We start from the raw sequence: 115,343 nt of genomic DNA, 5'->3' as shown, positions 1-115,343 counted from the left end.
GGAGCCGGTCCCGGTCTCGCCCTGCGCCGTCTCGACCGCCAGGTGCGGGGCGCCGTCGGGGAAGCGCAGGACGCGGTACGTCACGCTCCCCGCGCGGCGGCCCGGGCGCGCGGGCGCACACCACGACAGGTGGACGGAGCGGTCGGCGGTCAGGGCCGTCACCCGCGCGTCCGCCGGGGTGGCGGGGTCGTCGGCGAGGAGCGCGGCCGCCCGTAGCAGGCCCGTCTGGGCGTGTGCGTCGTCCCTGGCCAGGCGCAGGGCGCCGAGCCAGGCGTCGGCGGCGGTGCGCGCCGCGCCCGCGGTCTCCGCCGCGGCGGCCTCGTCCGACAGGCGCGTGACCTTAGCGGACCGCGCGCGGATCGCGTCGACGAGCGCGGCCAAGTGGTGGTCGGCCGGCCCGTCGGGGTAGTCGGAGGCGCGCGGGAGGCGCGCCACGACCCGCTCCGCCTCACGCAACCGCACTCCGGGCCACACGTCGTTGAGGGTCTCGGCGGCGTGCCGTGCCGGGCCCGTCGCGGGGAACCCCGCCGCGACCGCGGAAGCGAGGAGACCCGCCTCGCCGCGGTGCACCCCGAGGGCGGCGGCCTCCGCCTCGCCCGGCGCCGGGCCACCGTCCCTGAGGAGGCAGCACACCTCCCACAGGACGAGCTGCCGCAGCCCCATGACGTCGTCGCGCACCAGGGTCTCCAGGGTGTCCACCAAGGCCGCCGCCGTGTCGGCGCGGGGGTCGGACGAGGACAGCCACTGGCCGCGCGCCCGCTGTACGAACGCCAGGTCGACGCGCTGCCAGATGCCGCCGCGTCCCGGAAACCAGAGTCCGTCCAGAACGCGGAAGCCGTCGTCCGTGACGGCCCTCGGGAGGGTGCCGAAGACGGAGTCGGGGGCGGCGGGGGCCGGGGCGCGCAGTACGTCCGCCGCGTGCCGGAACCTCAGCTGCCGGACGGCTTCGTGGAGAGGGGTGTAGCCGCGCAGGCCGGGGCAGCGCGGCAGAACGGGCAGCGGCGGCCGGCCGCCGCTCGCCTTCGGGTGCTCGCCCGGACGCAGGACCGCCACGGCTCAGTCGCCCGGCGTCGTGTAGAAGTACACGCGGACCACGGCGGTCTCCTCGGGCTCGCCCAGGTTCAGGTAGTCGTCCGTCGCCGTCTTCTTGGTGAACATCTCCGGACGGGCCTTGCCGAGCAGGCTGTTGACGCGGTGGGCGTAGACCGTGCCGTTCGACCGGCCGCCGAAGGTCAGCACGAGCGCGGCCTCGCGGCCCCGCCACTTGCGGGTGTCCCTCGCGATCTCCTTGACGAGGTCGCCCTTGTCCGTGCCCGCCACGTCGAACTCCTGAGGATTGCGGTCGACGGCGCGGGGTCCGGTCGGGGTCGGCCTGGGGGTGGGCGAACTCGACTTCGACGGACCTGGTTTCGGACCGTCGTTGGCCTTGGGGTCCGGGCGGTCGGCCATCGACACCAGCGCCAGCACGAGCAGCAGGTCGGCGAAGAGCCAGCCCGCGAGCGCGACGACGCCGAGCCGGCCGCCGCGCCGCCGCGGGGAACGGACTCGGCTCACGCGCCGCCTCCGTCGCGCGGGGCGGGCGGCGGCAGCCGCGTCGTCGGCGCATCGAGCGGTACGTCCAGGGGCGGATCGACGGGACGGCTCGGTCCGGGCAGCGAACTCTCCTCGGTCGAGGGGTTGTTGGCGGCGTCGGCGTCGGGCGGGGCGCCGCCGGGTGCCGGGCCGCCGTGCGTCGGGCCACCGTTGGTGGACCCGCCGTTGGCCCCGTACCCGTACGTCCCGCCGGTGCCGTACGCCCCACTGGTGCCGTACGCGCCGCCGGAGGACCCGGTGTGGGATCCGCCGGGCGCTGCGTACGCACCGGCGCCCGCTCCGTGCGCCGTGCCGCTCACCCCGTGGCCCGTGCCGCCCGCCGCGTACCCTCCGCCGTACGCGCTCGTGCCGTACGCGCTCGTGCCGTACGCGCCCGTGCCCGCGCCGCCGCTCGGGTCGGGGGCCGCGGAGAACGTGCCGCTCACCGGCGCCGGCGCGGGCAGCGCGCCCGCCAGTGTGTCCATGCGGGCGTCCAGGCGGGCCGCCGCGTCCTGCCAGTGCGCCGCCGCCGCGTCCCAGCGCTCCGTTGCCTCCCGCATGCCGTCCACCGCCTCGCCCGTGCGGCTGGTGCTCGACACCAGAGCCTGCGACGCCTGTTCGGTCGCCTTCGCCACGGATTCGGACTTCGTGACGAGCGACTGCTGGGCCGCGACCAGGGCCTTGAGGGAGGCCTCGACCGTGTCGCCCGCCGTCTTGACGTGGTCGGCGATGCCGCGGGCCGCGAGCGCGTTGGCCCGGCCCGCCTTGGCGGTCTCCTCCGTGCCGTTGCGCAGGGTGGTGTCGATCCGGTTCGCGGCGTCGCCGAGCCTCGGCACTTCCTTCGTGAGGGACTGCGCGGCCTGCTTGAGCCCGTCGATGGCCTGGCTCACCGAGGCCGTGGCGCCGCTCAGCGCCTTGTGGCTCTGTTCCGCCTTGTGCGTCACGAGCTGCATCTTCTGGGCGGCCTTCGTGAGCTCGGCGGTGAACTGCTGCGGCGACGCGCTGCGGTGCGAGGCGAGCAGCATCTGGGTGCGCGTGAGCACCGACGCCAGCTCCGCGAGGACCCGGTCCTGGCTCGCCTCCTGCGCCTCCTCGTGGCGCTCGGTGCGCACCCGCACGCGCGCGTGCCAGACGGAGAGCCCCACCAGCAGGGCGATCAGGAGGACCGCCATCAGGGCCACGTTCTCGAACCGTCCGGGCGAGGAGAGGTGGCCGCCGAAGCCGGACTGCCAGAGCTGGAGGAAGGGGCGCGTGGCCTGGTCGGGATCCTCCTCGGCGAGCTCCCCGTACGCGCGCACGGCCTCCCGCAGGCCGTACCAGGTGATCAGCAGCGGTACGAAGACGAGTACGCCGAGTGCCGCCTCGAGGAGCCGGTCGTGCCGGCCCGACGTCCGTCCCGAGGGCGGCGCGGCCCGGATGCTCTCGGGGCGGACGTAGACCTGGACGAGGTCGAGCTCCGCCCACCGGTCGAGCTGGTTGTCGGCGCTCAAGTCCTGGTGCAGCACGGTGAGTTCGGCGGCGCGCGGGGCGAGTGCGGGCAGGACCACCAGCCGCCGCAACTCCTTGACGATCAAGGCTTTGTCGAGCAGTTGTGTGGGCGTCAAGCGGGTCCCTCCCTGGCTTGCGGGGCGCGTGCGGGGTGCTTCACGGGGGCGGATCGAGAGGCCTCTGTCCGAGGACGTCCCCCCTGCCGCGCCGGTTCCTGCCGTCGCGGTTGAGTCGCCGCGACAGCGCCCCCGCGTCGGCGTGCTCAGGATCCCACGTCAGGCACTTCCCCAGGGCCTCTATCGCCTCATCCCGCTCTCCTCGCCGGTCCAGCTCCACGGCGTGCCGGTAGGTGCGCTCGGCGAGGAGACCGCGTACCCGAACGTTTGTCGGATCGTGGTTGTACGCGCAGTTGAGCCACTGCTCCGCGTCGGCGAAGTGCTCGGGCGACATGTCGGCCATCGCGGCCGCGCAGTGCACGTCGATCATCGCGTCCAGCATGTCGGCGCCGGTCGGTCTGGTCGCCGCGTCCTGCCAGGCGATGTGCGCGGCCTGGATGGCGTGGTCGTACCGGCCGAGCGACAAAAGGGCCTGGGCTCGGGCCAGTTGACGGCGGGACGCGTAGTCGAGGACCGGAGGCGTCGTGGCCCCGGCCGGCTCGGGCGGGGCACTCGCCGTGACGGCCGGTGAGGTGTCGGCGGGCGGCGGTCCCGCGGGCGGGGGAGCGGCACGGTTCAGGCCGTCCAGCAGCTCCTGCGCGTCGGCGATGATCTCGCGCAGCAGCGCGACGGCCTCCGGCTCCCGCCCCTGCCGCACGAGCAGCCGCGCCCGCTCCACGTCGCGCGGCCCGCGCGCGTCCCCCACGGGATCCGCGTCGCGTACGCCCGGCGTCCCGCGGGCGACGCGCGGATCGCGCGCCGTACTTGCGCCATGTACGTCATCGTCGCCGCGTACGTCACCCGTTTCGGGTAAGCCACTCGCGCCCCGCGCGTGCACATCGCCCGGGGTGCCCGCCCCGGAGGCCCCCGCGCCCCGTACGGCACGATCCCGCTCCCGCTCCTCCGCCTCCACCACCAGGGTCGCCGTGAGCGGAGGCGCGTCGGAGAGGGTGTCCTGGGGCGTGCCCGACGGCTCCAGCGGGCCTTCCTCCAGGGCAGCGGGACCTGAGGACGCCGCGCCGCCCGCGAGCCGCACCGCGTGCTTCAGGGCGCCCAGCGCCAGGAGCTCGGGCGAGGCCTGCACGCTCTGTCTGCCGAGCACCGCGACCCGCGAACGCACCTGCTCCATCCGGGTGTTGCCGCCCACGAGCAGCAGCGTGTCGACGTCCGTCGGCGTCATCCCCGACTGGTCGAGCAGCGCCCTGGCCCGGTCGAGGGTGCGCCCCACGTGCCGCTCCAGGTACGCGTCGAGGTCGGGCCGCGCGAACCGCACCCACAGCGCGGGCCCGGCGCCGAGCTCCAGGTCGAGCACCGCCGCCCCCGGCCCGTCCGGCGCGCCGAGCGCCTCCCGTGCCTCCTGCCCCCGCGCCCGCAGGTCCTGCCACACGGCCGCGTCCACCCCGGTGACCGACCCCGCGCCCCGGTGCCTGCGCAGCAGCCTGACCGCCGACGACAGCGTCTCCGCGTCGAACGCCCGGCCGCCGGAGGTCGCCCCGCCCTCGTAGCCGAGCGAGCGGAAGTGGCCGCGCACGCTGCGGATCAGACCGATCTCGAACCCCTCGTACCCCATCCCGTAGACCAGGCACGTACCGCTGTCCCGCTCGGTCATGTGGCCGATCACCGCGGCCATGGAGTCGCTGACGAGCCGCGTGTGCTCCAGGCCCGCCTCGCGCGCCGCGTCCCGCAGCGCCGCCCGCTGCGCGGAGCCGAAGCGCGCGGGCACACTGATCACGGTCTGGGCCACCCGGCCCGGCGCCGCCGCCTCCACGCGCTCGCGGACCGACCGCAGCAGCCGCACCACGATCCGGTCGGCGTCGAACGGCTTGCCGACGACGTGCACCGGACGCCCGCTGCCAAGGCGGCTCTTGAGGCTCGGGAAGGTCACCGGCAGCTCGCCCACGTCGGCCGGCTCGCACAGCAGCCACGGACCGTCGCCCCACTCCGCGTCCAGGCGCCGCCTCGGCCGGTCCGGCAGGGCGTAGAGCGCGCGGATGCCCGTGGCGCCGAAGTCGATGCCGAGGCTGACGGGGGCCGCCTCCTGCTCCTGTGCGGGCCGGGCCGCCGGCCGCTCCGGTGTCATCCGCCTGCCGTCTCTTCGGCGAACCGCAGGATGCCTTCGTAGTCCGGCTTGTCGGGCAGCTGCGGCACGGCCCGTTCGGACTGGGCGACCGCCACCAGGTTCACGAGGTTGCGGGCCTGCTGGGCGGTCTGCACGCGGTTGCCCTGCCGGTGGGCCTGCTTGACGTGCTCCACCGCCTCGTTGATCTGGCGGACCGTGTCCTGCGGCGCGCCCTCCGAGGCGAGCTCGGCCTGCCGGAACTGGCTCGCCAGCCCGCACTGGCGGTACATGTCGTCGAGCAGCAGTTCGGTGAGCCGTTTGTACTCACCGCTGTCGCCCATCGCGACCGCCCGCTGCGCCTGCTCGATGTCGCGGCGCACCTTCATCGCCTGCACCGGCTCGATGTAGGGCCCGTACCGCTTCAGGAAGTGGTCGGCCTCCCGCTCGGCGTAGCCCAGCTGCTCGCGCAGCACCGCGCTGTCCAGCTCCTCCACGGGCTCGGGCGGCGGGGTGCGCGGCTTCTCCCGGTTGGGAGTGGCCTCCAGGGTCATGTCCGTGCCGCGCACGGAGATCTTCACCGTGATGATGCGGTCCGCCGAGTAGTTGAAGGAGACGTCCACCTGGCGGTTGATCTCGATCTCCTGCGGCAGCTCGAACTCGACCACGCCCTGCTCGTGGTTCTCGCTCGCCACCCTGCTGTCGCCCTCGTAGACCGGCACCCGGATGCGCCGGCTGTCCGTCGCGTGGAACGTGCGCTGGCGCGGCTCGGACAGCGGGTAGGGCGAGCCCGCCTCGATGATCTCGACGAACACGTCGCGCTGGCTGCCCTTGATCGCGGCGATGCCCATCGCCATCGGCGTCGACTCGTACAGGCCCGTGTCGCCCTTGGAGCGCCCGTCGGCCAGGCTGCGGCCGCACGCCGTGCAGGCCTCCGCGCCGTACTCGTTGACCTTGGCGCACTCCGGGTCCGAACACTCGACGCCGCGCAGCGTCTCGGCGAGCACGCCCGCGCCGAAGGCGACGCACTCCATGGGGTTGATGTTCCTGCGGACCTTGTCCGCCCCGAAGAACGCCTCGACCGCCTCGTACACGGGACGGGTCAGCGTGCCGCCGCCCACCAGCAGGACGTCGGAGATGTCCTCGGTGGAGAGTTCGTAGCGGCCCAGGGACTCCTGGACCAGGCTCATCGTCCGGGCCACCAGTGGCGCGATCATCGCCTGGAACTCGCCGCGCGTCAGCTTCATCTCGACGTCGAGGACGCCGTTCTCGCTGCGGTACGCGGCCGGGATCACGATGTACGTCTCGGGCAGGTCGTTCAGCTCCCGCTTGGCGCGCTCGGCGGCCTTCTTCGCCTGGAACAGGAACGCCTTGTCGCCGGCCGGGTCCACGTGGTGCTCCTCGCGCATCCACGTGATGATCCGCTCCACGATCGCCAGGTCGAAGTCGTCGCCGCCCAGCCAGATGTCACCGGCCGCCCGCAGGACCTGGAACTGGCTCCTGCCCTCCTGGTCCTTGACGGTGTTCAGGATCGAGATGTCGAAGGTGCCGCCGCCCAGGTCGTAGACGAGCACCCGGCTGCGCGCGCCACCCGGCTTGTGCAGGCCGAAGGCGACCGCGGCCGCCGTCGGCTCGTCGACGATCTTCTTCACCACCAGGCCCGCCTTCTCGGCGGCCTCGCGCGTGGCGGCGCGCTGCGCGTCACGGAAGTAGGCGGGCACGGTGATCACGGCGTGCGTCACGGGTTCGCCCAGGACCCGCGAGGCGTCCCGCACCAGCTTGTCCAGGATCACGCTGGAGATCTCCGCCGGAGTACGGGCGCGCCCGCCGAGCAGCACGTAAGCGCGCGGATCCTCGTCAGGGCCCTCGACGATGTCGTAGCTCATCCGGTCGCGCGCCTGGACCACCGACGCGTCGGCGAAATCCCGCCCCATCAGGCGCTTCACCGAGACGATGGTCTCCTTGGGCTGCCTGATCGCCCAGTTCAGCGCGTCCTCTCCGACCAGCGGCTGGTCCTTGCCGTCCCGGTGCACGACGCCCACGACGGACGGCGTCAGCCGCTCGCCCTTGCTGTTGGTCAGCACCGCGATGCCCGCGCGATGCGGATCGTGGGCGGCGACCGCGCTGTTGGTGGTGCCGAGGTCGATGCCGATGGCCTTCATTCCCGCTCCGTCCCTTGCTCCGCGCCGCCCTCGACGGCGACGACCACCCGGGCGGCGCGCAGCAGTTGCCCCCGGTATCGATACCCGCGCTGCAGGATCTCAAGGACCTCGTCGCCGTCCGTTCCCGGCGGCGCGGGGCGCACGTCGGCGATGAGGTGCGTGGCGGGTTCGGCCCGCTCACCCGTTCGGCCGACGCGTTCGAGTCCCTCTTCGGCGAGCTCCCTCTCCAGCTGTCCGGCGATCAGCGCCAGGCTCCTGCGGTACGTCTCCACATCGCTCGCCGCGCCGTCGGCGAGAAGCCGGTCGAAGGAGTCGAGGACGTCCGCGCAGCGCAGCAACAGCCGTTCGGTGAGCGCCCGGTGGGCGGCGTCACGGGCGGCGAGCTCGCGGGCGTGCTCGTAGGCGAGCCGGGCCGTCGGATCAGACATCAAACCGGATCAGGTCGTCCAGGAGGCGCACGGTGGCCTCCGGGAGCGGGCCCGGCGCAGGGTCCCGAGCTTCCTGCGGCTCGTGCGGGGCGGTGGTCTCGGCGGCGAGCTCGCGGTCGATGTCCTCGACGACCAGGGGGAGTTCGGCCGCCAGGTCCACGTCGTACAGGAGCAGATCGACGAGGAGCCTGCGGCGCACGCCCCGCAGCTCGTCCCACGCCTGCTGGGTGACCGGCGTCATCAGGTGCCGCGCCAGCAGCTCGAAGGAGACGTCCTGCATGTCCTTGTGGGACGTCCAGGGGGTCACGCCCGCCGGGGCGAGCACGTCGTAGGGGGAGGGTCCGTCCCCGTCCGCGGAAGGGTCGTCGATCACGCGAAGGTGCCTCCTTCATTCTTCTCCAGCGCCTTGGTCCCGGGGGTGAGTTCGGCGAGCCAGCGGTGCACCGCGCCGAGCAGGGCCTGTCTGATCCGGCTGTCGGTCGGCTCGGCGCGGGTGGCGCGGATCAGGTGGTGCAGCGCCCACAGGATGTCCCCGCCGCGCAGCGCCCGCTCCGCCCGGTCGGTCAACTCGGCCGCCCAGGTGGGCAGATCGTCGTCGTCGGGCGGGGTCTCCTGGCCGTCGCTGCGGATCAGATCGCCCATGCCCACCACGCCGAGCCTGCGGGTGAGCAGCTTCTCCATCTCGTCGAGGGCCTCGCCGAGCGTCTCGCGGTACCGGTGCGTCAGCGCCTGGCCCAGGCCCACGTCGAGGAGACCGAGGGCCTCGTGGAGCAGTTTCAGGCGCGCGGGCACCTCGGAGGTCCGCTCGTCCAGGGTGAAGACCAGGGCCCTTGCGAGGTTGTCGCGGGCGTGGCTCGACTCCGGGTTCAGGGCGAGGGCGCGGCGCAGATCGCCCTCCGCGCCGCTCATGTCCGAGCGCATGCCGTGCTTGGTGCGGGTGTAGCCGCGCCACACGCCCCGCATGGACAGCAACGCCGAGAGTTTGGCGTGGAGTTGACCGAGCAGCTCGCGGTCGAGCGGGTGCAGCACGGCGACGGCCGACTCGACGAGGGTGACGGCCTCGTCCAGGCAGTTGCCGAGCTGGACGCCGTCCTCGTCGGTGAGTGCCTCGACCCGGCCGAGCACGGTGCGGATCACCGCCTTCTTGGAGCGGGCCTGCATCCCGGCGTTGCGGGACACCTTGACCAGCTCGCCCCACTGCGTCAGGGCCTCGTCGAGACCGCCGTCGCCACGCGTCAGCGCCGTCCTGGCGAGCGCGAGCCGGACGTGCACCGCGAGTTCGACGCCGTCCTGGAGGAGCCGGGCGTGCCGGCGCGGCAGTCGTACGTAGGCCGGATTGCGCCGCAGGAAGTCCTGGCAGTGCGCGCACCCCTGAAGGTGACCCGACTCGGCCGCGGGCCCCGCGCAGTCGGCGGGCAGGGTGGTCAGGGTGCGGAAGGCGGGCAGCGAGCGCAGCGCGGTCTCGAACTTGCGCACCTCCGAGAGGGCGAAGCTCTGCGCCAGCTCCGAGAAGGCCCAGCGCAGCTCCCGCACCGCGTACTCGCCCGGATCCCTGCCCTGCTGGGCCGCCGCGTCGAGCTCGGCGACGAGCTCGGCGAGCGGCTCCTGGAGGCTCAGCAGCCGCAGATAGCGCGGACCGCAGGCCAGCGTGGCGCCCGCGCCCGGCACGGAGGGCAGCCCGCCCGCGTCCTTGAGGACCCGCGCGCCGCCCAGCTCCGACTCCAGGAGCGCGGCCAACGCCTGGTAGGCGGCGGCCTGTTCGGGCCGGTCCTGCTCGGTGTGCCGCTGCTCGTAGGCCGACAGCTGCCCGAAGAGGTGCTGACTGAGCTCCCAGCGCAGCGATGCCATGTCGTCGTGCGTCAGGTCGCGTTCGTAGGCGATGGCCCGCTCGGAACGCCAGCCGTCCCAGTACTCGTCGTCGCTGAGCAGCGTCGCCCAGTACGCGAGGGCCGACTCCCAGGCGTGCACGGCGTGCTCCCACGCCCCGCTCTGCTCCAGTTCCTGCGCCTGCCACAGCCGGGCCGCGGCGAGCCCGTGCACCACGGCCATGTCGCCGGGCGCGGCCGTCAGCCGCCGCTCCCACTCGGCGGCGGCCGCCTCGCGGTCCCGGGCGAGCAGGAGCAGCAGCGGGGCGTCCTGCGGAGAGCGCTCGCACAGGGCGTCCAGCAGGCCGGGCCCGTCGTCCGGCGACAGCCCGGCGAGGGCGTCGCGCAGGGCCGCGGGGGAGTGCCAGCGGTAGAGCAGCGCGTCGAGCTGCAGGCGCCGCCCCGGCAGCCGCAGCCGCTCCAGCGCGACGCGCTCGTGCCACGACATGCTGCCGCGTTCGAGGAGGGCGTACGAGGCGTTCTTGACCACGTCCATGGAGGCGCCGGGATCGACGCCCGCGTCCCGCAGCGCGAGATAGGGGAACGCCTGGTCCCGCACGGCGAAGGGGTCGGCGACCAGGGGAGCGCTGGTCAGGCCGTCGGCCCAGGGGAGCAGCCCGACGAGCCGCCGCAGCCTGCGGCACCGCACGTCGGCCCGGTCCAGGGCCCCGCCCGCCCGCTCGTACGCGGCGACGGCGGCGCTCCACCGCCCTGCCGCCTCCAGCAACCTGCCCTCCGCGTAGGCGAGATGGGCGTCGGCGTCCCGGTGCCCCGGGCACTGCCGGAACGCGTCGGCGGCACGCTGCCACTCCTGGTGCGCGTCGGCGAGGCGGCCGCGCGCGTAGGCGGCGACGGCGGGCGCGTCGCGCTCCGTCCCCAGGGCGTCGGCCTCGGCGGCCACGCCGGCCCAGTCCCCGTCGGCCTCGGCGGCCCGCACGCGCGCGTAACGTCCCCGCGCGGCGGCGTCCACGCCCTGCACCCCCTCCTCCTCGATCGCGGCGTACGCCTCGACGACGCCGCTCCACGCCTCGGCCCCGACGGCGGTCTCCTCGGCGACCCGCGCCCGCACGTAGCGCAGCCGCGCCCCGACGTCGGCCCAGGCCGCGTCCATCTCCAGGTAGACCGCGAGCGCCTGAGCCCACCGCTCCCCCTGCTCGTGACAGCGGGCGAGGGCGTAGTGGTAGAGGTGAACGGCCTCGTGGCCGGGGTGGGGAGTCGCCGTTCCTTCGGCGGGGGCCGGGGCGGAGGCCGGGCGAGGGGCCGGCGCGGCGGGGTCTGTGCCGTGCGGACTCCGGAAGGTGCCCGGGGCCGACTCCTCGGCGGGGGACACGACAGCGGGCGGGGCCGGCGCGCCGCCGGGAAACGCCCGGCCGTGGATCTCGCAGGCCGCCGCCCAGTCGCCGTCCTCCTCCGCCCTGCGGCCCGCGGCCTTGCGGCGCAGGGCGGCCACCGCGCCCTCGCGGGCCTCGTCCGGCACGCCGGTGAGCAGGCTGAGCACCGCCGCCCAGTCGCCGCGCAGATCCGCGGCCACGCGTGCGCGTGCGTACAGGCGGCGGACGCCCACCTCGCCGTCCGCGTAGGTGTCGGGCAGCCGGCCGAAGCCGTCGATGACGCCGTTCCACTCGCCGCGCGCGTCGGCGGCCCGCCCGCGCGAGTACAGCACCCGGTCGGGTACGTCGGACAGCTCGGAGGGCAGCCCGACGAACCAGGCGAGGGCGTCGTCCCACCGGCCCCGCGCCTGGCACACGCGTCCCCGGGAGTATCCGCAGAGGGCGTGCGCGTCGGCGGGGGCGTCCGGCGCGGCCCGGCGCGGGTCACCGGCCCCGCCCTCCGCGCCGCCCCCGGCGCCCGCACCCGCGTCCGCGTCCGCGCACGCCCCGAACGACGCCGCCGCCGCACCCCAGTCGCCCGCCGTCGCCGCCAACTGGCCCTCCGCGTAGTGCCGCAGGGCGGACGAGGAGCGGAAGTCGTCGGGAAGCGGCGCGAGATGGGTGAGCGCGGCGGGCCAGTCGCCGGACTCCGTGGCGGCCAGCGCGGCCTCGTACACGCGCCGGCGCAGGTCGCTCAGCAACGGTTCCGTGTCCCAGCCCCGCGAGGCCGCCGCCGCGAGGTCGCTCAGCGCGTCGGCGAGGCGTCCGGCGTCCGCCGCGCCCCGGCCCCGCGCGTACAAGAGGCGTACCGCACTGTCCAGGAAGCCGTCCGCCGCCGCGTAGCCCTGCGCCGCCGTGTCCCACGCGCCCGCCGCGTCGGCGGCCCGCCCCGCGCAGTACACGCCCCAGGCGCCGCGGTCGGGGCAGTCGGCCCCGCCCTGTTCGAAGGCGTCCCGCGCGACGGTCCACTCGCCGGACTCCGCCGCCGCCCGCCCCCGCGCGTACGCCGCCCGGCCCGCCGCGTCGTCGAGCCCCGCGCACGCGGCGTACGCGGCCTGAGCCGTCCGCCAGTCCTCGCCGGTCTCGGCGGCCCGCCCCGCCACGTAGGACGCCCACCCCGTGGCCGCCGGGTGGCCGGGGCGCAGCGCGAGGACGGCGGTGTACGCGTGGGCCGCGGCGGCCCAGTCGCCCGCCCGCCGCGCCCGCGCGGCCTCCTCGCAGGTCCGTGCCACGTGCAGTTCGTCCCGCGCCGCGGCCAGCCGTTCCGGCACGTCCCTCGGCCCGTCGGGCCGGGCGGCGAGCACCTGCTCGTAGCGGGCGATGGCCGTGGTCCAGTCCGCCTCGGCCTCCGCCTGCCGGGCCTCCTCGACGAGGGCGGCTAGCCGGCGCAGCCCGGCGACCTCCGCCTCGAGCGGAGCGGGCACGGGCCCCGGCAGCAGCTCCCGGACCACGTCGAGCTGCGCCTCGGCGCCCGCCGCGTCCCGCTCCCCGGCGAGCAGCAGGCACAGCTTCTCCAGCTCGGGCCAGGCCAGTTCGAAGGCGGCCTCGGCCCGCATGCGGCGCTGTTCGTCGGCGTAGATCTGGGTCGGCGTCCCCAGGATCCGCTGGACCTGCGACCAGTGCCCGAGGTCGCGCTGGAAGCGGGCCGCGCCGATCACGGCCGTCGAGCCGACGTGACCGACGGGGCTCTGGAAGGTCCGCAGCGCGTCCTCGCCCTCGCGCAGCGGATCGGCCACGGCGCCCGATTCGTCGTCCCGCACCTCACGCGCCTTGAACAGCCAGCCCTGCCGGCATCCCTCGTGCAGGAACAGCGCGGGTGTCGCCCACTCCACCGCCGTGTGTTCCGGCTGGTGGGAGATGCGCAGCCGCGCGGCGGCCATCGCCTCGTCGACGGTCTTGTTGGTGGCGATGCCCTTCAGCAGCTCGGGGCTGAACGCGCCCGCCGTCACATCGCTGACCTGCCCCCGCATCGCCACCACGGCGGGCACGCCCCCGCCGATCAGGGCCTGGGCGAGTCCGGAGAAGGGCTCGGGGCCCGAACTGTCCGCCCCCGAGCAGAGGTTGAGTGTCACGAGCCGGAGCCGCTGCGCCTTGAGCAGCATCGCGCCGAGCACGTCCGCGGGTACCCGGTCGACGCCGCCGCTCTCCGTCTCCAGGGCCACGACGCCCTTGCCGATGTCCTGGTCGTACGTCCCGTGCGCGATCAGCAGGACGGCCGTGGGCAGCTCCGAGTGCACGCCGAGCGCCGCCTCCAGGGCCGCACGCGTCGCCCGCTCCAACACCGTGGTCTGGACGGCCACTTCGGGCAGCTCGTTGCGCAGGGCCGCCACCTCCGCCGCGGTCTGCAGCGGTTCGAGCCCGCGGGGCGACGCGCAGGCCACCAGGAGCCGGATCAGGCTGGGTTCGTCCGAGGGTTCGGGCAGCCGCTGCCCCAGCGGGCCGCCCGCCAGTGAACGCACCAGGGAGTAGCCGTGGTTGAGGGCGAGGGACTGCTGAGGGCTGCCGGGCGGTGCGCACAGTGACTCCAGGGGGAGGTCGCGCAGCTCGGGCGGCAGGTCGAAGCGGAGCCGCAGGCCGCGTGCGGGACGCATCCCCTGGGCGCGGTCCAGCGCGGTGTCGACGCACACTCCCACCCGGTCGCCGACCGCGTCGCAGGCCTCCTCGGTGCCGTCCTCGTCGGCCGCGCCCGCGCCGCCGAACAGCAGCCGGAACACGCCCCGCCCGAGCGTGCGCAGCTGGGTGACGGTGTGCTGGTCGCCCATCGGCGCGAACCCGAGCTCCGCCGTGATCAGCCGGTCCCACTGCTCGCGGAACGCGGCCGCCTCCCCGCCGACCGCGATCACCTCGGTGGCGCTCGCGGGGCCGTTGGCGCTCACCAGATAGCGGGCCGCGCCGACGCGGCGGACCCGGATGCGGAGTTCCTCGTAGGCGAGCACGGGCGTCACTGCTCACTCTCGTCGGGCTGCCACATGACGTGGTTGAGGTCGGCCACGGCGGCTTCCCGCTGCTGCTCCAGGTCGGGGTCGTCGGGAAAGAGCGCGAGCGCCGCGGTGAGCTGGTCGATGGCCTCGTGCAGCATCGCCCGCGCGCCCGAGAGGCTGCCCGAGCTCCAGCGGGCCAGGGCGAGCCCGCGCAGCACGACGCCGAGGCTGACCTGTGCCCGCAGCAGATGCGGGTTGAAGGCGACGGAGCGGCGCAGATCCGCGGCCGGCTGGTCGAGCAGCGCCTCCTCGTCGTTGGCCACGGAGATCCCCCGGTCGGCGAGCACCCGCGCCAGCTGACCCTCCAGACGGGCCCGTCCATTGGCGCCGATCACCGAACGGGTCGCGTCGAGCGTGTCCACCGCCAGGCTCAGCCGGCCCTCGCGGTGCGCCGCGCGTGCCGCGCCGAGCGCCATGTCGACGATGGCGGTCTGCGTCTCGCGGTACCGGTCCAGCTGCCTGCTGTGCACCAGGGCGCGGCGCCAGTACGCGGCGGCGGCGTCGAAGTCGGGGCGTGCGACGGTCATTTCGGTGCGGCCCATGGTGAGCCGCGCCTCCAGGGCCAGGCCGCGTGCGTCCAGGGAGAGCCGGTGGTGCTTGTCGGGAAGTCCGGCGTAGCCGGGGTTCAGCTCGTCGAAGCGCGCGCACCCCGGCTCGCACACGGCCGCCGCCCCCGGCCCGCCCCGGGCCCGGCAGCCGGGGCAGCGCAGCTCGCTGAGGGCGGCGAGGGCGTCGACGGCCTTGTCCTGTCCCAACAGGAGCTGTGCGAAGCCGAGTTCGGAGAAGGCGTAGGTCAGGGAGGGGGAGGAGGCCGTCGCGTCCTGCGCGGCGGCGAAGGCGCCGAACTCCGCCGTCCTGCCGAGCTCGGCGATGCGCAGAGGGCCGCAGAACAGCGGCACTCCGCCGCCCCCGGCGGAGGGGAAGCCGCCGACGGCCGCGAGCAGTTTCGCGGCGTCGGCCTCGCGCTGGAGCAGCGGCCCGGGCGCGACGCGGGTGCCCGCTCCGTCGTCGGGCATCCGGCGTTCGAGTATCTCGCGCAGCCCGGCGCGCAACGCCGGGACGAGCTCGGGCCGCACCGGAGTGGCGTACCGCCGGGCGGCCGTGCTCAGGACGTGCTCCCAGAACCCGGCGTCGTGCAGCACGGCAGCCCAGGCGGCGACGCACCGCTCCCAGACAGAACCAGCCGTGTCCGAGGGCGAGTTGAGGAGGGCGAGAGCGAGGGTGTGGGTGACCCGGTGGTCGGCGGGGTCGTGCCGCACGGCGTCGCCGAGCAGCTCCACGGCCGCCTCGCGCCGCCCGCCGCGCACCAGCGCCACGGCGTGCAGCGGCGCGAAGGACCAGGCGCCCCCGTCGAGCCCTCGCGCGGCGTCGATCAGCGCCCCGGCCCGCTCCCGGCCCCGGTCCTCCGGCAGCGCGCTCCGCCGCCCGTCCCGCTGCCCGTGCCGTTCGCCGGGGCCCGCCAGCGCGGCGGCAGCCGCCCTGCGCAGCCGCAGCGCCACCTCGCGCGCGGAGCGGCCCGACAGGGCCGCCACGACCCAGCGGGCCTCGTCGTCCAGGGGCCCGGCCAGGGCCGCGGCGCGCAGATCCTCCAGCGCGGCCCGCGGGTCGCCCGCGCGGGCCCGGACGTACGCGCGCTGGACCAGGCTGCGGCCGTGCGGCACCGCGCAGGCGAGGGACGCGGTGAGGTGCCGCTCCGCCGCGCCGAGGTCCCCGCGGTGCGCGGCCGCGCAGCCCAGCCAGTGCAACGGCCCCGCGGCGGCGGGGCGCAGTCCGCGCGCCCGCTCGAACTCGGCTTCCGCCTCGTCGACCTCCCCGTGCGCGAGCCGCACCCGCCCCACGCCGGTCCAGGCCCGCGCGGCGAGCCGGGCGTCGCCCTCCGTGGCCGGTGTGCCGAGGCCGCCGGATCCCGGGGAGCCGGATCCCGGGGTGCCGGCGGTGTCGCTCTCGGCGCGGCCGTTCACGGTCACGTCGCCCTCGGAAGGGCCGGCCGGGGCATCGTCCTGGGCGCCGGCCGGGGCATCGTCCGGGACGCGGGCCGGGGGAGCCGCTCCCACCAGCTCCAGCGCCTTCCTGAAGTGGCTCTCCGCCGACCCCGTGTCGCCCCGCGAGAGAGCCGACTCGCCGTCGACGCACGCCTGTTCGGCGCCGGTCAGGTCGGTGTGCGTGGTCTGCGCAGTCACAGTCAGCCCCCGATCCGCGGCGGCGGGCCCGCCGCGTCCTCCGGCCGGCAGGTCAGCCGGCGGCCTCGTCAAGGACCGAACGCCAGCGACTCTGGGCGCGGTCGTAGTGCAGCGGACCCACCACGAACGTGGTCAGGTCCAGCGCGGTGAGCTGTTCGTACGCCCCGGCGGGCAGGTCGGGCTCCAGCACGATGTCGAGCCCGGTGGCCGCGTCCCGCAGCACGATGGGCCGCGCCTCGCGGGCCTCGCCCAGGGTGCCGGGCGCGGGCGCCGCGGGGCGCGCGGTCCGCCGTACGACCCCTTTGAACGTCTCGTACGCGTCCCTGACCGCCTCCGCCCCGAGGCCGCTGAGGAACGCCTGAAGAGGCAGTGAGGCCAGGACGATCCACGGGATGTCGGCCGCTCCGCGGCGGTGCACGGTGCGACGGACCCGGACCGGTGGGGCGCCGAGTCCCTCGAACGCGGCGACCAGCTCCTGCGCGAGGTCTTCGGGGACCTCTCGGTCCAGGAGCAGCTCCGCTCGCAGCGGCGCATCGGTCATGGAGGTGCTTCCTTCCGGGGGCGTGGACGGCAGCCTAGAGGCGTGAGCCGTGCGCACGCGGGGAAACCGGTGATTCAGTGCGGTCGATCCGGGGCGTGGCCCGGAGCGGCGTCCACGGGGGCCGACCTGGGCGGGCGGCCCTTCCCCCGGCGTGCCCCCGGCACTCTCCCGCACGCCCCGATTCACGCGATGGTGCGATCATCTGCCGCCGTACGGATGGCGGTCGAGGGACCCGGGTAGAGCCGGGGCCATGACGCAGCCGTTCGAACTGCCGCACTTCTACATGCCGTACCGCGCGCGACTCAACCCGCATCTGGAGGAGGCGCGGGCGCACTCCACCCGGTGGGCGCGCGACATGGGCATGCTGGAAGGTTCCGGCATCTGGGAGCAGAGCGACCTCGACGCGCACGACTACGGGCTGTTGTGCGCGTACACGCATCCTGACTGCGACGGCCCCGCGCTGTCGCTGATCACCGACTGGTACGTGTGGGTCTTCTTCTTCGACGACCACTTCCTGGACATGTACAAACGCACCCAGGACAGGGCGGCGGGCAAGGCCCACCTGGACCGCCTGCCTCTCTTCATGCCGATGGACCTCTTCACCCCCGTGCCCGAGCCGCAGAACCCCGTGGAGGCCGGTCTCGCCGATCTGTGGACCCGCACGGTGCCCGCGATGTCCGTGGACTGGCGCCGCCGCTTCGCGGAGTCGACGGAGCACCTTCTCAATGAATCCATGTGGGAGCTGTCCAACATCGACAAGGGGCGGGTCGCCAACCCCGTCGAGTACATCGAGATGCGCCGCAAGGTGGGCGGCGCCCCCTGGTCGGCGGGCCTCATCGAGTACGCGACCGCCGAAGTGCCCGCCTCCGTCGCGCGGTCCAGGCCGTTGCGCGTCCTCATGGAGACGTTCTCCGACGGCGTCCACCTGCGCAACGACCTCTTCTCCTACCAGCGCGAGGTCCAGGAGGAGGGGGAGCTCAGCAACGGAGTGCTCGTCCTGGAGACCTTCTTCGACTGTTCGACCCAGGAGGCCGCCGACACCGTCAACGACGTCCTCACCTCACGGCTGCACCAGTTCGAGCACACGGCGGCCACCGAAGTGCCCGCCCTCGCCCTGGCGGAGGGCCTCACCCCGCCCGAGCTCGCCGCCGTCGCCGCCTACACCCAGGGACTGCAGGACTGGCAGTCCGGCGGCCACGAGTGGCACCTGCGCTCCAGCCGGTACATGAACGAGGGCGCGCTCGACGCCTCGCCGCTCGCCGGACCCACCGGCATCGGGACCTCCGGCACCGACATGGGCGCGCTGCTCGCGGCCGCGGGGGCGGAGCGGCTGCGGTCCTTCACGCACGTGCCCTTCGAGAAGGTGGGACCCTCCCGGGTGCCCGACATGTATATGCCGTTCCCCCTGCGCCTCAACCCGGGCCTGGACACCGCGCGGCAGCGGCTCACGGCCTGGTCGCACGAGGTGGGGATCCTCGCGGAGGGCGTCTGGGACGAGGACAAACTCGACGCGAACGACCTGGCGCTGTGCTCGGCCGGCATCGACCCCGACGGCAGCCAGGAGGCCCTCGACCTCAGCGCGCAGTGGCTGGCCTGGGGCACCTACGGCGACGACTACTACCCCCTCGTCTTCGGCCACCGCCGTGACCTGGCCGCCGCGAAGCTCTGCACGGAGCGCCTCTCCGCGTGCATGCCGCTCACGGGCGAACGGGCCCCGACGCCGGTGAACGGGATGGAGCGCGGCCTCATCGACCTCTGGCAGCGCACGACCCGAGACATGGGCGACGACCAGCGCCGGACCGTGCGGAACACCGTGGACGTCATGACGGAGAGCTGGGTGTGGGAGATCCTCAACCAGGTGCACAACCGCATTCCCGACCCGGTCGACTACCTGGAGATGCGCCGCGCCACGTTCGGCTCGGACCTCACGATGAGCCTGTGCCGGATGGGCCACGGCCCCTCCGTGCCGCCAGAGATCTACCGCAGCGGTCCCGTCCGCTCCCTGGAGAACGCGGCGGCCGACTACGCCATGCTCCTGAACGACATCTTCTCGTACCAGAAGGAGATCGAGTACGAGGGTGAGATCCACAACGGCATCCTCGTCGTGCAGAACTTCTTCGGCTGCGACTACCCGACGGCGCTGCGCGTCATCCACGACCTGACGACCCAGCGCATGCAGCAGTTCGAACACGTGGCCGCACACGAATTCCCGCTCCTGTACGAGGACTTCGCCCTGTCGCGCGAGGCGCGGGCGGCCATGGACGGCTACGTGGAGGACCTGCGGAACTGGCTGGCGGGCATCCTGAACTGGCACCGGGACTGCCGGCGGTACGGGGCGCGGGACCTGGCAAGGCGCGCACACGGCTTCGTGCCCGACCGGGTGCCGAGGGTGCCGTCGATCGCGGGACCGCGCTGACGTACCTGGTGGAGGGGGCTTTCCGGGGGCACACCGGAGGGCCCCCTTCGGATGGTTTCTTCCGGAATGGAGGATTCGTGGAACTTCCCTGGAGCGCCAGGAGTCTTCTGGAGTGAAGGCGGCCGTCGAGCGGCGGCCGCGCCACGGGGGATGAACACGGGGGTGTTCGACCATGACCGACATCATTGAGCGCATCACGGAAACAGGGGTGGACGAAGCGGCGGAGAAGGCGCCCACCGACGGCGAACTGACGCCGTACGCGGCGCCGTTGACCGTCCCGCCCGTCCTGCGGCCCGACTCCGCGGACGTGCGTGAGGAGACGGAGATCGCGCTGCGCCCGACCTGGGTGCGCCTGCACCCACAGCTGCCGCCGACCCTGATGTGGGGGTACGAGGGCTCGGTGCCAGGACCCACCATCGAGGTGCGGCGCGGGCAGCGGATCCGGATCGCCTGGACCAACCGCATCCCCGACGGGGAGTATCCCGTCACCGCCGTCGAGGTCCCGCGCGGCGACCCGCGGACGGACCCGCCGCCCAGCACCGAGCCCGGGCGCGCGGGCGTCGAGCCGAACAAGGACGTGGCGGCGCTGCCCGCCTGGTCGGTGACGCACCTGCACGGCGCGCAGACCGGCGGCGGCAACGACGGCTGGGCGGACAACGCGGTGGGCCACGGCGACGCCCAGCTCTCCGAGTACCCGAACGACCACCAGGCGGTCCAGTGGTGGTACCACGACCACGCCATGAACATCACCCGGTGGAACGTGATGGCGGGGCTCTACGGCACCTACCTGGTCCGGGACGACGAGGAGGACGCCTTGCAACTCCCGTGCGGGGAGCGGGAGATCCCGCTGATCCTCGCCGACAGGAACCTCGACACGGACGAGGGCGACGACCGGCTGAACGGTCGCCTGCTGCACAAGACCACCATCGTCGACCCGAAGAACGCGGAGACGGGCAAGCCGGTCTCCCTGCCCTTCACGGGCCCGTACACCACGGTCAACGGCCGCATCTGGCCCTACGCCGACGTGGACGCGGCCTGGTACCGCTTCCGCCTGGTCAACGCGTCGAACGCGCGCGTCTACGACCTGGTTCTCGTCGACGAGGACAACCACCCCGTGCGGGGCGTCCTCCACCAGATCGGCAGCGACGGCGGGCTCCTGCCGCGCCCCGTGCCGGTCGACTTCGAGGGGGCACTGCAGACGCTCACCGTCGCCCCGGCCGAGCGCATGGACCTGCTCATCGACTTCAGGGAGCTCGCCGGGCAGCGGCTGCGCCTGGTCAACAAGGGCCGCGCCCAGGCGCCCGGCGTGCCCGACGTGACCAACGACGTGCGCTATCCGCAGGTCATGGAGTTCCGGGTGGCGGAGTGCGCGGATGCGGACACGTTCGAACTTCCGGAGGTCCTCTCGGGCTCGTTCCGTCCCCTCACGCACGACATCGAGCACGGCCACCGGCTGATCGTGCTGACCCCGCCCGCCACCAAGGGCGGCGGCGGGCACCCGGAGATCTGGGAGATGGCCGAGGTCGAGGAGCCGGGCGACATCCAGGTCCCGACCGAGGGGGTCATCCAGGTGCGCGGCGACGACGGCAAGGTCAAGACGTACCGCAGGATCGCCCGCACCTTCAACGACGGCCTCGGTATCACCGTCGCCGAGGGCACCCACGAGCAGTGGAGCTTCCTGAACCTCGCGGTGAACCCGCCGGTCCTCCACCCGATGCACATACACCTGGCGGACTTCCAGATCCTCGGCCGGGACACGTACGACGTCTCGGGCTTCGACACCACCATCGGCGGCACCCGCGCGCCGGTCGCGCCCGACCCGCTGCGCCCGGTCCCGACGGCTCCCAACGAGCGCGGCTGGAAGGACGTCTTCCGGGTCCCCGGCGGCCAGATGGTGCGCGTCATGGGCAAGTTCGACGGGGCGTACGGCCGCTTCATGTACCACTGCCACCTCTTGGAGCACGAGGACATGGGCATGATGCGGCCCTTCGTGGTCATGCCGAAGGAGGCCCTGAAGTTCGACCACGGCGCCGGGCACGGCGGTCACGGGGGCCACACCGCGGCCTAGGCGGCGACTCCCGCGTGCCGTACGGCGGCTCGCGCCAGTGCCGCACGACCGGGCGTGGCCGCGAGCCGTCGCCGGCAGGCTCGGGCTGGAAGAGGAGGGCCAGGAAGAAGGGGTGGCCGGGGAGTTCGGCGACCCGGACCCGGCCCCCTCGTCCTCGCCCGTGAAGCGCAGGCCGCGGGCCCGCGGTGTGTCGAGGTGGGCGCTCGGTCCGTACGAGCAGTAGCGCCTGATCGAGCTGGGGGCGCCGATCACCGACTCGGCGAGCGAGCCGGGGGTGGTCACCGCGCCTTCGTGGCCGACCAGCGTGCACCAACGTGTAGGCGAGCGGCGCGACGAGCAGGTCGTCGGCGTCGGGGTCGTTCTCGGCGTGGGCGACGCCGGTCAGGCCGCACACGGTGCGGGCGTACTCCAAGCGTGTGCTGGAAGCCGCCGCACGGGCCGAGGAAGGGCTGACGGCACCCCGCGTCGTCCACCGCACGGAGCTCTTGCACGCGGGCGTCCCGCGCGGGTCCGCGGCGGCGCTGACCGCACAGCTGGACGTCACCCGTTCGTGAGGCGTCGCCGCGGGCTCCGGCCGGGTAGAGCTGTGGCCGGAGGCGAGCCATGGACCAGACCACGTTGCGTCCCAAGCCGATGCCGGGCGGACACCCCGGCCGGACCCCGGGCCCGGCCCCCGGAAAACGCTTCGGGAGGCGTTTCGGGAGGCGTTTCGGGCGCCGCCAGGGGAGGCCGCCGGGCAAGACCCACCGCCCGCACGCCGCCAAGCGCCGCGGCCGGCGCCTGACGACGCTGCTGTGCGGGCTGCTGTTCGCGGCGGTCCTGGTGCTCTCGGGCATAGGCCTCGGCACCGTGAGCGCCACCGTCATCGGCATGAGCAAGCTCGCCGAGATGCAGAAGTCGGCGCCACGGAGCGGGCCGCCCGGGCCCGGTGCCGCCGCGCCCGGTGCCGGCACCGCGGCCCGGGGTCCGGCCGCCGCGCCGAAACAGTCCGCGCACCCGGCGCAGGGCCCGCGCCGGCAAGCCGCCCCGGCCCGCACCGCGACCCTCGGCGTCGAGGCCGTCGACGCGCCCCGGGGCGCGGGCGCGCTGCTGGTCGGCGTGCACATCCCCGGACCCGGGCACACCGCGGGCCTCGTCCGGGGCGACACCCTGCTCCTGTTCGGCAACAAGCGCATCGGCTCGGCGGCCGGCCTCGTCTCGGCGGTCGGCGCCGCGCGCCCCGGCGAGGAGGTCACCCTGACGGTGCGGCACGAGAGCGGCGGGCGCCAGGTCCTTTCGGTGCGGCCGGGAGTCGTGACGTGACGCAACGACGTGACATGACGTGACGACGTGAGGGCGCACGCCGGCGGGCGTCGGGGCGTGCCCCGGGTTCGCGGGAGCGCACCGCTGCGGGCAGGATGCTGGCGTAGCCAACAGGAGGTCCTCATGAGCAGCACGCCCGCGCCCTTCACCGCCGACGACTACAAGGCCCGCATGGAGCGTGCCGCCGCCACCGCCGCGGACGCGGGCCTTGCGGGCGTCCTGGTCGCCCCGGGCCCCGACCTCGTGTGGCTCACCGGCTACCGGCCGACGGCGGACACCGAGCGCCTGACCGTCCTCGTGCTGGCCGCCGGGCAGGACCCCGTCCTCGTCGTGCCCACCCTGGAGGCCCCGGACGCCGCGCGGGCCGTCGGCGCGCCCGCGCTCACCCTGCGGGACTGGACCGACGGCAAGGACCCCTACGCGGTCACCGCACCGCTCCTGGACGTGTCCGGCCGCTTCGGAGTGAGCGACAACGCCTGGGCGATGCACCTCCTCGGCTTCCAGAAGGCGCTGCCCGGCACCTCCTACGTCTCCCTCACCGAGGCCCTGCCGATGCTCCGCGCGGTCAAGGACGCCGCCGAGCTGGAGCGTCTCGCGGCGGCGGGCGCGGCGGCCGACGCGGCGTACGAGGAGATCCAGAAGGTGCCCTTCGCGGGCCGCAAGGAGACCGACGTCGCCGCCGACCTCGCGGACCTGCTGCGCCGGTTCGGGCACTCGCAGGTGGATTTCACCGTCGTCGGCTCGGGGCCCAACGGCGCCAATCCCCACCACGAGGCGGGTGACCGCGTGATCGAGCGGGGCGACATGGTCGTCCTCGACTTCGGCGGTCTGCTGCACGGCTACGGCTCGGACACCTCCCGCACGGTCCACGTCGGCGAGCCGACCGCCGAGGAGCGGCGCGTCCACGACGTGGTGCGCGAGGCACAGGCGGCGGGCTGCGCGGCGGTGCGGCCCGGAGCGGCCTGCCAGGACGTGGACCGGGCGGCCCGCGACGTGATCACCGAGTTCGGCTACGGCGAGTACTTCATCCACCGCACCGGCCACGGCATCGGCGTCACCACCCACGAACCGCCCTACATGATCGAGGGCGAGGAGCAGCCGCTGGTGCCGGGCATGTGCTTCTCCGTGGAGCCCGGCATCTATCTGCCGGGCCGTTTCGGCGTACGCATCGAGGACATCGTGACGGTCACCGACGAGGGCGGGCGCCGGCTCAACGCCACCGCCCGCGAGATGGCCATCGTCGACTGACCCTCTTTCCATGACGGCGTCCACCTTTCCAGGACGGCGTCCACGACCTGCCGCGTCTCCTCGGTCGCCGACCGAGGAAACCCTGTCCCCCTCTGTCCCCCTTGGACACCCTCGTGAAGGCCTAGGCGGTGGCCAGGATCACGCACGACTCGGCGGGCAGCCGCACCGTCCCGTCCTCGCCGGGCGCGGCCACCGGTCCCCACGCGGCGAGCACGCGCGCGTGGCGCCCGTCCAGGGGCACGGAGACGGCCTCCTTGCCGAAGTTCACGGCGATCCGCAGGTCCCCGCGCCGGAACGCGAACCAGCGCGCCCCCTCGTCGTGCGCGACCCGCACCGCCGCCAGGTCCGGGTCGGTCAGGTCGCCGCGGGCGCGCCGCAGGGCGATCAGCTCGCGGTGCCAGGCGAGCAGCCGCGCGTGGTGGCCCCGCGCGGGCTCGGACCAGTCGAGGCAGGACCGCTCGCGGGTCCCGTGGTCCTGCGGGTCGGGGATGTCCTCCTCGGCCCACCCGTGCGCGGCGAACTCCCGCCGCCTGCCCCGGCGTACGGCGTCCGCGAGTTCGGGGTCCTGGTGGTCGGTGAAGAACTGCCAGGGCGTCGTGGCCCCCCACTCCTCGCCCATGAACAGCATCGGTGTGAAGGGCCCGGTCAGGGTGAGCACGGCCGCGCAGGCGAGCAGGCCGGGGGAGAGGGATGCCGAGAGCCGGTCGCCCTGCGCGCGGTTGCCGACCTGGTCGTGGGTCTGCGCGTAGCCCAGGAAGCGGTACGCGGGTGTCCGCGCGCGGTCCACGGGGCGGCCGTGGGCCCGGCCGCGGAACGACGAATAGGTGCCGTCGTGGAAGAACCCCCGCGTCAGCGTCTTGCCCAGCGCGGCGAGCGGGGCGCGCGCGAAGTCCTCGTAGTAGCCCTGCGCCTCACCGGTGAGCGCGGTGTGCAGCGCATGGTGGAAGTCGTCGTTCCACTGCGCGTGCAGGCCGAGGCCGCCGTTCGCGCGCGGGGTGACGAGACGCGGGTCCCCGAGGTCCGACTCGGCGATGAGGGACAGCGGCCTGCCGAGCTCGGCGGCCAGGGAGTCGACGGCGGCGGAGAGTTCCTCCAGGAAGTGGCACGCGCGCGTGTCCCGCAGGGCGTGCACCGCGTCGAGCCGCAGACCGTCGAGACGGTAGTCGCGCAGCCAGGCCAGGGCGCTGCCGACGAGGTACGCGCGCACCTCGTCCGAGCCGGGCGCGTCCAGGTTGACCGCGGCGCCCCAGGGCGTCTGGTGGGTCTGCGTGAAGTAGGGGCCGAAGGCCGGCAGGTAGTTGCCGGACGGGCCCAGGTGGTTGTGGACGACGTCCAGGACGACGCCGAGACCGTGCGCGTGCGCCGCGTCGACAAATCGTTTCAGCGCCTCGGGCCCGCCGTACGGCTCGTGTACCGCCCACAGCGAGACACCCTCGTACCCCCAGCCGTGCCGCCCCGGGAAGGGGCACAGCGGCATCAACTCCACGTGCGTGACGCCCAGCTCCGCGAGGTGCCCGAGCCGCTCCGCCGCCGCGTCCAGGGTGCCCTCGCGGGTGTACGTGCCCACGTGCAGCTCGTACAGGACGGCGTCCCGCACCGCGCGCCCCGCCCAGGGAGCGCGCCACGCGTACCGCTCGTGGTCGACGACGGCGCTGACCCCGTCGGGGCCGTCCGGCTGGCGTCGCGAGCGCGGGTCGGGCAGGACGGGGCCGCCGTCCACCGAGAAGCCGTACCGCGTGCCGTCCTCGGCCGCCGCCTCGGCCGTCCACCACCCCGCGCGGTCCCCGTCGCGCTCCAACGCGCGCGTGGCGCCCGCGCACTCCAGCTCGACCCGCCCGGCCTCCGGCGCCCACACTTCGAACCTCACCGACGGTTCCCCTCGTCCGCTGTCCGTCACACCGTGCGTCCCATGGTGCGTCAGAAGCCGCTGCTCCGTGGGAGGAAGCGAACGATCGGCTGCCGAAGGCCCCGTTCTGGACACCCGGGGCGAAGGTGCCCGACAATCTCCTGGTGACATCCTCCTTCGAGTTCTCCACGTACCCCGCGCGGGTGACGGACGCCGAGCGCGACCGGGCGCTGGACGCACTCAAGGAGGGAGCGGCCCAGGGCCGGCTCTCGCACGACACGTTCGTGCGCCGCATGGAGCTCGTGCTCGCCGCGGGCAGGCCCGACGAACTGGCCGCCCTCACCGCGGATCTGCGGACCGAGAGCCGCTGGTCGCGCATGGTGCTCGACGGCGTCGGCGCGGTCTCCGGCTTCACGATGAAGCTGCGCAGGGCCTGGCAGGCCGAGCGGCTGCCGAAGCTGCTGCTGCCGTCGCCGGACAGTGTCTGCCCGCTCCGGATCGGCCGCGACCCCGCCAACGGCCTGCGGCTCAGCCACGACACGGTCTCCCGCGTCCACGCCGAGCTGCGGCGCCAGGGCGGCATGTGGGTGCTGCGCGACCTCGGTTCGACCAACGGCACCTCCGTGAACGGCCGCAGGGTCACCGGCGCCGCACTCGTCAAGGACGGCGACCTGGTCAGCTTCGGCCGGATGGCCTTCCGCCTCGCCATGAACTGAGCCCGCCCCGGGCCCCTCGCTCCGGCGGAACGCGGTCACCCGCGCGTGCGGTCGATCCCGCACTGCGCGCGCGCGTGCCGCGCGGCCGCGACCGTCGTGCGCGACTGGTGCTTCACCTGATGCTCCAACGGCACCCAACGGGCCTTGAACCGTTCGGCGAACGCCTCGCTCCACTGCGTCACCAGCCGGTCCAGGCGCGGCGCCGCCCGGTCGCCCGCCTCGTCGAGGACCCGCAGCAGCATCGCGGCGGCCCGCAGCGGCAGCCGCCTGCCGAAGGCGTCGACGCTGCCGATGTACGCCATGGAAGTGGCCGCGGGCGGCTGGCGCCGCCAGTCGTCGGCGAGGCCCGGCACCAGCGCCAGCGCCCAGCGCGCCGCCCGCAGCATCGGCCCCTCGGCGCCGGGCAGCCGGGGCAGCGCCTCGCAGAGGACCTCCTCGACGAGCCGCGCGTCGTGCCGCAGCCGCCGCGCCAGGGCCCGCATCGCCCGCACCGGCGCCGGATGCGTCGCGGGATCGTCGACCAGGTCGCTCGCCCACATCGGCACCTCGACGATCGCGGTCAGCCCGCCGTAGCGGTGGACGTGGTGCCAGGTGGTGAGCCGGGCGTCCTCGGGCAGGCTCGGGTACGCCGCGTCGACGCCGGGACCGGGCAGCACGTGGACGCCCGGCCCGGAGACCGGCCAGCCCGCCGCGTCCGACGCCCCCGTCTCCACCGGGATGTGCAGCTCCGCGGCGGACTTCGCGAACGGCCCCGCGAGGCCGGGGATGTCCTTGGTCAGCTGCACCCAGCTGCCGCCCAGGTCCGTGCCGTGCAGGGAGACCTGCAAGAAGGGCCGCAGTTCGTCGATGACGGCGGTCAGGGCGCGTGTCTCGGGCGGCAGCCGGTCCGGCGGCAGCACGGAGGGCGACCACTCGGGCTGCTCGGGTCCCGCGGGGCGGAAGAAGTTCCGGTGGTAGTCCAGGAGCGTGCGGGGCGCGGGCGTGCGGTGCAGGCTCGCGCCGTCCGGGTCCGCGCAGAGCAGGAAGTGCCAGGAGACGTCGCCGCGCAGGCGCCGGTCCCGCAGGGCCCGCTCGGCGAGGTCCAGGAGCGTCGACCCGCCGGTCGGCTCGTTGGCGTGCGCGCCGGCGACGACGAGCACCGCGTGCGGGGAGCGCCCCACGGAGAGCAGGTGCAACGGCCGTCCGGCGCGTGAGGAGCCCACCTCGCGCAGGGTGCCGAGCTCGGGCCGGTGGGCTGCCAACTGGCGTGCGACGACGACGAGTTCAGGAACACTGGGATAGTGCTGCACCGTCAGTCGGCCCCCCGTCCGGTCCGCCACCGAGGCAATCGCAGTACGCCACGCGCGGGGAGAGGTGTCAAGAACACGCACGGTGGCCCGGCACCGGGGCGGCGTCACCCGTACGGCCGTACGCGGCCTGCGGCGCGGCCCGCGCGGTGGTCGTCTTGAACACACCCGCGCGGCCGTTCGTCGCGCCGAAGCACAGGTGGGAGCCCCGCGGTGCGCTGCCTCCCCGTCCCGCCGGACGGTCCGACCTCGGCCACACAGACGTGGTCGGCCGCCGTCGCGGCCGTCTCGCACCGCGCCGCGGAGCGCCTCTCGCCCACACCGGGCGCCCCCTGCGGGGCCGTGCACGCCGCCGTGCGCACGCCCGCGGAGGGCGACGGGGGAGGCGGGGACGCAGCCCGGGCGGGGGGAGGTCCGCTGCCACCCAGCCTCTTCGCGCCCGGTGTCGCGAGGGACCCCTACCCCGTCTTCCGCGTGCTGCGTGAAAGCTTCCCCCTGGTGCGGGACGAGATCCTCGGGGCGTGGCTGGTGAGCCGCTACGGGGACGTGCGGCACGCCCTCGCGCGGCCGTGGCTGGTCGCGCTGCCGCCGGGGCGGACCCTCGCCCACATGGAGGGCGCCACGCACCGCGCGCACCGCGCCCTGGTCGAGCCGGAGCTGCGCGGCCGAGCCGTCGCGGCGCTGGCCGCCGGGGCCTCGCGCACCGCCTACGTCCTCGCCCACCGCATCGCCGCCCGCCGGGAGGCCGACCTCGTCGCCGAGTTCTGCCAGTGGCTGCCCACCGCCGCGATCGTGGCCGCCCTGGGCCTTCCCTATGAGGACACCGCCTACGTACAGCGGTGGTGCCGCGGCGGCCTCACCCACCTCGGCGGCCACCACCACGAGCTCGCCGCCCGGCTCGGCCCCCTCCTGGCGCGGCGCCGGGCCCGCCCCGGCGACGACCTGCTCTCCGTGCTGTGCACCGCCGAGGCCGAGGGACGGCCCCTGTCCGACGAGGCCGTCACCGGACTCGTGGGCTCGCTGCTCGGCGGCGGGGGCGAGGCGACCGCGCTCGCGCTCGCCTCGCTCCTCGCCAACCTCCTCGACCACCCGCACCAGTTGGCCCTGGTCCGCGAGCGGCCCGAGCTGATACCCGGCGCCTGGGCGGAGTCCCTGCGCCGCGATCCGCCCGCTCCCGTCGTGCTGCGCCGCGCGGTGCGTCCCGTCGTCGTGGCGGGCACCCCGCTGCCCGCGGGGGCGGTCGTGGCGTGTCTGGTCGGTGCCGCGGGGCGCGACCCCGCACGGTTCGCCGACCCGGACCGTTACGACGTCCTGCGCGCGGGCCCCGGCCACCTCGCGTTCGGCGCGGGCCGCCACTCCTGCCTCGGCGCCGAGCTCGCGGGCCGCACCGCCGAGTACGGCCTGCGCGCGCTGCTCGACGCCCTGCCGGGGCTGCGCGGGGCACCGGGCTTCAGACCGGCTCCCCAGGGCCTTTTGACGCGTGGTCCTCGGACGCTCCTCGCCCGTCCCGCGTGAGCCGTACGCCTTCGGAGGCGGTGACCCGCTCCAGGAGCGCCACCGGTGAGGTGCCGAAAAGCTCCGCCACGCGCGCGTACCCCTCGAACTCCCGCTCCGGAGCGAGCAGATCGGCCCACCGTCCTGCCGGCAGCGCCAGCTCGGTCTCCCGCCAGCCGCCCGCGTCGGCGAGCCGCAGGGACAGCCGTGTCACCGCGGCCACGACCTCCCCGGAGCGCGCGAACGCCACACAGTGCGCGGCGCCGGGCCCCTCGGCGGCCAGCGGCTCGTACGTCGCCGCGTCCCCGAAGAGCCCGGGCCGCCGCCTGCGCAGCCGCAGGGCCGCCGCGGTGAGCGCCAGCTTCTCCTCCGACAGGTCCCAGCGCTCCCGCTGCGAGTCGAGCCGCTCCAGGACGTGCGGCTGGAAGCGCGCGGGCCGCCGGTTGTCCGGGTCGACCAAGGCCCGGTACTCGCCCTCCGTGCCCTGGTAGAGGTCGGGCACCCCGGGCATCGTCAGATGCAGGAGCGCCGCCCCCAGCACGTTGGCCCGCACATGGTCGCCCAGCTCCCGCGCGAAGGACGCCACCGCGTACAGCGGCGGCCCGCACGGCCCCGCCTCCACGAAGGCGGCCACGGCCTTCTCGTACGCCTCGTTGGGCTCGGTCCAGCTGGTGTGCAGGCCCGCCTCGCGCACGTGCTTCAGGAGCGCGTTCTGCAGCCGTGTGTCGTAGGGGAAGCCGAAGCCGACCGACGTCTGCCAGGCGGCCCACGCCAGTTGCGGGTCCGGCGCGCACGTCCCGCCCACGCGCGTGGTCTGCTCGGTGAGTTCGACGAGGAGGTCGGCCCAGCGGCCGGGGCACTGCGTCAGCGTGGAGATCCCCGCCCGCACGTCCGCGCTGCGCTTGGTGTCGTGGGTCGTCAGGACGGTGCCCGAGCAGGGCCAGTCGCGCTGCACGCGCGCGCAGTACGCGTGGAACTCCTCCATGGGCACCGCGGGCCGCTCGGGGGCGCCGCCCACCTCCGCCGCCGACAGGAGCGGCGCGTGCCGGTAGAACGCCGTGTCCTCGACGGCCTTGGCCCGCAGCGCGGACGCGGTCTGCGCGAACCGCGCACGGAACTCCTCGACGGCCGCGGAGGGGGCCTGTGCGGCCCTGGGACGGCCCAGCGCCAAGTCCCGTACGACGTCGACCGCCTCGGCCTCCTGCGGCACGCCGAAGGCCGCCCTGGCCTCCTGGGCCGCACGGTCGGTGAGGACCGTCTCGGGGGCGTCGCCCCCGGTGGCGTAGGGCCGGTAGACGCGCATCCGCACGAGCAGCTCCCGCAGGGCGGTGCGCAGTGTCCACGGCGCGTGGTCGCGCAGGGCGGGCTCGCTCGCGCAGATCGCGGACGCGACGCGCGTGAGGCGGTCGACCTCGGTGGCCAGTTCGCGCGTGACGACCTTGTACGCGGCGCGGCGCACCGTCGCGTCCCAGTCGCCGCCCCGGTCTGCGGGCGGCGCGGCGAACCGCCGGTACTGGCCGAGGAGTTCGCCGGCGCCCGCCGGGTCGGTGAGGACGCCGTCGATGTGGCGCAGCGCGTCGTAGCCGGTGGTGCCGGCCACCGGCCAGGCGGCGGGCAGGCGTTCGCCGTCGGCGAGGATCTTCTCGACGACCGTCCACCGCCCGCCGGTCGCCCCGTGCAGCCTGCGGAGGTAGGCGCCCGGGTCCGCGAGGCCGTCGGGGTGGTCGATCCGCAGGCCCTCGACGACGTCCTCGCGCAGCAGCTGCAGGATCTTCCCGTGCGTCGCGGCGAAGACCTCGGGGTCCTCGACGCGCACCGCGATGAGGTCCGAGATGGTGAAGAACCGCCGGTAGTTGAGCTCCGTGCGGGCAAGCCGCCACCACGCCAGGCGGTACCACTGGGCGTCCAGGAGCTCCGGCAGCGGCAGTTCCCCGGTGCCGTCCCGGAGGGGGAAGGCGTGCTCGTGGTAGCGCAGGACGTCCCCGTCGACCCGCAGCCGCCCGAGCTCGTCCCCGAGCCTGCCCCCGAGGAAGGGCAGCAGAACGCGCCCGTCGCCCGCCGCCCAGTCGATGTCGAACCAGCGCGCGTACGGCGATCCGGGGCCCTCGCGCAGCACCTCCCACAGTGCGTGGTTGTGCCGCGGCACCGCCGCCATGTGGTTCGGCACGATGTCGACGATCAGGCCGAGCCCGGCCGCGCGGGCGACGCGGGACAGGGCGCGCAGCCCCTCCTCACCGCCCAGCTCGTCGCGCACGCGCGCGTGGTCCACCACGTCGTAGCCGTGCGCCGACCCGGGGACCGCCTCGAGCACCGGCGACAGGTGCAGGTGCGAGACGCCGAGCGAGGCCAGGTGGGGGACGGCCGCCTCGGCGGCCGCGAAGGGGAAGTCCGGCTGCAGCTGGAGCCGGTAGGTGGCGGTGGGGGGCGGCGGGACCGCGGGCCCTTGGCGCTCCGGCGTCATGCGCGTCATGCGAACGTACGTACCCGCCTGGGCGGCTTTCGTGCCATCGACCCATGCGTGTCCGCACTACGACGTCGTTAGCGTCGGACGATGGCTGAGAACACACGGGACGCGTACCGCACGGTGATCAGGATGACGGGGGCGCTGCTCCCCGTCGTCTCGTTCTTCGGCAGACTCCCCGTGGCCATGATCCAGTTCGGCAGTGTGCTCCTGGTGACCGAGACCAGCGGATCGCTGGCCACCGGCGGCATCGTCGCCTGCGCGCTCGCGCTCGGCCAGGTGACGCTCGGCCCGTTCGTCGGGCGTCTCGCGGACCGGCACGGCCAGCGCGCGGTGGTCCTCGTCTTCTCGCTCGTCAACGCGGTGGCGATCGCCGCGTACACCCTGGGCGCGGTCGCGGACCTGCCCACGCCCGCCCTCCTCGTGCTCGGTGCCCTCGCGGGCGCCACCATTCCGGGGATCGGCCCGTTGGCCAGGGCCCGCGTCGTGCCGCTGGTGCGCGCCAAGGGCGGCGACGACCGGCTCGCGAGCACCGTGCTGTCCCTGGAGAGCACCATGGACGAGCTGTCCTTCGTGCTCGGCCCCGCCCTGGTGGGCCTCGCGTCCGTGGCGGGCAACGCCGCGTACGCCTTCGGGACGGCCGCGCTCCTGGTCGCCGTCTGCGGCTCGGCCTTCGCGCTGCATCCCACGGGCCGCACCCCCAAGGCGGCCGCCGAGGGGAGCACGCGCGCGCGGGGCGCGCGTCCGCGGCTGCCGCGCTCGGTGTACGTCGTCCGGGCCGGCCTCCTCTTCCTCGGTGTGCTGCTCGGGGCCTGCGGGGCGGGCATCACGGCGCTGACCGAGGAGTTGGGGCAGCCGGGGCAGGCCGGGCTCGTGTACGCGGCGATGGGCGTCATGAGCGCCGTGGTGGGGCTCTCCATGGCCGCGCTGCCCGAGCGCTTCGGGCTGCTCGCGCGCTGGCGCGCGGCGACGGCCGCCGCGGCGCTCCTGTCGCTGCCCCTGGTGTGGACCGACAGCCTGCTGGGCCTCTACGTAGTGGTCACCTTCTTCGGCGCGATCTACGCCCCGAACCTCATCACCGGCTTCGCGCTGACCGAGCGGGCCGTGCCGCAGCAGCGGCTCGCCGAGGGCATGACCTTCGCCGCGAGCGCCTTCGTCGGCGGGCAGGCGGTGACGCTCGCGGTGGCCGGGCGGCTCGCGGAGGCGCACGGCGCGGGGGCGGCGTTCGCCCTCGGCAGCGGGGCCGCGGCGGTGGCGTTCGTGATCGCCCTGATCGCCCGCCACGACCCGCCCCGCGCCGACCCGTCCGAGCGCCCGCTCGTCGAGGCCCCCGCCCAGCCGCCGGCCCGCACCCCTGTCACGCCGGACGCTGCAGCACCGTGAGGCTCCGGTCGGCCAGCGTGATCCTGTCGCCGGCCCGCACCTTCGGCCCCGGCGCCGGCGGAACGCCGTCGTCGAGCGCCGTGTCGATCACGACCTGCCACTGCCGGCCGTGGTTGACCGGCACCACGAACTCCAGCGGCTCGGGCGACGCGTTGAACATCAGCAGGAACGAGTCGTCGGAGATCCGCTCGCCGCGCGGACTCGGCTCCGAGATGGCGTTGCCGTTCAGGAACACGCTCAGTGCCCGGGCCTGGGCCGCGCCCCAGTCGCGCTGTTCCATCTCCTCGCCCTCCGGGGTGAACCAGGCGATGTCCGACAGCTCGTCGTGCGTGCCCTGGACCGGCCTGCCGTGGAAGAAGCGGCGCCTGCGGAAGACCGGGTGGTCGCGCCGCAGCATCGCCATCGTGCGCGTGAAGGCGAGCAGCGAGTTCTCACCGTCCGGCCAGTGCACCCACGCCAGTTCGTTGTCCTGGCAGTAGGCGTTGTTGTTGCCGCGCTGGGTGCGCGCGAACTCATCCCCGTGGCTGAGCATCGGCACGCCCTGGGAGAGCATCAGGGTGGCGGTGAAGTTCCGCATCTGCCGGGCGCGCAGGGCCAGTACGTCCGGGTCGTCCGTCTCGCCCTCGGCGCCGCAGTTCCAGGAGCGGTTGTGGCTCTCGCCGTCCTGGTTGCCCTCGCCGTTGGCCTCGTTGCGCTTCTCGTTGTACGAGACGAGGTCGTGCAGCGTGAAACCGTCGTGGCAGGTCGTGAAGTTGATCGACGCGAGCGGGCGCCGCCCGTCGTCCTGGTAGAGGTCGGACGAGCCGGTGAGCCGCGAGGCGAACTCCGCGAGCGTGCGCTGCTCGCCCCGCCACAGGTCGCGCACGGTGTCCCGGTACATGCCGTTCCACTCGGTCCACAGCGGCGGGAAGTTGCCCACCTGGTAGCCGCCCTCGCCGACGTCCCAGGGCTCGGCGATCAGCTTCACCTGGCTGACCACCGGGTCCTGCTGCACGAGGTCGAAGAAGGACGAGAGGCGGTCCACCTCGTGGAACTGGCGCGCGAGCGTCGCCGCGAGGTCGAAGCGGAACCCGTCCACGTGCATGTCCGTGACCCAGTGCCGCAGCGAATCCATGATCATCTGAAGGACGTGCGGTGAGCGCATCAGGAGCGAGTTGCCGGTCCCCGTGGTGTCCATGTAGTAGCGGGAATCGTCCATGAGGCGGTAGTACGAGGCGTTGTCGAGGCCCTTGTAGGAGAGCGTCGGGCCCAGGTGGTTGCCCTCGGCCGTGTGGTTGTAGACGACGTCGAGGATCACCTCGATGTTCGCCTCGTGCAGCGCCTTCACGGCCTGCTTGAACTCCAGGACCTGCTCGCCCCGGTCGCCCCAGGAGGCGTACGCGTTGTGCGGGGCGAAGAAGCCGATGGTGTTGTAGCCCCAGTAGTTGTTCAGGCCCATGTCCACCAGGCGGTGGTCGTTCACGAACTGGTGGACCGGCATCAGCTCGAGGGCGGTGACGCCCAGCTCGGACAGGTGCTCGACGATCGCGGGGTGACCGAGCGCCGCGTACGAGCCGCGCAGCTCGTCGGGCAGGTCCGGGTGGAGCATGGTCAGGCCCTTCACGTGGGCCTCGTAGAGCACCGTCTCGTGGTACGGGGTGCGCGGCGGCCGGTCGTCGCCCCAGTCGAAGTACGGATTGACCACCACCGAGGTCATCATCCGCGGCGCCGAGTCCATGTCGTTGCGCGCGTCGGGCTCGTCGAAGTGGTAGCCGTACACCTCCTCGCCCCAGTCGACGTGCCCGCTCACCGCGCGCGCGTAGGGATCGAGCAGCAGCTTCGCGGAATTGCAGCGGTGCCCCTGCTCCGGCTCGTAGGGGCCGTGGACGCGGAAGCCGTAGCGCTGTCCCGGCATGATGCCGGGCAGGTACGCGTGCCGCACGAACGCGTCGGACTCGCGCAGCTCGATCGCCGTCTCCGAGCCGTCGTCGTGCAGCAGACACAGCTCCACCCGCTCTGCGGCCTCGGAGAAGACCGCGAAGTTCGTACCGGCTCCGTCGTAGGTGGCACCCAAGGGATACGCCTGACCAGGCCAGACCTGCATATATACGACTCTTCCACTAACGCCCCCTCTGGTTGGGGCCACTTTGGCCAGAGTCTCCCCTGAAAGTGGGGCAACCACCCAGGAGTTGAACCCGTCTAACCGTCTGACCACATACTCGGCATGCCCATGAATGGGGCGCCAGGGGAGTAGGGGGAGTAGTGCGAGAGATAGTCAGACGCCACTTGGGGAAAGTGGTGGCGGGTGCCGCGGTCGCGGCCGCCGCGACCGCCGTGCTGGTGGGCGTCAATCTGCCGGGATCGGAGGCAGGCGGATCGGGGGACCGCCAGGCCAACGCGGCAGCGGCGAAGCAGGACGCCATCGCGAAGGACGGTGTCGTCGAGGCGGCGCCCCAGGAGGGTGAGAAGGGCATCGGCAGCGACCCGCTGACCGACGACGAGATCGAGCGGGCCGAGAAGGCGTCGGTATCCGGCCAGATGCGCTCCAGCGCCCGGGACGTCGAGGGGGACCGCGGCCCGCAGCTGCTGTCCACGAACCTGAGTGAGCCCGAGCCGGCCGACAACGGAGCCGCGGCCCCGCGCCGGGCCGAAGTCGTCTACTACGACTACAAGAAGGACGCCGTCATCACCAAGACGGTCGACCTGCGGAGCGGCAAGGTGGCGAGCACGGCCACCACGCAGAACGTGCAGCCGCCGCCCAGCCAGGAGGAGCTCACCGAGGGCGCCAGGCTGCTGATCGCCGACCCGCTCGGCAAGGGCCTGAAGCAGGACTTCAAGCACGCCACGGGCAAGGCGCTGACCGGCCCGCAGCAGCTGCAGCTGAGCGGCATGGTCTTCCGCAAGGAGACCGTCGAGCAGGTGCCGTCCAAGCTCGCCGAGTGCGGCAAGCACCGGTGCCTGCAGGTCGTCACCAAGGTCAAGAACGGTCCGTGGATCGACACCCGGGCCCTCGTCGTCGACCTGAGCACCCGCACCGTGGGCCGGCTCGGCTGACCGCCCTCCCGCGCACGACACCACCCATCAACTTCTCCTCGTCCGAGGGAGTTCACTCAGCAATGCACGTCAACAGAGTTTCGCGCGCCCGCAAACGGGCCACCATGGCCCTCGCGGTCACCGCGCTCCTCGGCGGCGCCGTCACCGTCGCCTCTCCCGCATCGGCCACCCCTCAGGCGCCCGCGGCCACCGCGGCCGACTGCAGCGACGCCTACAAGATCGAGCAGACCGTCGACGGCGGTACGACCTGGCGCATGTGCTGGCACTACAACACGCTCTCGGGTCTGATCCTCGACAAGATCAGCTACCAGCCCAAGGGTGAGCCCAAGCCCATCCCCGTCCTCACCAGCGCCCGGCTCGCCCAGGTCCACGTGCCCTACGACGACGGCCAGGCCGAGTACGACGACGTCACGGGAACCGACTTCGGCCAGGCCCTGCAGAACCTCAACACCGGTGAGTGTCCCGGCGGCACGATCAAGACCGTCAAGGTGCCCCACCGGGGCAACGTGAAGGGCCTGTGCACCACCACGCGCGCGCGTGGCCACGCCTACCGCCTCAACGACGACGCGTCCACCGGCGGCAACGGCAAGGTCTACACCGGCCAGGGCAAGGACCTGCTCGTCTACACCGTGAACAAGGCCTCCTGGTACGAGTACATCACCGAGTGGCGGTTCTCCTCGGACGGCACCATCACGTCCAACGTCGGCGCGACCGGCAGCCTCTCGCCGTTCGACTACGACGGCGGCGACAGCCGCGGCTGGCCCATCGGCAAGGGCGACCAGGCCAAGGCGGAGAGCCACGCGCACAACGTCTTCTGGCGCCTCAACTTCGGCCTGGACGGCTCCCCGAAGGCCAAGGTCGAGCAGTACGACTCCAAGGTGACCCCGCCCACCGGCGACGGCAGCCCCACCACCAAGACCACCCGCACCAAGGTCACCAAGGAGCTCGCGGGCGACAGCAAGGACATGCGCTGGTGGCGCGTGGTCAGCAACGCGGGCAAGAACAAGGACGGCCACCCCAGGTCGTACGAGATCGTGCCCGGGCCCAGCAGCAAGCACGCGGGGCGCCCCTTCACCAAGCACGACGTGTACTTCACCCAGTACAAGGCGTGCGAGCAGTACGCGAGCAACAACCCGGGCTGCCCGAGCGGCTCGCCGAAGAGCGTCGACAAGTGGGTGAACGGCCAGACCCTCGACCACCCGGTCACCTGGGTGCACATCGGCTTCCACCACATCGCGCGTGACGAGGACCAGCAGCCGATGCCGGTCCACTGGCAGGGCTTCTCGCTGGCCGCACGCGATGTCACCGCTATGAGCCCGCTCACTCCGCAGGACCTCGCCAACCAGAACGGCCAGCCCCCGCTGGGCGGTTGAGAAACCACCCTGCCCATCGGGCTGCACCGCCCGCCGCTCCCGGAGTACCCTTCCTTGATCGTTGACCGGGGGAGTGTCGCGGGGAGCGGAAGGCGGTGCGCGGGTGAGCTCGGGCGGGCGGGAGCTGCCCCCTGGTGACGAGGGTCACGAGGGGAGCTCCGCGGACGTACCCTCCGGAGCGGTGTCCTTGGCGAGGCCGATGGAGATGGGATCTCAGATCGGACCCGAACTGGACTGGGACGCCGACGCCTGGCGCGAGGTCCGTACGCGCGCCCAGCGGGCCGGACGCGCCTACATCTGGCTGAATCTGGTGGAACAGCGGCTGCGCGCGGTCGTGGCCGCTGTTCTGCGCCCCGTCTACGAACCCGTCCACGCGGAGGACTGGGTCGTCGCCGCGGCGGGCCCGGCCGGGCAGGAGTGGGTCCAGCGGGCCGTCGCCGTGCGCGAGGTGAGCCGCCGCAAGGGCTATCTGCTCGACCCGGCCGACGACAACGTCCTCAGCTTCCTCACGCTGCCGCAGCTGCGCGAGCTGATGGTGCAGCACTGGCCCTGCTTCGAGCCGTACTTCGACGACCGGCGCGACGTCGAGCTGGCCCTGGACGAACTGGAAGTCACCCGGAACGTCGTCTCCCGCAACCGCGCCCTGTCCGAGGCGGTCCTCGCCCAGGCCGAGCGGGCCTCGGCCCGGCTCCTGGACATACTCGGCACCGGCACCGACACGCCCTCCGAGCGGCGCCTGCCCGTGGACGCCGTGGAGGACCTGGTCGGCGACCGGTACGCGGACGTGGTGGGCGTGCACCCGGACCGGGTCAGGCTCCTGCGGCAGTTCCCGGCCGAGGACATGTTCGGCGGCGCGCGCCGCCTCGACGCCATCGGCATAGGTCTCAACCTCCTCGTGCAGAACTTCTCCGGGCGCCGCCTGGTGCGGCTCGCCGAGTCCGGCTGCCGGGTGCGCCTGCTCTTCCTCAACCCGGCGAGCAGCTCCGTCAAGCGCAGAGAGCGCGAACTGGGTCTGAAGAAGGGGGAGTTGAGCCGTTCCGTCGAGATGAACATCCTGCACATGCGCCGGGTGCGGAGCCGGCTGCGCGACCCGGGTGCCTTCGAGATCCAGGTATTCGACGAGACCCCGCGCTTCACCGCGTACCTGGTCGACGGGGACGGCGCGGACGGCGTCGCCGTCGTCCAGTCGTACCTGCGCAGGACGCGGGGGATGGAGGCGCCGGTGCTGGTGCTGCGGGGCGGCAGCCGGGTGGTCAAGTCGGGCGATCCGGGCGAGGGCGGGCTTTTCGCCACGTATCGCGAAGAATTCGAGCTGGCGTGGGCGGACTCGCGACCCGTGTCGTGACGTCCCGGTGCGCGCTGCGGCACGGCGAAGCGGAATGCGGCACTCGGATTGTCAGTGGCGCATGGGATCGTGGTGGTCACTGGGGGAAAGCACCACGAAGAAGGGGGCGGCCATGGGCTGGCACCGGGAGCTGCTGATCGGTTTCGACCTGGAGACGACGGGGACGGAGCCGAGCGAGGCCCGCATCGTCACCGGGGCGGTGATCGAGGTCAAGGCCGGCGAGACGCTGGGCCGTCGTACGTGGCTCGCGGACCCGGGAGTCCCGATCCCGGCCGACGCGGTGGCCGTGCACGGCATCACGGACGAGCGGGCCAGGGCCGAGGGCAGGCCCGCCGCCGAGGTGGCCGACGCCCTCGCGGACGTCCTCGCCTCCTACTGGCAGTCCGGCGTCCCGGTCGTCGCCTACAACGCGGTCTTCGACCTGAGCCTGCTCTCCGCGGAGCTGCGCAGGTACGGCCTGCCGTCGCTGCGCGAGCGCCTCGACGGCATGGATCCGGGCCCGGTGATCGACCCGTACACGATCGACCGCTCGGTGGACCGCTACCGCCGCGGCAAGCGGAATCTCGAGGCGGTCTGCACGGAGTACGGCGTCACCCTGGAGTCCGCCCACGACGCGGCCGCCGACGCCCAGGCTGCGGCCCGCCTGGCCTGCGCGATAGCCGACCGCCACCCGAAGGTCGCCTCCCTCGGCCCGGCGGAGCTCCACCGCCGCCAGATCGAGTGGTACGCGGCCTGGGCGGCGGACTTCCAGACCTTCCTGCGCAAGAAGGGGAACGCGGACGCGGTGGTGGACGGCGAGTGGCCGTTGCGCCTGGCCGACTAGCCGCGCCGACCGGCCGCGCCGACCGGGTCGGGCGTCGCGGGTCCTGCCGTCAGAAGGGGTACCAGCGGACCTCGGGGTCGCCGTCCCGCAGGGACGCCACGCGCCGGCGGAACTCGGCCAGTGCCTTCGGACTGGACGGCGCGTGCTGCGCGACCCACGCACAGCTCGCGGTCTCCCGGGCGCCCCGCAGCACCGCGCACCCCTCCCACTCCCGCACGTCCCACCCGTACGTCGACACGAACCCGTCGTAGGCCTCGGCGGAGAGCCCGTAGCGGTCGCGGGAGAGCGCCATGACGACCAGGTCGTGCTCGCGCAGGTCGAAGGAGAAGGTCTCCAGGTCCACGAGGACGGGCCCGTCCGGGCCGACCAGGACATTGCGGGGCAGCGCGTCCCCGTGGATGGGCCCCGGCGCGAGACGGGGTGTCAGTGCCGCGGCGGCCGCGGCGAATCCGTCCCTGCGCGCGCGCAGATAGTCCGCGTCGGCCGGGTCGACGGCGTCACCCGCGAGCCGCAGCCACCGCTCGACGCCACCGAGCAGTTCCCGGCGCGGCAGCTCGAAGGAGGGGGAGTCCAGCGCGTGCACACGACGGATCAGCGCGGCGAGGTCGCTCGGCTCGGCCGGGCGCACGGCCTCGGGAAGCCGGTGCCAGAGCGTCACCGGATGCCCGTCCACCAGACGGGCCCCGGGCTCGGCGGCGCGCACGGCGGGCACGCCCGCCTGCTCCAGCCACGCGGCGACGGCCAGCTCGCGACGCGCCCTTGCGAGGAGTTCGGGGGCGTCGCGGCCGACCTTGACGACGAAGTCGCCGACGGCGAACACCGCGTTCTCGCCGAGCGCGATGAGCCGCGCCCCGCTCGCCGGAACCGTCAGCTCCGCCGCGTCCAGTACGTCCCGCGCCCGTGCCTCGTCCATCCCGTGCCTCCCGCACCCGTTGCCCCGTTCGCCCGACAGTCTCGCATTCGCACTGGCCAACCGGTGTGCGAGGGCGCGCAGCTGCTTGACGTATCAGGACCGCGTCAGCACGATGACGGGGGCCGCCGGGGCGGCCAGACCTGCACGAGCCGCCCGAAGGAGCCGATTCCGTGACATTGGCGACCGCAACGAAGCGGTCGGCGCGAGGCGCGCAGGACCGCAGACCCGCGGACCTCGGCGCGTGGTTCCTCGTGCTGCCCGCACTGATCCCGATCCTCGTCCTCAGCGTCGGCCCGCTCCTCTACGGCATCGCGCTGGCGTTCACCGACTCCCAGTCGGGCCGCACCGAGCCCACCCAGTGGGTCGGCGCCCTGAACTTTCAGGACCTGCTGCACGACACGCTGTTCTGGGACTCGTTCCGGATCGGGCTGCTGTGGGCGTTCGGCGTCACCGTGCCGCAGTTCTTCCTCGCCCTCGGCCTCGCCCTGCTGCTCAACCAGCCGCTGCGGATGCGCTGGCTGGCGCGGGCGCTGGCGATCATCCCCTGGGCGATGCCCGAGGTGGTCGTCGGCATCATGTGGCGGCTCGTGTACCACCCGGACGCGGGCGTCCTCAACGAGACGCTCTCCAGCCTCGGCCTCGGGGAGGGCAAGGACTGGCTGACCGGCACCGCGACCGCGCTCTTCGCCGTGATCGTCGTCGGCGTCTGGGCCGGGATGCCGCAGACCACCGTCGCGCTCCTCGCCGGACTGCAGAACACCCCGCGCGAACTCCACGAGGCCGCCGCGATGGACGGCGCCGGCGCCTGGCGCCGCTTCACCACGGTCACCTGGCCCGCGATCAAGCCGGTCGCCCTCGCCATCACGGCGCTCAACTTCATCTGGAACTTCAACTCGTTCGCCCTGGTCTACGTGCTCACCCAGGGCGGCCCCGGCGGCCGCACCCGGCTGCCCATGCTCTTCGCCTACGAAGAGGCCTTCCGCTACGGCCAGTTCGGCTACGCGGCGGCCATGGGCTGCGTGATGGTCGCGGTGATCTCCGTGATCCTCGCCTTCTACCTCGTGGGCCGCCTGAAGGGAGGCGACGAGGCATGATGCGCACGAAGAAGCCGGCCCGCGCCGCGCAATACGTGGCGCTCGCCGCCTATCTCGTCTTCCTCGCCTTCCCGTTTCTCTGGCTGATCTCCACGGCCTTCAAACCCGCGCGGGAACTGGGCAGTCTGCACCCCACCTGGATCCCCGAGGACCCGACGCTGGAGAACTTCCGGCAGGCCTTCGACGAGCAGCCGCTGCTCCGGGCCGCGGGCAACTCCCTGATCGCGGCGCTCAGCGCGGCCCTGATCGCGGTCGTCATCGCCACCCCCATGGCGTACGTCATGGCCAGGCACCGCAACCGCGTGTCGAAGGCGGCGACCGGCTGGGTGGTGATCAGCCAGGCGTTCCCGTTCGTCCTGATCATCATCCCGTTGTTCCTGATCCTGAAGAACCTCCACCTGATCAACTCGCTGCTCGGCCTGATCATGGTCTACGTCGTGTGGTCGCTGCCGTTCGCGCTGTGGATGCTCGTCGGTTACGTCCGCGCGGTCCCCGCCGAGCTGGAGGAGGCCGCGGCGGTCGACGGCGCGAGCAAGGTGCGCACGTTCGTCTCGGTCGTCGCCCCGCTGCTCGCCCCGGGCATCGTCGCCACGGCGATGTTCGCCTTCATCACCGCATGGAACGAGTTCTTCTTCGCACTCGTCCTGCTCAAGACCCCGGAGAAGCAGACGTTGCCGGTCATCCTCAACCGCTTCATCGGCACGGAGGGCGTCGCCGACCTCGGGCCGCTCGCCGCGGCGGCGTTCCTCGCGACCATCCCCTCGCTGGTCATCTTCGCGATCATCCAGAAGCGGATCACGGGCGGCATGATGGCGGGGGCGGTGAAGGCCTGATGCGCACGACTCGCCTGCTGACCGTGGCCGCCGCCTCCTTCGCGCTGCTGCTCACCGGCTGCGCCGGGGACTCCGGGGACGACGGGAAGATCACCCTCCAGTTTCAGTCCCTGGCCTGGCAGAAGGAGTCCGTCGACGCCAACAAGGCGCTCGTCAAGGAGTGGAACGCCACGCACCCCGACGTCAAGGTCGAGTACGTGCAGGGCAGTTGGGACAGCGTCCACGACCAGCTGCTCACCTCCTTCGAGGGCGGCGAGGCGCCGGACATCATCCACGACGCCTCGGACGACCTCGCCGACTTCGCGTACGGCGGGTACCTGGCGGACATCGGCGGCCTGCTCCCCGAGCGGCTGAAGTCCGACATCCCGGAGCGGAGCTGGCAGACGACGACGTTCGACGACGGGACCTACGGGGTGCCGTTCCTCCAGGAGCCGCGGGTCCTGATCGCCAACGCCACCTGGCTGAAGGAGTCGGGCGTACGCGTCCCGACGCCCGGCAAGCCGTGGAGCTGGCAGGAGTTCCGGACGATCACCAAGAAGCTGGGCGACGGCAAGGACGGCAAGTACGGCGTCGCCTGGCCGCTGAAGGAACCGGTCTCCGCGACGCTCAACCTCTCGATGTCGACCGGCGGACAGGTCTTCCACCGCGGCGCCGACGGCAAGGTCGACGTCCGCTTCGACGCGGCCGACGAGATCATGCCGCGCACCGTCCACGACCAGGTCAACCAGGACAGGAGCGCGTCGGGCAGCACGCTCGGCATGGGCGGGTCCGACACCCTGCCCGGCTTCTTCGGCGGCAAGTACGCGATGGTCCCGCTCGGCTTCTCCTACCGCCAGCAGGTCGTCCAGCAGGCGCCCGAGGACTTCGACTGGCAGGTGCTCCCCGCACCGGCGGGCAAGGAGGGCCTCGCGCAGGGCGTCAGCCCGCAGACCCTGTCCGTGGCCGAGGACAGCCCGCACAAGAAGGAGGCGGTGGAGTTCATCGACTTCTTCCTCCAGCCGGACAACATGGTCAAGCTGGCCCGCGGCGACTGGATGCTGCCCACCGGCAAGGAGGCGCTGAAGGACCCCGCCCTGCGCACGGAGAAGGACGGCTGGGCAGCGGGCACCGCCCTCGCCGAGGACCTGCGCCCGGCACCCGCCCAGTCCGTGCGCGGCTACCCGGAGTGGAAGGACAAGGTCGCGACCCCGGCACTCCAGGAGTACTACAGCGGCGCGATCGGCCTCGACGAACTGAGGAAGCGCCTGGTGAAGGACGGGAACCTGGTACTCGCCCGCTACCAGCGCTAGGGCCTGTCCCCACCGTCCTGTCCCCACAGCCCTGTCCCCACAGTCCTGTCCGCACACTCCTGTCTGCTCCGCGACGCCTGCCGGGCGACGACGGGAGGGTGAGGACGGGGCCTGGGCCGTGCCCCCCCGGCGCTCAGTACCCTGGCCCGTTCCCCTGTCCGGCCCGGACGAGCCCCGATTCGTAGGCGGCGATGACGGCCTGCGCGCGGTCGCGGACGCCCAGCTTGGCGAAGATGACGGTGGCGTGGTTCTTCACGGTCTGCAGGCCGATCGCCATCCGCCGGGCGATCTCGGCGTTGTCGAGGCCCGCCGCGATCAGGCGGAGCACCTCCACCTCGCGCGGGGTGAGCGCGGAGAGGTCCGCGGCCTGCGGGAACGCGGCGGGCGCCGGGGTCACGAACGTGGCGAGCAGCCGGGTGAGCAGCCGCGGGGCGACGACGGCCTCGCCGCGGTGGACGGTGCGCAGCGCGGCGACCAGCTCCTCGGGCGAGACGTCCTTGGGCAGGAACCCCGAGGCGCCGGCCCGCAGGACGCCGACCACGTGCTCGTCCATGTCGAAGGTGCTGAGCGCGAGGACCCGGCACCCGGGCAGCTCGGCGGCGAGCCGCTCGGTCGCCCCCACCCCGTCGAGCACGGGCATGCGAATGTCCATCAGGACCACGTCCGGCCGGAGTTCGAGAGCCGCGGCGACGGCCCGCTCGCCGTCGCCCACCTCGCCGACGACCCGGACGGCGGGGTCCGAGAGCAGGATCAGGGACAGGCCCCGGCGCACCAGCGGCTGATCGTCCGCGATGAGCACGGTGATGCTCCCGGGCTCGTCGCCGGACCCGGCGCCGGACTCGTGCTCGGTGGAGGTCATGAGGTCCCGTCCTTCTCGTACGTGTCGTCGCGCGGGGGCGTACCGGTGGGCAGGGGGGACGTGTCGCCGGGCAGGGGCAGGCTCGCGGTCACCACGAATCCGCCTCCCTCCCGGCCGCCGGCCCGCAGGGAGCCGTCGTGCAGGGCGACGCGCTCCCGCATGCCCAGCAGACCGTACCCACCGCCCCGGCCGCTCCCGCCGGGTGCCCTGCCGTCACCGGCTCCGTCGTCGGCCACCTCGACGGTGACGCGGTCCGGGAGACAGTCGAGCCGCACCGTGGTGCGGGCGGGGCCCGCGTGCTTGCGGGTGTTGGTCAGCGCTTCCTGGACGATCCGGTAGAGCGTGAGGCCGACCGTCGCGGGCAGTTCCCCGGGCCGTCCGGTGACATGGAGTCGTACCGGCAGACCGGCGGCGGCCGCGTCGGTGACGAGCCGTTCGATGCCGTCCGCCCCGGGCTGGGGCTCCGACGGGGTCTCCTCGGGGGTGTCCGTGCTGCGCAGGACGCCGAGGAGCTGCCGCATCTCGCGCAGCGCCGTGCGGCCGGACTCCTCCAGGGTCACCAGCGCCTCGCGGGCCGTGTCGGGATCGCGGTCCAGGGTCGACCTCGCCCCACCGGACATCAGGTACATGGTGGTGATGTGGTGGGCCACGACGTCGTGGAGCTCGCGCGCGATGCGGCGCCGCTCCTCGGTCACCGCACGGTCGGCGAGGAGCTTGCGGTTGATGTCCAGCTGCCGTTTCCACTGCCGTACGCCGAGGCCCAGGGCGACGATGCCGCAGGGGGTGATCAGCGCGTCGGCGGCCACTCCCGCCCAGGGCAGGTCGGTGTGCAGGTCCCGGACGAGCTGCACGGGCGCGGAGGCCGCGGCGGCCAGGAGCACCGCGGGCCGCCCCGCGTACCGGGCCACGGTGAAGAGGGCCACGGCGACGGCGCCGCCGTAGCTGTTCGACATGGGGGTGCCCGGGTCGACGGCGAGTCCCAGGTTGACGGCCAACTGCACGGCGAGGACCGCCCCGAAGACCGGCACCGGGTGGTGGCGCCGGAAGGGCAGCGCGAGGACGGAGAGCGCGACCAGCAGCACGCCGAGCACGGTCACGCGCGCCTGCGAAGGGCCCACGTCGCCGGGGGCGAGGTAGGCCAGGACGTCGAGCCCCGTCGCGACGACGGCGATCAGCACGTCGCCGCGTGTCGGCCGAGGACGGTCCGCGGGCGGTACGGGAGGGAAGAAGTCGCGGCCCATCGGGGCGCCTCCAAGTCGAGCCGTTCGTCGGGCTCCGGTGTCCCGTCTCTCCCCACCATTAGATCTTGGCCCGCGGGCCCCCTGACCGGCGCAGGGGAGGTTCTTCCCCCCAGTACCCGAGTACTGGCCGGGGCGCGGGACCGGACTCGGGTCCCGGGTGCGTCCCCTTCCGGCGGCCGACGACCTCAAGGGGCCCCGCGTGATGACCTGTTGGCATGATCCGCAAGCTGACCTCTTTCTCCACCCGACATCGATGGCTGACGGTCGTCGTCTGGACCCTCCTCGGGGCCGCGCTGACGGTCGTGGGGCAGTCGATGATGTACGACGTCACCGACTCGCAGTCGGGAGACTTCCTGCCCAAGCAGTACGACTCGGCCGTGGCGCTGCGCACCGCCGAGGAGAAGTTCGGCACCAAGCCCGACGGCAACGCCGTGACCGTCCTGGTGGCCAGGGACGACGGCAAGAAGCTCACCGCGGGGGACCGGCGCCGGATCACCGGTACGGCGGCGGGTCTGGGGCACCGGCGGATCGTCGCGCCGAAGCCCGAAGGACTGATGAAGGACCACTCCCAGACCCCGCGGGTGGCGGCGGGAGCCGTGGCCCCGGACAGGAGCTTCCGGCTCCTCACGGTGTCGCTCGACGGCAACCCCCAGGACCCCGGTCTGCAGGAGGTCTACAAGAAGTTCCGGGCCGGCGCGCAGAAGGACTTCCGCGCCGCCCACCTGCGCGTCGGATTCACCGGCGGCATCGCCTCCACGGTGGACACCGCCGATGCCGAGAAGACCACGGGCGAAGTCGTCGGCGCCCTGACGATGGGACTCATCGTCCTCCTGAACGTCCTCGTCTTCCGCAGTGTCCTGGCCGCGATCGTGCCCCTCATAGCGGTGGCGCTGATCGGCGGAGTCGCTTCGGGAGCGGTGGTCGGCGCGGCGAAGCTCCTCGACATCAGCCTCGACCCGTCCACCCCCTCACTGATCGGTGTCGTCCTGCTGGGAATCGGCATCGACTACTTCCTCTTCCTGATGTTCCGGTTCCGGGAGCACCTGCGGAACCACCCCGAGCAGGACGCGAGGACGGCCGCCGCCGAGACGACCGGGCGGGTCGGCACCGCCATCACGTCCGCCGCGCTGACGATCGTGGCCGCCTTCGCGACGCTGGGCCTCGCGAGCTTCGGGCAGTTCCGGGTCCTCGGCCCGGCGATCGCCGTCGCGGTGCTCGTGATGCTCCTCGCCAGCCTCACGTTCCTGCCCGCTCTGCTCGCGCTCCTCGGGCGCGGCATGTTCTGGCCCGCGCGCGCCTGGAAGCGGGAGCGCACCGGCGGGGTCGCCGCGCGCCTCGGTCTCGCGGTGAGCCGCAGGCCCGTGCGGTACGTCCTCGCTGCCCTGGTGCTGCTCGGCGTGCTGGGCGCCGGCGCGGTCGGCATGAAGATGAGCTACGACCAGCAGGGGCTGCCCGAGACCGCCGCGACCAGGACCGCCGAGCAGATCTCCCGCAGCCTGCCCGCGGGCGTGTCCGACCCGCACAGCGTGTACGTGCGGAGCACCGGCGGCGGTGAGGTGCGGGCGAGTTCACTCACCGGCATGACCCGCGCCCTCGGGCAGGCCGAGGGGGTGGGACAGGTGGGCAGGCCCGTGCTCAGCAAGGACCGCACGGCCGCGCGGGTCGACCTGTTCCTGAGCGTCGAGTCCGACACGCAGCAGGCGCGCGACCTGGTCTCGGGACCCATCAGGGCCACGGCCGACCGGACGGCCCCGAAGGGCACCGAGGCGCATGTCACCGGGACGGCCGCCGTCTTCGCCGACATCTCGACGGCCGTGGAGAAGGACCTGCGCCTGGTGTTCCCGGTCGCGGCCCTGCTCATCGCGGTGATCCTCTTCCTGCTGCTGCGTTCCCTGCTCGCACCGGTCGTGCTGATGATCGCTGTGGGGCTCGGGTTCGTGGCCACCCTCGGCGCGAGCACGCTCGTCTTCCAGCACGGTCTCGACCGGCCGGGGGTCTCCTTCACGCTGCCCCTGGTGCTCTTCCTGTTCGTCGTCGCCCTCGGCACCGACTACAACATCCTGATCACCGACCGGATCAGGGAGGAGATGGCGAAGCCGGTCACGGCGCGGCACGCGGTGGCGGAGGCGGTGCGGCACACCGCGCCCGCCATCGCCACGGCCGGCGTCGTGCTCGCCGGTTCCTTCGCCAGCCTGGCCGCGAGCCCCGCCACCCAGGAGATCGGCTTCGCCACGGGCCTCGGCATCATCCTGTCCTCGCTGGTGCTCTCCCTCGTGCTGGTGCCCGCGCTGGCCGCGCTCCTCGGCCGCGGCCTGTGGTGGCCGCGCAGGTCGGCCGGGACACCGGGCCACCACCGGGCGCAGCGCGGGCAGCCCGCCCCCGAACGGTACGAGCCGTACGAGGCCCCCTCGGCGTACCCCGAACACCAAACGATCGCCCGGTGAGCCTTCCTGACGGTTGGTCAGGAAGGCGCGGGACCGAAACGACCCTGAAGGAGCGCGTGCTCGGCGCTGCCCTCCGGCGCGGTCATCACGACCAGCTCCAGCCGTTCCGGGCCGGGCAGCAGATAGCCCGTGTACGCGAGGGACAGCGGGCCCGCCTCGGGGTGGTTCAGGCGCTTGTGGCCGGTGTTCGGGCCGCGCACCTCGTGCTCGTTCCAGGCGTCGGCGAACAACGTGCCGCCGTGTGCGGCGAGTTCGGCGAGGAGGGGCGTCTCGCCGGTACGTCCCGCGAGGGCGTCGCGCAGTCGGTGGACGTTGCCGCGCGCCACCGCCTCCCAGTCCGCGTACAGCGTGCGGGCCGCCGGGTCGCACAGCGCGAACCAGGCGAGGTTGCGGCGGTGCGGCGGGAGCGCGCCGAAGTCGGTCAGGAGCCAGGCCGCCGCCTCGTTCCAGGCGAGGACGTCCCGCATCGGGCCGACCAGATAGGCGGGCCACACCGTCAGGCCGCGCAGCAGGTCCAGCGCCGCCCGCGGGGCCTCGGGCGCGGTGGGCGCGGTGGGCGGCGCGGGCCTGGCGGTGAGCCGGTGCAGATGGCGGCGGCCGTCCGCGTCCAGGCGCAGCGCGGTCGCCAGCGCGTCGAGGACCTCCGGTGACGGGCGTCGCTGGCGCCCCTGTTCGAGGCGCGTGTAGTACTCGGGGCTGATCCCGGCCAGCGTGGCGACCTCCGCCCGGCGCAGCCCGGCAAGGCGCCGGCCCGCCGTCCGGGGCAGCCCGACACACTCGGGGGTGAGCCGGGCCCGCCGGGTGCGCAGGAAGCGGGCGAGCTCGGTCGGTGGCCGGTGCGAGGTCATGCGGCGGCCGGAGCCCAAGGTGCCTTCATGGCACCAGTGTCCGGCCCCCTGACCGGCCGGGGCCAGCCCCGGGGGTGGCCCCGCGAGGGCCACCCCCGCGGGGGAGCGCCCCGACCGGTGTCTGGTGGCGCGCCCCGGGCACGCGAAGGCTGCCGCTCATGAACCACTCCGCACCCGGCTCCGCCACCGACTCCACCTCCTGGCCCGGCCTCCCCGGGCCCGCCCCCGCGACCGCCCTCACCCGCCCCCGTCCCGCACGGCGGCAGCTCGTCGCGGCGCTGCTCGTCCTGAGCGCGGCCGCCGGGCTCGACGCCGGCAGCGTCGCCGTTCTCAACAGCGCGCTCCCGGCGCTCGGCGAGGAGTTCGGGGCGTCGCCCCAGGAGCTGTCCTGGGCCGTCAGCGGCTACGCCGTCGCCTTCGCCGGGCTGCTGCTCGCCGGTGGCGCCCTCGCCGACCGCTTTGCGCGCCGCCGGGTGCTGACCTGCGGACTGCTCCTGCTCGCCGCGGGGGCCGTGCCCGCGCTCCTCGCCACCGGCTTCTGGCTGGTCGGGGCGGGCCGCGCGGTCCAGGGCGCGGGCGCCGCGATCACCATTCCGGCAGCGACCTCGCTGGTCGCCGACCTCTTTCCGGCGGGCCCCGCCCGCTCCCGTGCGCTCGGGGCCTTCGCCTCGGCGCAGGCGGGCAGTTACGGCGCGGGTCTGGTGCTCGGCGGGGTGCTCACCGGGGCGGCGGGCTGGCGTCTCGTGTTCGCCGTGCAGGGCGCGGCGGCCCTGCTGACCGCCCTCGCCGCGGTGCGCGTGCTGCCGGCCGGCGCTCCGGACCGCTCCCGCCGCGCCGACCCCGTCGGCGGTGCGGCGCTGGTGGCGACGGTCGTCCTGGTCGTGCTGGGGATCGACCTGCTGACGCACGGCGGTGCGGCGCGGGTTCTCGCGGTCGCCGCGCTGGCCGGAGCGACGGCCGCCGGGGCGCTGTGGTGGCGGCGGGGCGGGGACGCGCTGCTCGACCGGACGTTGCTGCGGCTCGGCGCGGTGCGGGTCTCGGCGGTCACGGCGGTGGCGTTCTACTTCTGCGTCAACGGCGCGCTCTTCTTCGTACCGCTGTATCTCCAGGGCGTACGGGGGATGTCACCGGCAGCGTCCGGGCTTGCCGTACTGCCGGTGAGCGCCGCGGTGACCGGCACGGCGCTGGGCGCAGGGCGGCTGCTCGAGCGGTTCGGCGTGCGGGCCGTCCTCGTGGCGGGACTCGCACTGACCGGGGGAGGGGTCCTGCTCTGGTGCCTGACGGGCACTCAGAGTCCTTACTGGTGGCCGGTGTTCGCCGGGCTCGTGGTGACCGGGGTCGGTCAGGGGCTCACCTTTCCCGCGCTGACCGTGCTGGGCCTGCGAAGCGTTCCGCAGGACCGGCACGGTGCGGCCGCCGCGGTGACCGCCACCGCGCTGCAGATCGGCAGCGGGCTCGGCCCCGCGGTCCTGACCGCAGTGGCGTCCTTGGCCGGGGCCACCCTGACGGGGCAGCACCTCGCCTTCGCTCTCGCGGCCACGGTGGCCGTCGCGGCCGGGCTCGCGGTCGCCGTGCGACGGCGTCACACCGCTACCGACTCCTCCATCTCCTCCTCCGACTCCTCCTCCGACGCCTGAGACCGCTCCGGCTGTTCCTCCTGAGCCGACTTCTCCTCCTGGGCGTCCCGCTCCTGTCCCCGGGCCGCGTGCCGGGCGGTGACAGAGGCCGGCGCGGGCCGCCTGCGGCGCTCCCAGAGGGCGGCGACGGTGACCAGCAGCAGACCGAGCACCAGCCAGCCGGCCAGCGTCCAGACGTGCTGCGCCAGGCCGTGGCCGCCGAAGTAGAGGTGGCTGCGGATGCCCTCGACGAAGCCCGCGCCGTTCCAGAACGCGTGCAGGGAGCCGAAGAAGCCGTTCTGCAGCTCGGGCCGGAACAGACCGCCGGACGTCGTGAAGTTGAGCATCACGAAGAGCACCATCATCGCCAGCGTCGTCCAGCGCTTGAGGAACGTGTGCAGTCCGATGCCGATGAAGAGGATCCCGGCCGCGTACAGCCACGCCATGGCCCACACGCCCCACAGCCCCTGGTGCACGAGGTGGAAGACCGGGCCCGCGAGCGCCGCGCCGATCAGGCTGACGGCGAAGGAGACGCCGACGACCAGCCCCGCCCGGGCCCGCATGCGCAGCCCCGCGCCCGCCGCGCCGAGCACCGCCACCGAGGCGTACGAGCCGATGCTCACGGCGACGAGCAGGAAGAAGAGGCCCTGGCCCGTGGGGTCGTCGTCGACCGGCGGGGCCACGTCGGTGACCTTCAGCGGCAGGCCCTGCCGCGCGGCGACGGGCGTGAAGATCTTCTGCGCGGCCGTGGCGCTCATGTCGGACCCGGCGGTGGCCACGATCAGCTCGGGCGACTTCGCGTCGGGGACGTAGACGCCCGCGACGTCCAGGGACTTGAGCGCGTCGACGGCCTGCTCGCGGGAGGGCAGGGTGCGGACGTCCAGGGCGTCGCCCGCCTTGTCCTTCACGGTCTGCGCGAAGGCCTGGGTCTGCGGGCCCGACCCGACGACCGCGACCGGCATGTCGTTCGGCTCGGGCGTCACGAACGCGCCCATGTAGGCGAGGCCCATGCCCAGACACATCAGCAGGGGCGTGACCAGGTGGAGGAGGACGTGGCGCAGCACGTCGCGGAGTCGGGTGGTGGGTTCCGCGGTGGCGGACATGGGGCTTCTCCGGAAACTCGGCGGGCGGCCTGCGGTGCGCGGCGGCGGTCAGCGGTGATCGGCTGCGGTCGGCGGTGACCGGCGTGCACCCGTGGCGCGAGCCAGATGGTTGGCATATACAACTCTTTGATGTGTTGTACTCTACAACCATTCGCGGAGAGGGAGAAATCGTGACCGATCCAGAGGGTTCCGGGGCCGTGGCCCGGGAGGAATCCATCGAGGTCATCCAGCGGGAGATGACCGCGTTCGCCCGGCGGGCCCGCGCCACCGCCGCCCGGATGCACCCCGAGCTCTCGCTCGTGTCCTTCACGCTGCTCGGCCACCTGGAGGACCGGGGCGGCTGCCGGGCCACGGACCTGGCCGCGCACTACACGCTCGACAAGTCGACGATCAGCCGGCAGGTGGGGGCGCTGGAGAAGGCCGGGCTCGTGGAGCGCCGGCTCGATCCGGCCGACCACCGGGTGCACGTGCTGCATCTGACCGAGCGGGGCGTCGACGTGCTCGCGCAGGTCGGGAACGCCCGCCGGGTGGCCTTCCGGGAGCGGCTCACGGACTGGGGCGGGCCGGATCTGGCGCGGTTCGCCGGGTATCTGCTGCGCTACAACGAGGCCGCGGCGGGCGACGGGGGTGCGGAGTAGCCCCGCCGCACTAGTTGCACGATACGTATCGTCTCGTCTACGGTTCCGGGCATGACCCTGCCCCGTCCCGCCCACATCGCCATGTTCTCGATCGCCGCCCACGGGCACGTGAATCCGAGTCTCGAAGTCATCCGCGAGCTCGTCCGGCGCGGCCACCGCGTCACGTACGCCATTCCGCACGCCTTCGTGGCGAAGGTCGCCGAGACCGGCGCCGAGCCCCGGCCCTACACCACCACGCTGCCCTCGCCCGACGACGACCCGGAGGCGTGGGGCACCGAACTGATCGACAACATCGAGCCGTTCCTCCGGGATGCCGTCCAGGTGCTGCCCGAACTGGCCGCCGCCTATGAGGGAGACGAGCCGGACCTCGTCCTGCACGACATCACCTCCTACCCGGCGCGCGTCCTCGCCCGCCGCTGGGGCGTCCCCGAGATCTCGCTCTCGCCGAACCTCGTGGCGTGGGAGGGGTACGAGGAGGAGGTGGCCGGGCCCATGTACGCGGAGCTGAAGGAGTCCGCGCGCGGCCGGGCGTACTACGACCGCTTCGTCGCCTGGCTCGCGGAGAACGGCATCCCCCAGCACCCGGACGCCTTCGTCGGCCGCCCGCCGCGCTCGCTCGTGCTGATCCCCGAGGCGCTGCAGCCCCACGCCGACCGCGTCGACAAGTCCGTGCACACCTTCGTCGGCGCCTGCCAGGGCGACCGGGCCGAGCAGGGCGGCTGGGAGCGGCCTGCCGGGGCGAAGAAGGTGCTGCTCGTCTCCCTGGGGTCGTCCTTCACCAAGCAGCCCGGCTTCTACCGCGCGTGCGTCGAGGCGTTCGGGGGCCTGCCGGGCTGGCACGTGGTGCTCCAGGTCGGCAAGCACGTCGAGGCGAGCGAGCTCGGGGACGTGCCGGAGAACGTGGAGGTGCACTCGTGGGTGCCGCAGCTCGCGGTCCTCGCGAAGGCCGACGCCTTCATCACGCACGCCGGGGCGGGCGGCAGCCAGGAGGGACTGGCCACCGCTACGCCGATGGTGGCGGTGCCGCAGGCTGTGGACCAGTTCGGCAACGCCGACATGCTGCAGGCGCTCGGCGTCGCCCGGCACCTGCCGATGGCGGAGGCCACCGCCGGGGCACTCCGCGAGGCCGTCCTCGCGCTCGTCGGTGATCCCGAAGTCGCGCGCAGGCTGGGGGAGATCCGGACGGCGATGGCGGGGGAGGGCGGCACGCGGCAGGCCGCCGATCTCATCGAGGCGGAACTGGCGAAGGGGCGAACGGTTCCCGGTCGGGGGTAACGCTCCGTGAGGCGTTTCGGTAACGCTCAGGTAACGCGGCCCCGTCCTGGAAGGGTCATTGACTCATCCCGAAGGGTTGACCGTTACCCCCTGTCAAAGGTTGCACGCGGGAGATCTTGTTCCTTGAGGCAACTACTTCCTAGCGTGAGGTGAACTTGAGTCGAACATCAGGAAGTTGACCCCCATGCGCCGAGACATACCGCCCCTCGCCGAGGTGCGCCGCATCACCCAGAAGAAGCGTGACGCGTGGTGGACCGTGTTGCTCGTCGACCCGGTCGCCACGCCGCTCGTGCGGTTCACGGCGATGCGCACGAACATCACGCCCAACCAGATCACCTGGGGCGCGTTCCTCCTCGGTCTCGGTTCGGCCGCCTGTTTCGCGTTCGGCGACTGGAAGTGGCTCGCGCTCGGCGCGGTCGTCTACCACTTCAGCTTCATCCTCGACTGCATGGACGGCAAGGTTGCCCGGCTCACCGGCCAGGGCTCGGTCTTCGGCGCCTGGCTGGACTTCGTGTTCGACCGGATCCGCGTCATGGTGTGCGGTGTCGCGCTCATGGCCGGCCAGTACGACCGCACCGGCGACACCCTCTACATCTGGCTGGCGCTCGCCGTCGTCGCCCTCGACACCCTGCGGTACATCAACTCGCTGGAGATCTTCAAGATCCGGCATTCCATGCGCAAGCAGATCAAGACGCGCATGCGGGCCGCTCGGCGCGCGCAGAACGAGGCGGAGCTCGCCTTCATGGAGGACCTGCTGCGGGACAACCCCTCGGCGGACATCGAGCAGGACCTGCAGCGGGCCGCGGACGAGGCCGTCCGCGCCGCGCCGGCCGCCGAAGGGGCGCACGACGGCACCGAAGGGACGGGTGCCGACGGGGAGGCGGCATCGGCCCCGAAGCCCCAGGTGATCGACCTGCACCAGGAGTTCCGGCGGAAGTTCCCCGCGTATCTGCGGGCCCGCTCGTTCCTGCTGCGGCACCGCATTCGCGCGCACCTGGTGAGCGGAATCGAGTTCCAGATGGGCGTCTTCATGATCGGCCCGCTCTTCGACGTGGTGATGCCCGCGACGATCGTCTCGGGTGCGCTCCTTCTCGTCTTCGAACTCGCCATCATCTACAAGCTGCTGCTCTCCACCCGTGACTTCACGCGGACGATCGACTCCTTCGAGGAGCAGAAAGTCGTCGCCGCGGCGTAATCCGCGACAGCGGTGCGGCAGGTGTTTTCCGGGCGCCGGACATGCTGGATTCCCCAGCGTGTCCGGCGCTGCCCGTGTGGCACAAAATGCCTTCTGTTACCCGGAGTTGGGGGCAGTGCGGCCCAGGATGTCCGTTCCGCAGGGACAGATCCGTTTTGTTATTACAGAACCTTGTTGAACAAGTCACAGCTGTATGTAGGTATTGATCTGCGCGCGTCAATCCGACAGGGTTTCGTCCCAACACCCGGAGATCTTCCGGGCCGCAAGGGGTGTCGCGACGAACTTGTCGTGACGACGGGCCCTTGGCAGAACAGCTGAACAATCCCCCCACATCCCCCCACACAGCACTGAGGAGATCCCTCTTCATGGCAACTCACAAGCGTGCCCGCACGATGAAGCTCACCGCCGCGATAGCCACCACCGCCACCGCGATCGGTGTCACCGTCTTCGCGACCTCCTTCGCCGGTGCGGCCACCCCCGCCGAGGGCAAGGTGTACGGCGCGGACGCCAAGGGCGCCGTGGCCGGCAGCTACATCGTGATGCTCGACGAGAAGACGGACAAGGGCGCCAAGTCGGACCTCGCCAAGGAGTACGGCGGCGAGCTGAGGCGCAACTACTCCTCCGCGATCAACGGCTTCTCCGCCAAGGGCCTGAGCGAGACCGAGGCCAAGCGCCTGGCCGCCGACCCCGCCGTCGGCAAGGTCGTCCAGTCGAAGAAGTTCAGCATCGACGCCACCCAGGACGACCCGCCGTCGTGGGGCCTGGACCGCATCGACCAGGCGGACACCGCGGGCGACAAGAAGTACACCTATCCCGACGCCGCCGGTGAGGGCGCCACCGCGTACGTCATCGACACCGGTGTCCGCGTCAGCCACAAGGACTTCGGCGGCCGCGCCGCCTCCGGCTTCGACGCCGTCGACAACGACGACGACGCGGACGACGGCAACGGCCACGGCACGCACGTCGCCGGCACCATCGCGGGCGAGGCGCACGGCGTCGCCAAGAAGGCGAAGATCGTCGCGGTCCGCGTCCTGGACGACCAGGGCTCCGGCACCACCGAGCAGGTCGTCGCGGGCATCGACTGGGTCACCAAGAACCACGAGGGCCCCTCCGTCGCCAACATGAGCCTCGGCGGCGGCGCCGACGAAGCCCTCGACGCGGCCGTCCAGAAGTCGATCGACGCGGGCGTCACCTTCGCCGTCGCCGCGGGCAACGAGTCGACCGACGCCTCGCAGGGCTCGCCGGCCCGCGTCAAGGACGCCATCACTGTCGCCTCCTCCACCAAGGACGACGAGCAGTCCGACTTCTCCAACTACGGCTCGGTCGTGGACATCTACGCCCCCGGCTCGGACATCACCTCCGACTGGAACACCGGCGACGACGCCACCAACACCATCTCCGGCACGTCGATGGCGACCCCGCACGTCGTGGGCGCCGCCGCCGTCTACGTCGCGGGCCACCCGGACGCCAAGCCCGCGGACGTCGCCAAGGCGCTGACCGACGGTGCCACCCCGGACAAGATCTCCAACCCGAGCGAGGGCACGCCCAACAAGCTCCTGAAGGTCGTCGAGTAACCCTCACCGGCCACTGAGCCGCGGCCGCCGCGCCCACCCCCACGGGGCACGGCGGCCGCTTTATGGTGTGCGCATGGCGATCAAGACATACGCGGTGCTGCTCCGCGGCATCAACGTGGGCGGTCACAAGAAGGTGCCGATGGCCGAGCTGCGGGCACTCCTGGAAGGACTCGGCCACGGCGGCGTCCGGACGTACCTGCAGAGCGGCAACGCGGTCTTCACCGCGGACCACGGGGACGAGGAGTCGCTGGCCGCCGAGGTGGCCGAGGCGATCGAGGCGCACTTCGGCTTCACCGTCGACGTGCTGGTGCGCGACGGCGACTATCTGCGGGCGGTGGCGGAGGCCTGCCCCTTCCCCGCGGCCGACCTGGAGGCGAAGCAGCTGCACGTCACCTACTTCTCCGCGCCCGTCGACGCGGCCCGCTTCGCCCCCGTCGACCAACCGTCTTTTCTCCCGGAGGAGTTCAGGCTCGGCGACCGCGCCCTCTACCTCTACGCCCCCGACGGACTCGGCCGCTCCAAGCTCGCCGAACAGCTGTCGCGGCCCGGCCTGACCAAGGGCATCGTCGCCACGAGCCGCAACTGGAACACCGTCACCCGGCTCGTGGAGATGACTCGTGCCTGACCGTTCACCAGCCGTCGAAGAGGCCATCGAGGCCGAACTGCGTCTCCTGGACCCCGAGGTGCGGGCCTCGCCCGAGCTGTTCGGGACGCTGCTGCACCCCGAGTTCACCGAATTCGGCGCCTCCGGCACCCGCTGGGACCGCGCGTCGATCGTGCGGGTCCTCACCGCGAGGCCGGCCCCCGGCACCCGCCCCGTCACCACCTCCCGGATGCGGGGCACCCGGCTCGCGGAGGATCTGGTGCACCTGACCTTCGACACGGAGAGCAACGGCAACCGGGCCCACCGCAGCTCCCTGTGGCGGCGCACGGAGGACGGCTGGCGGCTCTGGTTCCATCAGGCCACGCCGTTCAGCGAGGAATGAGCCGGGCAGGGAAGGCCGGGGTGCCGTCGGTGCGGGACCGTCGGCGGGAGTCATGGGAAGTGGCCCGCGCCCACGTGCTGCGAATGGCCCACGAGCAGGAGCCATTCGCTGGCTAGGGTCAGGGCATGACGCACACGGACACCACCCCTGACGCCGCCTCCGACGGCGCCCCGGCCCGGGTCGACTTCTACTTCGACCCGGCCTGCCCGTTCGCCTGGATCACCTCGCGCTGGATCCTGGAGGTGGAACGCCACCGCCACCTCGACGTGCGCTTCCACGTGATGAGCCTGTACTTCCACAACGAGGGCAACGAACTGCCCGCGTGGTACCGAGACCTGGTCGACCGCTCGCTCACCCTCACGCGGATCGCCGCGGCCGCCGCCGAGCGGCACGGCGAGGCGGTCCTCCGCGACCTTTACACCGCCTTCGGTACCCGCGTCCACCAGGACAAGAACGAGGACTTCGACCAGGTCGCCGCCGAGGCCCTGGCCGAACTCGGACTGCCGGGCGACCTCGCGGGCGCCGCGCACGACGCCTCCTACGACGAGCCGCTGCGCCGCAGCCACGACGCGGGCAAGGACCCGGAGGCCGACGGCTACGTGGGGACGCCGACGATCCACGTCGACGGCGCCGTCTGGTTCGGTCCCGTGCTGCGCGCGATCCCGCGCGGCGAGGAGGCGGCCCGGCTCTTCGACAGCTTCCGTGTCCTCGCCGGGCACCCGGACCTCTTCGAGCTGAAGCGGACCCGCACCGGAGGCCTCGACTTCTCCTGAAGGGGCCGGTTCCTCCGAAGGGCCCGGCCGGGCCGCGGGCTCAGGTCGCGGTGGCGGGCGTCTCGGGGAGCCGCGAGGTGAGCAGCAGGGTGATCCGGCCGTCCTCCTCGGGGACCTCGCGGGTCTGTGTGTAGCCGAGGCGCTTGAGGACGGAGAGGGAGGGGGCGTTCTGCGAGTCGACGGTCGCGTGCACCTCGTCCAGGCCGAGGGTCTCGTGCCCGTACGCGGTGAGGAGCCGTGCCAGTTCCGTGCCGAGACCGAGGCCCCAGCTCTCCCTGGTCAGACCGTAGACGACCTCGGTGCCGTCCAGCCAGGTCTCCGGCGACGGCTTGATCTCGGCATGGCCGACGTAACGCCCCTCGTGCCGGACCGCCCAGACGGGGAAGCGCTCCTCCGCGTAGACGAGGCTGAAGATCCGGCCGAACAGCGCACGGTCGTCCGCCGCGCTCTGCATGCCGTCCCCGAACCAGCGGCCCACCGCCTCGTCCTGGAAGAGCGCGACGAAATCCGCCTCGTCGCCGGCGACATAGGGCGAGAGGGAGAGGCGTTCGGACCTTAGTTCGGGCGTCATCCGCGTGACGCTAAGGGCGCGGGGCGCGGGGTGCAAGTGGATTCGCGCACGGGTCCGCGCGCCGGGGCCGGGCCGGTGCGGGACGCGGGCCCGGCGAGTCGGCCGGGCTCAGCCGACCGCCCGCGGCAGCCCGATGGGATTGGGGAAGGGCAGGACGTCCGAGTCCAGGATGCGGCGGGCGGCGGGCCCCAGGGCGAGGAGGAGCGTGTCCACCTCGGACTTGCCGAGCGGGCGCAGCAGGCGGCCCGAGAGGCGGTCCGTCTCGTCCTCGATCACCTCGCGTTCGGTGAGGCCGCGTTCGCTGATCCGGCCCGCCGCGTCGAGCATCCCGCGCCCGCGCATCCGGTCGACGGCCGTCGCCCACTCGTCCTCGCTCCACCCGCGGTCCTGCCGGATGCCAGCGGCGTCCACCCGGTCGGTCGCGGCCGCGAGGACGAGACTCTCGCGGGCGTCCAGACCGTGGTCGGCGAGCACCGACACATGCGCGTCACCCCGGAACTCCCGTACACATGTGGTCAGTTGCCACAGACGCTCCACCGGGTCGGTGCGGTGGGCCAGATCGCGGTTGGCGGCGAACAGGGGGCGGGCGAGCGGGGGTGCGTCCTCCACCATCACCATCAGGGGGTCGTTGACGGTGGCCGCCAGCGCCTCCGCCGACGGCAGCAGCCGGCGGAGCGCGGCGGCCGTGAGGCGGGCGCGCTCCTCGATGACACGGTCCGGCGAGGCGTACTCCCAGGCCGACGGCAGGGCGCGGGCCACCATGCCCGGCGCGAAGACACCGAGTGCCGCGGTGGCGACCCCGGGCCCCACCCGGCCCATCGGCGCGGTGCGGGCCGCGAAGTACCCCATCCAGAACCCCTTGAGGCCCACGGCCCGGCCGAGGCCGCGGCAGTGCTCCTCGAAATAGACCACCGCGTGCAGGGGTTCGGTGCGCAGCCACAGCGTGCGGGATCGGCTCGGGGTCATGAACCAACAAGCTAGGCCAGCGCGGGAGTCCCCGCCAGGGGAGCGACGGGGCAGGTGCCAGGCGCATGTTCCCCGCGGTGCCTCAACTCCGTTCCAGACGGCAGGAGTCGGCCCCGGCCCGGACGCGGTAGACGTCGGCCTTGCCCGTGGGCCCGGCCGCGTACAGGGTGCCGTCGGGCAGCGTCAGGGCGTCGACCGCCCGCACCTCGGTGGGGACGCTCCGGCCGTTCCCGCTGAAGGTGTGGACCCGCCCCGAGGAGAGATGGATCCCGCAGCTCTTGAAGACCCCGAGCTGCGCCTCGCCCCGGCCGGACCTGACCGGTGACGCGTCGTCGGACGTCGCGGCGCCCAGGAGACGGACGCGCTGCGTGGTCCCTTCGTCCCCGAGGGAGTAGGCGCCCACGATGACGCGGTCGCCCTGCGTCGAGCAGTCGCTGCTGAATCCCGGGATGCCCCGCAGCAGGGCGCCGTCGGTCAGCTTGTACTCACCCGGATTCTTGCCCGGTAATTCTGAGCTAGGCCGCGTATGCGTGCACGGGCGTGACCGCACACAATGCCGAGTCGTGCCGACAAAGCATCAGTCGGGCAATTTCGGGACAGTCGCTCAAAGGAGCCGCGCAGAAGTCGGCATGCGCCGACCGGGCGTCGTTCGAAATGCGGTCCGGCAGAAATCCGGGTGCGATGACGTACGGCGCGACGGCGACGCGCCGTACCCCGGCGGCGCGCAGCTCCCGTACCGCGTCCCCGGTCCGGGGAAGAGATGCGGAGGCGAACGCAGGCCGCACGGCGCACCAACCGGTACGCCGCCACTCCCGCGCGATGTCAGCGATCACTGCGATCGCCTCCGGGTCGGAGGACCCCGCCGAAGCCAGCACGACTCCGGTCGAGGACTTGTCGGCGGGCGTGAGGCCCGCCTCGTACAGCCGCCGCTCCAGTGCGTCGAGGAGCAGCGGCGAGGGGCCGAGCACGTCGGCCTGCCGGATCCGCAGGCCGGGCAGCCGGGCGGCCGCCTCGCGCAGCACGCCGGGGATGTCGGTCTTGGCGTGGAAGGCCCGGGTGAGGAGGAGCGGCAGGGCGACGACGTCGCGTACGCCCTGCGCCGCCAGCTCGTCGAGCACCCGGGGCACGGACGCCTCGTCGAAGTCCAGGAAGGCCGTCTCCACCCGCTGCCCGGGGCGGAGCGACCGCACCCGCCGCACCAGGGCACGGACCGTCGTGGCATGCCGCGGATCACGGCTGCCGTGGGCGATGACGAGGAGGGTGGAGTTTGGCATGGACGGACTCAGTTCTTGACGAGGAGGCCGCGGTTGCGCAGGACCCAGCGCTCCAGCGGGCTGAAGACCAGCAGTTCCACGGCGATTCCGACGATCAGGATGAGGAGGATCGCGGCCAGGACCCAGGCCATGTCCTGCAGCTCACGCCCCTGTTCGAGGAGTTGGCCGAGTCCGACGCCCAGGTCGCCGGACTTCACGATCAGTTCGGCGGCCATCAGGGAACGCCAGGAGAAGGCCCAGCCCTGCTTGAGGCCCGCGATGTAGCCGGGCAGCGCGGCCGGCAGGAGGATGTGGCGCACGGCGTTCAGGCCCTGCGCCCCGATCACCCGGCCCGCCCGCAGGTACATCGGCGGGATCTGGTCGACCCCGGCCACCAGACCGTTGGCGATGGACGGCACGGCGCCGAGCAGGACCACCGCGTAGATGGTGGCGTCGGAGAGACCGAACCAGATGATGGCCGCGGGGACCCAGGCCACGGACGGCAGCGACTGCAGGCCCGACATGATCGGACCGATGGCGGCGCGCACCACCCTGACCCGCGCGATGATCAGGCCGAGCGGGGTGCCGATGGCCACCGAGACGAGGAAGCCGAGCGCGCCCCGCGAGAGGCTGGTCCACACGAACTCGAGGAGGGTGCCCTCCAGCCACTTGTCCCGCACGACCCGCGCCACGTCCACGGGGCTCGGCAGCAGATAGTGCTCTTTGACCTTGAAGTGGTAGGCGAGCTGCCACACCACGAGGACGATGGCGATCGCCACGATCGGCGGCACGGCCTTGGAGAGCAGGGTCCTGCCCAGCGGGGTGCGCTGCGAGGTCCGCGTGTCCAGGGCGTCGAGCCCGGCCTCCAGGCCCGCCAGCTGGTCGGACGCGTCCGGCTCCTTGGTGCTGCCGACGGTGCCGGCTGTCCCAGTGGTCCCGGCGGTATCGGTGGCTTCAGTGTTGGCCATGTCGGCGGATCTCCCCCCGCAGCTGTTCGGTGATGTCGACGGAGAGGTCGGCGACCGCGGGATCCTCGATCCGGCGCGGCTGCGGGATGTCGACCTCCCACTCGCGGGCGATGCGCCCGGGGCGGGACGAGAGGAGGACCACCCGCTGGGCGAGGCGGACGGCCTCGCGGACGTTGTGGGTGACGAAGAGGACCGAGACGTCGGTCTCCCGCCAGATGCGCGTCAGCTCGTCGTGCAGCACGTCCCGCGTGATGGCGTCGAGCGCGGCGAACGGCTCGTCCATCAGCAGCAGTTGGCTGTCCTGCGCGAGCGCCCTCGCCATGGCCACGCGCTGGCGCATGCCGCCCGACAGCTCGTGCACCCGCTTGCCGTGCGCGCCCGTGAGCCGGACGAGTTCGAGGAGCCGCTCGGCCTCCTCGCGCCGCTCGGTCTTGGGCAGGCCGCGCATTTTGAGGGCCAGTTCGATGTTCTTGCCCGCGGTCAGCCAGGGAAAGAGCGCGTGCTCCTGGAACATGAGCGCGGGCCGGCCGCCCGGCACGGTGATGTCGCCCGCGGACGGGGCGTCGAGCCCCGCCACCAGGCTGAGCAGGGTGGACTTTCCGCAGCCCGAGGCTCCCAGGAGGGTGACGAACTCTCCCGGCGCGACATCGAGCGTGATGTCGTCGAGCACGAGCTGCCGGTCGGCGGGGCCGCCGAAGGACTTCGACACGTGCGCGATGCGGGCGGCGTACTCGGCCGACCCGACGCCGACTCCGTCAGTGGACCCGGTGCTCTTGGTGAGTGTGGTGGTCATGGTCGTCACCTCCTGGGAACTGATGGGACGCGAGGGTTACTTGGCGCCGAGCCCGGCGTCACCGAAGCCGGGCTTCGAGGCGGCCTCCAGGACCTTGTTCAGCGGCCGCAGGTCGTAGATCCCCTTGAGGTTCGGCTTGTCGAGCAGGCCCGCCTTGACCGCGTGGTCCGCCTCGGAGTCGAGGGTGGCGGCCAACGGGTCGTCGGTGAAGTCGATGGACTTCCACGCCGGGTCGATGATCTCGTCGGGCAGCGGCTTGCCGGTGAGCTTCTCCAGCTGGGAGTTGGCGGCGGCCTTGGCCTTGTCCGGGTTGTCGTGGATCCACTGATTGGTCTTCACCGAGCCGCGCAGCACGGCCTCGACGACCTTCGGGTGCTCCTTCAGGAAGCTCTGCTTCACGATGATGTTCGTGATCACGAACTTCTTGTCCGGCCACAGGTCCTTCTCGTCGATCAGGACCTTGCCGCCGTCGGCGACGAGCTTGGACGCTGTGGGCTCGGGGACCCAGGCGCCGTCGATGTCACCGTTCTTGAAGGCGATCGGCGTCACCTTGTTGTCCGTGCGGGCCACCGACACGTCGCCCTTGCCCGAGTTGGCGTCGACCTTGAGGCCCTTCTCGGCCAGGTAGTTCAGCAGGGCCACGTCCTGGGTGTTGCCGAGCTGAGGCGTGGCGATCGTCTTGCCCTTGAGGTCGTCGACCGACTTGATCTTCTTCGGGTTCACGACCAGGGAGACACCGCCGGAGGCCGAGCCCGAGATGATGCGCAGGCTCTTGCCCTTGGACTTGGCGTAGCCGTTGATCGAGGGGGAGGGGCCGATCCAGCCGATGTCGATGGCACCGGAGTTGAGCGCCTCGATCTCGGCGGGCCCCGCGTTGAAGTCCTGGGGCTTGATCTTCGTGCCCCCCAGCTCCTTCTGGAGCAGCCCTTCCTCCAGGCCGACCAGCGCGGTTCCGTGCGTCAGGTTGGGGAAGTAGCCGAGCTTGACCTCGGAGAGGCCGTCGACGGGCTTTCCCTTGGCGGCGACCTTGGCCGTGTCGTCCTTGGACTCCGAGCCGTAGCCGCAGGCGGCGAGCCCGCCGGCCAACAGGGGCAGCAGGGCGAGCGCGGCCAGTGGCCGGTGCGCAGGGCGGAAGGTGCGGTGGATGCTGGCAGGCACGGGAGGTGGTCCCCTCGTTGGCCCGGACTCACGCCCTCAGGTCGTGGCCGGGAAGTCGGCAGGTCTTCGTCTTCGTACGGGGCCGGCCCCCGGGCGGGGGCCGGTGTGGGCGCGCATGCGGTGCGCGTACGTCATCGCGCACATCGCGCCACCCCGCCCTGCCCGCTGCCGAGGGCGCCGCTGCCGATGCGGCCGCCCTCCTTCGCGAACGTCGCGAACACGTCGACGTAGGTCATGTCAGAAGTCCCAGCCCTCGTCGTCCGCGGGAGCCGCGGCCTCGGCCGGGGCGTCGGTGGGCGCGGCGAACGCGTCGCCGGCCATGCCCGCCGCGAGCGTGGTGCCGTCGGCCGGGTCGATCAGCAGGAAGGAGCCGGTGCGGCGCGAGTCGGCGTACGAGTCGAGCGCGAGGGGCTCCGCGGTGCGGACCTTGACCCGGCCGATGTCGTTGGCGACGAGCCGGCCGGGCTCGGGGTGCTGGGAGAGGTCGTCGAGGGTGAGCCGTGAGGGGATCTCCTTCACGATCGCCTTGACCGTACGGGTGGTGTGCTTGAGCAGCACCCGCTGGCCGACGGCGAGCGCGGTGTCCGCGACGTGGCAGACCGTCGCCTCGATGTCCTGTGTGGCCCGCGGGACGTCGCTGCTCGGCACGATCAGGTCGCCGCGCGAGATGTCGATGTCGTCCTCGAGGAGCAGCGTGACGGACTGCGGTGTCCACGCCACGTCGACCGCGGTGCCCAGCAGATCGATCCCGGCGACCTTCGAGGTCCGCCCCGAGGGCAGCACCGTCACGGACTCGCCGACGCGGAAGGTGCCGGCCGCGATCTGGCCCGCGTAGCCGCGGTAGTCGGGGTGCTCGGCGGTCTGCGGGCGGATGACGTACTGCACGGGCAGCCGCGCGTGGCAGGAGGCGAGGTCGTGGCTGACCGGGACGGTCTCCAGGTGCTCCAGGACGGTGGGGCCGCCGTACCAGTCCATGTTGGAGGACGCCTCGACCACGTTGTCGCCGGCGAGCGCGGAGATCGGGATCGCGGTGATCTCCGGGACGCCCAGGTCGCCCGCGTACGCGGTGAACTCCTCGGCGATGCGGGCGAAGACGGCCTCCTCGTAGGAGACGAGGTCCATCTTGTTCACGGCGAGGACGACGTGCGGGACGCGCAGGAGCGCGGCGACCGCGGCGTGCCGGCGGGTCTGCTCGATGACGCCGTTGCGGGCGTCGACCAGGACCACCGCGAGGTCGGCGGTGGAGGCGCCGGTGACCATGTTGCGGGTGTACTGCACGTGGCCGGGGGTGTCGGCGAGGATGAACCGGCGCCGGGTCGTGGCGAAGTAGCGGTAGGCCACGTCGATGGTGATGCCCTGCTCGCGCTCGGCCCGCAGGCCGTCGGTGAGCAGCGCGAGGTCGGGGGCCTCCTGGCCGCGGTCCTGGGAGACCCGCTCCACGGCCTCCAGCTGGTCGGTGAGGACCGACTTGGAGTCGTGCAGGAGCCGGCCCACCAGCGTGGACTTGCCGTCGTCGACGGAGCCCGCGGTGGCGAACCGGAGCAGGGTGGTGGCCGAGAGCTGCTCGGTGGAGAGCGGCTGCACGGGCTCGGTGGTGCTGTTGCTCATGGTTAGAAGTACCCCTCGCGCTTGCGGTCTTCCATCGCGGCCTCGGACATCTTGTCGTCGGCCCGGGTGGCGCCGCGCTCGGTGAGCCGGGACGCGGCGATCTCGGTGATGACGGCGTCAAGCGTCGTCGCGTCCGAGTCGACGGCTCCGGTGCAGGACATGTCGCCCACCGTGCGGTAGCGGATCAGCCGCTTCTCGACCGTCTCGCCCTTCTTGGGGCCGCCCCACTCGCCCGCGGTCAGCCACATGCCCGAGCGCTGGAACACGTCCCGCTCGTGCGCGAAGTAGATCCCGGGAAGCTCGATGCCCTCGCGGGCGATGTACTGCCACACGTCCAGCTCGGTCCAGTTGGACAGCGGGAAGACCCGGACGTGCTCGCCGGGGGCATGCCGGCCGTTGTAGAGCTGCCACAGCTCGGGGCGCTGACGGCGCGGGTCCCACTGCGAGAACTCGTCCCGCAGCGAGAACACCCGCTCCTTGGCGCGCGCCTTCTCCTCGTCCCGGCGGCCGCCGCCGAAGACCGCGTCGAACCGCTCGCTCTGGATCTTCTCGGTCAGCGGCACGGTCTGCAGCGGATTGCGCGTGCCGTCCGGCCGCTCCCGCAGCTTCCCCGCGTCGATGTAGTCCTGCACCGAGGCGACGTGCAGGCGAAGCCCGTGTTCGGCGACCACGCGGTCGCGGTAGGCGAGGACCTCGGGGAAGTTGTGCCCGGTGTCCACGTGCAGCAGCGAGAAGGGGACCGCCGCGGGGGCGAACGCCTTCAGCGCCAGGTGCAGCATGACGATGGAGTCCTTGCCGCCGGAGAAGAGGATCACCGGCTTCTCGAACTCGCCCGCCACCTCGCGGAAGATGTGCACCGCCTCGGACTCCAGGGCGTCCAGGTGGCTGAGCGCGTACGGGCTGTCCGTCTCCTCGGAGACGCCGGCGACGGTCGTCATGCGAGACCCCTCTCGGTGAGCAGCGCGTACAGCGCGGCAGCGGACTCCTGCACGGTCTGGTCCTGCGACTCGATGCGCAGATCGGGCGACTCGGGCTCCTCGTACGGGTCGTCGACCCCGGTGAGCCCGGATATCTCGCCCGCCGCCTGCTTGGCGTACAGGCCCTTCACATCGCGTACGGAGCACACCTCGACCGGGGCCGCGACGTGCACCTCGACGTATCCGGTGCCGCCCGCCTGGTGGCGCTTGCGGACCGCCTCGCGGCTGTCCGCGAACGGTGCGATCACCGGGACGAGCGCCAGCACACCGTTGCGGGCGAGGAGTTCGGCGACGAAGCCGATGCGCTGCACGTTGGTGTGCCGGTCCTCGCGGCTGAAGCCGAGGCCCGCCGAGAGGAACTCGCGGATCTCGTCGCCGTCGAGCACCTCGACGCGGCGGCCCTGTTCGCGCAGGCGGTCCGCCAGTTCGTACGCGATGGTGGTCTTGCCGGCGCTGGGCAGGCCGGTGAGCCAGACGGTGGCTCCGGTCGTCACGTGGTTCTCCCGCATCTGTTGGCGCTGGGGCGGCGGCTGCCGCCGGGTCTGCGGCGCGGTCATCAGTGGATCCCGCACTCGGTCTTGGCGTTCCCCGACCAGCGGCCGGCGCGCGCGTCCTCGCCCGCCAGGAGGCGGCGGGTGCAGGGGGCGCAGCCCACCGAGCCGTAGCCGTCCATCAGGAGCGGGTTGGTCAGCACGCCGTGCTCGGTGACGTACGCGTCGACGTCGTCCTGCGTCCAGCGGGCGATCGGCGAGACCTTGATCTTCCGGCGCTTCTCGTCCCAGCCGACGACCGGGGTGTTCGCCCGGGTCGGCGACTCGTCGCGGCGCAGTCCGGTCGCCCAGGCGGCGTACCCGGCGAGGCCGTCCTCCAGGGGCGCCACCTTGCGCAGCGCGCAGCACAGGTCGGGGTTGCGGTCGTGCAGCCGCGGGCCGTGCTCGGCGTCCTGCTCCGCGACCGTCTGACGGGGCGTCAAGGTGATGACGTTCACGTCCATCACGGCCTCGACGGCGTCGCGGGTGCCGATGGTCTCAGGGAAGTGGTAGCCGGTGTCGAGGAAGACGACGTCGACGCCCGGCCTGGCCCGCGAGGCGAGGTGGGCGACGACCGCGTCCTCCATCGAGGAGGTCACGCAGAACCGCGGGCCGAAGGTGTCGGCCGCCCACTGGAGGATCTCCAGGGCGGTGGCGTCCTCGAGCTCGCGCCCGGCCTCCTCGGCGAGGGCCTTCGACTGGTCGTCGGTCAACCGCTGTTGTTCCTGAGCCGTCGTCATATCTCGTTCCCTTTACCGCTGGTCTGCTGAACACCCCGGGCGAGCAGCCCGAGGAACTTCAGCTGAAAGGCGCGGTTGCACGCCGCGCATTCCCAGGCGCCGTGACCGGTCTCGTTCGGACGCAGGTCCTCGTCGCCGCAGTAGGGGCAGTAGAAGGGGGCCGCTCGCTCGCTCACTTGAGGGCCTCCTCGGAGGCGCGCGCGGCCCAGGTCGCGAAGCGCTCGTCGTCCGCGCGCTCCTCCTGGAAGCGCTTGAGGACCCGCTCCACGTAGTCGGGCAGCTCGGTGGCGGTGACCTTCAGGCCGCGGACCTTGCGGCCGAAGCCGGCCTCCAGGCCGAGCGCGCCGCCCAGGTGCACCTGGTAGCCCTCCACCTGGTTGCCGTCGCCGTCGAGCATCAGCTGGCCCTTGAGGCCGATGTCGGCGACCTGGATGCGGGCGCAGGCGTTCGGGCAGCCGTTGATGTTGATGGTGATCGGCTGGTCGAACTCCGGGATGCGGCGCTCCAGTTCGTCGATCAGCGAGGCGCCGCGCGCCTTGGTCTCGACGATGGCGAGCTTGCAGAACTCGATGCCGGTGCAGGCCATCGTGCCGCGCCGGAACGGCGAGGCGTTCACCCGCAGGTCCAGGGCCTCCAGGGCGGAGACGAGCGAGTCGACCTGGTCCTGCTCGACGTCGAGCACGATCATCTTCTGCTCGGCGGTGGTGCGCAGTCGGCCCGAGCCGTGCGCGTCGGCGACCTCGGCGATCTTCGTCAGGGTGGCGCCGTCCACGCGGCCGACGCGGGCGGCGAAGCCGACATAGAAGCGGCCGTCCTTCTGCCGGTGGACGCCGAGGTGGTCGCGCCAGGTGCCGGCGGGCTGCTCGGGCGCGGGGCCGTCGACCAGCTTGCGCCGCAGGTACTCGTCCTCCAGGATCTGCCGGAACTTCTCCGGGCCCCAGTCGGCGACGAGGAACTTCAGCCGCGCGCGGGTGCGCAGGCGGCGGTAGCCGTAGTCGCGGAAGATGCCGATGACGCCGCCGTACACGTCGGGCACCTCGTCGAGCGGCACCCAGGCGCCCAGGCGCACGCCCAGCTTGGGGTTGGTGGACAGGCCGCCGCCGACCCAGAGGTCGAAGCCGGGGCCGTGCTCGGGGTGGTCGACGCCGACGAAGGCGACGTCGTTGATCTCGTGTGCCACGTCGAGCTGCGGTGAACCGGAGATGGCGGTCTTGAACTTGCGCGGCAGGTTCGAGAAGTCGGGGTTGCCGATGAAGCGGCGCTGGATCTCGTCGATGGCGGGTGAGCCGTCGATGATCTCGTTCTCGGCGACGCCCGCGACCGGGGAGCCGAGGATGACGCGGGGCGTGTCGCCGCACGCCTCGGTGGTGGAGAGGCCCACGCCCTCCAGGCGCCGCCAGATCTCCGGGACGTCCTCGATGCGGATCCAGTGGTACTGGATGTTCTGCCGGTCGGTGAGGTCGGCGGTGCCGCGTGCGAACTCCTGCGAGACCTCGCCGATGACGCGCAGCTGCTCGGTGGTCAGCCGGCCGCCGTCGATGCGCACCCGGAGCATGAAGTACTCGTCGTCCAGCTCCTCGGGCTCCAGGATCGCGGTCTTGCCGCCGTCGATCCCGGGCTTGCGCTGGGTGTAGAGGCCCCACCAGCGCATCCGCCCGCGGAGGTCGTTCGGATCGATGGAGTCGAATCCACGCTTCGAATAGATCGTCTCAATACGTGTCCGCACGTTGAGACCGTCGTCGTCCTTCTTGAACTGCTCGTTCCCGTTGAGCGGCGTGAAGTGACCGACGGCCCACTGGCCCTCGCCGCGGTGACGGCTCGCCTTGCGGCGGGGCGTGGCTGGGGCGGGCTTTTCTGGCGTGGCGGCCATGGTGGTACGTCCTTCGGGGCAGCGGAAAAGCGGCTCTGACCTGCGGGTATGGCGCATCGCCGCGGGCGTTTTACACATGCGGAAATGCGCGCGCGGCGCTGCGCAGGGAGGGGAATCAGTGGATGGGGTGCGGCTGTGCTGAGTCGATCAGCAAGCCGGACACATGGCGCTGGACATGCGGCCGAGGTCGACGTGACGTCGACTCACCAAGGCGTTTCCAGTGCGATCCATGCCGGAAGCGTGTCACGGGACTTTCGGCCCAGTCCAGCATTGTCCATCATGCGGACACCCTTGTCCCGCATCGTGGACAAGGGTGTCGTCGGTCACAGCGGCCGGGGTCAGTCGCGGGCGGCCCCCGGCCACGGTCCCGGGCTGGGCACGTCCGCCTCCTGCTCGACCTTGGTGTCGAAGAGCCGGAAGCCGCGCCGCTGGTAGTTGTCCATGGCGTGCTCGCCGTCCTTGGAGCAGGTGTGCAGCCAGACCCGCTCGGTCGGCGCGATCCCGGGCCACCGTTCGGCCAGGTCCCAGGCGCGCGCGACGCCGTGGGAGAGGAGGTGGCCGCCGATGCGGCGTCCCCGGAAGGCGGGCAGCAGCCCGAAGTAGACGATCTCCACGACCCCCTCGGCCGCGTCCCCCTGCTCGCCGCGCGCGGCGAGCTCCACGTAACCGGCGGGCGTCCCGCTGTCGTAGGCGACCCACGTCTCCACGCCGGGACGGTCGAGCAGCTTGTGCCACTCGGCGTAGGTCAGCGACAGCCGGTCGGTCCAGCGGATGTCCCCGCCGACGGACGCGTACAGGAACCGGCTGAATTCGGGCGAGGGTACTTCGGCGCGCACGATCTGTACGTCGCCCTCCGGAGCCGCGGCCGGCAGCAGATCCGTCGGTGACGTCTGCTCCAGGGACCACGTGGTGACAGTGAGACTCATGGGGTCAGAGAATCACGGCTCCGCCACCCTGCGCGCCCCGCGTACCGCGGGAGCCAGTGAGTGGGGCAGGAGGTCCGCCGGGCGGTCCGGCACGATCACGTCGATGTCGACGTCCTCGTGGAAGCGGTAGGGGCGGTGGGCGAGCAGGCCGCCCAGGTAGCGGCGTACGCGCGAGAGCTCCGCGCGGACCGTCACGGTGCGCGCCGGATCGCCGAACATGTCCTCGGCGAGATCCGAGGCGGTGCGTCCGGTGCGGGACGTACAGAGGAGATAGAGCAGTTCGGCGTGGCGCGGCGTCAGCTCGTGCGTCCAGTCGTGGGCGCCGCCGAGGACGGAGAGCGTCCACCGGCGCGGGCTGCTGACGTCCAGGACGAGCCGGGTCGCGGCGACCGCGCGGGGCGTGTCACCGGGGCTCTCCACGCGCAGCAGCCAGCCGCCGGGCAGCGGCTCCACCAGGCAGGAGCCCATCGAGGGGAGCCAGTGGCGGCCCGCCCCGAAGGACTTGGGCAGGGCGACGCGGTCCGCCGGCGGCATGCCCGTCACCGCGGCGGTCCAGCCGTGCACGTCCACCGCCACCGCGCGCCCGTCCAGCCGGGCGAGCACCGGGGCCGCCACCGCGCGCAGCCGGTCGAGGGCCGTCACGTGCCGGTCCCGCAGCCGGGCCTCGGCGAGCTTGGCCACCGAGTCGACCAGGGCGAGCGTCGCGGGGTGGACGGTCCGCAGCGGGCCGCTGACGTCGACGACGCCCAGCAGCCTGCCGTCGCGCGGGTCGGTCACCGGGGCGCCCGTGCACGTCCACGGGTGGTGGGTCCGTACGAAGTGCTCCGCGGAGAAGACCTGCACGGGTCGGCGCACCACCAGCGGCGTGCCCACGCCGTTCGTGCCGACGGTGCTCTCGCTCCAGTCCGCGCCCGGTTCAAAGCCGAGCGAGTCGGCCTGGCGCAGCACGGCGGTACTGCCCTCGCGCCACAGCACCCGGCCCTCCACGTCGCAGACGACCATGATGTGCTGCGCGGCGTCCGCCACGGAGAGCAGGCCGCCCCGCAGGACGGGCAGGACGTCCACGAGCGGCGAGGCGCGGCGGCGCTCCTCCAGTTCCTCGTCGTCGAGCGGCCGGGAGCGGAAGCCGTGGTCCGGGTCGACGCCGCCGAGCATCATCCGCCCCCACGAGTCGCCGATCACCGGGCGCGGCAGGACCCGCGGCCGCCGCCCGGAGAGCGTGGCGTCGCGCACTCCCTTCAGGAGGCGCGCGGCGTGCGCGTGGTCCATGGCGGACAGGTGCGCGAGGTCGATCGAGGGTGGGGCGTTCATGACCACTGGGTCCTTTCCGGCCAGACCAGTGTGTGGAGACAGGTCTTCATCGTGCCTCCTGAACGCGCCCCCGGGCGCCGCATCGACGACTGATCGTGAGGTCGGCGCGGCGAGTTGCAACCTCCTGCAACTCTGGCGAACGACTGTGCGGTGCCCGAATCTGGACGCAACGCCGCCTGTGCGGTGTTCAAGCTCCTCATGGGGCCTGAGGTGCGGGGGTGGTGCCGTGTCGGCGCAGCACCACCTCCGTGTCATCAGGGGGCGGCGCCACAGGCCGTCCCCCGCGTCACGTTCCCGGGGCCGCCTCCCTAGGACACCGGAGCGGCCCGCTCCACCACCGACGCCAGATCGAGACTGTGCGGCAGCGTGCCGAACGCCGCGCCCCAGTCGCCGCCGAGCCGTGAGGCGCAGAACGCGTCGGCCACTTCCGGGGGCGCGTACCGCACGAGCAGCGAACCCTGGAGCACCAGAGCGAGCCGCTCCACGAGCCGCCGCGCCCGCCCCTCGATGCCCTCCAGGTCGGCCAGTTCGGTCAGCAGGTCCTTGATGGCGCCGTCCAGGCGGTGGTCGGCGCCCCGCGTGCGGCCCACCTCCCGCAGGAACGCGTCCAGGGCCTGCGGCTCGCGCTGCAGTGCCCGCAGCACGTCCAGCGCCTGGACGTTCCCCGAGCCCTCCCAGATCGAGTTGAGCGGCGCCTCGCGCAGCAGCCGCGGCATGCCCGATTCCTCCACGTAGCCGTTGCCGCCCAGGCACTCCAGGGCCTCGCCGACCATCGGCGTGCACCGCTTGGTCACCCAGTACTTGGCGGCCGGCACCGCGAGCCGCAGGAACGCCTGCTCCTGCTCGCCGCCGTCGTCGTAGGCCGCCGCGAGCCGCAGCGCCAGCGTCGTGGCCGCCTCCGACTCCAGCGCCAGATCGGCCAGTACGTTGCGCATGAGCGGCTTGTCGACGAGCCTGCCGCCGAACGCCTCCCGGTACGTGGCGTGGTGCACCGCCTGCGCCACGGCCTGCCGCATCAGCGCCGCCGAACCGATCACGCAGTCGAGCCGGGTCGCCGCCACCATCTCGATGATGGTGCGCACCCCACGCCCCTCGTCCCCGACCCGGCGCGCCCACGTCCCGTCGAACTCCACCTCGCTCGACGCGTTGGACTTGTTGCCCAGCTTGTCCTTGAGCCGCTGGATGGCGAAGGCGTTGCGCGTGCCGTCGGCCAGGACGCGCGGCACGAGGAAGCAGGTCAGCCCCTGCTCGGCCTGCGCCAGCACCAGGAAGCCGTCCGACATGGGCGCGGAGCAGAACCACTTGTGGCCCGTCAGCGCGTACGTCCCGTCCTCCGCGAGGGCCTGCGCGCGCGTCGTGTTGGCCCGCACGTCGCTGCCGCCCTGCTTCTCCGTCATGCCCATCCCGAAGAGGACGCCCGCCTTCTGCGCCGCGGGCCGCAGCCCCTCGTCGTAGACCGTCGAGGTCAGCCTCGGCTCCCATTCGGCGGCGAGCGCGGGATCGCCGCGCAGCGCGGGCACCGCGGCGTGCGTCATCGAGATCGGACAGCCGTGGCCCCCCTCGGCCTGCGTCCACACCAGGAATCCCGCGGCGCGCCGCACGTGCCCGCCTGGCCGCGACCAGGCCGTGGTCAGGCCCGCGGAGACGGCCTTGCCGAGCAGCCGGTGCCACGCCGGATGGAACTCGACCTCGTCGATCCGGTTGCCGTAACGGTCATGCGTGTGCAGAACGGGAGGATTCTCATTGGCCTGCGTCCCCCACCGCTGCGCCTGGGCGGAACCCGCGGTGCGGCCGAGCAAGGAGAGTTCGTCCCGGGCGGCCGGGAGGAGCTCCGGATCCAGATGCCGCTCGACCCCCTCGGCGAGAGCCCGGTCGGACGTGAATACGTCATATCCCACCAGGGGCGGAGCCTGGTTGGTCACTGTGTGGGTGCTGGCTGCCATGCCGCTACGGTAAGGAGGTGCACCAGGCAAAAGAAACACCCGGGCGGCCGTCGGGCCGTTGGAAACGGGCCCGCGCTCTCTACCGGAACGTCTCGAAGCGCAGGACCGCCTGGCTGCTGCTCAAGGACACCGTCAACTCGTGCGTCGAGTACCGCATCCTGGGGCTCGCGGCCGAGGCGGCGTTCTTCACGCTGCTCTCCGTCCCTCCGCTGCTCCTGAGCCTGATCGGGCTGCTCGCCTACGTGGACCGGTGGACCGGCGCGGACACCATCGCCAGCGTGCAGAACAACATCCTGGAGGCGTCCCGCACGGTCCTGTCCGACAAGGGCGTCCACCAGATCGCGGAACCGATACTCGACGACGTGCTGCGGGTCAGCCGGCCCGACGTCATCTCCATCGGCTTCCTCTTCGCCCTGTGGTCCGGCTCGCGCGCGGTGAACGTCTTCATCGACACCATCACCGTGATGTACGGCCTGGACGGCGTGCGCGGCATCGTCAAGACCCGGATCCTGTCGTTCGGCCTGTTCATCGTCGCGCTGCTCATCGGCTCGGTGGCGCTGCCGCTGATGGTGGCGGGTCCCGACGCGGTGGTGAACCTCCTGCCGGGCTCCACGACGGTCGTCCAGATCCTCTACTGGCCGGTCGTGATGATCCTCTCCGTGGTCTTCCTGACGACGCTGTACCACGTGTCGGTGCCGGTGCGTTCGCCGTGGGTCGAGGACATGCCGGGGGCGCTGATCGCGCTCGCCATGTGGGTGCTCGGCAGCTTCCTGCTCCGCATCTACCTCACCAGCACCGTCGAGGGGCCCACGATCTACGGCTCCCTCGCGGCGCCCGTCGCCGTGCTGCTGTGGATCGGCGTCTCGGCGTTCGCGGTCCTGGTCGGCGCCGCGGTCAACGCCGCGATCGACCGGGTCTGGCCCTCCGTGGCCACGGCGGCCGCCCGCGCGAACAACGACCGCATAAGGGAGGCCCAGGCCGCGGAGGTGGTGGCGCGCGCGGCCGCCGCGCGCGAGGCGATGGCGGACCCCGACGACCCCGACGACCCGGAGATGCCGTCCGAGTTCCCCGAACGCTGGTCCCGCTTCCTGCCGCCGGACGACGTGACGTCGCGGCTGCGTACGCCCGCGAAGCCCACGAAACAGGCGAAGCACGCGAAGCGGAGCGGCACGGGGAGCGGGGGCGGCGGCCCCGCAGGCGACTGAGGACCGGGGCCCGGGGCGCCGGCCCCGGGCCCCGCCCGTTCGACCGCCTGGCTCACGCCTCCCAGGTGCCCGCCCCGGCCTGCTCCCCGGCGAAGTCCGCGAAGTCCCTGGGCTCCCGGCCGAGCACCTCGCGCACGCCCGGGGAGAGCCGCGCGTTGCGCCCGTCGAGGTTCGTCTCGAACAGCTCGACCAGGAACTCCACTTCCGGTGCGGGCAGCCCGAACTCCGCGAGCGCCGCGCCGTAGTCGCGGGCCGACACCGGTACGTAGGCGATCTCACGGCCGGCCGCCGCCGCGACCTCCGCCACCGCCTGCCGGAAGGTGAGGAGCCGGGGGCCCGTGAGGTCGAGGACCCGGCCCGCGAAGCGATCGCCGCCGGTCAGCGCCGCGATCACCACGTCCGCGACGTCCCGCGCGTCGATGAACGGTTCGAGCACCTCACCGCCGGGGAAGACCAGCTCCCCGGCCCGCATCCCCTCGAGGAGCGGCCCTTCGCTGAGGTTCTGCGCGAACCAGCCGGCCCGCACCACCGTCCACCGCGCACCCGCCTCCCGCACGGCCCGCTCCGTGGCGTGCGCCTGCTCCTCGCCCCGCGCGGAGAGCAGCGTGAGCCGCCCCACCCCGAGCTCGACCGCGAGCCGTGCGAACGCGCCGACCGTCTCGGCGGCGCCGGGAGCGCCGACGTCCGGCAGGTACGCGAGGTGTGCCGCGTCGGCGCCCCGCAGGGCGTCCGCCCACGTCGAGGGGTCCGCCCAGTCGAACCGCACCGCGCCACTTCGCGACGCGGCCCGCACCGTGAGGCCGGCCGCCTGCGCGGACTCCACGACCCGGCGCCCCACCCGCCCGGTCGCCCCCGTCACCAGCAGCGTCATGCCCGTAGTACGTGCCCGGTTCTTCTCGTTCGTCGTCATGCGCACCAGTCAACTGCCGGACCGGGCGGCGAACCATCGACGAGAAGCTCACGGACATGCGCGTGCGTCTACGCTGCCGTCATGGACGTACTCGCCGGCCTGCTGGAGGGACCGCGCGCACGGGGAGCCTTCATGATCCGTGCGCTCTTCGACCCGCCCTGGTCCGTCCGCATCGCGGACGAAGCGCCCCTGTCGGTCATGATCATGGTGCGTGGCGCCGCCCGGATCGTCCCCGCCGACGGGGGACCCGCCCAGCACATCGGCCCCGGCGACCTGGCCATAGCCCGCGGACCCGGCCACTACACCTGCTCCGACGAGACCGGCACCGCGCCCTTCGCCGAGATCAGGCCCGGCGAGCAGTGCGTGCCGCTGGACGGTGCCCCCGTCGCCCGCTACCGGGACCTCGGCCCGCGGGCCTGGGGCGAGTCGCACGACAGCTCCGTGGAGATGCTGATCGGCACCTACCAGATGCGGGGCGAGCTCACCGGACGGCTCCTCGACGCGCTGCCGCCGCTGCTCGTGCTCCCCGCAGCGGTGTGGGAGTGCCCGCTCACACCCCTGGTCGCCGAGGAGATCGGCAAGGACGAGCCGGGCCAGGCGGTCGTCCTCGACCGGCTCCTGGACCTGCTCCTGATCGCCGCGCTGCGCGCCTGGTTCTCCCGCCCCGAGGCGGCGGCGCCCGCCTGGTACCGCGCGCTCGGCGACCCCGTCGTGGGCCACGCCCTGCGCCTGCTCCAGGACGACCCGGCCCACCCGTGGACCATCGCGGACCTCGCGGCGAAGGCGGGCGTCTCGCGGGCCGCGCTGGCCCGCCGGTTCGCGGAGCTCGTGGGGGAGCCCCCGATGACGTACCTGACGAACTGGCGGCTCGCGCTCGCCGCCGACCTGCTGCGCGACAGCGACCGGACAATCGCCTCCATCGCCCGCCGGGTGGGGTACGGGAGCGCGTTCGCCCTGTCCGGAGCCTTCAAGCGGGTGTACGGCGTCAGCCCGCAGGAGCACCGCGGTCGCGCGGCCTGACACCGGTGCGGCGTAGCCTTGGCGCATGGCCCAGGAGAGCGGCGAGCACGGCGGCTACCGGGAGCGGCCGGCCCGGCTGACCGGCGCGGTCGTGTGGACGCGCACCGCCACGGGCGAACCGGGCGCCATCCGGCCCGTGCTGCCCGACGGCTGCATGGACCTCCTGTGGACCGAGGGCCGGCTGTTCGTCGCGGGCCCCGACACCCACGCGTACGTCCCGGACGCGGCCACCGCGGTCGGCCGCTACGTGGGCATCCGCTTCTACCCCGGCACCGCCCCCGCCTTCCTCGGCGTGCCCGCCCACGAACTGCGTGACCAGCGCGTGGAGTTGGCCGACCTGTGGAGCGCGCACCGGGTCCGCGGGCTCCTCGCGCGCGTGGACGGCGCGCCCGACCCGATGGCCGCGCTGGAGGCGGTCGCCGTGGACCGCGCCGCCGACGTGGATCCGCCCGACCCGCTGCTCGCCCACGTCGTCCGCTCGCTCGGCGCGGGCCGCTCCGTCGCGCGGACCGCGGCCGAGGCGGGCGTCAACGCCCGTCTGCTGCACCGCCGTTCGCTGCACGCCTTCGGCTACGGACCCAAGACGCTCGCCCGGGTGCTGCGGCTGCAGCGGGCACTCGCACTGGCCCGCGACGGGCTGCCGTACGCGGACACGGCCGCCGCCGCGGGCTTCGCGGACCAGGCCCATCTCGCCCGGGACGTCAAGGAGTTCACCGGTCAGCCGTTGGGCGAGCTCCTCGGTGAGGGGCAGCCGGGAGTGTGAGGACAGGCTCTAGGAGGCGTCCGACGGGGCGAACAGGTCGACGCCGTTGCCGTCCGGGTCGAGCACCACGGCGTACCGCTGCCCCCAGGGCGCGTCGAACGGCTTGAGCTCGCTCGCGTGCCCGGCGCCCGTCATCTCCTCGTACACGGCGTCGACCCCGGCGGCCGTCCCGCAGTGGAAGGCGAGCCCGATCCGGCCCTCGCCCGCGGGCGGCTGCCAGTCCGGGTGGAACGAGCGGACGGTCTCCTCCGTGTCGAAGGCGATGCGCAGGCCGCCGGGGAGCGCGGCCTCGACGTGCGGCGCGCTCTCGGAGCCCTCGGGGAACTCCAGGCCGAGGCGGCGGTAGAAGGCGAGCGAGGCGGGCAGGTCGGCGACGACGAGACCGACCAGGTCGAAGCGGGGCGTGGGCGAAGTCGGTGTGCTGTTCATGTCCGGCAGCCTAGGCAGCGCATCGCCCCGCGGTCTTGAAGGAAACGGACACCGCCCCGACGGAACCGGACAACGCCCGACGGAATCGGACAACGCCCGAAGGAACCGGACACCGCCCCGACCGGCGGCGGCTACCGCGTCAACGGCGCCCTCGCCGCACTCCTGGCCCTCTGCGCGGGCGTGGTGCTGCTCTTCCGCGGTGCGTACCCGAAGGACACGTACGGCCTCAACGCCGGACTGCGCCGCCGGGGCGTGCGGGTGGTGGCGTACGGCACCCTGCCGACGGACGTCTACCCTCCGTTCCGCCTCGACCAGGGAGAACGCGAGCCGACGGCCGCCGGGCCGCCGGCCTGACTGTCACGGTCCCCGAATCCCCGCTACGTTGGACGACATGGACTATCCCGGTGACAACCGGCTCGCGGCCGCCGCCGTGGTCTTCGGCGGCCGTGTGCTGCTGGTGCGGCGCAGCCGTACCGAGCGGTTCCTGCCCGGCGTGTGGGGCGTGCCGTGCGGCAAGCTGGAGCCGGACGAGAGCCCGCGGGACGGCGTCCTCAGAGAGCTCAAGGAAGAGACCGGGCTCCTCGGCCAGGTGCGGCGCAAGGTGGGCGAGTCCTCCTTCGTCAGCACCTACCGCGGGCACGAGGTGAAGAACTGGCAGGACAACTTCCTGGTCCGCCCCCTCACCTTCGACGTGGTGCTGCCGCTGCCCGACCAGGAGCACCGCTGGCTCGCCCCCGCCGACCTCGGCACGGTCGAGATCGACGCCTACAACCGCGAGATCGTCCGCCAGGCCTTCGCCTGAGCGGCCGTACCGCCCGTACCCCGTACCGCCCGCGGGTCAGCCGAGCAGCCCGGCCAAGCCCGTGAGCTCCGCCAGGTAGTCCCGCACCTCCAGCGGCTTCTTCGCCACCGCCCGCCCCGGCAGGTCGGGACCCGACACCTGCGCGCCGGACACCTCCGCGCCGGGACCGGTGAACACGTCCGTGTAGCGCCGCCGCCCCGCCCCCGTCTCCAGGAACAGCGTGACGGCGGGCCCCGAGGAGGCGCACCACGCGCGGTGCAGGGTGTGCGGCGGCAGCGCGTAGCCGCTGCCGGCCGCGTACCGCGCGCTCTGCGTCAGGCGCAGCCGCGCCCGGCCCGCGGGCTCCAGGAGCCAGTCGCCCTCCTCGCCGGACAGCGACTCCCGGTACCAGGACGCGGCGACGCCCTCGTCGGCGGCGGGGTCGGCGGGCTCGTACAGCTCCATGCCGAGCGCGCCCCGCACCACGTGGGACGCCAGCGGCGAGCGGTGGTTGTGGATGTCCTCGCCGGTGCCCCGGCCCGGATGCCACACGTGCGCGCGCAGCATGTGCCGCGGGCCGCCGTCGATGAGGAGCAGCTTGTCGAAGCCGAGGACGTGCCGGTACGAGAGGAGCGCGCACCCCGACGGATCGCCGACGCCGGTCGCCAGCTCGCGGACCAGCGGCAACAGGCGTTGCGGGGAACCCAGTTCGGCGACGACCGCACGGGCGGCCCGCACCAGCGCGTCGCCCGTCGGCCCGTCGAGGGACTCCTCCAGGAGCCGTCTGGCGCCGTCGACGTGTCGACCACCCATGGGACTCTCCCCCTCGTCCGCGCGCACCCCACGCCGGGCCGGGGGTTCAGAGGCCCGGCTGGTACATCCATACGGCATGGGCCCGCAGGGCGGATAGGCCTTGGTAGGTCATCCACACCGGGTAGGCGAGATCGCCCCCGTCCCACGTCCAGATCCCGCTGTCCTGCCGGCGCCACACGGCGGCGGCCGCGCCCGACAGCATCTCCTGCCACACCGCTTCCCGGCCCTCGTCGGCGGCGACCGAGGGGGCGCTCGGCGTGAGCAGCGCCCGCACCACCCAGGCCGCCCCGAAGTGCCGTACGGAGAGCACCTCGTGGCGCGACGCGTCGACGGGGTGCGGGCGGCGCACCGTCTCGTGCGTGCTCTCCAGGTCCGCGCAGCCGTCGTGCGCGGGGCCCGGGCAGGAGAGCAGCCAGCGGATGCCCTCCTCGCGCGTCGCGCGGGCGTTCGCGTCTTCGCCGAGGACCCGTGCCGCCCGGTCGAGGGCGACGACGGCCTGCGCGGTGTGCACGGCAGAGGGCGCCACCGTACGGCCGCGCGGCGGGGTGAGCCGGGCGCCCCAGCAGCGCCGGTGCCCGCGCGCCGGATCGGTGACGGCGCCGTCGACGAGCGCGTCCCGCAGCACGGGCAGGGCGGGGGAGTCGGGCGCCGCGCGCAGCAGTCCGCGCAGCACGGTGGTGACGACATGGGTCAACTCGGCGCCCGCGGGCTCCCGTTCACGGCCGAACCGGTCGGTGCACCGTTCCGCCTCGGTGGCCAGGAGCCGGGGGTCGGCGCCCGCCCGCGCGAGCGCGCCGAGCACCAGTGCGGTCACCTCGGGGCGGCCCACCGCGCCCTGCGAGCGGGCCGCCCAGCCGCCCTCGGGCAGCCGCAGCCGCCACAGCGTCTCCACCAGCTCCGAGGCGCGCAACCGCCCGTCGGGCATGCCGAGTTCGAGGACGGTGTGCAGGCCGTACGCGGTGCCCGTCGGTGTCGGGCGTACCGGTTCCGGCTGTTCGTCCAGGGCGTGCGGCCAGCCGGTGAGGCGGCCGCGCAGCGGATCGTCGAAGACGGTGAGGCGGTCGGTGAGCGTCGCGTACGTGGCGGCCGAGAGCCCCGGCAGCGGTCCCGGCGCCGCCGGTTCCCCCGCGCCCGGCTCACCTCCGGTGCCCGCCCGGGGGCGACGCGGGGGCGGTACTCCGTCCAGGGTGCCCGCCGCCCCGCCGTCCCCCGCCGCCCTGGCCCGCAGCAGCGCGCCGGCCAGCCCGGCGCAGAGACCGGTCCCCACGCCGCTGACCACGGCGAACGAGTAGCGGGCCGGGTCCCCGTACAGGCTCGCGGGCAGCAGGCCGACCAGCGACTGGAAGACGGCGTACCCCACGGCCACCGGTCCCAGTCTGCCCAGCCACGCCACCAGCCGCCCGGGCGGCGGGTCGGCCGGCGGCTCCGGCGGCACGGGGTGTCCGGTGGGGTCTGTGCTTCCGCGCAGGTGTGCTGTAGGCATGAACTCCACTTACCCATAAGACACGTGTGACGAAAGGGAGTGAGCACCGTGCCCGGTTCGGCACCGACAGCGGACCTCACCGGCTGGAACAGGGCCCCGTTCACCGGGGCCGGTCTCACGCATGATGTCTATGAGAAAGGGACAGGTCCCGGCGTCGTCCTGGTTCCCGAGATCCCCGGTGTGCACCCAGGAGTCCTGGGCTTCGGGGAGCATCTGGTGGAGCAGGGCTTCACCGTCGCCATCCCGTCGCCCTTCGGCGAACCGGGCAGGCCCATCTCCACGCCGTACGTGCTCGGCGTCTTCCCCCGGGTCTGTGTCTCCGCGGAGTTCCGCGCCTTCGCCACCAACGCCCGCCGCCCCTTCGCCGACTACCTGCGCGCCCTCGCCCGCGACCTGACGTCCCGCACGCCGGGCCCCGGCGTCGGCGTCATCGGCATGTGCTTCACGGGCGGCTTCGCGCTGGCCGCCGCCACGGACGACGCCGTCCTCGCCCCCGTGCTCAGCCAGCCCTCGCTGCCGCTCCCCGTCAGCGCAGCCCGCCGCGTCGACCCCGGCCTGTCCCGCGCCGAGTTCGACACCATCGTGGCCCGCACGAAGAACGAGGGCCTGTGCGCGCTCGGCCTGCGCTTCAGCGAGGACAAGCTGGTCCCGCGCGACCGCTTCGCGACGCTCCGCCGCCACCTGGGCGACGCGTTCGAGGTGATCGAGCTGGACTCGTCGCCGGGCAACGGGACGGGCTTCGCCAAGTCGGCGCACGCCGTCCTCACCGAGGAGGTCCGCGAGGAGCCCGGCCACCCCGCGTACGCCGCACGCGAGCGGGTCGTGCGGTTCCTGCGGGAGCGGCTGACCGCCGCGGGGTGACCCGCGGCGGCCGGCCGCGCGGATCAGCCGTCCGCGAGGGAGAAGAGGCAGCTGAACGTCGCGGGACCCGGCCCGGCGAGCAGTTCGTGGCGCGGCAGGACGCCGGGGCCGCACGACTGCGAACCGATGCCGTGCTGCCCGATGTCCAGGTTGACCCAGAGGGTGTCGCCCGGTGTGAGGTCGGTGCGGTGGGCGGCCGCGTCGAGCTGTTCCGTGGTCCAGCGGCGCACGGTGAGCCACGGCTCGTGCCCGCTCGTGATCCGCAGGCCGCCGAGCTCCGCCCAACGGACTCCGGGGCGTGCCCCGTTCTCCTGCGGGCGCACGTACGGCGTCTGCAGCGCGTCGACGTCCGACTCCCAGACGCCGACCATCGAGGCGGCGCAGGTGTCGGGGTAGGCCTCGCCGGGCCCGCCGCCGAACCACCGCACCCGGTCGCCCGCGCCCGGCATCGCGAAGCGGATGCCGAGGCGCGGCAGCGGCACGGCCCACTCGCCCTCGGGCGTCACGGTCAGCCGGAGCAGCAGCCTCGCGCCGTCCGCCGCCCAGCGGTACTCCGTGCGCAGCGCCACGTCGCTCGCCGCGGGGGCCACGCGGGTGCGCACGGTCAGCCCCTCGTCCGTCGGCTCGACGGCGTCCACGCGGTGCCGCACCCGGTGCAGGCCCAGGGCACGCCAGCGGGCGGCCACGGACGGCTCGGGCCGCCACGGCATGCCGTTGTCGTTGTCGGTGGGCGCCCGCCACACGTCCAGGCGCAGATCCTCGACCTCACGGCCGTGGAAGGACAGGAGCGTGCCGGTGCGGGCGTCGAAGGCGGCGGGCCCGAGCGTGATCCGCCGCCCGTCGGCCTCGCGCACCGGCGCCGCGCCACCCGGCACGGGCAGGACCGTGCCGCGTTCCACGGGGAGTTGGGCCCATGCCACGACGTGTCCCCGCGGTGCCCACGCGGTGTCCTCGGCGAGCGTCGCCCGCACGGTCCACCGGGTCTCGGTGTCGGGATCGCGCCGTGGCGGGGGCGGCAGCTTCACCTCCGCGCGTGCTCCGGGTCCGGTCGGTGGCACGGTGAGGACACCGTCCGCGACCGTCGTGCCGTCCTTCTCGTACGACCAGGTGAAGGCGAGGTGGGAGAGGTCGGCGAAGTCGTGGAGGTTGGCGATGCGGACCGTCCCGGCCCGCCCGTCGCCCTCGATCCGTACCGGCTCGATCACCTTCTTGTACTCGACCAGGCCGGGGGACGGCGTCCGGTCGGGGAAGACCAGCCCGTCGCAGATGAAGTTCCCGTCGTGCAGGTCCTCGCCGAAGTCGCCGCCGTAGGCGTACGCGTACGCGGGGTGCGCGATGCCGTGGTCGATCCACTCCCAGACGAAGCCGCCCTGCAGCCGCTCGTACGACGCGAAGAGCTGCTGGTACTCGCTGAGTCCGCCGGGGCCGTTGCCCATGGCGTGCGCGTACTCGCACAGGAGGAAGGGGAGCCGGCGGCGCGCGTCCGGTCCCTCGTCCTCGCCCCGGCCGATCCGCTCGACCTCGGCGTGATCGGCGTACATCCGTGAGTAGACGTCGGTGTCCGCGCAGGACCGGTCGCCCTCGTAGTGGAGGAGGCGGCTGTCGTCCCGCGCGCGGATCCACTCGGCCATGGCGGTCAGTCCGCGGCCCGTCCCGCACTCGTTGCCGAGCGACCAAAGGATCACCGAGGCGTGGTTCTTGTCGCGTTCGACCATGCGGGCCGCGCGGTCCAGGAGGGCGGGCGTCCAGCGGTCGTCGTCGACCGGGTTGCCGCGCCAGCCGACGGCCTGGAAGCCGTGGGTCTCCAGGTCGCACTCGTCGATCACCCACAGGCCCAGCTCGTCGCAGAGGTCGAGGAAGGCGGGGTGGGGCGGGTAGTGGCTGGTGCGGACGGCGTTGATGTTGTGACGCTTCATCAGCACGAGGTCCGCGCGCATCGTGTCGAGGTCGAGCGTGCGTCCCGTATCCGGGTGGAACTCGTGGCGGTTCACGCCCCGGAAGAGGACCGGGCGGCCGTTGACCGTGATCACGCCGCCCTCGACGGAGACCGTGCGGAAGCCGACGCGCAGCGGGATCCGCTCGCCGGGCGTGGCCAGCGTCGCGTCGTACAGGCGCGGCGTCTCGGCCGTCCACGGGTCCACGGGCACGGTGACCGGCTCGCCGGCCGGCACGTCGACGCCGAGATCGGGCACGGTGACGCGACCCTGGACCGCCGAGTCGACCCGCAGCGTGCCCGTCCCCGCGAGATGGTCGTAGGAGGCGTGCACGAAGAAGTCGCCGGCGCAGCCCTCGGGCCGGTGCAGCAGCGTCACGTCGCGGAAGATGCCGGGCAGCCACCACTGGTCCTGATCCTCCAGGTACGACCCGGCTGACCACTGGTGGACGCGCACCGCGAGGACGTTGCCCCCGGGGCGCAGCAGCTCGCCGACGGAGAACTCGTGGGCGAGGCGGGACCCCTTGAAGTCGCCGAGCTCCGTGCCGTTCAGCCAGACACGGGCACAGGAATCGACGCCGTCGAAGCGCAGGACGGCACCGCCGTCCCCGGGCCAGTCGGCGGGCAGGTCGAAGGTGTGCAGATGGTCACCGGTGGGGTTCTCGGCGGGGACGCGGGGCGGGTCGAGGGGGAAGGGGTAGAGCTGGTTGGTGTAGTGGGGCGCGCCGTGGCCCTGCAGCACCCAGTGGCCGGGGACCGCGATCTCGTCCCAGGTGCCGTGGTCGTACCCGTCGGCGGCGAAGGCTTCGGTCTCGGCGTCGGCGGTGGGGGAGAGGCGGAAGCGCCAGCGGCCGTTGAGGGGGAGGGTGGCGGCGTCCGACGTCGCGTACCACGCGCGGGGCGGGAGGCTGCCGGTTCCGGGGGACACGTCCTCGTGGTGGGGGAGCTCCATGCGTTCCATCAGACCGTGCCGGGGCGGGTGGTCACCATTGTTTCGGAGCGGGAGTTGTTGGACTTTTCGGGCGGGTCTTGGACGGGCCGCAGGAGGGGTGCGGATATCGCGGTTACGGTGGGCTGCTGATGTCGAAATCCGCCGAGCTCTGGCGACTTCGACGCGATATCGGTAACTTCTGACCGCGTGAACCAGTCATCTGAGCCGCCATCGACAACCTCGCCGGTGCCGCCCTGCGCCCTGCCGGCGCGGCTGCCCGTGAACGACCGCACCCGCCACCGCCGCCTGCGCGACCAGGGCAGCCTGGAGCGCGCCGACCTGGAGGCGATCCTGGACGCGGGCTTCGTCTGCCACCTCGGCGTCGTCGTCGACGGCCGCCCGATGGTCGTGCCCACCGTCTACGGCCGCGACGACACCTGGCTCTACCTGCACGGGTCCGTCGCGAGCCGCAGCCTCGCCGCCGATCCCGACGCGCCGGTCTCCGTCACCGTCACCCACGTCGACGGACTGATCCTCGCCCGCTCGGTCTTCGAGCACGGCGTCAGCTACCGCAGCGCGATGATCCACGGAGTGCCGCGCAAGGTGACGGACCCGGACGAGAAGCTGCGCGGCCTGCGCATGCTCACCGAGCACGCGGCACCCGGCCAGTGGGACTACGCCCGCCGCCCCGACCGCAAGGAGCTGGCCGCGACCACCCTCCTCGCCCTCTCCCTCGCGGAGGCCTCGGTCAAGGTCGCGGCCGGGCCGCCGGAGGACGGCGCGGGCCCGGACGCCGAGCTCGGCATCTGGGCCGGCAACCTGCCGCTCACCGCCGTGTGGGGCGAACCGGTGGCCGACCCGCTGCTGCCCGGGGGGATCGCACCGCCGCCGCACATCGTGCGGCGCACCGGCACCCGACAGGGCTGAGCACGCCGCCCGCGGCCGCCGGGGCGCCCGGTTCGCAGAGGCTTCGGCGTCCCGCGTCCGTGCGCCTGCTCACCGCCGGGAGGGCCCGGCGCGGGGCGCCCTCGGGGGCCCGCGCCCCAGGGCCGGTGCCGACCACCGGGAACGCCCGGCTCAAGGCAGCTCCGGCGTCCCGCACCCGTGCGCCCGCGCCGAGCGTCGCGCGAACTCCTTCAGCGCCGCCCGCTCGTACGCCAGGTCGGCCGCGGACGTCTTCGGCTCGCGCCGCTCGCCGCGCGCGTCGTAGTCGTCATCCTCCGTCGCGTCGCTCGGCCGCACCGTGAACAGCGCGGGACCCGAGCCGTCCCGGCAGACCGCACTCGTCCACCGGCCGCCGCCCGCCAGGCGGCCCTCGGGGGCGTTGCCGGGGCCAGGCGTGTCGGAGTACCGGCCGTGGCGCTCCTCGTGGGCGAGGCGTTGGGACCGCGCGTACGGGCCGTAGTACGCGACGAGGTGGTGGCGGCGCGTCCTGTCCGGGCTGTTGACGGCCGGCGTACCCACGCGTCCGCCGGAGACGACACACACCTCGAGAGGCCCGCCCGCGCGCTCGCTCTCCCAGGCCCGTGTCGACCGTCCGCCCCGGTCGGGCAGCCCGCGGCAGGTGCCGGACGCGTCGGCGAGCGGCACGTCCTCGTCGGCGTTGACCGGAAGCGGCACCGTACGCGGCGGTTCGCCCAGCGGGGCGTCGCAGCCCCACGCACCCGAGGCCTCGGCGGCCGTCGCCGTGGCGATCCGCGCGTAGGCGCCGCGCCGGTCCGGGTCGTCGAGGGTGGTGTCCTCCTCCTTCGCGCGGACCGTGACGAGCAGGCCGCCGCCGTCGCGGGCGCAGTCCAGGAGGACCGAGACGACGGCCGTGTCCTCACGGGCCGGCGCCGCGAACACGCCGTCCGTGCCGAAGAGGCCGTGCCAGCCGTGGCCGAGAGGCGCGGACGGCAGCTCGACGGAGACCATCGGGTACAACGGACCGTAGGCGCGCGAAGCGTCCTCGGAACGGCCGGTGGACAGGTCGTCCCCCTCGCGCTCCGGCACGCTCTGCACGGTCACGTCGACCGACGCGTCGTGCGTCGGATGCCCCGCGTTGTGCTCGGTGGCGCGGCCGACGGTGCACGACACCTGCCGGATCCTGCCCGGGTCGCCCTCCTCAGCCCCTTCACCCCCTTCGGCCCCCTCCGTCTCCCGGAAGTCCGAGTTGCCGGGCCCGCTCCTGAACGGCCCGTCGCCCAGCACGGCCCGCAGCTCCGCCGAGGGCAGCACGCCCCGGCACGCCTCGTCGAGCACCTGCCGCGCCACCCGGCGCTCGTGCGGGCCGCCCCACCAGTAGTAGCCGCCCGCGAGCAGCGCCAGGGCGACGAGCGCCGCGCAGGACGACAGCAGCACGCGTCCCGGCCGTCCTGTCGGTGTCCGCCACGTCACTCGTCCCACGGTGTCACCTCTCCCATGACCTTCGTGCCCCGGCAGTGCGCGCGCCGCGGCCAGCCGTCGGGCGCCGCCAGATAGCGGTCGAGGACGGCCCGCGCCTGCCGCGACACCTTCCGTCGGTCCTTCGGCTCCAGAACGGCCTTGCCTTCTTCCGGCCCGAACCGGAAGTCCAGCTCGGGCGTCACCGTGACGCGGTGGTAGGTCGGCCCCGCCACGCACCGGGACCGCGCCCACAGGGCGATCCGCGGATCGTCGCCGGACTCCGTGACCGTCACGGGCTTCTCGGCGGTGCCCGCTGCCGGTGCCTCGGGGCCGGGAACCTCCGCGCCGTCCTGGTGGCGGTCGTACGCGCCGCCCGCGAGGACGCCCGACCAGCTCTCCGTGGACACCGCCTTGACCGTCATCTCCTGGGGCGAGCCGAGGGTGTCGTCCCACGCCCCGCCGCACGTGCCGGTGCGCCTGCTGTACGTCTTCGCGTTCTCGCGGAACGTCCAGCGGCCCCGGGACAGGTGCAGCGCCTTGGGCGAGAGCCACGCGCAGAGGTCGCGGTCCCGCCGCTCCGCGCCGGCCGCCGCGGGCTCGGTGGCGAGGGGCTCGTTGCCGCAACCCTGTTTCTTCGTCACCCAGTTGGCGACCTCGGCCGCCGTACGGGACGCGAGGAGCCGGTCGGCCTTCGGGACGTCGTACTCGTCGGCCCGCGACGGCAGCTCCACCGACACGAGCAGGTCCCGCGCCGGGCGGACCCGCCCGGTCAGTCCCTTCGGGCAGTCCACGAGCAGCGAGGCCGTCACCGCGCTGCCGCTCAGCCGGTCGGCGCTCCCCACCGCCCCTGACGCGCTCTCGGGCAGCGGCAGTCCGAAGTCCCCGACGACCTCGTCGGGGCCGGTGCGGGTCAGCACCGCCTCGGCCCGCACCTTCACCCGCGCGTCCGGTTCCCAGCCCGCACCCCGGTCACCCCACGTCAGCGTGCAGTCGAGGAGCGCGCGGCTCTCCTGCCGGGGCCGCAGCATCGTGCCGAACTCCACCAGCGTGCCGGGCTCGTCGTCGGGCAGGAAGGAGCGCAGCCCGGTGGGCAGCCGCCCCGCGCAGGCCCGCGTCAGCTGGTCCTGGTTGGCCGCGAGCAGGTCCTCGCGCTCCGCGTCCCGCGACACCGCGAACCAGGTCACCGACGACGCGACGAGCATCGCCACCGCCAGCGTGCCCAGCAGCCATGAACGCCGTCGCCATCCGCGCGGCGCGCCCGTAACCGGCATGGCGCTCCCCTTCCCCCGTGCACCGCACCATGATCGCAGTGGACGCTATCAATCCGCCCGGACCACGGCGGCCGTGGCCCCTTGTCGCCGGTGGGGCCGTCTGCTTGACTCCGCTCGCCGAACGCCCACGGAACGCCCCGCACGTCACCGTTGGAGGCCGCCATGGAGATGACCCGCAGACGCCTGCTGTCCGCCCTGTCGGCCGCCGGTCTCCTGGCGGTGGTCCCGGTGGGCCGGGCGGACGCCGCCACCGCCGCGGCGGACCGCACCCGGCTGCTCGCCAACACCGTGGCCGTGTTCGCGGGGACCGCCGAGTCCAACGCGCGCCCCGAGACGGCCGCGAAGCTCGCCGCCGTCGAGCGGACCGCGCGGGCGAACCTGACGGCGATGGACGGGGCGGGCGAGGGAGAGCTCTTCGCGGGGCTGGTGCTCGGCACCGACGAGGCCAACCTGAACACCGCCTACCGCAGGCTGTACGAGATCGCCCTCGCCACCCGCGCACCGGGCCTCCCCGCGGACCTGCACGGCAGCACCGCCGTCCGGCGCCGGGTGATCGACGGCCTGGTGTGGCTGTACGAGCGTTACTACGGGGACCAGTCCAAGGGCTACTACGGCAACTGGTTCCACTGGGAGATCGGGATCTCCCAGCACCTCAGCAAGACCCTCGTCCTGCTCGCCGACGACGTGGCCGTGTACCGGCCCGGGCTGGTCGCCACCCAGGTGGCCGCCATGGACGCCTACCTGCGCAACGGCACCGGCGGCGACGTGGACCTCGACTCGCGCTTCCACACCGGCGCCAACCTCGCCGACATCACCACCAACCGGATCCTGCAGGGCGCCCTCCTGGGCGAGCCGGGCGAGGACCGGATCCGCAAGGCCCTCACCGACCAGCTGACGGTGTTCGTCACCATCGACCCGTACCACCTCAACCACCGGGTGACGGACGGCCACTACGCGGACGGCTCGTTCATCCAGCACGCCTCCGTCGCGTACACCGGCTCGTACGGAAAGGGCCTGCTCACCCGCGTCGTGCAGACCCTCAAGATCCTCGACGGCACGGGGTTCGCACACGGCGAGGAGCTGGTGCCGACCGTGTACGGCTGGGTGAAGAACGGGTTCGCCCCGCTGATCTTCGAAGGCTGGATGATGGAGATCGTCAAGGGCCGCGCCGTGTCACGCCCGGACTCCGGCTACACCGACGTGGCGGTGGTCGTCGAGGCCGTCGTCGACCTCTCCTCGCTCGCGGCGGGCGCCGGTGCCACGGCCCGGCGGAGCGCGGCCCTGAAGAGCTACGTCAAGCACATCAGGGCCACCTCGCGCGCCGCCCCGGACCCGTCCCGGTTCGTCTCGCCGGTCAGCGTCGTGCGGTACGCCGACATCGTCGCCGACACCACCGTCCCGCCCGCCGACCTCAACCCCGCGGAGCGCAGCGTCGCGTTCAACGCCATGGACCGGACCGTGCACCGCAGACCGGGCTACGCCTTCGCGCTCGCCCGGAGTTCGGACCGGATCAGCAAGTACGAGTACATGAGCGGCGAGAACCTCATGCCGTGGTTCCAGGGCGACGGCGCCTACTACCTCTACCTCTCCGGGCAGGACCAGACGCGGGCGTACGGCGTCGACTACTACACGACGGTCGCGCCCCAGGGCCTGGCGGGTGTCACCGCTCCCGTCGAACAACGGCGCACGGTACCGGAGTTGTACGGCAAGCCGTACTACGACAACCCCGGCCACCCCCTCCACTTCACCTCGTCGTCCGAGTCGCAGAACACGTACGTCTACTTCCCGCGCGGCACCACCCCGTACTCGGGCGGCGCGGTCCTCGGGGCGTACGGCGCGGCCGGGATGGTGCAGTCGGACGACGTGGCGTACCGGGACCGGGCGCTGCTGCCCGAGGACTTCGTGGTGTACCGCAACGCGACGGCGACGAAGTCGTGGTTCCTGCTCGACGACGAGATCGTGGTGCTCGCCGCGCAGGTGGGCGACGCGGCGGGGCGGGCCGTCACCACGACCGTCGACGCCCGCACCTCCGCGGCTGACGACCGGATCACGCTCACCGGCGCGCGCGGGGACGGCCGCCCCTGGACCGGCCCCGGCACCGCCGACCTGCGCTGGCTGCGCTACGCGAACGCCACGCAGCACACCGCCGTCGGCTATCTCTTCCTCGACGCGCCGCGCGTGCGGGTCACCCTGGACGAGGTGACCCGCAGCCGCCGGGCGGTGCGCACCGCCAACCCCGATACCCAGGTGACCCGTTCGGTGCTCGGCGTCACCCTGGACGGGGTCGCGGGCGCCCGGCCTGCCAGCCTCGCCTACGCGCTGGTGCCGAACGCCGACGAGGACCGGCTGCGCGCCCACCGCCATGGGCCGCTGAAGGTCCTCGCCAACTCCCGTCATCTGCAAGCCGTCGCCCACACCGGCCTCGACCTGACGGCGGCCAACGCGTTCACGCCGGGGCGGCACGGCGTCGCCGGCCTGCGCCTGGACGGCCCCGCCTCGGTCATCGTGCGCCGCGGGGGCCGCCGCGGCACGACCGTGTCCGTCGCGGTGTCCGACCCGACCATGGGCCGGGACGCCGTGACGCTCCTGCTCCGCGGCCGCCCGCTGCGGAAGATCACCGCGGACCCGGAGGTACGGGTGAGCGGGGCACCCGGCGGCACGCGCGTCGAGGTCGACACCCACCACGCGTACGGCAGGAGCTTCACCGTGACGCTCGGCGAGTGAGGCACCCGCCCTGCGCGTGCAGCTGAGAGCCCGTCAGCCGTCGTCCACGCTGATGGCCTGCACCGGGCATGCCCGCGCGGCCTCCCGCACCAGGGGGTCCCCGCCGCCGTCCTGACGCCCGGGCAGCACCTCGCTGAGGCCGTCGTCGTCCTGGGTGAAGATGCCCGGCGCGGTGAGCGCGCACATGCCGGCGCCCACGCACCGGTCCTTCTCGACGTGAATCACCGTCTGTTCCATGCCTGAACTCCTACCAGGTGACGGGGAGTTCGAGCATCCCCTGGATCGTGTCGCCCGGCTTGAACGGGATGTCCTCGGCGGGCGCCGCAAGGCGCAGCCCCGGCAGCCGCTCGAAGAGGGTGCCCAGGGCGATCTCCATCTCGGCCCGGGCGAGGTTCTGGCCCAGGCACTGGTGGATGCCGAAGCCGAAGGCGAGATGATGCCGGTCGGGCCGGTGCCAGTCCAGCTCCTCCGGTCCCTGGAAGGCGCTGTCGTCGCGGTTGATGAGCGCGGTGGAGAAGACGACGCCGTCGTCGACGCGGATGGTGCCCGCCGAGGTCTCGATGTCCTCCTTGGCGACCCGCAGCAGCCCGTCCGCGATGGACAGGAAGCGCAGCAGCTCCTCGACGGCGGCCGGCAGCAGCGGCGGCTCCGCACGCAGCCCGGCCCGCAGTTCGGCGAGCCGGTCGGGGTGCTGGAGCAGCGTGAACGTACCCAGCGAGATCATGTTCGCCGTGGTCTCGTGCCCGGCGATCAGCAGGATCGTGGCCAGCCTGACCAGTTCCTCCCGGTCCACCGCGCCCGATTCGAGCTGCCGCTGGATCAGCTCGTCCAGGAGTCCGTCGCCCGGGTTGGCGCGCTTGTGGTCGATCAACGCGTAGAAGTACGCGTCGAGTTCGTCCCGCGCCCGCTGGGTGTCCTCGGCGGCGGGGCCGCGCAGCAGCCGCCTCGACTTCTCCTCGAAGAACTCGTGGTCGGCGTAGGGCACGCCGAGCAGCGCGCAGATCACCATGGAGGGGACGGGCAGCGCGAACGCGTTCACCAGCTCGGCCGTCGGCCCTCGTTCGATCATGGCGTCCAGGAGGCCGTCGACGGTCTCCTGGATCTTGGGGCGCAGGGCCGCGATGCGTTTGACGGAGAAGCTGGGGATGAGCATCCGGCGCTGGGTGTTGTGCTCCGGGTCGTCCACGCCGAGGAGGGCGACGCGGCGGTCGCGGAGCTGGGCGAACCGCTCGGTCGGCGCGGGGAAGGCGTCGTTCTCGCGGTCGGCGGAGAGCCGTGGGTCGATGAGCAGCTCACGCGCCGCCTGCCGCCCGGTGACCAGCCACACGGAGCGGCCGTCGAAGAGGCTGACGCGGGAGAACGGCGGGTCCTCCCGCAGCGGCGCGTACGCGGTGGGCGGGTGGTACGGGCACGTGCGGTCCTGGGGGAAGGAGATGGATTCGGTCGGCGTCTTCGTCGTCGGCATCGTCGGCGTCGGTGTTGCATCCGTCATGGAAGCACCTCACAAGCGCAGTTCGTCCCTGATCCGTCCCTATTGGATTGCTCAGGCAACTAATTCGTCCACGACAAGACCGGCCACATCGCGTGTAGGCCACATCTGTCTGGAACGGATCCCTCCGCTCAACCTGTCCGCGTCCGCGGCGCCCGGGTCCGTTGCATCCGGCTATCACCACGGTTCACGTCCGGCGGCCATGTCGCCGGCGGCACAGGTCGGTCACCTCCCCGCCCGGCAGGCCCTGTTGACGGCCGTCGCGGAGCGGATTCCGGCCGACTGCGAAGAGCGCGGCCCGCCGTGGCCGAGGAGGCCTCCACCGGCTTGAACGTGGCGCACCGGCGTGCGCGAGAGCCGCGGGAGGGGCATCCGGGGGTGGTGGGACTGGCCGAACAGGTGCTGGACACGGCCGGCTTCGGAGTCGTCGACTCCGCTCGGCAACCGCATCGTGCCCCCCGCCGCAGGCAAGGCGCGTGCGGGCCGGCCCCGCGAACGCCACCGGGGTCCCCCGTGGGACGCCGCGACCGCCGTGCGGCGGACCGGCCCGCGTACCGCCGTGCGAAGATCCAGGGCGACCGCGCGGCCACTGTGGAGGATGAGAATGTTCGCGATATCCCTGGGTGACGGCGCCGAACTGCGCCCGCTGGAGCCATGGCAGGCCGAGGAGTTCCTCGCACACATGGACCGGGGCCGCGCCTACATCGGCCGCTACGTCGGACTCCCCGACCTCACCGCCGACCTCGCATCCGCACGCGCCTGGCTCCAGGTGTACGCCGAGAAGGCGGCGGCCGACACCGGCCGGCTGTACGGCATCCGACTGGAGGGCCGCCTCGTCGGCGGCGTCCTCCTGCGCGCCTTCGACGCGACGGCCGGCACCTGCGAGGCGGGCTGCTGGCTGGAGCCCGCGGCATCCGGGCGCGGCCTGGTCACCCGCGCGGTGCGCGCCGTCCTGGACTGGGCGGTCGAGGTCCGCGGCATCCACCGGGTGGAGTGGCTGGTGGCCCCCGAGAACACGCCGAGCGTCAACGTCGCCCGGCGGCTCGGCATGACCCGCGAAGGCCTGCTGCGGGAGGACGACCCCTACCGGGGCGTCCGGCAGGACACCGAGGTCTGGTCGGTACTCGCCCCCGAGTGGCGCGCCGCGCGCGCCGCCCGCTGAACCACGAGAACGAGGCCGACGCCCCGATGGACCCCCACTCCGACCCCCTCTCCCCACCCACACCCGCCGTCGCCCGGGAATTCGGCGACCCCCGCCTGGCCGCGCTCTACGACGTGCTGGACCCCGACCGCGGCGACCTCGACGCCTACCTCGCCATGGCGCGGGAGTTCGGCGCGCGCCGGGTCCTCGACATCGGCTGCGGCACCGGCGTGTTCGCCCTGCTCCTCGCCGCGCGCGGCATCGACGTCGTCGGCGTCGATCCGGCGGGAGCGTCCCTCGACGTGGCCCGTGCGAAGCCGGGTGCCGAACAGGTCCGCTGGCTGCACGGCGACGCGACGCGGCTGCCGCCCCTGGCGGTCGACCTCGCGACGATGACGGCGAACGCCGCCCAGGAGATCACCGATCCAGACGCGTGGCGGCGGACCCTGCGCGGCGCCCGCGAAGCGCTGCGGCCCGGCGGGCGCCTGGTCTTCGAGACCCGGGACCCGGCCCGCCGCGCCTGGGAGGACTGGAACCGCGAGGCCTCACAAGGCGTGACGCGGATCCCCGGCGTCGGCGCGGTCGAGACCTGGGTCGAGGTCACCGGGACCGACGGCCCGCTGGTGTCGTTCCGCTGGACCTACGTCTTCGCCGCGGACGGCACGGTACTGACGTCCGACTCCACGCTGCGCTTCCGTGAACGCGCGGAGACGGAAACGGAGTTGGTCGCGCAGGGATTCCTCCTGGAATCGGTCCGCGACGCACCGGACCGCCCGGGCCGCGAGCTGGTGTTCGTGGCACGACGACCGGGCGGGGACCTGCCCTGACGGTGGACCTGCCCTGATGGCGGTACGGGCCCCCGTGCCGGTGCCGCCCCTTCAGCTGCTGCCGAGGTCGGCGTAGAGGGCCACCTGGACGCCTAGTCCCACGAGCGCCGCGCTCTCCACCAGGGAGACCGTCAGGAGCGGCCACGTGAGATGGCCGTGGATCCAGAAGACGGTGAGCGCGGCCAGCGGGCTGACACAGAAGGCCAGCAGGTCCACGGCGAGCTGGAGTCGCTTGCGGGCTCCGCGCCGCCGGTCCCCGCGATGGGCCGCCTCCCAGCCGAAGACACCGCCGCTCTCGCCCACCGCGTCGGCGAGGCGGGGGCTCAGCGTGGTGCGGATGTACTGCCCGATGGCCGAGATCTTCTCGTCGTTCACCAGATAGGTCCAGCCGAGCAGCACGGACAGGGGTGGCAGGAGGAGCAGCAGGGCCGTGCGGCCGGGGGAGGGGATCGTGGCGGCGACGACGGCGGCGGTCGCGGCCAGCATCGCGTAGATGAGGTTGTCCCGGAGCGTGATGCGGCTCTTCTGCTCCGCCTTCAGCTGCTCGTACTCCACGAGCAGCACACGCCCCGAGGTCACCTCCTCCGGATCCGCCATCCCCTTCCCTTCTTCCTCGGCCTTCCTCGGCCCGTCCTCCTCGGCCGTTCTCCCCCGGTCCCCTTCGCCGGTGACGGCCGCGCGGGGCGGCGGCCGATCACGTGAGGTGACGCAGCAGCGAGCTGAAGACGTACGCCGCGTTCCTGGCGGCGACGGCGTGGTGGCTGTCGTCCTTGTCCGAGTCCGCCGCGTCGGAGATGCCGCGGACCACGAGCCAGGCCCGCGCGGCGCCGGTCCCGCCGGTGGACGCGTGGACGGCCGTCGCCAGCCCCGCGCCCTCCGTCTCCACGGCGAGGATCTTCTCGTTGTACTCGCGCAGGTAGCGGCGCTCGTCGGCGCCCACGTGCGCGAGGACCGCCTCGCCGGAACCGACAAGCCCGCGCAGGGCGCGGTGGCCGGGCGACTCGGGCAGGTCCCAGGGCTCGTCGTGGGAGGTGAAGAAGCTGTTGATGCCGTGCTGGACCTCCGCCGTGACGGGGTGGCTGCGGCCGCGCCGCAGGATCCCGAGCGGAGTCACCTTGCGCGGCTCGTAGTGGACGACCTCCTGTGCGACGACGACGTCGCCCAAGTGCACGTCCGGATGGATGGAGCCGCCGATCCCCACCAGGGCCACCAGCCGCGGGGCGTACTCCCTGCGCAGCTGGTCGACCGCGCTGCCGGCGAAGTGCTGGCCCGGGAGCAGCGCCTGTGTGACGGAGACGCGAACGGTCCGGGAGCCCTCCGCGCGCGTGAACTCGTGGAAGACGGCCCCTTCTCCGGTGCGTGCCTCGACGTGGGTGCCCCAGGCCGAGAGCGTGCCGATCACCGCACGGGTCTCCACGGTGAGCACCGTGACCACTCCGGCGTCCCAGGTCTGTTCCTTCGCCGGAGGGCCCCCGGCCCGGGCCGGTGTCGCCACGGCTTCCGCCGCTGCGGCCGGTCCGGCGCCGAGCGTCACACGGGTGTGCTCGCCCATGGCGACGCCACTGACATTCACGTGCCCCGGTCCGGTGACGATGATCCCGTTGTTGCGCATCGGGGATTTCTCCTCGGCTCACTTGGAGACGCTGGTTTCGTGGCCCATCGCCGTATCCGTGACGTCGATGCTGCCGGAACCCGTGTTGATGATCCCGTTGTTGAGAATCGCGGTGGCCCGCTGCCGGAACTCGGTGGTGTCGACGCCGTGTTCCCTGAGGAACTCCCCGACGGTGGCCAGCAGGCGACGTTCGATGACCTTGGAATGCTTGGCGACGTCGAACGTCTGGAAATAGCTCTCGTCCGCCTCGATCGAGGCCATTTCCCGTGCGCTGATCGCGGCGCCGATGTCGAATCCGCGTTTGAGGCCCGCCGCCGTCGAGTCGGCCCCGCGCAGCGCCCCGAAGAGCAGGGCGGCGGAGGCCGGCAGCCGGAACGGTGCCAGGGCGGCCGACGGCAGGCGCCTCAGGTTGGTGAAGGCGGCCCGGAGCACCGCCATGCGGCCCGTGCCGCCCACGATGTCGACCACGTGGTACTCCAGCCGGGTCGGCGCGAGCCCGCAGATGGTGAACTCGATGTAGAGCGTGCGCCCTTGGAGGGACACGTGGACGAAGATGGTCGTCACCAGGTCGCCGCCCCACGACTCGACCCGGCAGGTCAGATGGTGCCGGGCGGTCTCCGTGGGACTGTCGAGCATGCGCCGCACCAGGTCGGGCCCCGGCACCGCGGTCAGCTCCCGCGCGTAACCCTGGGCGTACCGTCCCTCCACGAACAGGGAGTCGTTCACCACGAGGCCGGGCAGCCGGGTCTCGGGGTCCTCCTCCGTGCCCAACGCGGTGATGGCGCGCCGCAGTTCCTCCACGAGTTCCCAGGTCGGGAAGGGCTTCTTCGCGAACTCCACGTCCTTCTCGCCGTCGATCCCCTTGGTCTCCACCAGGCGTTGCGCGAACGACCAGGTGCTCAGCCGCCTGCCGCTGCCCACGAAGGGTTCGGTTCCGGAGTACACGACCATCGGATGCCGCTGCTGACCGTCGATGACCGACAGCCGCCGACTGGTCCGCAGCGGCCGGTTCATCTCCAGGTTCCCGCGCAGCCGGTTCAGGGCGAGCTGGCGCTGGACTCCCGTCGCCGAGAGGACGGCACAGAGCAGCGCCGCGATCGCGGCGGCCGTCAGCACTCCGCGCACCCCGTCGGCCGTGACCAGGACGACGAGAGCGAGGAACGTCGCGGGCAGCGCCACGTACAGCCCGTTCCGCAGCGACGTGGCGGACGGCTCGGGACGGGCCTCCTCCTCGTCGGCGGCCTCTGCGCCGGTGCCGGTGCACAGGCCGGGCCATCGGCTCGACAGGCGTGCGGCCAGCAGCGCCAAAATCGCGAGGTCGGCCAGTACGGTCGCCGCGAAGAACGCGGCGGCGGGCCGCGTGACGAAGGCGGCGCAGAGCACCGCGAGGACCAGGGCGTCCTCGACCGCCGCCAGCCACCAGGCGCGCCAGGCGTGCGCGAGAACGGGAACGAGGTCGTAGCCGTAGGACGGAGCGGCGCGGCGACGGCGCGCGTTGTAGACGTGACGGATGACATCCGTGCGATACCGGGGATCCACATAGACGCCCGCGCACAAGCGTCGGGTAGCGGCCCGGTCCTGTTTTCCCCAGATCCCCAAAGGTGTCTCGGGCATTGCCATGAGTCCCCCATTGCGCTCCCGATGGTGACCCCCCGAGCGGGAACGTGGCAGGGAGCGTAGCCACCGCGATTTCACGGCGACAGCTCAATGCCGGTCGTTCCGACGGCAGGTGTCGCAGGGCCAGAGGGACAGAAGGCCACGCATGCGGTGCACGCCGCGCCATCCGGCTCGACGGGACCGGTCCGCGCTCCCGGCCGGGTGGCCGGATGGAGACGCGCGGGTACGCCGACGGGATCGACGCCATTGATGCCCTTGACGCCGTCGACGCCGTCTGCACGGTCACTGCCGCCTGGGCGTCGGGCGGGCGCGGCGCGGCACCGGGAGAAAAACCGGTGGTGTTCCGTGCGGGGGTGTCGCTAGGCTCTGGGGTGTTCCCAGGCGGCCGTCCGGCCGTCCGGTTCGGAGCAGGACCTGGAGGTGTTGACCGATGGCTGTCGTTGCGACGGGCGCTGCCCGCATCCGGAAGTTCATCAAGTCCACCTCCGTGGCCTCCGGCTGACCTGACTCTCTCCGCGCCGACACGACGCGCGGCGCCGGGGCCACCCCTGTGAAGGGTTCCCCTTGTCTTCCTCCTCTCTTCCGCTCTCCTCCTTCTCGGGCTTCCCGGGCGCTTCTTCGTCCGATCCGCATCCCCTCGCCGCTTACGGCTGGGACGCGGACTGGGAGGCCGAGTTCGCCCCGTACGCCGCACAGGGCCTGGTGCCCGGACGTGTCGTGCGGGTCGACCGAGGCCAGTGCGACGTCGTCACCGCCGACGGCATGGTGCGGGCCGACACCGAGTTCGTCACCCCGCGCGATCCGCTGAAGGTCGTGTGCACCGGCGACTGGGTCGCCGTGGACGCGGACGGCGGCGATCCGCGCTACGTCCAGACGTATCTGCCCCGGCGTACGTCCTTCGTGCGCTCCACCTCGTCCAAGCGGTCCGAGGGCCAGATCCTCGCCGCCAACGTCGACCACTCGATCATCGCGGTGTCGCTCGCCGCCGAGCTCGACCTCGCGCGGATCGAGCGGTTCCTCGCGCTCGGGTGGGAGTCCGGCGGCCGGCCCGTCATCGTGCTCTCCAAGGCCGACCTCGTCCCGGACGCCGCCACGCTCGGCCACCTCGTCGAGGACGTGGAGACCGCGGCGCCCGGCGTGCAGGTGCTGCCGGTCAGCTCCACGACCGGGGAGGGCGTCGACGTCCTCGCCGCCGTCGTCTCCGGCGGTACGTCGGTGCTGCTCGGCCAGTCCGGCGCGGGCAAGTCGACCCTGGCCAACGCGCTCGCCGGGGCCGACGTCATGGAGGTCCGGGCCATTCGTGACGTCGACGGCAAGGGCCGGCACACCACGACCACCCGCAACCTCATCCCGCTGCCCGGCGGCGGGGTGCTCATCGACACCCCGGGGCTGCGCGGGGTGGGCCTGTGGGACGCCGAGACCGGCGTCGGACAGGTCTTCTCCGAGATCGAGGAGCTGGCCGCCGACTGCCGGTTCCACGACTGCGCCCACGCGGCCGAGCCCGGCTGCGCCGTGCTCGCCGCCGTCGAGGACGGCACGCTGCCCGAACGCCGCCTCGACAGCTACCGCAAGCTGATCCGCGAGAACCAGCGCATCGTCGCCAAGACGGACGCGCGGGCCCGCGCGGAGATGCGCAGGCAGTGGCGGCTGCGGGGCGCGGAGGGGCGGGCGGCCATGGAGGCCAAGCGGGGGCGCCTGCGCTGAGCTTGGACCGCGTGCTCGTGGGCCCTCGCCTTCCGGCCGGGCCTGAGCCGATGGGGACTTTCTGACGCGTGGGGAGCTGCGAGGCCGTTTCGGCGGGGCGCGCAGTTCCCCGCGCCCCTCAAGATGAGCAGTTCCCCACGCCCCAAGAGTGCGCAGTTCCCCGCGCCCCCCAAAAAAAGGCGTGCGGGCCTCCGCGCCCCCACCGGCCGGGCGAGCGTCGTGTCCGAAATCCGCCAGCCGCGGCGGTGCCGGCGTTCGACAATGGTGGTGTGATCGATGAAGAGACCAGGTACGAGGCCGTGCGCAGCAGGGACGCCCGCTTCGACGGAGAGTTCTTCTTCGCCGTCGAGACGACCGGCATCTACTGCCGGCCCAGCTGCCCCGCCGTCACCCCCAAGCGGCAGAACGTCCGCTACTACACCACCGCGGCCGCCGCCCAGACCTCCGGCTTCCGCGCCTGCCGCCGCTGCCGTCCGGACGCCGTCCCCGGCTCCGCCGACTGGAACGTGCGCGCCGACGTGGTGGGCCGTGCCATGCGCATGATCGGCGACGGCGTCGTCGACCGCGAGGGCGTCCCGGGGCTCGCCGTGCGCCTGGGCTACAGCGCCCGGCAGGTGCAGCGCCAGCTCACCGCCGAGCTCGGCGCCGGACCCGTCGCCCTGGCGCGGGCGCAGCGCGCCCACACCGCCCGGGTGCTGCTGCAGACCACGGACCTGCCGATCACCGAGATCGCCTTCGCCGCGGGGTTCGCCAGCGTCCGGCAGTTCAACGACACCATCAAGGCGGTGTACGCGCTCACCCCGACCGCCCTGCGCGACGCCGCCCCCCAGCGCGGCACGGCCCGGGCCACCCCCGCCGCCGGCATCCCGCTGCGCCTCGCCCACCGCGGGCCCTACCGCGCCGACGCCGTCTTCGACCTGCTCGCCGACGAGGTGGTCACGGGCATCGAGGAGGTCACCGGCGAGCGCGGCACCCGCACCTTCCGGCGCACGCTCCGGCTGCCGTACGGCACGGGCATCGTCGCCGTCGAGGAGGCGCACCACGACTCGACGACGGCACCCGGCGGCGGATCCGGCACCGAGGCCATGCACCGCGGCGGCTGGCTGGACGCCCGGCTGCACCTGACCGACCTGCGCGACCTCACGACCGCCGTGCAGCGCCTGCGCCGCCTCTTCGACCTGGACGCCGACCCGTACGCCGTCGACGACCGGCTCGGCGCCGATCCCCGGCTCGCCCCGCTCGTCGCCGCCCGGCCCGGCCTCCGGTCGCCCGGCGCCGCCGACCCCGACGAGTTCGCGGTGCGCGCGCTGGTCGGACGCGAGGGCGCCGAACGGCTCGTGGCGCGGCACGGCAAGGTCCTGGACGCCGCGTGCGGCAGCCTCACCCATGTCTTCCCCGCACCGGCCGAGCTGACCGGCGAGCCCGGTGCGGCGGGCGCGCTGGCCGGGGCGCTCGCCGAGGGCTCCCTGCGCCTGGACGCGGGCGCGGACCGCGACGACGCCGAGGCGGCGCTCCTCGCCCTGCCCGGCATGTCCGCGCGGACCGCCGCGCTCATCCGGATGCGGTCCCTGGGCGACCCCGACGTGGCCCTGCCCGGCGAGGGCGAGGATGAGGGCGAGTCCGGATCGACCACGGACGCCTGGCGGCCGTGGCGCTCCTACGCCCTGCGCCACCTGTCCCTGGCCCGGCCCGGGGGAGTCGGGGCCCGCTCCTGAGAGGTCGTTCGATCCCTCGTTCCCTCCCTGGATGCGGCTTCGGCGGGCTTGTGTCGGGTCTCGCCAGGAGATGGTGTTTTCCCCGGTGAGGCGGCGGGTCATGAGGCTGCCGACGGCGATTGCCCACCCCGCGCCCGGGGGTGGGACAGACCTGCTTACCTTGCCTCCTGCCTCCTGCCTCCTCACCTGAAAGGTGCCGATATGGCGTTGGGCGCATCAGGTGCTGGGGGAGATCACTTCGTCAGGGCTTCTCAGGCGTCCTGGCCAGGGCCGCGACCAGCGCTGCAAGGAGCAGGACGCCCGCCGACCACCAGGCCGCGACGGTGAAGCCGTGCACCGTACCCTCCTCCAGGCCACGGCTCCGGGACGGGTGGGCGTCGATGTAGCGGGTGGTGGCGGACGACGCGATCGTGTTCAACAGGACGGTGCCCAGGGAGCCGCCGATCTGCTGGAAGGTGGAGACGGTCGCGGACGTCACTCCGGCGTCCTGCGGGGCGACCCCGGCGGTCGCCGTCGCGTAGACCGGCATGAACGTCAGTCCCATGCCCAGGCCGAGCAGCACCAGAGCGGGCAGCACCCCGGTGGTGTAGGCGGAGTTCACACTCAGGCGGGTCAGGAGCAGCATGCCGATGGCCGCGAGGAGCATGCCGGGGGCCATCAGGTTGCGGGGGGCGGTGTGGGGCAGGAGACGGGCGGCGATCTGTGTCGCGCCGACGACGATCGTGACGGACATCGGCAGGAACGCCAGTCCGGTCCGTAGGGGTGAGTAGCCGAGGACGGCCTGGAGGTAGTAGGTCAGGAACAGGAAGGCACCGAACATGGCGATGGTGGCCAGGCCCATCGTCACGAGCGCCGCCGCACGGGTTCTGTCCCTGACGATGTGCAGCGGCAGCATCGGATGCTTGGCGCGGGACTGCCACCACACGAAGACGGCGAGCAGGACCACACCGGCCGCGAACAGGGTCAGGACCAACGGGTCGGCCCAGCCTGCGGATTCGGCGTCGCTGGAGCCGTACACGATCGCCACGAGCCCGCCGGAGGCGAGCAGCGCGCCGGGGACGTCGAGGCGCACCCCGCGCCGGCCGGGGCTGTCCTTGAGGAGGGCCAGCGCGCCGCCGAGGGCGGCCAGCGCGATGGGGACGTTGACGTACAGGCACCAGCGCCAGGTCGCGTACTCGGTGAGCAGGCCACCCACCAGCAGCCCGATGGCGCTGCCGCCCCCGGCGAGCGCACCGTAGATCCCGAACGCTCTGCCGCGCTCGGCGGGGTCGGTGAACGTCGTCGTCAGCAGTGACAGTGCGGAGGGGGCCAGGACGGCGGCGCAGGCCCCTTGCAGGGCCCGCGCCGTGAACAGCGCCCCGGGGCCGTCGGCCGCGCCGCCGAGCGCGGAGGCGGCGGCGAATCCGACCAGGCCGATCATGAAGGTGCGTTTGCGGCCGAGCAGGTCGGCGATCCGGCCGCCGAGGAGGAGCAGGCCGCCGAAGGCCAGGGAGTATGCCGTGATCACCCACTGCCGGTTCGCATCCGACATGCCCAGTCCGTTCTGGACGGAGGGCAGGGCGATGTTCACGATCGTGCCGTCGAGAATCACCATGAGCTGGGCGCCTGCGACAACGGCGAGGGCCCACCACCGCTTCGGATCGGGCGACTCGGCCGCGTTCGCGGTGGTGTGGGGGACCGGCGTGGGCACGGTGTCCCCGGGGGAGGACTGCTGGGTCAAGGCGATCACATTCTGTGTCGGAGGTGCAGGAGCAGACGCGCGGTCCTACACCCCCGGGACGCGACACGAGGGATCGCGAGAGCAGCGAACACCACCATGAGGTGCCGCAAAAAGAAGGGGGGAGAGTCCTACCGCGCGCCGAACGGGGGCACACGGCCGGGGGCAACTATGGCCGCAACACTCGTTGTCCAGTTCCAGTCCATGTTTCCCACCTCCTCCCGGCCGGGCACGCGGAACGCATCGACGCCGAACGCGCCGACTGCTGCGGCAGGGACCCCACCGCACATGACCTCCGACAGACTAGGTCAGCCGGCCGGGGACGCCAACGGATTTACCCAGCGCCTGAGTACGGGCTCCTCACGCTTCGAAAACCAAAGAACGCGCCGTGCCCAGCCGGAAGGCCGTGGCTACGAAGCCCTGACCGTTCTCTTGCGGCTGGTGCCACGGCCCCTACCGGCGCCCCCCGACCCTCGTTGCCGACAGCGACGAACCGGGGAAGGAAGAGCCCGATGGGTGTTCCTGTACGTGACTGCCGTCCCGTGAGAAAAGTGGCTCTACGCGACCGGGAGCGCGCTACGCGACAGGAGCGTTCTCGTCGGGGACGGCGCTCGCCGAGGGAGCGTCGCTGCGGCCGTAGTGGCGCGTGGTGAACATGTACACGAGCCCCGCGGCCACCACGATGCCGCCGCTGAGCAGCACGATCCAGTTGTCGTACCAGGGCGACTCCGGGGTGCGGGGCCAGGCGATGTTGACGATGGCGAAGATCCCGTAGGCGAGTGCCCCGACGTTGACCAGCAGGCCCCAGCGGCCGAGCCGGTACTCGCCGCTCGGCTTCCAGCCCTTGAGGCGGGCCCGCAGTGCGGCGAGGACGACCATCTGGAACGCGGCGTAGATGCCGAGGATCGCGAAGGAGACGATCTTCGTGAGGGCGTCCGCCGAGATCAGCGAGCCGAAGGCGATCAGCGTCGGGACGACCGCGGCGACGAGCAGCGCGTACGGGGGCACCGCGCGCGCCTCCGAGAACTTCCGCAGCACCCGGTGGCCGGCGATCATCTCGTCGCGGGCGTAGGAGTAGATCAGCCGGCCCGCGGCGGCCTGGAGGCTGATGGTGCAGGAGAGGAAGGAGATGAGCACGACCGCCATCACCGTCCGCGCGCCCGCCTCGCCCAGCGCGTCGAAGAGGACCCTGACCACCGGGTCGGTGTCCTTGCCCGAGATCACCGCGCGGTAGTCGACGACGGCGAGGAGCAGCGTCAGGCAGGTGAACGTCGCCGCCGCGCCTCCGACGTAGATGGTGCGGCGCATCGCCTTGGGGATCACCTTGCCGGGGTGCTTGACCTCCTCGGCGACGTCTCCGCAGGCCTCGAAGCCGTAGTACTGGTAGAAGCCGATGATCGCCGCGCCGAGGAAGACGGGCAGGTACGAGCTGTCGCCGGCCGCGCCGTAGTCGTCGAAGAGGACCCCCAGACCGTGGAAGCGGTGCGTGGTCAGCAGGATGATGCCGACGACGAGCGCGCCCAGCAGCTCCGCGCCGAAGCCGATCAGCGCCGCCCACGAAAGGGCCTTCGTACCCGCGTAGTTGATGAGCACGGCGATGACGATCAGTGCGACCGTGCACAGCACGGTGGTGTGCACGGTGGGCCGGAAGCCGAGCAGGATCGCGATGTAGGGGCCCGCTCCGTACGCGACGCTGGTGATCGTGACGAGCAGCGCCCACATGTAGACCCAGCCGGTCATCCACGCCCAGCGCACGCCCCACAGCCGCCGTGCCCACGGGTAGACCCCGCCCGCGACCGGGTACTGCGCGACGACCTCGCCGAAGACCAGCGCGACGAGGAACTGGCCGCAGCCCGCCATGAGGAAGGCCCAGATCATCGGCGGGCCGCCGTCGGCGAGGGCCGTGCCGAACAGGGTGTACGTGCTCACCACGGGGGAGAGGTAGGTGAAGCCGAGGGCGAAGTTGGCCCACGGTCCCATGTCCTTGCGGAACTCCGACTTCTCTTCCCCCGGAGCGGTCTCCGAGGTGCTCGCGGTGCCGTCCGGCACGCCGGAAGCGCTCACTGGTTGCCCCCTTCGGTGCCCGTGGGCCCGGGAGCCGGGCGGCCGGTGATGAGGTCCGCCGCGCGTTCGGCGGCGAGCAGCACGGTGACCATCGGGTTGATGGACGGCATGGTGGGGAAGACCGACGCGTCCACGATGCGCAGCCCGTCGTGTCCGCGCAGCCGCAGCTGCGGGTCGACGACCGCGAGCGGATCGTCCTCGGCGCCCATCCGACAGGTCCCCGCCGGGTGGTAGACGGTGTGCGCGGCCCGGCGCCCGTACTCGGACAGGTCCTCGTCCGACGTCACCTCCGGGCCCGGCGCGACCTCCCGCAGCAGCCAGTCGCTGAACGGGGCGGCGGCGGCCACCTCACGGGCGATCTTCAGACCGTCGACGATGGTGCGCTCGTCGTGGCCCTCCGGGTCGGTGAAGTAGCGGAAGTCCAGGGCCGGTTTGACCGACGGGTCGGCGCTGCGCAGCCACATGCGGCCGATGGAACGGGCCCGCGGCACGTTCGGTGTCATGCAGACGCCGTGCTCGGGCACGGGGTAGCCGAGGCGTTCCGTGTTGGTGGTGAACGGCACTTGGTAGAAGTGGAACATCAGGTCGGGGCGCGGGCCGCCCGCCGCGTCCCTGCGCACGAACAGGCCGGCGTCGGAGTCCATGGCGGAGTTGGGCGGCAGCGGCCCCTTCGTCTCCCACACCATCACCGACTCGGGGTGGTCCAGGAGGTTCTCGCCGACCCCCGGCAGATCCGCGAGGACCTCGATGCCGAGCTCGCGCAGCTGGTCGCCGGGGCCGATGCCGGAGAGCATCAGCAGCCGGGGCGTGTCGATCGCCCCGGCGCACAGCAGCACCTCCGCCTCGGCCTCCAGGGTGGAGACGGAGCCGTCGGGGTTGCGTACCTGCACGCGTGTGAAACGGCCCTCGTCGTCCCGCAACAGCCGGTACGCCCACGTCTCCAGACGGAGCGTCAGGTTGGGGCGGTCCATGATGGGGTGCAGATACGCGACCGACGCGGAGGACCGCTTGTTGGTCGCCGGGTCGTAGGCGAGCGAGAAGAAGCCGGTGCCGTCGGTGAAGGGCCGGGCGTTGAAGTCCTCGACGACCGGCACCCCGAGCCGGGTGGAGGCCGCGGTGATGAAGTCCTCGGCGATCGCGTTCCGGTCGGCCGCGCCCACGGGCACGATGTTGTTCTGCAGCCGGTCGCGGTAGGGCAGGATCGTCTCCGGCCCCCAGCCCTCGCAGCCCGCCGCCACCCACTCCTGGAGATCCTCGGGAAACGGCAGGAAGCTGATCAGCGTGTTGTGCGAGGAGCAGCCGCCCAGCACGCGGGCCCTGGAGTGCAGGATGTGCGAGTTGCCCCGCGGCTGCTCCTCGGTGGTGTAGCCGTAGTCGAGCTCCGAGCCGAGCAGATTGATCCAGTTGCGCAACCGCAGGACGCGGTCGTCGCCGACGTCGCTCGGCCCGCCCTCCACCACGCACACCCGGCAGGCCGGGTCCTCGCTCAGCCGGGCCGCGAGCACCGAGCCCGCCGTACCGCCGCCGATGACCACGTAGTCGTAAGTCGTCGTCTCGTCGTGCATGCCGTCGCCTTCCCTGTCGCCTGTCCCGCCCTGCCTGCCCAGCCCTGCCTGCTCAGCCCTTGAACCAGCCGGAAGGTCCGGGCCTGAGGTTCTGGTAGATGTGCTTGGCCTCCTGGTACTCGCGCAGACCGGTGGGGCCCAGCTCCCGGCCGACGCCGGAGAGGCCGAAGCCGCCCCACTCGGCCTGCGGCACGTAGGGGTGGAAGTCGTTGATCCAGACGGTGCCGTGCCGCAGGCGGGCCGCGACGCGCTGGGCGCGGCTCGCGTCGTTCGTCCAGAGACCGCCCGCAAGGCCGTACCGCGTGTCGTTGGCCAGCTCCACGGCCTCGTCCTCGGTGCGGAACCGTTCCACCGTGACCACCGGGCCGAAGACCTCTTCCCGCACGATGCGCATGGAGCGGTCGCAGTCCGCGTACACGGTGGGCAGCAGGAAGAAGCCGTGCGACAGCTCGGGGTCATCGGGACGGCGGCCGCCGCAGACCAGCCGGGCGCCTTCCTCGCGGGCGATCTCCAGATAGGCCTCGACCTTGTCGCGGTGCTCCGCCGAGCTGAGCGGCCCGCTCTCCGTGGCCGGGTCGAGCCCGCTGCCGAGCCGGATCGCGCTCGCGCGGGCGGCCAGCCGCTCCACGAACACGTCGTGCAGGGACTCCTCCACGATGAGCCGGGACCCCGCCGAGCAGACCTGCCCCGAGTGCAGGAACGACGCCTCCAGGGCGTGGTCGACGGCGGTCTCCAGGTCGCAGTCGGCGAAGACCACGTTGGGGTTCTTGCCGCCGAGCTCCAGCGCGATGTTCTTCACGTCCGGCGCGCACGCCTCCATGATCCGGCGGCCGGTGGCCAGGCCGCCGGTGAAGGAGACCAGGTCGACGTCGGTGTGCGAGGACATGGCGGCGCCGACCGTGGCACCCGGCCCGAGCACGAGGTTCGCGACCCCGGCCGGGGCTCCCGCCTCGGCGATCAGCCGGATCATGTGGATCGTGGAGAGCGGCGTCGTCTCGCTGGGCTTGAGCACGAAGGTGTTGCCCGCCGCCAGCGCGGGGGCGACCTTCCAGGAAGCCTGGAGCAGCGGATAGTTCCACGGCGCGATGAGCGCACAGACCCCGACGGGGTGGTACGTGACCCGGCTGAGCACGTCGGGGCCGACGTCCACGACCCGGCCGCCGTCCTTGTCGGCGATCTCGCCGAAGTAGCGGAACGCGTTCGCGACGTCCTCGACGTCGATCCGTGCCTCGGCGAGCGTCTTGCCGGTGTCGAGGGACTCGACGTGCGCGATCTCCTCCTGGTCGCGCAGCAGGAACCGCGCCACCCTGAGCAGGACGTCCGCCCGCTCCCGGGTGGGCGCCGACGACCACTCGCCGCGGTCGAAGGCCCGCCGGGCGGCCCCCACGGCGAGGTCGACGTCCTCTTCGCCGGCGTCGTCGACCTGCTGGACGACGGACGCGTCGAACGGATTGACCACGTCCCGCCGCGCACCCCCGACGGCGCCGGTCCACTCCCCGTCGACGAACAGTTCCGGCATCGTGCGCTCCCTCGCTCTGGTGGCTTTCGGGTGCCGACGCGGATCACCGGCCCGGGGCACCGGCTCCAACATCGTCCGCCCGGCGCGCACCGGCCGTGCGGACGCACCGGGCAGGGGAGGGCCCGGCAGCAGATGTGACCTGGTTGGGCTAGACCCGAAAGTGGGACGGACCCGAAAGCAACTCGTGGATCCGCCGCGCTAGCCCCAGAGGACCGCCCCGACCCACGCCCCCAGAATCAGCAGGCACGCGAACAGCTCGGTCAGCACGCTGCTGCCGCCCAGCCGCATGGCGGCCCGTGTCGCCGCCACCGCCTCGCCGTGGCCGCCGAGCCGCAGCCGCTCCTCCAGGTAGATCCCGCCCATGAAGCCGGGGACCGCCCCGATCACCGGCAGCACACAGAACCCGAGCAGCGCCCCGGCCCCGGCGAAGACCGCCATCCGGCGCGTGGCACCGCTCTCGCGCAGGCGTCGCGGCGGCAGCTGCCAGCGCACGGCCTGCGCCGCGAGCAGCACGACCGTCGCGCCCACGAGAAGGCCCCAGGCCAGGCCGTTCGGGTCCTGCAGCGTCCACCACAGGACCGCGGCCCACACGAGCCACGCGCCCGGCACGCCGGGGACCAGCACTCCGCCCAGGCCGAGCAGCATCACCACGCCGACCAGCAGGAGTTCCCATGCTCCCATCTGCCCAGCGTGCAGGAGATCCGGCGAAACCGCAGGTCAGGTTAGTCCTGGGGCGGCCGGGAGTCAGTCCTCCGGCGGCCGGGGGCGCCGTGCCACCCAGTCCCTCTCGTACGCGTGCCAGCCCAGCTGGAGCCGTGTCGTCACGCCCGTCAGCTCCATCAGCCGCTTCACCCGCCGCTGCACGGTCCGCAGTCCCAGATCGAGCTGTTTGGCGACGCTCGCGTCGGTGAGGCCCGCCAGGAGCAGCGACAGGATCTCCAGGTCCGTGCCGTCCGGGCCCTCGGGGGCGTCCTCCGTGACCGCCGCACCCTCCTCGCCCAGGCGCAGGGGCAGCGCCTGCCGCCACACCGCCTCGAAGAGGCCCGTCAGCGATTCGAGCAGCCCGCTGGCGTGCACGACGAGCGCGGCGGGCTCCGCCGTGCGCGCGGTCAGCGGCACCATCGCGAGCGAGCCGTCGGCGATCACCAGCTTCGTGGGAACCCGGTCCACCACCCGCACCTGCTCGTCGCGGCCGATCGCCGTCACCAGCTCGACCAGGCCCGTCGGCAGGTCGAGGACCGTGCGCTCGACCACCGCGCGGTAGCGCACGCCCCGCCCCGTGGCCTGCTCCTCGGCGCTGTTCTCCGTACCGGTGACGGCGACGGGGCTGCCGGTGACCAGGGCGCACACCTCGTCGCTCGCGCCCAGCTGGAGCTGGAGGAAGCGCTGCGAGACGGCGGCGGCCCCGGTGACCACCTCCACCAGGTCGTGGACGGCCGGCTCGGCGGCCTGCGCGCGGTACTCCTCGGCGAGCAGGGTCGCCGCGAGCTCGGCCTTCTCCAGCTCGTGCCGCTGCTGGGTGAGCAGCGCGCCGAGCGCGACACCGGGCGGGGCGGCCACCCAGCGGCCCGCCCTGCCGGACGCCTGCGCGGCCAGGCCGTGCCGCTCCAGACGGCGCAGCGTCCGCTCGGTCTCCGGTTCGCCGAGCGTGAGCCTGCGCGCGAGGTCGGCGACGTCGGCGGCGCCCACCGACACCAGCGCCCGGTACGCCGACTCGTGCGTCTCGTCCAGACCGATCGCTGCCAGCATGCGGCGACGCCCCTCCTCGATGTCCCCCATGGTCTTGTTCCGACGGCGCCGTGGCGGGAAACAGCCACGGCGTAAACCCGCCCCGGGACATCATCCCCGCACCACCCGTCTCTCTGCCAAGGTGACGCCACCGCAGCACCAACCGCTGCCGCATATGCGGCCTTTGGGCCCCTCCGGCCTGCGGTCTTGCATGCCCGTCAACCCTGGGGAGAGCGATGCGCCCGATATCGCGTACGGCTTTGGGGGCGGCCTCGGCCGTCGTCCTCGCCGTCACCGCGGCCGTCCCGTCCGTGGCCGAGCCACACGCGAGCGCGACGGAACGCCCGCCGTTGACGGGGAGCGCGCCCCAGGGCGCGCGGGACGGCGGGAGCTCCGTCGTCACCCTCGTCACCGGCGACCGGATCCTGGTGACGTCCGACGGCGAGAGACGGGCGGGGGCCGCCGCGCTGCCCGGCGAGGACGGCACCGCGCCGCTCATCCAGACCCGGCAGTCCGGCAAGGACCTGTACGTCTACCCCGAGGGCGCCGAGCACGCCATCGCCAAGGGCCTGGTCGACGAGGAACTGTTCAACGTCACCGGGCTCGTCCGCCAGGGCTACGACGACGCGCACAGCAAGAAGCTGCCGCTCATCGCCGTGTACGACAAGGGCGTCGACGTCGCCCGCGCGCTGCCCGCCACCCCGCGCGGCGCCGAGCGCGGCCCCGTCCTCGAACCCGTCGACGGCGTCGCCCTGAAGGCCGACAAGAAGAAGGCCGCCGTCTTCTGGGCGGAGATGACCGACCCCACGTCCCGTGCCGCATCCGACCTGAAGAAGCTGTGGCTCGACGCCAAGGTCGAGGCGACGCTCGACCGGTCGACCAAGCAGGTCCACGCCCCCGAGGCCTGGGCCGCGGGCTACGACGGCAAGGGCACCAAGGTCGCCGTCCTGGACACCGGGGCGGACGCCGGACACCCCGACCTCAAGGGCCGCATCGGGGCCACCGAGAACTTCACGGACTCCCCGGACAACGAGGACCGTCAGGGCCACGGCACCCACACCACCTCCACCGTCGGCGGCAGCGGCGCGGCGAGCGGCGGCAAGAAGAAGGGCGTCGCGCCCGGCACCGAACTCCTGCACGGCAAGGTGCTCAACGACAGCGGTTCCGGCGCCACCTCCTGGATCATCGCGGGCATGCAGTGGGCCGTCGACCAGAAGGCCGACGTCGTCTCGATGAGCCTCGGCAACCCGGCCCGGACCGACTGCACCGACCCGATGAGCACCGCCACCGAGGAGCTCGCGCGGTCCGCGAAGGACACCCTCTTCGTCATCGCCGCGGGCAACACCGGCCCGACGCTCAACTCCGTCTCCTCGCCCGGCTGCGCGCCGGGCGTCCTGACCGTCGGCGCCGTCGACCGCGACGACACCACCGCGAGCTTCTCCAGCCGCGGACCCGCCTACGGCTCGCACACCCTCAAGCCCGAGATCGCCGCGCCCGGCGTCGGCATCTCCGCGGCGGCGGCCGGCGGCCGGGGCCCTTACGCGTACCAGTCCATGAGCGGTACGTCGATGGCCACCCCGCACGTCGCGGGCGCCGCCGCGCTGGTCAAGCAGCGCCACCCCGACTGGAGCGCCCAGCAGATCAAGGCGGCCCTCGTGTCGTCGGCGGACAGCGGCATCCCCGGTGACGCGCGCGAGACCGGCGGCGGACGGCTGGACGCCAAGGCCGCGATCGACCAGAAGGTGCTCGGCTCGCCCGCCGTCCAGGGCGGCAGCTTCGGCTGGCCGCAGGACGCGTCGGACCGCACCTCGGTCGACGTGCCCTACACCAACACCACCGACAAGACCGTCAAGTTGAAGCTGGCGCTGCAGGGCGTCACCGGCAACGACGGCTCCGCGGTCCGCTCCGGCATCGCGCGGCTCGGCGAGCGCTCGGTGAGCGTCCGGGCCGGCGCCACGGTCAAGGTCCCGCTGAAGCTCACCCCCGGCGCGGATCTCGAGCGTGCCCAGTACGGGGACATCACGGGACGGATCCTGGCCACGGCGGACGGCGGCACCCGCGTCTCCACGCCGTTCTCCCTGTACGTCCAGCCGGAGACGGTCAGCCTGCGCGTGAAGCTCGTCGACCGGAGCGGCAAGCCCGCCGACGGGGCGTCGTCCGTGGACCTCATCGGCACGGACACCGCGAGTGGCGAGCGGCGCTTCAACGAGGGCGCCAACGACCAGACGTACCAAGTGCGCCCCGGCTCCTACTTCCTGACCGGCTTTATCGCCACCCCGGACGCGGGCGCGGGCAGCACGCTCACCGACTCCCTCACCCACCTGGCCCGCCCCCAGGTCGAGGTGAAGAAGGACACGACGATCACGCTCGACGCCCGCAAGGCCCACCGCCTCGCGGTCCGCACCGACAAGGCGTCCGAAGTACGCGGCGCCACCCTCGCCTTCGCCCGCACCTGGGGCAAGGACAACTGGCTGCACGCGGGCACCGCGGCGGGACCGCGCACGATCCGCGGCTACTACCAGTCCGTCGAGGGCAAGCCGTCCGGCGGCACCTTCGAGTCCGGCAGCTACTGGCGGGCCGCGGCGCCCCAGATCTCCACGCTCGCCGTGGCGGGCGGCAAGACGCTGCACCCGCTGACGGCCTCCACCGGCTCCGCCAACCTCGACGGCACGGGCCGTGCGGTCCTCGTCGACGCGAAGTCCGGCACGCCCGAGGAGCTCGCCGCCGCCGGCGTGAAGGGCCGGATCGCCCTGGTCAAGGTCCCGGACAACGGCAACGCGGGCACCGTGGCGGCCGACGCGCAGAAGGCGGGCGCCCTCGCGGTCCTCGCCCACCGCACCACCCCCGGCCGCTGGTACCCGTCCGCGGGCTTCGCCGGATCCCCGCTGCCCGTCCTCGGCGTCCCGACCGACGAGGCGACCGGCCTGCTGTCCCGACTCGGCTCCGGCAAGGTCGAGTTGACGTGGAAGGCGACCGCCAAGAGCCCCTACGTCTACAACCTCGCCTTCCCCGAGACGGGGCAGATCCGCGACGACCGCACCTACCGCGTACGCGACAAGGAGCTCGCCGCGAACGAGGCGACCTACCGGGCGATGGGGCAGGCCACGGACTACGTCGACCTGCCGTCGGCGGCCCGCCCCACCGGACTGGAGGTCTACTTCTCCGACATCGAGACCGTCCCCGCCCCCGGCAAGCGCACCGAGTACTACTCGGCGGGCACGACCGGGTGGGGCCACCAGGTGTCCAGCAGCTTCCCGTTCGGCGAGTTCATGATCGACCCGGTGCGTACGTACAAGAAGGGGCAGCGCCGCAGCGAGACCTGGTACGACGGGGTCCTCGCGCCCGGCGCGCCGCGCGACGCGGGGGGCGAGCCCGCGCTCGCCGGGGAGCGGCAGGGCAACCTGATCGGCGTCGCGCCCGGCTTCTGGTCCGACGCCGAACACGGCGGCATCCAGGGCGGCTTCGGCGACATCGGCTCCGTCCGGCTCGAGCGGGACGGCGAGGTCGTGGGGGATTCGGGCTGGCCGTCCGGGGTGTTCACGGTCCCGGCCGAGGACTCCGCGTACGAACTCACCCTCACCACGCAGAAGATCGGCTCGCGCGTGTGGCAGCGGTCGACGGGGACCGAGACGACCTGGTCCTTCCGCTCCCACCTCGACGAGGACGCCTACTCGCAGGGCATCCCGATGCTCTTCCCGCGCTACGGGCTGCCGGAGGACGGGCTCAAGACGCTGGCCCCGAAGGACGGTGCGCGGATTGAACTCGGCGTGACCGGGCACGCGGGCTACGAGCCGGGTGAGATTACGAAGGCGAAGCTCTCGTACTCCTACGACGAGGGCCGGACGTGGACGGCGGCCACCACCGCCGAACACGACGGAGCCTGGAGCGCGACCGTGGACCACGCGGGCGCTTCCGGCCGGCAGGTCTGGCTCAGGAGCCAACTGACGGACTCCCGCGGAAACTCCGTCACGCAGACCGTGGCCCGCGCCTACGACGTGCGCTAGCCACATCGGCCCCGCCGGGCGGTCCTCCTGTGGGGGGTGGGCCCGCCCGGCGGCCTCTCCCGTCGCCGCGGAGGCCGGAATTTCCGGATGCACCGTTTTCGTACGGCCTCCGCGGTGGAAAATAGGGGCATGAGCCAGCAGGGGGACAGGCCCACCGGTCACGACGACGACTGGTGGGGACAGCTGTACGACGACTCCGCGCCGGACACGGGTCCGGCGCCCGCATCGGACACCCTCGACGACAGGTTCGCCTCAGCGGCGGACGCGGTGAAGGAAGGGTTCCCCGCACCACGCGCCCCCCACCCCACGCCACCCGACGCCACCCCTCCCGATCCCACCCGGCCCGACCTCGGCCCCACACCGCCGGGAGAGGCCCCCGGCCCCGACGACTTTGCGGGTGCGGACGACGCGCCCTTCCCCGGGGCCCGTCACGAACCACCCGCCCCCCTCACTTCCCGTGACGACCCGGGGGACCGGCCCGGCGCCGAGGGGGGCCCGCTCGCCGCTCCGGCCGACGCCTCCGACGGACGCCGTGTCCCGGAGACCGGACGCCGTATCGCGGACACCCCCACCGACCCGCCCCCCGCACCTCCGGGGCCGCGCACCCCAGCCGCTCCCGCCGCCCCGCCCGGCACGGCCGAGGCAGGCGGCGCTCCGGACGGGCGCCGTGACGGGGCCGGCACCACCGGCCCACCGGTACCACCACCCGCTCCCGCCGGGCCGGGCGGGCCGCTCGGTACGTCGGGCGAACGGGACGCCCCGGCCGGACGCGCCGGCCCACCGGCACCGCAAGGCCCCGCCGGACCACCCGCACCCGCCACGCCGCTCGGAACCCCTGGCGGAGGCCGGGCCCCGGACGACGGTCGCCGCGACGTGGACGACCTCGCGGGACCACCCGTGCCGCCCGCTCCCGCGGGGCCGCCCGAGCCCGGCGAGTCCGGCTCCCCTGGAAGGCCGTTCGGTACCGCGGGCGGACGCGGAGATCCGGACGGTCGCCGCGACGCGGACGACCTGGCGGGACCGCCAGCACCTCCGGCCCCCGCCAGCCCTCCCGCCCCCGCTCCCGCTTGGCCCGGCGCCCAGGACGGGCCGACCGGTGCCTTCGGCGGAGAGCGCGCCCCGGACGGTCGCCGCGACGCGGACGACCTGGCGGGACCGCCCGTGCCGCCTGCTCCCGCGGGGCCGCCCGAGCCCGGCGAGTCCGGCTCCCCTGGAAGGCCGTTCGGTACCGCGGGCGGACGCGGAGATCCGGACGGTCGCCGCGAC

At 73.2% G+C, this 115,343-nt stretch carries 90 protein-coding genes and 2 pseudogenes (1 of these 92 running past the window's edge); 37 read left to right on the top strand and 55 right to left on the bottom strand.

Features of this window, described 5'->3' with window-relative positions; genetic code table 11:
* The 10 genes in view from ACZ592_RS16465 to ACZ592_RS16420 are tightly spaced (at most 52 nt apart) and all read right to left on the bottom strand, a layout consistent with a single transcriptional unit that may run on beyond the window.
* A protein-coding gene (locus tag ACZ592_RS16465; RefSeq protein ID WP_471582228.1) for a hypothetical protein crosses the window boundary here: on the bottom strand, positions 1-1,053 show its 5' end (the start). The gene continues 1,062 nt to the left of window position 1, outside the view; 1,053 of the gene's 2,115 nt are visible here — the first part of the coding sequence; the start codon lies at positions 1,051-1,053; the stop codon falls past the left edge of the window.
* Positions 1,054-1,056: 3 nt separating this feature from the next.
* The gene (locus ACZ592_RS16460; RefSeq protein ID WP_471582227.1) at positions 1,057-1,554 is read right to left on the bottom strand and encodes a hypothetical protein; all 498 of its coding nucleotides are present in this window, start codon (positions 1,552-1,554) and stop codon (positions 1,057-1,059) included.
* Positions 1,551-3,176 (bottom strand): hypothetical protein, encoded by a 1,626-nt coding sequence (locus ACZ592_RS16455; protein ID WP_471582226.1) that lies wholly within the window; start codon positions 3,174-3,176, stop codon positions 1,551-1,553. Before ACZ592_RS16455 ends, ACZ592_RS16460 begins: the two co-directional genes overlap by 4 nt.
* A 40-nt stretch (positions 3,177-3,216) precedes the next feature.
* Positions 3,217-5,295, bottom strand: coding sequence for an Hsp70 family protein (locus ACZ592_RS16450; RefSeq protein ID WP_471582225.1), 2,079 nt, complete (start codon positions 5,293-5,295; stop codon positions 3,217-3,219).
* Positions 5,292-7,433, bottom strand: coding sequence for an Hsp70 family protein (locus ACZ592_RS16445; RefSeq protein WP_471582224.1), 2,142 nt, complete (start codon positions 7,431-7,433; stop codon positions 5,292-5,294). Before ACZ592_RS16445 ends, ACZ592_RS16450 begins: the two co-directional genes overlap by 4 nt.
* Positions 7,430-7,861: a nucleotide exchange factor GrpE gene (locus ACZ592_RS16440; protein ID WP_471582223.1), complete on the bottom strand. Its 432-nt coding sequence runs from the start codon at positions 7,859-7,861 to the stop codon at positions 7,430-7,432. Before ACZ592_RS16440 ends, ACZ592_RS16445 begins: the two co-directional genes overlap by 4 nt.
* The gene (locus ACZ592_RS16435; protein ID WP_471582222.1) at positions 7,854-8,234 is read right to left on the bottom strand and encodes a hypothetical protein; all 381 of its coding nucleotides are present in this window, start codon (positions 8,232-8,234) and stop codon (positions 7,854-7,856) included. Before ACZ592_RS16435 ends, ACZ592_RS16440 begins: the two co-directional genes overlap by 8 nt.
* Positions 8,231-14,041, bottom strand: a complete 5,811-nt coding sequence (locus ACZ592_RS16430) for a CHAT domain-containing protein (RefSeq protein ID WP_471582221.1) — start codon at positions 14,039-14,041, stop codon at positions 8,231-8,233. The genes ACZ592_RS16435 and ACZ592_RS16430 overlap by 4 nt, the downstream gene beginning before the upstream one ends.
* On the bottom strand, positions 14,038-16,257 hold the full coding sequence (locus tag ACZ592_RS16425; RefSeq protein WP_471582220.1) for a hypothetical protein: 2,220 nt from the start codon (positions 16,255-16,257) through the stop codon (positions 14,038-14,040). Before ACZ592_RS16425 ends, ACZ592_RS16430 begins: the two co-directional genes overlap by 4 nt.
* Positions 16,258-16,309: 52 nt before the next feature.
* Positions 16,310-16,798 carry a hypothetical protein gene (locus tag ACZ592_RS16420; protein ID WP_471582219.1) on the bottom strand — a complete coding sequence of 163 codons (489 nt, stop codon included), beginning with the start codon at positions 16,796-16,798 and terminating at the stop codon, positions 16,310-16,312.
* Positions 16,799-17,048: 250 nt separating this feature from the next.
* On the opposite strand from ACZ592_RS16420, the gene cyc2 reads away from it, so the two are divergent.
* Both cyc2 and phsA read left to right on the top strand, forming a co-directional pair.
* Complete coding sequence (cyc2, locus tag ACZ592_RS16415) at positions 17,049-19,214, top strand: germacradienol/geosmin synthase Cyc2 (RefSeq protein WP_471582218.1); 2,166 nt, start codon at positions 17,049-17,051, stop codon at positions 19,212-19,214.
* 172 nt (positions 19,215-19,386) lie between these two features.
* Positions 19,387-21,282: an O-aminophenol oxidase PhsA gene (phsA, locus tag ACZ592_RS16410; protein ID WP_471582217.1), complete on the top strand. Its 1,896-nt coding sequence runs from the start codon at positions 19,387-19,389 to the stop codon at positions 21,280-21,282.
* Here the strand turns inward: phsA and ACZ592_RS16405 are convergent.
* Positions 21,279-21,731 (bottom strand): annotated as a pseudogene (locus tag ACZ592_RS16405) (CTP synthase); the annotation flags it as partial. The gene phsA and the pseudogene ACZ592_RS16405 sit on opposite strands and share 4 nt — an antisense overlap.
* Between ACZ592_RS16405 and ACZ592_RS16400 the strand changes: the two are divergent.
* The 3 genes from ACZ592_RS16400 (at position 21,699) to ACZ592_RS16390 (ending at position 23,832) form a co-directional block, all read left to right on the top strand.
* A complete protein-coding gene (locus tag ACZ592_RS16400; protein WP_471582480.1) occupies positions 21,699-21,836 on the top strand; it encodes a hypothetical protein in 138 nt (45 codons plus the stop codon). The pseudogene ACZ592_RS16405 and the gene ACZ592_RS16400 overlap by 33 nt on opposite strands.
* Positions 21,837-21,885: 49 nt before the next feature.
* Entirely contained in the window at positions 21,886-22,584 is a 699-nt protein-coding gene (locus ACZ592_RS16395; RefSeq protein WP_471582216.1) for a PDZ domain-containing protein, read from the top strand.
* Between the two features lie 123 nt (positions 22,585-22,707).
* A complete protein-coding gene (locus tag ACZ592_RS16390) occupies positions 22,708-23,832 on the top strand; it encodes an aminopeptidase P family protein (protein ID WP_471582215.1) in 1,125 nt (374 codons plus the stop codon).
* Between the two features lie 121 nt (positions 23,833-23,953).
* Here ACZ592_RS16390 and treZ read toward each other — a convergent pair whose 3' ends face one another.
* Positions 23,954-25,699, bottom strand: a complete 1,746-nt coding sequence (gene treZ / locus ACZ592_RS16385; protein ID WP_471582214.1) for a malto-oligosyltrehalose trehalohydrolase — start codon at positions 25,697-25,699, stop codon at positions 23,954-23,956.
* A 143-nt stretch (positions 25,700-25,842) separates the two neighbouring features.
* Here treZ and ACZ592_RS16380 point away from each other — a divergent pair, with 143 nt between their 5' ends.
* Entirely contained in the window at positions 25,843-26,394 is a 552-nt protein-coding gene (locus ACZ592_RS16380; protein ID WP_471582213.1) for an FHA domain-containing protein, read from the top strand.
* Positions 26,395-26,429: 35 nt separating this feature from the next.
* Here ACZ592_RS16380 and ACZ592_RS16375 read toward each other — a convergent pair whose 3' ends face one another.
* Positions 26,430-27,683, bottom strand: coding sequence for a M14 family zinc carboxypeptidase (locus ACZ592_RS16375; protein WP_471582212.1), 1,254 nt, complete (start codon positions 27,681-27,683; stop codon positions 26,430-26,432).
* Positions 27,684-27,893: 210 nt separating this feature from the next.
* Here ACZ592_RS16375 and ACZ592_RS16370 point away from each other — a divergent pair, with 210 nt between their 5' ends.
* Positions 27,894-29,195, top strand: coding sequence for a cytochrome P450 (locus tag ACZ592_RS16370; protein WP_471582211.1), 1,302 nt, complete (start codon positions 27,894-27,896; stop codon positions 29,193-29,195).
* On the opposite strand, the gene treY is transcribed toward ACZ592_RS16370, so the two are convergent.
* Positions 29,131-31,635, bottom strand: a complete 2,505-nt coding sequence (treY, locus tag ACZ592_RS16365; RefSeq protein WP_471582466.1) for a malto-oligosyltrehalose synthase — start codon at positions 31,633-31,635, stop codon at positions 29,131-29,133. The genes ACZ592_RS16370 and treY overlap by 65 nt on opposite strands.
* Before the next feature lie 90 nt (positions 31,636-31,725).
* Between treY and ACZ592_RS16360 the strand changes: the two genes are divergently transcribed.
* Positions 31,726-33,018 carry an MFS transporter gene (locus tag ACZ592_RS16360; RefSeq protein ID WP_471582210.1) on the top strand — a complete coding sequence of 431 codons (1,293 nt, stop codon included), beginning with the start codon at positions 31,726-31,728 and terminating at the stop codon, positions 33,016-33,018.
* Here ACZ592_RS16360 and glgX read toward each other — a convergent pair.
* A complete protein-coding gene (glgX, locus tag ACZ592_RS16355; protein ID WP_471582209.1) occupies positions 32,993-35,101 on the bottom strand; it encodes a glycogen debranching protein GlgX in 2,109 nt (702 codons plus the stop codon). The two genes, ACZ592_RS16360 and glgX, sit on opposite strands and share 26 nt — an antisense overlap.
* Before the next feature lie 191 nt (positions 35,102-35,292).
* Between glgX and ACZ592_RS16350 the strand changes: the two genes are divergently transcribed.
* From ACZ592_RS16350 to ACZ592_RS16335, 4 genes are all read left to right on the top strand, one after another.
* Positions 35,293-36,051 carry a Tat pathway signal sequence domain protein gene (locus ACZ592_RS16350; RefSeq protein ID WP_471582465.1) on the top strand — a complete coding sequence of 253 codons (759 nt, stop codon included), beginning with the start codon at positions 35,293-35,295 and terminating at the stop codon, positions 36,049-36,051.
* Positions 36,052-36,113: 62 nt separating this feature from the next.
* Positions 36,114-37,424 (top strand): copper amine oxidase, encoded by a 1,311-nt coding sequence (locus ACZ592_RS16345; RefSeq protein ID WP_471582208.1) that lies wholly within the window; start codon positions 36,114-36,116, stop codon positions 37,422-37,424.
* A gap of 103 nt (positions 37,425-37,527) precedes the next feature.
* Positions 37,528-38,769, top strand: a complete 1,242-nt coding sequence (locus ACZ592_RS16340) for an SAV2148 family HEPN domain-containing protein (RefSeq protein ID WP_471582207.1) — start codon at positions 37,528-37,530, stop codon at positions 38,767-38,769.
* Between the two features lie 112 nt (positions 38,770-38,881).
* The gene (locus ACZ592_RS16335) at positions 38,882-39,592 is read left to right on the top strand and encodes an exonuclease domain-containing protein (protein ID WP_471582206.1); all 711 of its coding nucleotides are present in this window, start codon (positions 38,882-38,884) and stop codon (positions 39,590-39,592) included.
* Between the two features lie 49 nt (positions 39,593-39,641).
* Here ACZ592_RS16335 and ACZ592_RS16330 read toward each other — a convergent pair whose 3' ends face one another.
* A complete protein-coding gene (locus ACZ592_RS16330) occupies positions 39,642-40,505 on the bottom strand; it encodes a phosphotransferase enzyme family protein (protein WP_471582205.1) in 864 nt (287 codons plus the stop codon).
* A 170-nt stretch (positions 40,506-40,675) separates the two neighbouring features.
* Here ACZ592_RS16330 and ACZ592_RS16325 point away from each other — a divergent pair, with 170 nt between their 5' ends.
* The 3 genes from ACZ592_RS16325 to ACZ592_RS16315 are packed head-to-tail and all read left to right on the top strand — an operon-like array spanning position 40,676 to position 43,721.
* The gene (locus tag ACZ592_RS16325) at positions 40,676-41,599 is read left to right on the top strand and encodes a carbohydrate ABC transporter permease (protein ID WP_471582204.1); all 924 of its coding nucleotides are present in this window, start codon (positions 40,676-40,678) and stop codon (positions 41,597-41,599) included.
* Positions 41,599-42,432: a carbohydrate ABC transporter permease gene (locus tag ACZ592_RS16320; RefSeq protein ID WP_471582464.1), complete on the top strand. Its 834-nt coding sequence runs from the start codon at positions 41,599-41,601 to the stop codon at positions 42,430-42,432. The genes ACZ592_RS16325 and ACZ592_RS16320 overlap by 1 nt, the downstream gene beginning before the upstream one ends.
* On the top strand, positions 42,432-43,721 hold the full coding sequence (locus ACZ592_RS16315) for an ABC transporter substrate-binding protein (protein ID WP_471582203.1): 1,290 nt from the start codon (positions 42,432-42,434) through the stop codon (positions 43,719-43,721). The genes ACZ592_RS16320 and ACZ592_RS16315 overlap by 1 nt, the downstream gene beginning before the upstream one ends.
* Positions 43,722-43,854: 133 nt before the next feature.
* On the opposite strand, the gene ACZ592_RS16310 is transcribed toward ACZ592_RS16315, so the two are convergent.
* Entirely contained in the window at positions 43,855-44,580 is a 726-nt protein-coding gene (locus ACZ592_RS16310) for a response regulator (protein ID WP_471582202.1), read from the bottom strand.
* A complete protein-coding gene (locus ACZ592_RS16305; RefSeq protein ID WP_471582201.1) occupies positions 44,577-45,821 on the bottom strand; it encodes a sensor histidine kinase in 1,245 nt (414 codons plus the stop codon). The genes ACZ592_RS16310 and ACZ592_RS16305 overlap by 4 nt, the downstream gene beginning before the upstream one ends.
* Positions 45,822-46,036: 215 nt before the next feature.
* Between ACZ592_RS16305 and ACZ592_RS16300 the strand changes: the two genes are divergently transcribed.
* Entirely contained in the window at positions 46,037-48,265 is a 2,229-nt protein-coding gene (locus ACZ592_RS16300; protein ID WP_471582200.1) for an MMPL family transporter, read from the top strand.
* 17 nt (positions 48,266-48,282) lie between these two features.
* Here ACZ592_RS16300 and ACZ592_RS16295 read toward each other — a convergent pair whose 3' ends face one another.
* Positions 48,283-49,113, bottom strand: a complete 831-nt coding sequence (locus tag ACZ592_RS16295) for a helix-turn-helix domain-containing protein (RefSeq protein ID WP_471582199.1) — start codon at positions 49,111-49,113, stop codon at positions 48,283-48,285.
* Positions 49,114-49,271: 158 nt separating this feature from the next.
* Here ACZ592_RS16295 and ACZ592_RS16290 point away from each other — a divergent pair, with 158 nt between their 5' ends.
* Entirely contained in the window at positions 49,272-50,750 is a 1,479-nt protein-coding gene (locus ACZ592_RS16290) for an MFS transporter (protein WP_471582198.1), read from the top strand.
* Here the strand turns inward: ACZ592_RS16290 and ACZ592_RS16285 are convergent.
* Positions 50,696-51,832, bottom strand: a complete 1,137-nt coding sequence (locus ACZ592_RS16285) for an ABC-2 transporter permease (RefSeq protein WP_471582197.1) — start codon at positions 51,830-51,832, stop codon at positions 50,696-50,698. The two genes, ACZ592_RS16290 and ACZ592_RS16285, sit on opposite strands and share 55 nt — an antisense overlap.
* Before the next feature lie 236 nt (positions 51,833-52,068).
* On the opposite strand from ACZ592_RS16285, the gene ACZ592_RS16280 reads away from it, so the two are divergent.
* From ACZ592_RS16280 to ACZ592_RS16250, 7 genes and pseudogenes are all read left to right on the top strand, one after another.
* A complete protein-coding gene (locus ACZ592_RS16280; protein WP_471582463.1) occupies positions 52,069-52,470 on the top strand; it encodes a MarR family winged helix-turn-helix transcriptional regulator in 402 nt (133 codons plus the stop codon).
* Positions 52,471-52,484: 14 nt separating this feature from the next.
* Positions 52,485-53,745: pseudogene (mgt, locus tag ACZ592_RS16275) on the top strand (macrolide-inactivating glycosyltransferase).
* Between the two features lie 184 nt (positions 53,746-53,929).
* The gene (locus ACZ592_RS16270; RefSeq protein WP_471582196.1) at positions 53,930-54,940 is read left to right on the top strand and encodes a CDP-alcohol phosphatidyltransferase family protein; all 1,011 of its coding nucleotides are present in this window, start codon (positions 53,930-53,932) and stop codon (positions 54,938-54,940) included.
* 365 nt (positions 54,941-55,305) lie between these two features.
* Positions 55,306-56,514, top strand: a complete 1,209-nt coding sequence (locus tag ACZ592_RS16265) for a S8 family peptidase (protein ID WP_471582195.1) — start codon at positions 55,306-55,308, stop codon at positions 56,512-56,514.
* Positions 56,515-56,587: 73 nt separating this feature from the next.
* Complete coding sequence (locus tag ACZ592_RS16260) at positions 56,588-57,139, top strand: DUF1697 domain-containing protein (RefSeq protein ID WP_471582194.1); 552 nt, start codon at positions 56,588-56,590, stop codon at positions 57,137-57,139.
* Entirely contained in the window at positions 57,132-57,500 is a 369-nt protein-coding gene (locus tag ACZ592_RS16255) for a nuclear transport factor 2 family protein (RefSeq protein ID WP_471582193.1), read from the top strand. The genes ACZ592_RS16260 and ACZ592_RS16255 overlap by 8 nt, the downstream gene beginning before the upstream one ends.
* Positions 57,501-57,625: 125 nt before the next feature.
* Positions 57,626-58,273: a mycothiol-dependent nitroreductase Rv2466c family protein gene (locus tag ACZ592_RS16250; protein ID WP_471582192.1), complete on the top strand. Its 648-nt coding sequence runs from the start codon at positions 57,626-57,628 to the stop codon at positions 58,271-58,273.
* 40 nt (positions 58,274-58,313) lie between these two features.
* Here ACZ592_RS16250 and ACZ592_RS16245 read toward each other — a convergent pair whose 3' ends face one another.
* From ACZ592_RS16245 to ACZ592_RS16165, 17 genes are all read right to left on the bottom strand, one after another.
* On the bottom strand, positions 58,314-58,844 hold the full coding sequence (locus ACZ592_RS16245) for a GNAT family N-acetyltransferase (protein WP_471582191.1): 531 nt from the start codon (positions 58,842-58,844) through the stop codon (positions 58,314-58,316).
* A 108-nt stretch (positions 58,845-58,952) separates the two neighbouring features.
* Positions 58,953-59,810 carry an SCO6745 family protein gene (locus ACZ592_RS16240; RefSeq protein ID WP_471582190.1) on the bottom strand — a complete coding sequence of 286 codons (858 nt, stop codon included), beginning with the start codon at positions 59,808-59,810 and terminating at the stop codon, positions 58,953-58,955.
* 82 nt (positions 59,811-59,892) lie between these two features.
* Positions 59,893-60,360, bottom strand: a complete 468-nt coding sequence (locus ACZ592_RS16235) for a hypothetical protein (protein WP_471582189.1) — start codon at positions 60,358-60,360, stop codon at positions 59,893-59,895.
* The gene (locus tag ACZ592_RS16230; RefSeq protein WP_471582188.1) at positions 60,326-61,084 is read right to left on the bottom strand and encodes a sirohydrochlorin chelatase; all 759 of its coding nucleotides are present in this window, start codon (positions 61,082-61,084) and stop codon (positions 60,326-60,328) included. Before ACZ592_RS16230 ends, ACZ592_RS16235 begins: the two co-directional genes overlap by 35 nt.
* An 8-nt stretch (positions 61,085-61,092) precedes the next feature.
* Positions 61,093-62,031, bottom strand: a complete 939-nt coding sequence (locus ACZ592_RS16225) for an ABC transporter permease (RefSeq protein ID WP_471582187.1) — start codon at positions 62,029-62,031, stop codon at positions 61,093-61,095.
* Complete coding sequence (locus ACZ592_RS16220) at positions 62,018-62,824, bottom strand: ABC transporter ATP-binding protein (protein WP_471582186.1); 807 nt, start codon at positions 62,822-62,824, stop codon at positions 62,018-62,020. Before ACZ592_RS16220 ends, ACZ592_RS16225 begins: the two co-directional genes overlap by 14 nt.
* A gap of 36 nt (positions 62,825-62,860) precedes the next feature.
* Positions 62,861-63,982: an ABC transporter substrate-binding protein gene (locus ACZ592_RS16215; protein WP_471582185.1), complete on the bottom strand. Its 1,122-nt coding sequence runs from the start codon at positions 63,980-63,982 to the stop codon at positions 62,861-62,863.
* A 237-nt stretch (positions 63,983-64,219) separates the two neighbouring features.
* Positions 64,220-65,590, bottom strand: a complete 1,371-nt coding sequence (locus ACZ592_RS16210; protein WP_471582184.1) for a sulfate adenylyltransferase subunit 1 — start codon at positions 65,588-65,590, stop codon at positions 64,220-64,222.
* A gap of 2 nt (positions 65,591-65,592) precedes the next feature.
* Positions 65,593-66,528, bottom strand: a complete 936-nt coding sequence (gene cysD, locus ACZ592_RS16205) for a sulfate adenylyltransferase subunit CysD (RefSeq protein ID WP_471582183.1) — start codon at positions 66,526-66,528, stop codon at positions 65,593-65,595.
* Positions 66,525-67,124: an adenylyl-sulfate kinase gene (cysC, locus tag ACZ592_RS16200; RefSeq protein ID WP_471582182.1), complete on the bottom strand. Its 600-nt coding sequence runs from the start codon at positions 67,122-67,124 to the stop codon at positions 66,525-66,527. Before cysC ends, cysD begins: the two co-directional genes overlap by 4 nt.
* On the bottom strand, positions 67,124-67,837 hold the full coding sequence (locus ACZ592_RS16195) for a phosphoadenylyl-sulfate reductase (protein WP_471582181.1): 714 nt from the start codon (positions 67,835-67,837) through the stop codon (positions 67,124-67,126). Before ACZ592_RS16195 ends, cysC begins: the two co-directional genes overlap by 1 nt.
* Positions 67,834-68,013: a hypothetical protein gene (locus ACZ592_RS16190; protein WP_361171931.1), complete on the bottom strand. Its 180-nt coding sequence runs from the start codon at positions 68,011-68,013 to the stop codon at positions 67,834-67,836. Before ACZ592_RS16190 ends, ACZ592_RS16195 begins: the two co-directional genes overlap by 4 nt.
* Complete coding sequence (locus ACZ592_RS16185; RefSeq protein ID WP_471582180.1) at positions 68,010-69,707, bottom strand: nitrite/sulfite reductase; 1,698 nt, start codon at positions 69,705-69,707, stop codon at positions 68,010-68,012. The genes ACZ592_RS16190 and ACZ592_RS16185 overlap by 4 nt, the downstream gene beginning before the upstream one ends.
* A 147-nt stretch (positions 69,708-69,854) precedes the next feature.
* Positions 69,855-69,938, bottom strand: a complete 84-nt coding sequence (locus tag ACZ592_RS16180) for a putative leader peptide (RefSeq protein ID WP_317850486.1) — start codon at positions 69,936-69,938, stop codon at positions 69,855-69,857.
* 107 nt (positions 69,939-70,045) lie between these two features.
* Positions 70,046-70,633 (bottom strand): GNAT family N-acetyltransferase, encoded by a 588-nt coding sequence (locus ACZ592_RS16175; RefSeq protein ID WP_471582179.1) that lies wholly within the window; start codon positions 70,631-70,633, stop codon positions 70,046-70,048.
* 12 nt (positions 70,634-70,645) lie between these two features.
* Entirely contained in the window at positions 70,646-71,944 is a 1,299-nt protein-coding gene (locus ACZ592_RS16170; protein WP_471582178.1) for a GAF domain-containing protein, read from the bottom strand.
* A 308-nt stretch (positions 71,945-72,252) separates the two neighbouring features.
* A complete protein-coding gene (locus ACZ592_RS16165) occupies positions 72,253-73,887 on the bottom strand; it encodes an acyl-CoA dehydrogenase family protein (RefSeq protein ID WP_471582177.1) in 1,635 nt (544 codons plus the stop codon).
* 17 nt (positions 73,888-73,904) lie between these two features.
* Here ACZ592_RS16165 and ACZ592_RS16160 point away from each other — a divergent pair, with 17 nt between their 5' ends.
* Positions 73,905-75,092, top strand: coding sequence for a YihY/virulence factor BrkB family protein (locus ACZ592_RS16160; protein WP_471582176.1), 1,188 nt, complete (start codon positions 73,905-73,907; stop codon positions 75,090-75,092).
* Positions 75,093-75,144: 52 nt separating this feature from the next.
* On the opposite strand, the gene ACZ592_RS16155 is transcribed toward ACZ592_RS16160, so the two are convergent.
* The gene (locus ACZ592_RS16155; protein WP_471582175.1) at positions 75,145-76,002 is read right to left on the bottom strand and encodes an NAD(P)H-binding protein; all 858 of its coding nucleotides are present in this window, start codon (positions 76,000-76,002) and stop codon (positions 75,145-75,147) included.
* An 81-nt stretch (positions 76,003-76,083) separates the two neighbouring features.
* Here ACZ592_RS16155 and ACZ592_RS16150 point away from each other — a divergent pair, with 81 nt between their 5' ends.
* Both ACZ592_RS16150 and ACZ592_RS16145 read left to right on the top strand, forming a co-directional pair.
* The gene (locus ACZ592_RS16150; RefSeq protein WP_471582174.1) at positions 76,084-77,022 is read left to right on the top strand and encodes an AraC family transcriptional regulator; all 939 of its coding nucleotides are present in this window, start codon (positions 76,084-76,086) and stop codon (positions 77,020-77,022) included.
* A 25-nt stretch (positions 77,023-77,047) separates the two neighbouring features.
* Positions 77,048-77,785 carry a DUF6597 domain-containing transcriptional factor gene (locus ACZ592_RS16145; protein WP_471582173.1) on the top strand — a complete coding sequence of 246 codons (738 nt, stop codon included), beginning with the start codon at positions 77,048-77,050 and terminating at the stop codon, positions 77,783-77,785.
* 9 nt (positions 77,786-77,794) lie between these two features.
* On the opposite strand, the gene ACZ592_RS16140 is transcribed toward ACZ592_RS16145, so the two are convergent.
* Positions 77,795-78,214: a VOC family protein gene (locus ACZ592_RS16140; RefSeq protein ID WP_471582172.1), complete on the bottom strand. Its 420-nt coding sequence runs from the start codon at positions 78,212-78,214 to the stop codon at positions 77,795-77,797.
* A 180-nt stretch (positions 78,215-78,394) separates the two neighbouring features.
* Here ACZ592_RS16140 and ACZ592_RS16135 point away from each other — a divergent pair, with 180 nt between their 5' ends.
* Positions 78,395-78,568, top strand: a complete 174-nt coding sequence (locus tag ACZ592_RS16135) for a hypothetical protein (protein WP_471582171.1) — start codon at positions 78,395-78,397, stop codon at positions 78,566-78,568.
* A 37-nt stretch (positions 78,569-78,605) separates the two neighbouring features.
* A complete protein-coding gene (locus tag ACZ592_RS16130; RefSeq protein WP_471582170.1) occupies positions 78,606-79,016 on the top strand; it encodes an NUDIX hydrolase in 411 nt (136 codons plus the stop codon).
* A 36-nt stretch (positions 79,017-79,052) separates the two neighbouring features.
* Here the strand turns inward: ACZ592_RS16130 and ACZ592_RS16125 are convergent, their stop codons facing one another.
* Together ACZ592_RS16125 and ACZ592_RS16120 are read right to left on the bottom strand one after the other, a co-directional pair.
* Complete coding sequence (locus ACZ592_RS16125) at positions 79,053-79,808, bottom strand: cupin domain-containing protein (protein ID WP_471582169.1); 756 nt, start codon at positions 79,806-79,808, stop codon at positions 79,053-79,055.
* 46 nt (positions 79,809-79,854) lie between these two features.
* Positions 79,855-81,291, bottom strand: a complete 1,437-nt coding sequence (locus ACZ592_RS16120; protein ID WP_471582168.1) for a hypothetical protein — start codon at positions 81,289-81,291, stop codon at positions 79,855-79,857.
* 48 nt (positions 81,292-81,339) lie between these two features.
* On the opposite strand from ACZ592_RS16120, the gene ACZ592_RS16115 reads away from it, so the two are divergent.
* Positions 81,340-82,152: a dienelactone hydrolase family protein gene (locus ACZ592_RS16115; protein ID WP_471582167.1), complete on the top strand. Its 813-nt coding sequence runs from the start codon at positions 81,340-81,342 to the stop codon at positions 82,150-82,152.
* A gap of 23 nt (positions 82,153-82,175) precedes the next feature.
* Here the strand turns inward: ACZ592_RS16115 and ACZ592_RS16110 are convergent, their stop codons facing one another.
* On the bottom strand, positions 82,176-85,037 hold the full coding sequence (locus ACZ592_RS16110) for a glycoside hydrolase family 2 TIM barrel-domain containing protein (RefSeq protein ID WP_471582166.1): 2,862 nt from the start codon (positions 85,035-85,037) through the stop codon (positions 82,176-82,178).
* Between the two features lie 240 nt (positions 85,038-85,277).
* On the opposite strand from ACZ592_RS16110, the gene ACZ592_RS16105 reads away from it, so the two are divergent.
* The gene (locus ACZ592_RS16105) at positions 85,278-85,943 is read left to right on the top strand and encodes a pyridoxamine 5'-phosphate oxidase family protein (RefSeq protein WP_471582462.1); all 666 of its coding nucleotides are present in this window, start codon (positions 85,278-85,280) and stop codon (positions 85,941-85,943) included.
* Positions 85,944-86,093: 150 nt separating this feature from the next.
* Here ACZ592_RS16105 and ACZ592_RS16100 read toward each other — a convergent pair whose 3' ends face one another.
* Complete coding sequence (locus tag ACZ592_RS16100) at positions 86,094-87,401, bottom strand: hypothetical protein (RefSeq protein WP_471582165.1); 1,308 nt, start codon at positions 87,399-87,401, stop codon at positions 86,094-86,096.
* Entirely contained in the window at positions 87,389-88,651 is a 1,263-nt protein-coding gene (locus ACZ592_RS16095; RefSeq protein WP_471582164.1) for a hypothetical protein, read from the bottom strand. The genes ACZ592_RS16100 and ACZ592_RS16095 overlap by 13 nt, the downstream gene beginning before the upstream one ends.
* 162 nt (positions 88,652-88,813) lie before the next feature.
* Here ACZ592_RS16095 and ACZ592_RS16090 point away from each other — a divergent pair, with 162 nt between their 5' ends.
* On the top strand, positions 88,814-91,375 hold the full coding sequence (locus tag ACZ592_RS16090) for a polysaccharide lyase family 8 super-sandwich domain-containing protein (RefSeq protein WP_471582163.1): 2,562 nt from the start codon (positions 88,814-88,816) through the stop codon (positions 91,373-91,375).
* A gap of 33 nt (positions 91,376-91,408) precedes the next feature.
* Here ACZ592_RS16090 and ACZ592_RS16085 read toward each other — a convergent pair whose 3' ends face one another.
* Positions 91,409-91,612, bottom strand: coding sequence for a ferredoxin (locus tag ACZ592_RS16085; protein ID WP_471582162.1), 204 nt, complete (start codon positions 91,610-91,612; stop codon positions 91,409-91,411).
* Between the two features lie 10 nt (positions 91,613-91,622).
* A complete protein-coding gene (locus ACZ592_RS16080) occupies positions 91,623-92,867 on the bottom strand; it encodes a cytochrome P450 (protein WP_471582161.1) in 1,245 nt (414 codons plus the stop codon).
* A gap of 601 nt (positions 92,868-93,468) precedes the next feature.
* Between ACZ592_RS16080 and ACZ592_RS16075 the strand changes: the two genes are divergently transcribed.
* Positions 93,469-94,026, top strand: coding sequence for a GNAT family N-acetyltransferase (locus ACZ592_RS16075; protein ID WP_471582160.1), 558 nt, complete (start codon positions 93,469-93,471; stop codon positions 94,024-94,026).
* Between the two features lie 26 nt (positions 94,027-94,052).
* Positions 94,053-94,832, top strand: coding sequence for a class I SAM-dependent methyltransferase (locus tag ACZ592_RS16070; RefSeq protein ID WP_471582461.1), 780 nt, complete (start codon positions 94,053-94,055; stop codon positions 94,830-94,832).
* A gap of 51 nt (positions 94,833-94,883) precedes the next feature.
* Here the strand turns inward: ACZ592_RS16070 and ACZ592_RS16065 are convergent, their stop codons facing one another.
* The 3 genes from ACZ592_RS16065 to ACZ592_RS16055 form a co-directional block, all read right to left on the bottom strand.
* Positions 94,884-95,429 (bottom strand): hypothetical protein, encoded by a 546-nt coding sequence (locus ACZ592_RS16065; RefSeq protein ID WP_471582159.1) that lies wholly within the window; start codon positions 95,427-95,429, stop codon positions 94,884-94,886.
* 97 nt (positions 95,430-95,526) lie between these two features.
* Complete coding sequence (locus ACZ592_RS16060) at positions 95,527-96,444, bottom strand: 5'-methylthioadenosine/S-adenosylhomocysteine nucleosidase family protein (RefSeq protein ID WP_471582158.1); 918 nt, start codon at positions 96,442-96,444, stop codon at positions 95,527-95,529.
* Between the two features lie 18 nt (positions 96,445-96,462).
* A complete protein-coding gene (locus ACZ592_RS16055; RefSeq protein WP_471582157.1) occupies positions 96,463-97,983 on the bottom strand; it encodes a hypothetical protein in 1,521 nt (506 codons plus the stop codon).
* 642 nt (positions 97,984-98,625) lie between these two features.
* On the opposite strand from ACZ592_RS16055, the gene rsgA reads away from it, so the two are divergent.
* Together rsgA and ACZ592_RS16045 are read left to right on the top strand one after the other, a co-directional pair.
* Positions 98,626-99,765: a ribosome small subunit-dependent GTPase A gene (rsgA, locus tag ACZ592_RS16050; RefSeq protein ID WP_471582156.1), complete on the top strand. Its 1,140-nt coding sequence runs from the start codon at positions 98,626-98,628 to the stop codon at positions 99,763-99,765.
* A gap of 272 nt (positions 99,766-100,037) precedes the next feature.
* Positions 100,038-101,480 carry a DNA-3-methyladenine glycosylase 2 family protein gene (locus tag ACZ592_RS16045; RefSeq protein WP_471582460.1) on the top strand — a complete coding sequence of 481 codons (1,443 nt, stop codon included), beginning with the start codon at positions 100,038-100,040 and terminating at the stop codon, positions 101,478-101,480.
* A 241-nt stretch (positions 101,481-101,721) separates the two neighbouring features.
* Here the strand turns inward: ACZ592_RS16045 and ACZ592_RS16040 are convergent, their stop codons facing one another.
* From ACZ592_RS16040 to ACZ592_RS16015, 6 genes are all read right to left on the bottom strand, one after another.
* Positions 101,722-103,200, bottom strand: a complete 1,479-nt coding sequence (locus ACZ592_RS16040; protein WP_471582155.1) for an MFS transporter — start codon at positions 103,198-103,200, stop codon at positions 101,722-101,724.
* A 573-nt stretch (positions 103,201-103,773) separates the two neighbouring features.
* Positions 103,774-105,261, bottom strand: a complete 1,488-nt coding sequence (locus tag ACZ592_RS16035) for an APC family permease (protein WP_471582154.1) — start codon at positions 105,259-105,261, stop codon at positions 103,774-103,776.
* A complete protein-coding gene (locus ACZ592_RS16030; RefSeq protein ID WP_471582153.1) occupies positions 105,258-106,826 on the bottom strand; it encodes a GMC family oxidoreductase in 1,569 nt (522 codons plus the stop codon). Before ACZ592_RS16030 ends, ACZ592_RS16035 begins: the two co-directional genes overlap by 4 nt.
* Positions 106,827-106,878: 52 nt before the next feature.
* On the bottom strand, positions 106,879-108,345 hold the full coding sequence (locus tag ACZ592_RS16025) for an aldehyde dehydrogenase family protein (RefSeq protein WP_471582152.1): 1,467 nt from the start codon (positions 108,343-108,345) through the stop codon (positions 106,879-106,881).
* Between the two features lie 198 nt (positions 108,346-108,543).
* On the bottom strand, positions 108,544-109,026 hold the full coding sequence (locus ACZ592_RS16020) for a DUF456 domain-containing protein (protein ID WP_471582151.1): 483 nt from the start codon (positions 109,024-109,026) through the stop codon (positions 108,544-108,546).
* Positions 109,027-109,089: 63 nt separating this feature from the next.
* Positions 109,090-110,094, bottom strand: coding sequence for a helix-turn-helix domain-containing protein (locus ACZ592_RS16015; protein WP_471582150.1), 1,005 nt, complete (start codon positions 110,092-110,094; stop codon positions 109,090-109,092).
* Between the two features lie 215 nt (positions 110,095-110,309).
* Between ACZ592_RS16015 and ACZ592_RS16010 the strand changes: the two genes are divergently transcribed.
* The gene (locus ACZ592_RS16010; RefSeq protein WP_471582149.1) at positions 110,310-114,077 is read left to right on the top strand and encodes a S8 family peptidase; all 3,768 of its coding nucleotides are present in this window, start codon (positions 110,310-110,312) and stop codon (positions 114,075-114,077) included.
* Positions 114,078-115,343 lie beyond the last annotated feature (1,266 nt).

This window comes from Streptomyces sp. NPDC040622 (assembly GCF_055593965.1).
This window is presented reverse-complemented; position numbering and strand designations above follow the sequence as displayed.

Coding starts and splice junctions, on each gene's coding strand:
- ACZ592_RS16075 (WP_471582160.1), top strand. CDS start 93,469: ATGTTCGCGATATCCCTGGGTGACGGCGCCGAACTGCGCCCGCTGGAG.
- ACZ592_RS16125 (WP_471582169.1), bottom strand. CDS start 79,808: ATGGGTGGTCGACACGTCGACGGCGCCAGACGGCTCCTGGAGGAGTCC.
- ACZ592_RS16290 (WP_471582198.1), top strand. CDS start 49,272: ATGAACCACTCCGCACCCGGCTCCGCCACCGACTCCACCTCCTGGCCC.
- ACZ592_RS16445 (WP_471582224.1), bottom strand. CDS start 7,433: ATGAAGGCCATCGGCATCGACCTCGGCACCACCAACAGCGCGGTCGCC.
- ACZ592_RS16285 (WP_471582197.1), bottom strand. CDS start 51,832: ATGTCCGCCACCGCGGAACCCACCACCCGACTCCGCGACGTGCTGCGC.
- ACZ592_RS16295 (WP_471582199.1), bottom strand. CDS start 49,113: ATGACCTCGCACCGGCCACCGACCGAGCTCGCCCGCTTCCTGCGCACC.
- ACZ592_RS16420 (WP_471582219.1), bottom strand. CDS start 16,798: ATGACCGATGCGCCGCTGCGAGCGGAGCTGCTCCTGGACCGAGAGGTC.
- ACZ592_RS16395 (WP_471582216.1), top strand. CDS start 21,886: ATGGACCAGACCACGTTGCGTCCCAAGCCGATGCCGGGCGGACACCCC.
- cyc2 (WP_471582218.1), top strand. CDS start 17,049: ATGACGCAGCCGTTCGAACTGCCGCACTTCTACATGCCGTACCGCGCG.
- ACZ592_RS16320 (WP_471582464.1), top strand. CDS start 41,599: ATGCGCACGAAGAAGCCGGCCCGCGCCGCGCAATACGTGGCGCTCGCC.
- ACZ592_RS16140 (WP_471582172.1), bottom strand. CDS start 78,214: ATGAACAGCACACCGACTTCGCCCACGCCCCGCTTCGACCTGGTCGGT.
- ACZ592_RS16085 (WP_471582162.1), bottom strand. CDS start 91,612: ATGGAACAGACGGTGATTCACGTCGAGAAGGACCGGTGCGTGGGCGCC.
- ACZ592_RS16165 (WP_471582177.1), bottom strand. CDS start 73,887: ATGGCAGCCAGCACCCACACAGTGACCAACCAGGCTCCGCCCCTGGTG.
- ACZ592_RS16070 (WP_471582461.1), top strand. CDS start 94,053: ATGGACCCCCACTCCGACCCCCTCTCCCCACCCACACCCGCCGTCGCC.
- treY (WP_471582466.1), bottom strand. CDS start 31,635: ATGACGCCGGAGCGCCAAGGGCCCGCGGTCCCGCCGCCCCCCACCGCC.
- ACZ592_RS16345 (WP_471582208.1), top strand. CDS start 36,114: ATGCACGTCAACAGAGTTTCGCGCGCCCGCAAACGGGCCACCATGGCC.
- ACZ592_RS16335 (WP_471582206.1), top strand. CDS start 38,882: ATGGGCTGGCACCGGGAGCTGCTGATCGGTTTCGACCTGGAGACGACG.
- ACZ592_RS16265 (WP_471582195.1), top strand. CDS start 55,306: ATGGCAACTCACAAGCGTGCCCGCACGATGAAGCTCACCGCCGCGATA.
- ACZ592_RS16025 (WP_471582152.1), bottom strand. CDS start 108,345: ATGCCGGAACTGTTCGTCGACGGGGAGTGGACCGGCGCCGTCGGGGGT.
- ACZ592_RS16110 (WP_471582166.1), bottom strand. CDS start 85,037: ATGGAGCTCCCCCACCACGAGGACGTGTCCCCCGGAACCGGCAGCCTC.
- ACZ592_RS16130 (WP_471582170.1), top strand. CDS start 78,606: ATGGACTATCCCGGTGACAACCGGCTCGCGGCCGCCGCCGTGGTCTTC.
- ACZ592_RS16150 (WP_471582174.1), top strand. CDS start 76,084: ATGGACGTACTCGCCGGCCTGCTGGAGGGACCGCGCGCACGGGGAGCC.
- ACZ592_RS16260 (WP_471582194.1), top strand. CDS start 56,588: ATGGCGATCAAGACATACGCGGTGCTGCTCCGCGGCATCAACGTGGGC.
- ACZ592_RS16180 (WP_317850486.1), bottom strand. CDS start 69,938: ATGGATCGCACTGGAAACGCCTTGGTGAGTCGACGTCACGTCGACCTC.
- ACZ592_RS16080 (WP_471582161.1), bottom strand. CDS start 92,867: ATGACGGATGCAACACCGACGCCGACGATGCCGACGACGAAGACGCCG.
- ACZ592_RS16065 (WP_471582159.1), bottom strand. CDS start 95,429: ATGGCGGATCCGGAGGAGGTGACCTCGGGGCGTGTGCTGCTCGTGGAG.
- ACZ592_RS16195 (WP_471582181.1), bottom strand. CDS start 67,837: ATGACGACGGCTCAGGAACAACAGCGGTTGACCGACGACCAGTCGAAG.
- ACZ592_RS16360 (WP_471582210.1), top strand. CDS start 31,726: ATGGCTGAGAACACACGGGACGCGTACCGCACGGTGATCAGGATGACG.
- ACZ592_RS16225 (WP_471582187.1), bottom strand. CDS start 62,031: ATGGCCAACACTGAAGCCACCGATACCGCCGGGACCACTGGGACAGCC.
- glgX (WP_471582209.1), bottom strand. CDS start 35,101: ATGCAGGTCTGGCCTGGTCAGGCGTATCCCTTGGGTGCCACCTACGAC.
- ACZ592_RS16210 (WP_471582184.1), bottom strand. CDS start 65,590: ATGAGCAACAGCACCACCGAGCCCGTGCAGCCGCTCTCCACCGAGCAG.
- ACZ592_RS16280 (WP_471582463.1), top strand. CDS start 52,069: ATGACCGCGTTCGCCCGGCGGGCCCGCGCCACCGCCGCCCGGATGCAC.
- ACZ592_RS16020 (WP_471582151.1), bottom strand. CDS start 109,026: ATGGGAGCATGGGAACTCCTGCTGGTCGGCGTGGTGATGCTGCTCGGC.
- ACZ592_RS16185 (WP_471582180.1), bottom strand. CDS start 69,707: ATGGCCGCCACGCCAGAAAAGCCCGCCCCAGCCACGCCCCGCCGCAAG.
- ACZ592_RS16440 (WP_471582223.1), bottom strand. CDS start 7,861: ATGTCTGATCCGACGGCCCGGCTCGCCTACGAGCACGCCCGCGAGCTC.
- ACZ592_RS16155 (WP_471582175.1), bottom strand. CDS start 76,002: ATGACGACGAACGAGAAGAACCGGGCACGTACTACGGGCATGACGCTG.
- ACZ592_RS16450 (WP_471582225.1), bottom strand. CDS start 5,295: ATGACACCGGAGCGGCCGGCGGCCCGGCCCGCACAGGAGCAGGAGGCG.
- ACZ592_RS16315 (WP_471582203.1), top strand. CDS start 42,432: ATGCGCACGACTCGCCTGCTGACCGTGGCCGCCGCCTCCTTCGCGCTG.
- ACZ592_RS16120 (WP_471582168.1), bottom strand. CDS start 81,291: ATGCCTACAGCACACCTGCGCGGAAGCACAGACCCCACCGGACACCCC.
- ACZ592_RS16305 (WP_471582201.1), bottom strand. CDS start 45,821: ATGGGCCGCGACTTCTTCCCTCCCGTACCGCCCGCGGACCGTCCTCGG.
- ACZ592_RS16170 (WP_471582178.1), bottom strand. CDS start 71,944: ATGAACGCCCCACCCTCGATCGACCTCGCGCACCTGTCCGCCATGGAC.
- ACZ592_RS16230 (WP_471582188.1), bottom strand. CDS start 61,084: ATGCCAAACTCCACCCTCCTCGTCATCGCCCACGGCAGCCGTGATCCG.
- ACZ592_RS16245 (WP_471582191.1), bottom strand. CDS start 58,844: ATGACGCCCGAACTAAGGTCCGAACGCCTCTCCCTCTCGCCCTATGTC.
- ACZ592_RS16145 (WP_471582173.1), top strand. CDS start 77,048: ATGGCCCAGGAGAGCGGCGAGCACGGCGGCTACCGGGAGCGGCCGGCC.
- ACZ592_RS16300 (WP_471582200.1), top strand. CDS start 46,037: ATGATCCGCAAGCTGACCTCTTTCTCCACCCGACATCGATGGCTGACG.
- ACZ592_RS16015 (WP_471582150.1), bottom strand. CDS start 110,094: ATGCTGGCAGCGATCGGTCTGGACGAGACGCACGAGTCGGCGTACCGG.
- ACZ592_RS16310 (WP_471582202.1), bottom strand. CDS start 44,580: ATGACCTCCACCGAGCACGAGTCCGGCGCCGGGTCCGGCGACGAGCCC.
- ACZ592_RS16095 (WP_471582164.1), bottom strand. CDS start 88,651: ATGCCGGTTACGGGCGCGCCGCGCGGATGGCGACGGCGTTCATGGCTG.
- cysC (WP_471582182.1), bottom strand. CDS start 67,124: ATGACCGCGCCGCAGACCCGGCGGCAGCCGCCGCCCCAGCGCCAACAG.
- ACZ592_RS16060 (WP_471582158.1), bottom strand. CDS start 96,444: ATGCGCAACAACGGGATCATCGTCACCGGACCGGGGCACGTGAATGTC.
- ACZ592_RS16175 (WP_471582179.1), bottom strand. CDS start 70,633: ATGAGTCTCACTGTCACCACGTGGTCCCTGGAGCAGACGTCACCGACG.
- ACZ592_RS16330 (WP_471582205.1), bottom strand. CDS start 40,505: ATGGACGAGGCACGGGCGCGGGACGTACTGGACGCGGCGGAGCTGACG.
- phsA (WP_471582217.1), top strand. CDS start 19,387: ATGACCGACATCATTGAGCGCATCACGGAAACAGGGGTGGACGAAGCG.
- ACZ592_RS16030 (WP_471582153.1), bottom strand. CDS start 106,826: ATGCACGACGAGACGACGACTTACGACTACGTGGTCATCGGCGGCGGT.
- ACZ592_RS16240 (WP_471582190.1), bottom strand. CDS start 59,810: ATGACCCCGAGCCGATCCCGCACGCTGTGGCTGCGCACCGAACCCCTG.
- ACZ592_RS16390 (WP_471582215.1), top strand. CDS start 22,708: ATGAGCAGCACGCCCGCGCCCTTCACCGCCGACGACTACAAGGCCCGC.
- ACZ592_RS16250 (WP_471582192.1), top strand. CDS start 57,626: ATGACGCACACGGACACCACCCCTGACGCCGCCTCCGACGGCGCCCCG.
- ACZ592_RS16090 (WP_471582163.1), top strand. CDS start 88,814: ATGGAGATGACCCGCAGACGCCTGCTGTCCGCCCTGTCGGCCGCCGGT.
- ACZ592_RS16270 (WP_471582196.1), top strand. CDS start 53,930: ATGCGCCGAGACATACCGCCCCTCGCCGAGGTGCGCCGCATCACCCAG.
- ACZ592_RS16220 (WP_471582186.1), bottom strand. CDS start 62,824: ATGACCACCACACTCACCAAGAGCACCGGGTCCACTGACGGAGTCGGC.
- ACZ592_RS16010 (WP_471582149.1), top strand. CDS start 110,310: ATGCGCCCGATATCGCGTACGGCTTTGGGGGCGGCCTCGGCCGTCGTC.
- cysD (WP_471582183.1), bottom strand. CDS start 66,528: ATGACGACCGTCGCCGGCGTCTCCGAGGAGACGGACAGCCCGTACGCG.